Below are 115,343 nucleotides of genomic sequence, written 5' to 3' on the forward strand. Positions count from 1 at the left end.
AGTTTTTTCAGAGGATGATTTTCTATCATTTGATCCAATATTCTATCGTCAAAAGTGGCTGTCAGATTGGTTTGCATAAATGACGGGGAAACCGAATTGGATGTGATATTAAATTTCACATTCTCGTTTGCCCAAACTTGTGTCAGTTTTTCCAAATAGGCTTTGTTGGCAATATAGACCGACGAACCAATTGGAGGTGTGCTGACCAATGCCGCCGTTAAAACCGTGATTATTTTTCCTTGTTTTTTCTTTCTGAAACCGTTTAGGACTGCTTGGGTAATTTCAATAACGGGTAATATATTTTCTTTGAAATCGGTTAAAAAATCGTCTGAAGGTATTTTGTGGAAATGAGATTTTAAAAATGCGCCGTTGTAAGCGTTGTGTATCAAAACATCCAAATCAAATGGAATTATTTTGTCCGTAAATGTTTTTAGGGCATCGGTATCTCCAAAATCACATTGGATTGAAACGGCATTAGGAAACTCCAGCTCTAGTTTTTTGGCATTTACCTCCGAATTTTTATAGGTAAAATATACAGTATTACCGGAATCTTTTGCCAGAATTCTTGTAATTGCCTCCCCCAGTCCGGAAGCGCCTCCCGTGATTAATACATTCATTTGATTATTCCTATTTGAATTTTACCTTTAGCGACTGTTTTTGTTGTTGCATTTTTAAAATCAAATTTAAATTCAATGGCGTTGACCGATTCGTAAATTCCAATTATTTCTGCCTTGAATTGTAATTCGTCATTTAAATAAACCGCATTTTTAAACTGTATTTCTTGGGAATGGATAATGACATTTTTTGTTGGCAAGCATTCGCCAATAAAATAGGAAAGGAAACCATTCAAAATATTGCCGTGCATTACCTTACCTTTAAAACCTTTTTCGACAGCGAAATTTTCATCGGTATGCAAAGGGTTTGTGTCTTTGAATATTTGAATAAATCCGTTATATGTTTCATCGGAAACTATAAAATGTTCTTCAAATTTATCTCCCAATTTAAAAATCATATTCCCTTTTCTTGAATACAATTCAACATTTCCCCGACATTATTCCAACTTTGAATTTCTTTGGAAGTGAACCGTATTTTGAAATGTTTTTCGATGGCCACCACCAATTGGATATGGGTTAAGGAGTCCCATTCTTCGACATCATTTGCCGTCGTTGTTTCCTCAATCACCACATCCTCGTCATCAAGGGTGTCTATAAATATTGCATTTACTTGCTTTAAAATTTCATTTCTTTCCATAATCCTTATTTGCTGTTTATAAAACTTTTTCTTCTTTTGTGATTTTCAATATTCAATTCCCAATGGGTGTTGTTTTTTTCAAACCCTAAATTAGGATAATGCTCTTTTACCATTTCGTTTTTGGCAGTGGGCAAATATTCCCCTTTTAATCGAGTATATCCATTTTCTTTGGCAAAACTTGAAATGGTATTGAGCACAAAATTTTCCATTCCGCGTTTCAATACCCTGCAACTCATAAACCAGGTGTCTATAAATAAAGTCTCGCTGTTTTCTTGTTGTAAAATCACCACGCAGATTAATCCGTTGTCGCCAAATTTATCTTCAAGCGTAAAGGCAAAAGTAAAATAATCATCGGATACTACAAGCCTTTCGATATCGGCATCTGTATAACGGACGGTTCTAAGGTTAAATTGATTGGAACGTTGGGATAACTGCGCTACTCTTGGAGCGTTAAATTTATTGAACGGTTCAACCAAGGAAAGCATGTTAAGACTCTTCAAAAAATCATCTTCATTCGTGAATTTTTGTTGAATTGTGGCTCTTTGTGCTTCTATTTGGTATTGTTTGGTTCTCTCTGCATCTTCATTAGAAAAGGAAACGGTTTCAAAAAGATTTAAGGTATATAAATATTCCAGATAATCTGCCGGATCTTCGGGCAATTGGGGAACACAAATCTCGGGAATGTTTTCTCTGACGATATTTCTCTCGAAAGGATTGTCGTCTAAAAACACCATCGAGTCAAAACCGATATTTAAAATGCTTTGTATTTGCCGGATATTGTCGGCCTTGTTTTCCCAATTGGCAACAAAAACGGAAATGTCATCCATTTTCAAAACCATATCGGGATGTTTTTCAAAGGGCTCTTTGGCAACTGATTCTGTGTTTTTGCTGCAAACAGCCACTATGATTCCTCTATTTTTCAATTTTTTTATCCAATATTGAAACTCGGAAAAAGCTTTTCCAATTCCCAAACTGCCGATTTGGATATTTTCTATTCCGTCATCTCCAATGATACCGCCCCAAGTGGTATTGTCTAAATCTAGGATGACGCATTTTTTAAACTTGCCGTTTAGGGTGTTTATTAAATCGATGGTTTTGGTGGCTACCTTGGGCAAAACATCAATACTCAGAACCATTTCTGTATTGATGTAAACTGAAGTTTGGAAGAAATTGGCTTTTCCAACCTGGTTTTGAATCGAAGAAAGGTCACACAAATATAAATTGGGACTTTTTGATGCCAATACCATCAACTCGTAATTGAGTTTTCGCAATTGAAACAAAAAAGAAGACTCGGTTTTATTGGCATAATTCCCAAAAATGGAATCGTCAATCTCGGTGTAGTTATAATAAATCACCTTCGCATTGAGATTGTTGGTTAGATTGGAATAGATGTTTTCTATTGCTTCCAATTCAGTTGACGCAAACATTACATGTTGGGCTGGCTTGATTTTGTTGTATTTCCCTAATAACTTGTGGGACGATTGAAACACGATGACAATTTCTGGTGTGAATTCATACAATTCAGAAGAAAGATCATAAACTTGACGCTCGATTTGATTGAAATCGGCTTCCCATATTTCGAGATTGAAACCGTTATCATAACCCAACCCCCGCAATGTCTGCGTTAGGAACTGCGTGGCGGTATCGCCCAAAATCGCAACTTTGATGGCTTTTAAACCAGAAAAATCTTTTTTTAAATTCTTCTTTAATTGAGAAAAATTCTTCATTATTGATGTTTTGTTTTATTTATTAACTTTTATGTCAGCGAAGATAGTAAGTTCACTCTTTGATAAATGATTCATTTTTTAATCGATTCTTATTCCATATTAGATATTTTTATCTTTACAATTTCATCATTTTGTACATTTTTCCATAAATTTTTATAAAAATGGATTTTAACAAACATATATAAAATTATCATTTATAATTCACAATAAGTAATTGGAACTATTTATTGCTGAATTTTATAATGTCAACCTATCGGTAACGACTAGGGGTTGCACTAAAAACAAATACGACATTACTTAAGTGGTGTGCGGAAAAGTTTTATTTTATTTCTGATTGGCTTTTCGAAATACAAATAACTCAAAGAGGATAGTCCAACTAAAAAGAAAAGCCTGATAAAGAATCCTAAAGTAAAATCATCCTGATTGTCCAAATGTAAATATTTATTTAATCTATAATCATTTATCAAACACCAAACTGGATACTGTAAGATATAAATTCCAAAACTAATTTCTCCCAAAAAAACGAATACTTTATTATTAAATAGTTCTGATAATTTCCCTTTACTTAATGAAATAAAAATAATCAGAGGTACAAAAATAACAGATAATAATCCATTGTGATTGTTCAAATCAATAGGGAACTTAAATACTAAAAGAAGTAAGGCAATTACACCAAAAACATGAAAATTATAATTTCTATTTACAATATTTAATTTCTTAATAAAAAACAATCCAGCTAAATTTCCAATTAAAAATTCATTTAAACGCATTATTGGAAGATAATTTAAATCTCTATTGCTATACAGTGGGATTTCAATTATTTTATAAAAAACAATCAATTGAAATAAAATTTGAAAAAATAAACAAAATAGAATAATCAAATATGAAATGGTTTTTAGTGTGAGTTTTTTATATATATAATTAAACAAAAAAGGAAATGATAAATAAAAAAATAGCTCTGTAGATAATGACCATCCTGGATAATTATGACTAGTGGCCTTTCCTGGTATCCATGATTGTATCATTAATATGTTTAAAAATAGATCTTCTAAAGATGTGGAATTAATTTTTAAAATCAATAATAAAAATATGGCCAAAAAATAAACCGGATATACACGAGCCAACCTATTTTTAATAAAATCGTAAAATGGTACGTCTTTCTTATTATAATACGCAATTATCATAACAAATCCTGACAAAATAAAAAAATAACTTACGCCTACATCTGCTTGAGAAAAAATAAAAGACAAATACTTATTATTAAAGAGATAACTCCCTTGTCCATAATGAAAAATGACTATTGATAGAGCCGCTATGAATCTGGTAAATGTTAATTGTTCTATTCTCATTTTTTATTTTTTTTGTAAAATTTTTATTTAAAATATTTTATATTAAGATGATATTTTTTATTGACTCGAGCGATAAAGAATAGGCGAAGAAGTATGGTATTCCATCCTTAATTTGTTTTTATCAATTCAAATCATATCAATTTCATCTAAAACTGGAAATAAATAAACTGCTGGTTAGATCCCGCAAAAATGAATAGTATGACAATGAGTAAGTAATAAAATACCCATCGATATCCTCTAGATTTCCCATGAAATAAATTGGCGATGGCATATTGTTGTTCCCTGCCCATCCATTCTACAATTAGGAATAAAACCACCAAAATAAGGATTGGAATGCTTAAAACTTCTGTTTTGAAAGTGGGGAAACTGAAAAATGAAACTGAAAATATTCCCGAAATATAATGCAAGGCTTGGTCTATAGTATTAGATCTAAAAAAGATCCAAGCAAAAACAGTCAATGAAAAAGTAACGATTATGGATACGAATTCCTTTAAGGTTGGGAAAATTTTCCCCTTTGCCACAATCTCAAGATTGACCCTGTTGGTATTAAAAATAATGGAAGGCATGATAAATAGCGCATTCAGAAATCCCCATACCAAGAAAGTCCAATTTGCTCCATGCCAAAATCCGCTGACTAAAAAGATGATAAAAGTATTTCGAACTTTCATCCAAGTACCGCCTTTACTACCTCCTAACGGGATGTATAAATAGTCCCGAAACCAGGTGGAAAGCGAAATATGCCAACGTCTCCAGAATTCGGCAATATCCCGAGAGAAATAAGGAAAAGCAAAGTTTCTTAATAAATCTACTCCAAAAAGCCTCGCCGTTCCTAGAGCAATATCGGAATAGCCCGAAAAATCCCCATAAATTTGAAAAGCAAAAAATACCGCCCCTAACGCTAATGTGCTTCCTGAATAGTCCGTAGAATTCTCAAATATAATATTGGCGAATTTGGCACAATTATCGGCAATAACCACTTTCTTGAACAAGCCCCACAAGATTTGTTTTAATCCATCTACCGCTACAACGTAATCAAAAGTTCTTTTTTTCTGAATTTGTGGCAGCAAATGCGTAGCACGTTCAATGGGTCCTGCAACCAACAAAGGGAAAAAGCTAACAAAAACGGAATAGTCTATAAAATTCCTTTCCGCTTTGATTCGGTCTTTATAAATATCAATCACATAAGATAATCCGTGGAAAGTGTAAAAAGAAATCCCCACAGGAAGAATCACTTTTAAGGTCCAAGGGTTGACTTGCCATCCGAAATGAGAAAAAGCATCGGCGAAAGAAGTCGCGAAAAAATTATAGTATTTAAAAACGCCCAAAAAACCTAGATTTACGGATATACTGAGCCAAAACCAAAACTTTTTGCCGTTTTGGTTTTTCGCATCCGACATTTTCAAACCCGTGTAATAATCTAATACCGTAGAAAAAATCAGCAAAAACAAAAAACGCCAGTCCCAACAGGCATAAAAAAAATAGCTTGATACTAACAATAATAAATTTTGAAACTTATAGTTTCTGTTCATTACAAACCAATAAAGAATAAATACTATTGGTAAGAATATCGCAAAATTTAAGGAGTTAAAAAACATTTGTGTATTTTTATTTGTTTATTATATTTTTTTTAATTGCATTAAAAATCTTAATTCAAAACTCATATTTGAAATTTAATTTATTCAAGCTTAATTTTATTTCTTATTCGGATACTTTTATATATTTCTTTAAATCTGACGCTAATTTTTTTGAAAACAAATTAGTTCCTTTTAAGTTTAAATGTTCTGCGTTATAAAAGTAATCTCGGTTAAAACACATGGGGTCTGAACTGTAGTCTATAAAGGGAATGTCATATTTAGCAGCCATTTTCTTGTATAATGTTATAATTTCCGCCCTATTTGAAACAAAATTCTGACCGTCAATATGTTCCGGAGTATAAACAAAAATGATGTGTATCCCCCTCTTTTTGGTATCTGCCAAATAATTCTCAAAAAGGATTATTTGTTCTTTAATCAACTTTTGGTGTATGCCTTTTTTGGATTCCTTTACTTTTTCAAACTCATTAGTCCAGCTTTGATTAACATTGTAAAATCCTTTATACCTGTTTCCTTTGTTATGGGAAGGACGTAATAAAATGTTCGTTGCGCTGGTAATTTCTTTTGTGCTTCCATAGTATCTTACTAATGGTATATGGTAGTCCCACCAATTAAGCCCCTTGTAAGTCTTAATGGTTTTAAGGATGATTTCGTTATCAAAGTAGGGGTAAAACTGTTCATATTGATATAAATTTTCAATATCGCCTAACATGTGATAGTCGAGTGTCTGTATAATATAGGAAGGTTTTTCGTTTTTATCTAAAACCAGCTGATGCCTACAATATTCCATTTTAAAGGTGTATCCATCAATTCCTAAATTATAGGTAGATAAATGTAAAGTGTCTTCTACTATTTTCGGATTAACATGGGCTCTTGCTCTGGAGGTTCCATAAATTAATATTTTAGAATTTAAGTTTCCGGAAACCAAATCATTCCAAACTACAAAGTACTTATCCTTTGATTTTCTAAGCGATTGGGTTATCCAATAATCCCCCAGTTCTGCTAAAATAAATAACGGTATAAAAAATAATAAAATTGTTAATCCGAATTTCTTCATTTATGTTATTTTAAAATGGTAAAGGTAAAAAGCCTGCAACGGATTTAGATATTCAGATAAAAACGCACCAAAGTTTAAACTAAATTTTAACCCGTTGGGTGTAATTCAAAATTGTTTAATTTTTAGCCACATAGAAACATAGATTTTATGAATTTTGAAAGGCGTTTCACTTTATTTGAGAAAAACATAGCCATGTGAACCCAAGTATTGGGCTATCCAACTCTTTTTTTCTATGTTTCTATGTGGTTTAATTTTTTATTTATTCTATAATTTAAATTTTCATCAATTACACCCAACGGGTTAAATTTTATGTTTTTCTATTGGCGGATATTATTACTATTTTCATTTACTTGCTCATTGAAATATTGAGAATAGACTTTGGCTCCAAACGAATTTAAGTGTTCTGAATCTTGAAATCCCTTATCGGGCAAAGGAAAGTTTTTATTATCTAACCATTTAACATCCTTAAAGTTTTGATGTAAAATGGTTTTAAAAACACTTTCGCTATAGGAAACATCATAACTTTTATGCATTGGACTTCTTACTAAACAAACTTCCATTTTTTTATCCTGACAATACTTTACTAGTTTTTGCAAATAAAGTATATTATACGCTGAAATACTGTCTAATAATTTTCTTTTTTTATCAATAGAATCAGATTTCGGTTTTTCAATAATTTTATCCGTCGGCATAAATTTACCCATTCCTCCTTTTAGAATCAGATTCTTTTTATTCGTAAATAAACTTCCTATATTATCAAATAAACTCTTTGAAAAAGCATTAATAAAACCTGTGGAATTCTTTTTATACAACAATTGAATTGCTTCTTTATCTAATAAAACGCCGTAAGACTTTATTCTATATTGAAGATGAACATCGTCCCACAACCAATCATCCATGCCTTTATCAATTTGATTGTTGGTAAACTCTATAAAAACTTTTTTAATTTGCGGATTATTTTCAATTACTTTTTTGGCCTTATAATACGTATAAATGTATGCCTCTCCAGGTTCGCCCAAATTTACGGCATGCTGTATATATTCTGTATTGTAAGCATTTGCGGGATGGGAATGCCCAAAAATTAAGATGGAAATCTCCTTAGGTAATTTTAAATCCTCATCTTTAAATAGTAGATTTTTTTGCAAAACAACGTCCACAACAACAGTGACGATTATAATGCCTATAAAAAAAAACACTCTTAGAAGAAATTTTTTCATTATTAAAAATTAAAATAGATAAACACTTGTTCTTTCCCCGCAAAATAAAAGATAAAGGCAACCAATATCAAATAAAACATCCATCTGAATTTACTGCTCCAGCTGAAACCAAATTTTTGGATTGCAAAATCATTTTCTCTTCCTAGCCATTCAATCAGGAAAAAAGCAGCTGAGAGCAATAATGTTGTTAACGCTTTAGTTATCCCCCTGAATTGAGGCACTTTTAATAACGAACTCGATAAAATTCTTCCTATAATATCAAATGCCTGAGAAACACTATCCGATCTAAAAAAGATCCACGCAAAAACGGCAAGAATAAATGTTAATAGAATAGACCCAAAATCTTTTAGAGAAGGAAGTAATTTTCCCTTAGCCACAATATCTAAGTTATTTCTATTCGTATTAAAAATTATTGAAGGCATGATGTATAAAGCGTTCAGAAATCCCCAGACTAGAAAAGTCCAATTGGCTCCATGCCAGAAACCGCTAACTAAAAATATGATAAAGGTATTTCGAACTTTCATCCAAGTACCACCTATACTTCCTCCTAACGGGATGTATAAATAATCCCGGAACCAAGTAGAAAGCGAAATATGCCAACGTCTCCAAAATTCGGCTATATCCCTTGAAAAATAAGGATATGAAAAATTTTTAAGCAATTCGAAACCGAATAATCTTGCAGATCCTAATGCAATATCAGAATACCCTGAAAAATCCCCATAAATTTGAAAAGTAAAAAATACGGCTCCTAAAAATAAGGTACTTCCCGAATAGTTTGTGTGATCATCAAAAATCAAATTAGCAAATTCAGCACAATTATCTGCTATTACTATTTTTTTAAATAACCCCCACAAAATCTGACGTAGTCCATCAACCGCTCTCGAGTAATTAAAAACCCTAACTTTTTTAACCTGCGGAAGCAAGTGTGTAGCTCTTTCTATAGGACCAGCTACCAACAAAGGAAAAAAACTAACAAAGCAAGCATACTCGACAAAATTTTTCTCTGCTTTTATCCGGTCTTTATAAATATCAATCACGTAGGATAGTCCGTGAAAAGTATAAAAAGAAATTCCCACCGGAAGAATCACTTTTAGTGTCCAAGGGTTGACCTGCAATCCGAAATGAGAAATGGCATCGGCAAAAGAGGTTGCAAAAAAATTAAAGTATTTAAAAACGCCCAGAAAACCTAGATTTATGGATATACTGAACCAAAACCAAAACTTTTTGCTGTAAGAATCCTTGGATTCCGACATTTTTATTCCCGTATAATAATCCAATAAAGTAGAGAAAATGAGTAGAAACATAAATCTCCAATCCCAACAAGCGTAAAAAAAATAGCTCGATACAAGGATTAATATATTTTGAGATTTAAGATTTTTATTGGTAACAAACCAATAAAGCATGAAAACTATGGGTAAAAATAGGGCGTAATTTAGGGAGTTAAAAAACATATATAAGATTCTGTTTTATTTAATGGGTAACCTATTTAGAATACTCCTTTTTTGGTTTCGCTATTGAAAAATTGCTATTAACGAGTGAATTTAATGTTGTAGAAAACACTTTGGCTCCATTACTATTTAAGTGATCACAATTATAAAAATCCGTTTCTTTTAAAGGAAGATTTAAAAAATTCCAATATTTCAAATTAAATTTCTTTGCTAATTTGACAACGTCTAATTCATTAGCTTTTAATTGCTTTTGATTTAACATTTTTATGTAAGGACTATAACAAGGGGTAGTTACCAAAATAGGAGTAATTTTTTTTGATTGCAATTGACAAATGAAATCCTCCAGATCTAGTAGTATTTCCTCTTTTTCAGTTGAGTTTAAAACTAAATCATTAAAACTATCGGCTCTCTTTTTGTATTTTAATGCTGCCATTTGGTCATTATCTGTACCTTTAAAAGAAAACCATCCTTTGTAAATGGGTTTATTTAAGTCCACCCCTTTTTCCACATCAATTGCTTTAATTATTTTGTATTCTTTACTTCTATCTTTTTTTAAAAAATTTTTTGACACACTAAATGTATAGCCATAAATACGAGATATTTTTGACAGTACCGAAATCCCATTTTTATATTCTATCCCATTCCCATAATAAGACCAAGCATCTCTTTCAGATTGACTTGAAAAATATAATGAATGGTAGTCTATATTGATAATTACAAATTTTAAATTGGTTAATTTGTCAATATGTTTCATAACTAAGCGCTTATCAAAATATAGTGATTGACCGACATTAGCTAAATTATAAGAATATAAATCAAATTGATTTGGGTCAATTCCATACGTTGAATGGGAATTTCCTAAAATTATTAACTCTATGTTTTTTTGATTTAAAATTAGACCTTTTTCTTTTTCGGTATAGTCAGTATTTATTTGTCTTAAATAAACTTCAAAACATATAAAGCAAATGATAAAAGGCACCATGAAAATCATTAAATACTTTAAAAAAGTTTTCATAACTAAAATTGAAAATAAATAAATTGTTGTTCAGACCCTGAAAAATAAAGTATAGATATCGCTAACAAATAATAAAAAATCCATCTTATTCCCTTGGCCCATTTCTGTCCGAGATTAGCAATTGCAAATTGTTCCTCACGACCAAACCATTCAATTAAAAAAAAGAATCCTAACAAAAGGAACAATATAGCCGGTCTAACCGTAGGAACAGTAAAAAATGAATGACTAAATATTCTTAAGATATAACTAAATGCCTCATCAATCGTATTAGACCTAAAAAAAATCCAGGCAAATACCGTTAGCGAAAAAGTAACGATTATAGATGCGAATTCTTTTAATGTCGGTAGAGACCTTCCCCGAGCCACAATCTCAAGATTAGTTCTATTGGTGTTAAAAATAATCGATGGCATAATAAATAAGGCATTCAGAAAACCCCAAGCCAAGAAAGTCCAATTTGCTCCATGCCAAAATCCACTGACCAAAAAAATGATAAAAGTGTTCCGAACTTTCATCCAAGTGCCACCTTTACTGCCTCCTAACGGGATGTATAAATAATCGCGAAACCAAGTGGAAAGCGAAATATGCCAACGTCTCCAAAATTCAGCAATATCCCGAGAGAAATACGGGAAGGCAAAATTTCGCAATAAATCTACTCCAAAAAGACGTGCCGTTCCCAAAGCGATGTCTGAATAACCCGAAAAATCCCCATAAATTTGAAAGGCAAAAAATACCGCACCTAACACTAATGTACTTCCAGAATAGTCTGAATAATTATTAAAAATCCTGTTTGCATAATCGGCACATTGATCGGCAATAACCACTTTTTTAAACAACCCCCACAAGATTTGTTTCAATCCATCTACGGCCTTTGTGTAATCAAAAGTCCTTTTTCTCTGAATTTGTGGCAATAAATGCGTTGCTCGTTCGATGGGTCCCGCTACCAATAGCGGAAAAAAGCTGACAAAAACAGAATAATCTATAAAATTCTGTTCTGCTTTTATTCGGTCTTTATAAATATCAATCACGTAGGACAATCCGTGGAAAGTGTAAAAAGAAATACCCACAGGAAGAATCACTTTTAAAGTCCAAGGGTTGACTTGCCATCCGAAATGGGAAAAAGCATCAGCAAAAGAGGTTGCGAAAAAATTATAATATTTAAAAATCCCCAGAAAACCCAGATTGGTGGATATGCTTAACCAGAACCAAAACTTTTTACTTTTCTGATTTTTTGCATCCGACATTTTCAAACCCGTATAATAGTCTAATACCGTAGAAAAAATGAGCAAAAACAAAAAACGCCAGTCCCAACAAGCATAAAAAAAATAACTTGAAACTAATAACAATATATTTTGAAGTTTATAACTTCTATTCATTACAAACCAATAAAGTACAAAAACTATCGGTAAGAATAGGGCAAAATTTAAGGAGTTAAAAAACATCTATTCTTTTAATTTTTTATATTCACTTTCAAAACGAAGTGCAATTTGATGATTGTCAAAATTTTCATTGGCAAATGTAAAGGCATTTTTAATTTTTTCTTGATTTTTTTCTAATAGTGCAGCATTTATAGCTTCCACAAATCCTATTTCATTTCCTTTTTCTATTAAAAATCCGGTTTCTCCTGCCTTCACAATTTCAGAAATACCTCCCACGTTATAGGCCACTACGGCTGTTTTACAAAACATAGCTTCTAAAAGAACCCCCGGCAAACCCTCAATGATACTGGGCAAAACCAACACATCTGCTTTTGCAATATAATCCATAGGATGGGTAACCCAACCATAAAAAAGGACTGATGATTCCAGCCCTCTATTCTTTACCAGTTCATGAATTTCTTTTTTCAATGAACCATCGCCAAAAAGATGAAGATTGGCTTTAGGCTGTTTTTTTAAAAACTGCTCCCAAATGTTCAGCAAACCAATATGGTTTTTTTCAAACGTAAAACCGCCCACATGAATTACGTTAACAGACACTTGATCTCCGCTTTTCCAATGAACTTCTTGAATAGGCTGGCTTTCCACCCCTATCGGAATTACGACCGTTTTATCCTTAGTGGTCGGGAACAATCGGTTCAAATCAGTCTTAGAATGCTCCGAAACCGATATAATAGCATCGGCTTTTGAGTACAGAAATTGGTTGATACGTTTTGTGACATTCGATTTGATATAACTGCTGACCGTACTGGCATTTCTGGCCACTACCAACGACCTCCATCCAAAAAATTGTTTGGACAACACTGCAAATTTCAATGTATCTCCCGCATTGCATTGCACTATCTCGGGCTTGTATTTTTTTACTAGTTCAGCAAATTCTTTCCATCCGGCGAAATCAAACCATCGTTTGGACAAAGGTCGATTTAAATGAATAATTTGCCCCGAAAAAGGCAAATCGCTTTCCCCTTCAAACAAGCTAATCAAAATAACTTGATGCCCTAAGGCTTGAAGCTTTTCAGAAAGTTGGGCGGCAAAAATCTCAGCTCCTCTTTTTTGGGGTTTCTGTATGAGTTGGAAAATTATCATTTTTTTCTTACTTTATTTTTTTACCACAAAATTCTGTGTCGATTTCCAAATAAGTCTATAATTTATTGAAAAACTATTGCTTTTTCTATGTTTCTATGTGGTTCCCGTTTTTATTTACAAACACTTTTAAAATTATTTTTTACCACATAGATACATAGAAAATAATCAACTTTTTTAGAAGCTTCGCTTTTTATAGACTGTATAGCTATGAAAAAGTGAAACGTCTATGATTCCTAGAAAACTATCGTTTTTCTATGTATCTATGTGGTTCCAGCTTTTATTTACAAACACTTTTAAAATTGTTTCTTACCACATTGAGACATAGATTTTGTAAGATATTGAAAGAAAGTTTCACTTTTAGATAGATTCACTTCGTCTTTTTGACCTTTGGTATCGGGTCATAACTATGAGAAAGTGAAACGACTATGATTTCTTAAAAACTATTGCTTCGTCTATGTTTCTATGTGGTTTAAAAATTGACGCTCCCTTTGACGTTTATAATTTATTAATGATATTACAATTATTTTTAACTTTTAAACTTGTCTGTATTAGGAACAAATATATTTTAACCAAAAAAGACACAAAAATTTTATTCTTTTGGTAAATTTTTAAAATACTCATTGACAAAGGTTTTTTGACCTTCTTTAAAAATATTGAAACAATTAAAATTGATTAAAATTCCTTTAGGGGATTTTAAAAGTTTCATATAGTTTAGAAGCTTTGCTTCAAACATAGGATGAAATTCAAAAACAGCTTTTAATTCAACAATGATAGCATTTTCTACAAATAAATCACATCTAAAATCTGTTTCCAATTCTTTTCCTTTATATAGTACTGGAACTTTCATCTCTGATGAAAAATTTATTTTTCTATGTGTTAATTCTTCTTTTAAGCATTGGTGATAAACACTTTCCAGTAATCCTCTACCCATTATTTTATGAACTTCAATTGCTGAACCAATAATTTCATATGTCAACTCATCTAAATATTTTTGTGTCATTATATGTTTTTTTTTAGCACAGCAAATCTATGATTTTCTGTGAATCCTTCCTTTATCGTCTATGCAAAAACAAAGGTTTCTAGAATAGTTTAACACGTTGGGCGAAATTAAAAATAAAAAAATTGAACCACATAGAGATATAGAAATTATAGTTTTCTGTTAGAATTTGTAGGCACTTTGCTTTTCCATAGTATAGCTATGTAAAAAGCATCCCAATCTAGCCTATGTAAAAGCAAGGCTTTCTTGATTAATTTAGAATAAAACTATGTTTCTATGTGGTAAAAATAATATTTATACAATTAAAAATCAAACTATTCAATTTGTGGCAGGGGCTAATTTTTGATACAAATCAAACATCTTTTTATTTACAGATTCTATTTGAAAATTTTCTATAAAAATTTCTTTGCTCTTTTTAGCAAAACGTTCCCTTAAAGTGGCATCTGTAACCAATTGTGCAATAGCTTCCGCCAATTGGGTTGCATTATTAATCTCAAAAGTCAGAGCATTTTGGTTCGCTTCAACAACTTCAAGCATCATGGACAAATGCGTACAAATAATAGGTAAACCCGAGGCCTCCGCTTCTATCAGCACCCCAGGAAGCCCTTCAAATCGGGATGGAAAAACAAAAACGTCGGACATATTCAAGAGTGCGGGTATGTCGGTTCTGTGTCCCAAAAAAGTAACATTAGTATTGATTTTATTTTTAAGAACTTGTTGTTGGAGCAATGAGGTAGCCTTCCCTTCTCTACCTACAATGAGTAGATGAATTTTATCCAACACTGATTGAGGTAAAAGTGCCATAGCATCCAAAAGGACATCCTGACCCTTTTGGTATTCCTGACGTGCCACATTAATTAAAACCAGTTGATTTTCGTCAATACCAAATTCTGATTTTAACAACGGTGCCACTTCATAGCGGTCTGCCTTCCTGCCCCGTTGTACCACTGTCATTTTTTTGGGCGAAATATGAAGTTTTTTTTGATAATGTTCTGCCACCGAAAAACCATTCGGGTGAAAATGATCCGTACCTAAAAAACTAGTAATTATATCCAGCCAACGATAAATTTCCAATTTGTATTTTGTAACCCCGGGTTCTTTCAAGCGATTGGCACTATAGGTATGATTGACCAAACTTTCTAAATGCATGAAGGAACCATCGAATAATCGGATGGTACGAACCATTAAATTCGCATTAAACAATACAGAATGAACCACATCGGGTTTAAACTCGGCAATGATTTTTTGTAGTGCCTTTCGTTTTTCCCAAAAACCCTTTTGAGGCAAAGTAAAAATACTGTTTTTATCCAATCCGAAAACTTCTGGATCGTATTGCGGGTGCATGTCTTTTGTTTTACAAACACAGATTTCTACTCCGCTATCCTTTAAAAACCCAAACAATTCCAAGGTGGAAAATTCGGCTCCACCAGTAAAAAAAGAGTCAATGACTAACAGTATTCGCATAATTATTTTTTTCTAACTAACCGCTGACTGTCAATAAATTGCCAACCATTAGCCTGATTGTAGGTGTGTGTGGCTAAATTGTCTTTACTCCAATGAGGTAAAATAGTTTCAACCAATTGCTCCTTGTAACTTAAATCGTCCAAATACAAGATCTCATAAATTTGAAGAGCATAGCCATATTTTGGCGCTCCTAACTGTGCTGGACGAAAAGTTTTTCCATCTTTTTGAAAAATGCTACCCGCAGAGCGGCCTCCCCTCACATCCATTTTTATAGGACTGGAAGGATGCAATTTCCAAGCCCCTAAAGGCCCGTTTTCTAAGATATACAATTGCAGCAAGTCATTTGGACTTGTAGTAGCTCTGGATCGTTCAGAAGCAAAACAATACCATTTACCCAGATGCTCAAACGGAGTGACGTCAAATAATTTTTTCCCTGATACCAAAGTTTTGCTTACTTCCCAAGAATACGGAAAAGAAGTGGCTTTGTATAAAATGACATTTCCCGTTTCTCCTGTCTCTGGTATCATAAACCATTCCTTTTCATGCTGAAACACGAAAGGATAAGACATGTGAAAAGGCTCCTGAATTATGGTTTGAGGACTACTAAAACGTTTCTCCTCATTCAAATAGTGGAAACAGACAATTTTTCCCGGTTCTTTACCAATTATTTCTTCGGCAAACAACCACAATTCATTGTCATAAAAAACAGGAAAAGGATCAGCCCAACTCGTTCCTTTGGGTGGAATTAAATTTTGAAAACGATAGAGCGTTTCTTCAGAATTGTTTATTTTGGAATGGCTGATAATCCATTGCTCTTCATGAAAAAGAGTAGCAAAAGTTCTTTTGACAACTCGAATTCCAAAATTAAAAATAATAGATAATGTCTTTTTATTATCTGGATTTTTAAAAAGCGGATTACTGTAAAAATCGAAAATTTCCACTTCTGCTTTTAACTGACCATTTGCCAATTCCTTCAGTTTTTCTTCAAAAAGCCGAATTCCAATCTCAAATATAGTTACTTGATTTCGATGAAAAGATAACAAATCTGTTTTGGTAAATGCCCGCCCCAATACTTTTCCTCCGTCTAAATCTTCCGTAATTTGCTGCAAAGTTACTCCCGAAATCGCATCTTGCTGTACCACTTCCCAAAACCCAGGAGGACCGCCGCGGTTAATTTTATTGTCTCCGTGGTGCAGAGACCAAATTCCAAATTTGGGCATTCCTAAAATTGGACCTCTCAAAATCCGGAATCCAAATCGTAGTATGACGTCTGGTTGTTTTTCCCTTATAAATGAAAGGCAATCTTCGTCGAGCCAATCACTAAACTGTTTTTGTATTGGAAGGGTAGTATAAACCAAACTGGAATCCAGATTTAAAGAAACCGTTTGAAAAGGATTGCTTTTGGCCTTGAAAAATTTCCGGTCTGCCAATCTCAAAAGCCGATACAAAAAAGAGGAACTCGATTTTTTGCTGGCCGTATTTACCACGACACCGCTAATGATGAAATCAGGGGAATCAGAAACAAATGCAATAATATCAGCTACCCATTTTTTTACTTGTGAGCCGTCTGTTAGAATTAAAACTTTTATTGGTGGATTCATTAATACAAAAATTGCTGTTTTACCTACTATATAATTAAGATACACTCACATCCTCTTCCTCATCCTCCCAACCTCAAATTCTCTGCCTCTCTACCTAAACCTATTATCCTCAACCTCTCACCCCTCCACCTTACACTCTAAAGATTTTATTAATTTGTTCAATTCAAACACATTACTATCTATCATGGTACATAATTCCAAAACTTTAGTAGCTTCAAAATAGTGTACTCTTTTTCCATAGAGAAGATGATTTTTAGTTTCGAATGCACTTCCTCTCGACATAATATAAAATCTTTTTTTATCCAATGAAGAACTCCTTCCAAAACCTTCCGAAATATTGGCTGATATAGATAATGCGGCCCTTCTTAATTGACTGGTAAGTCCATAATCCTCACTCCTTGGCAAACGCGAAGTTAAATGAAAAATATGCTCCGCAATATCCATCGACAATTTCCAAACGGTCATATCTTCAAAACTATAATAACCCATAAACTAATTTTTAAATCAAAATCTTCTTAACCTCCAACCTCTTCCTCATCCTTTCAACCTCATCCTTTCAACCTCAACCTCTTCCTCATCCTTTCAACCTCTTCCTCAACCCCCATAATACTCCTTAAACCATTTAATAAATTTCGGAATCCCTAATTCCAAAGGCGTAGTGGCTTTATATCCTAATTTTTCAATTTCTTGAGTATTCGAATAAGTGGTCACTACATCTCCTTTTTGTGGAGGCATAAAATCATATTGAAATGGAGTTCCCAACTCTTTTTCCAGTAAATGTATAAAATCCATAAGGGCAACGGGACTTCCTTTTCCTATATTCAGAATTTGGTAGTTTTTGTCATTCGATTCACTTTGGGAAACCAAAACAATTCCTTGTATAATGTCATCGATATAGGTAAAATCGCGACTTTGTTCTCCATTGTTAAAAACCTTGATAGGTTTGTGTTCCATCCCCGCCTTAGCAAACAGTACAGGAGCCATATCGGGTCTTCCCCAAGGACCATATACCGTAAAAAAACGCAATCCCGTAACTCGCATTTGGTACAAATCAGCATAAGCATGTGCCATGACTTCATTGCTTTTTTTGGTGGCTGCATAGAAACTGACCGGCAAATCCGTATTTTGATTTTCCGCAAAGGGAATCGTATCGGTGTTGCCATAAACGGAAGAACTGGAGGCAAAAACAAGATGTTTCACCGGAAAATTCCGACACGCTTCCAACATATTATAAAAACCTATAATATTACTGTCTATGTAATCCCTTGGATTAGTTATAGAATACCGTACGCCTGCTTGGGCGGCAAGGTGAATTACAATATCGAATTTTTGTGTGGCAAATAAGGAGTTCAAATTCCCGGCATCTTGAATATCGAGCAAAACGAATTTTATGTTATTCTTTCCATCTACCGTTTTATTGTATTCCAGATCATCCCTGTTGATTCCCAATTCCGCCAAACGGGCATATTTCAAATCAGTTTGATAATAGGCGTTAATATTATCCAAACCTATGACTTCATGACCCAAGGAAGCAAATTTTGAAACGGCATGCATTCCGATAAATCCCGCGGCACCAGTAATAAGTATTTTCATGTTATTATTTTAAAGTAATAAAAAAACAGTTTAGGAAACAGGATAATTTACATACCCTCCACTACCCTTGTAGCTAATTATTTTTGCAGGGTTACCTGCTACCACAGCATTATCGGGAATATCAAAATTAACAAAGCTCAAGGGGGCGATTAGAACATCATTGCCAACAGTAATACCACCAACCACAACTGCATTGGCTCCGATCCAAACTCTATCTCCAATTTTTGGACACCCCATATTCTTACCTCGATTCACATTTCCAATTGTTACTCCTTGATGAATATTGCAGTTTTCGCCAATGGTAGATTTATTATTAATGACAATGGTTCCATAATGAACCATAAATAATCCTTTGCCCATTTTACAGGTATAAAATATCTGAAATCCGTATTTTACCTGCATCTGTTTGTTCCATATTCTAAATATCAAGCCTAGAGGATGAAACTTTGAGAAATACTGACACCCCCTTATCGTAAACATAAATCTTAAACCTGGCGAAAACAATAAACTCCGCAAGGTGTTATTAGAATTCTTTCGGTACCGAGGGGCATCCTGCAACAAAAAGGAAAAAATTTTAGCCATCCACCAAATATTAAAAATTTATATTATTGCTGTATCGAATAAAATCGTGATAAATGAGAATTATATTTTAATTTTTCTATGCCCCATTCTCCCTGATAAAAAATGAAAAAAAGCGAGAAAAAATAGTTTAAATCCGGTAAATCCAGCTCTAAATCCATGTTTAAATCTTAAAATTTGTTTGAAAAAAGAATAAAACAAGACCGTTAAAAATGCTCTTTTTAATTTATTCCCATAATATATATATAATATATTTCTTGTGGAATAATATTCCCTAAACAAAGCACTTTTTGATTTTTTCTGAAAAGTTCTGGATGGTAATTCCAAACGATTAAAATTCAACCTATGTTTTAAATAAAACTTCTTATCAACTAATAATTTGTAACCCAAATTAATAATTTTAATATCAAAATCTAATTCTTCAAAACCGTAAAATAATTTTTCTTCTGGCACAATCCCAGATTTCAGAATCATAGCTCCGTTTACTATTTTTGACATTCCTCCTGCAATAGTATCTACTTCTATTATTCCTTCTGATTGAAGTTCAGCATCGGAAACTCTATTGATAAACCCCGTTTTTCGATTAAAAAATTGCCCTACTACTCCCACGCAGCCACATTTTGGGTCTGAAAGAGCGGTTTTTAGTAAAATCTCAAAAGTGTCCTCAAAAACGGGAGGATCATCATCATCACCCCAATAAATCCAGTCATAACCCTCATCCGCCAAAATACGCAATCCGATTCCGGCCGCTCCCGCAGGGCCTGAATTATATCCTACTCTATGATAGATGACTTTCGGATTATTAAAATCCTTTATTAATTTCTCTGTATGATTAGTAGTGCTGTTATCAACAATAAGTATTTTTTCGGGCGGAACGGTTTGAGAAAATATCCTTTGAATGGTATCTAACAATATGGACTCTCTCTCATAAGTCATTATAAATCCGGCAAATTTTATCATAAAATGATCTAATTAATATACTTTTCTATTTCGTTTCAAAACTTCTATTTAACCATTTAACAATATTAAAAATCTTTCTATACTGCCAACGATATTTAAAAGGATCCAATACGAAATCGCTTTTTTTAAAATCTTTTATCCAAATATTTGATTTTAAATTTTCATAAGGCTTTGCCGTAAAACAAACCTTATTATCTAAATCTAATGCGTCAAAAGCATACAAATCGGCTTCTTTGACTAAATACGCATCCGAAAATTTAAAAAAAAGATTCTCGTAATTGATTCTTTCTATACGTTTATTCCATTTCGTGATACATTCCTCTTCATCTTTGTAATGTAAAAAATGAATTTCTATATCTTTCAAAACACCAATTGGGTAGTGTGTTTTTGTTTCATTTCGCTTTATATTGGCAACTTCATAAAAGGAATTCTCCTTAAAGGAAAGAGCACAGGACATATATTCTTTTAAATTTAAGATTAATTTTAGGTAACAATCAGAATATATAAATACGTTCACCGTTGGTGAGTTATATTCTAATCCTAAATCCATATATACTCTTCCTCCCCAACAATCATTAGAAATAATGGTGAAATTTTTATTTTTATTTTTTCTTCTTACTCCGTAGCGATACCATTTTTCTAAAGCAAGTGAATGTAAAACATCCATTTTCTTGGCAACTGTTTTTATAATCTTCATCAGCTTAATTCTTATTGTTTTTCCAAATGAATTGTCCTGAAAATTTATTCATGGAAAACACATACTGCATTAGGCTCTTAAAATTAAATGGATTGTCTAAAAAGGATTGTCTGAAAAGTTGGTGTCCCAGTTTGTAATCCTTTAATCGAATAGCCGCTACGGCAGTCGTATTCAAATAATTCAATTTGTCCTGTTTATAGGTTTCAAAATAATCTTTATGCTTTTCTAAAACATAAAGGTTAGAATCAATTTTATTTTTTACATTAAGACTTCCCCCATCTTTTGAAAGCTCATAGATAAATCCTTTTGATTTTGTAAATCTTTTGTTCGCTTTCATTTTGAAACATCGCAATCTAAATTCCGTAAATTCGCCAAATTTTAAATTTTTATCCAAACTTCCTATGGAAATAAAAAAGGAAGTTCTAACACAAAAAGTACCCGCCAAATACAACCCATCATCAGTATATTTATTTTCCTGATAAGGATATAATGCCTTAACTGTTTTTGTTTTGTTTTTATCCAAATCGATTACTTCCATGTCACAAAAAACAAGGTCAACCTCTTTAGATTCTTCTATTTCTTTCTGAAAATTATTTAACCAATCCTCAGTTACATAATCATCCGAATCTAAAAAAACAAGATAGTCTCCAGTTGCAAGTGAAGCACCGTGATTTCTTGCGGCACAAACCCCTTTGTTTTCTTGGTAAACATATCGAATTCGGGAATCATTAAATGCCGAAATGACTTCTTTTGTATTATCAACAGAACCATCATCGACAACTAGTATTTCAAAATGGGAAAAAGATTGTGTCAACACTGAATTAATTGCCCTCTTAACGATAGGAGCTCTATTATAGGAAGGAATGATAATAGAAAACAAGGTTTGAGTCATCTTTTATATATTGAAGTTAATTTCCTAAATATCCTTAGAGAATTTGTTAAGCAAACTAATATTACATTTTGGAATATCTAAATCTTGAAAATAGACTTAACATAGGAGAAATGCTTGACCGATCTATTATAATTCTTTAAAAAAGCTTTTATTTTACTTTTATTAACAACAATACTTATATCCAAATTTTCATTTTTGGAAAATAATACCTTTTTGCATGAAACGTAAAAATACAATTGAACGCATCGAAAAAACAACTTAAATAAGTATTTCTTATATTGAGTACGATTTTTAAAATTATTAATTTCATAAGCCGTTAATAAAGGAAATGAAGCTGAAATCCCCGCTTTTAATCTCAAGTAATAAGCCCTATCCAGTCTGTGTTTCTCTATAAAATGCTTAAAATGTAAGTTATCCGTATAATATAAATCATAGCCTAATAACTGTACAACATAACATAGTTCAACATCTCCGCCAGAACTTAAAGAATCTCCTTTTCGATCACTTAGTGCACTTTTAAAACCTATGCCCGGTAATTGCAAAAGGGCTCCTTTCAAAAAAAAACAAGCAGCACCATAATGGTAACTCAATCCATTCTGAACTCCATTAGTCTTTCCTAACGTACCAACAGCATAGGAATGGGAAAAATTTTCAAACCAATCAGGTTTATCTGCTTCAAAAACAGGGCTACCTAATCCTCCTAAAACTCCTATTTTAGGATTTTCATTGAAGTATTTAAATCCTATTTCCAAATAATCTGAGGCTAAATAATTATCATCATCACAAAAAAGCACAATATCATACTTAGCCTCAAACACACCCTTCCAACGGGCATTACTTAAACCAGGATTAGATTCGTTTACAATTCGCCAATCTAAATCACTTCCTTGGAGATTGTTTTTAACAACTTGAATCGTATCGTCTTTAGAAGCATTGTCAACCAATATTAATTCATAGGGAGATAAAAACATTAAATTACAGATGCAAGACAAAGTTTCTGGTAGCCTTTTAGAACCATTATAGGTGCAAATAACTATGCTAATCCCATTATACATATCTAATATTTCTTAAAATAAAATTAAAAAAACTTCCTTGTATTTTGCCAAATCGATATATATTACGATAATAAATATGGCGCTTAAAAATGTGATTCAGTGCTTTTTTTCTGAAGGTCTTACCATAACCCATTTTGTCGAAAAAATCAAGAAACTGGGGATAGAATGAACTAAAAACTTTCTCAATGTCATCTCTGCTATACCAATAACGAAAGCTTAGATAGGAACACATTGCTTCAAAATCACTGGAGTTATATTCTTGCAATGACTTTGCCGTTTCCTGATGAAAAAACGTAATGGATTCCTCTATCCTATTTTGCATAATACTTACTCCTAATGTTCGAATAAAAATTTGTTCCAGCTCCTCTTTAGCATCAAATTTGTAATCAATATTCAAAGGGCTTTCAATTGAAATTCTTGTGTCTTTTTTGTGTGCTCTTTGGATTACCGTTTTTAAGGCGTCATACATTATAAATGGATTTCGGCTCATGCTATTAAAAGAATACCTATAATAGACCAATGATTCTTGAATTGCTTTTTGACTTCCTCCAACTTTTACGGCTCGAATCCAAAAATCCCAATCTTCGGCACTTTTTAACGTTTCATCAAAAAATCCCGATTTATGAACTAGTTCTTTACTAATGCAAATGGAATGGCAGGGGCCTAGATTTCCTTTAAAGATTTCAAAAAGCAAGGATTTTTTTTCAGCAACATTTACATGTCCTAATATTCTTTCTTTACCCTCCGTAATATAGGTGTAACCATACTGAATCAGTTCATTATCATTGCTTTCTTTTGCAACGAAAGCTACTTTCTCTAAACAATTTGGATATAAAAAATCATCCGAATCCAAAAAAATAAATCGTTCTCCAATAGCATTTCGAATTCCATGATTTCTTGCTGATGACAGTCCTCCGTTTTCTTTTTCTATCAATTTAATCCGAGAATCTATTTTTACATATTTATTTGTAATTTCAGATGTTCCGTCAGTAGAACCGTCATTAATAACTATTGCCTCCCAATCTTGATAATTTTGCACTAGTAATGAATCTAGGCAATCCGGCAGAAAATGTGCCTGATTGTAGCAAGGGATGATAATGGAAAAAAAAGCCATTCTTTTAAATTTTGAATAAAGATTGATACTGATTTACCATCTTGTCGATGTCAAACTGTTCTTTGATTCGGTTTCTGTTTTGCAAACCTATTTGGCTTCTTAAATCGGAATCATTGATAAGTTGTAATATCATTTGTGCAAACGAAACTTCATTATAAGATTCTACAAGAAAAGGATAATCTTCACCCAAGGCCTCAATAGCTCCGTTAATTTTAGTGGCAACAACTGGTAAACCTACCGCCATACATTCCAAAATTCCGTTGGGAAGACCTTCCTTCATGGAGCTAAAAACGCCAATATCAGAGGAAACAAGAAGTTCATAAACATTGGTAACCATTCCGACACAATTTACGGTATCTTCTAAATGATTATCAGCAATATATTGTTTGATGGTAGATGCGGTATCTCCATCTGACCCCGCCAAGACTAACTCTATGGACTTTGTATTATTAGTTTCAACAATTATTTTCCAAGCTTTCAAAAGGGTAATATGATCTTTGTAGCCGTGCAAATTAGCTACCATTACCACCCTTATTTTTGATGAAGCAGTAGGGCGGATTTGAAATTCTGGCAATACTACTCCGTTATGAAGAATGGAAATAGGACGTTTGGTATAATTTTTTAGAAACAAAGCTCCTTCCAAACTATTCGAAATGATTTCAGTAACAGAATTTAACGCTTTAACTTCCCAAGTTGTTCCTTGAAACATTCTTCCTTCATCACGTTGGTTCCAAAAAGAAACCTTTGCGCCCGTTAAACGCCAACACCTTGCAACGGCAACATTGGGAAGGTAGGTAAAAGGCACTATCACTTGAGGTTTCAAACTTCGAAGGATTCGAATAAACTGGATATTATATCGAATATAATTTAAAAAAGACCTCAAACTATTTGAAGGCAATAACAACTTAGCGTTAAAACCCGTTAAATGTAAATGAACTCCTGCACTCTCGAAATTTCCCCAATACGATCCTTTTTTTGAACCAAAAGACAGCACATGGACTTCGTAGCCTCTTTCAACCAATCCTTTAGACAAATAAAGGGCTTGGGTTTCTGCTCCACCTCTTCCGGTATCATTTAAAACAATCACTATTCGATTTGGTTGCTTCATAAATTTTGTAAAAATTACTCTTTATAATCTGATTCAAATTATTGTTGTTGCATCCATTCCTGCAAGAAAAGCAATAGCCATTTTTGACCCGCATGATTGCCATTGGCAATTTTCTCTAATGTATCCCGATTGAAATAATCGCTAAAACCGTTTTGCGTGTCCAACAAACGCTCTTTTACTTCCGAGTTTTTAGAACCCAAAGAACCAAACCAATCCGTTATGGGAACAGCAAACCCCATTTTTGGTCTATAGACAAACTCCTTTGAAAAAGAGGATTCGAGGTCTTTTTTTAACAATAGCTTTCCTTCCCAATTTCCGTTTATCTTTTTGATATTGTAAGACTGGGGAATTGTGGCGGCATATTCTGCTACTTTTATATCTAAAAAAGGAGTACGGGTTTCTAAACTGTGCATCATACTAGCGATATCTACCTTTGTAAGAACGGCTCCTGGCAAATAGGTATTGAAATCAAGAGCCTGTGCTTTTTGAAAATGTCCAAAAGCTTTACTTTTTTCCATGATTTCCTCCATAAACACACGGTTATTGGTGCTAAAAGAATTGGAAATCTCTCTGTTCCAAAGTTGATTGCGGGAGGCATCATCATAATAGTGAGCATAACGAACCCAATCATTGACTGATGCGGTTCGCATGGCAAATTTCTTCGAATTCAAACGATTCAGTATTGGATACATCATTTTCTTATGAGCAGGCAAATGCTCGGGTACAGGCGATAAATGCTTATTCCAGCGGGTAGTATAACTTTGATAGCCTGCAAACAATTCGTCGGCAGCATCTCCGGTAAGTACCATAGTGACATGTCTGCGAGCCAAACGGCTTACGTACCAAGTGGGAATTGCTGAACTGTCCCCAAAAGGTTCTCCATAATGCTTTGCCAACTGCGGCAAAATAGATAAGGCATCAGGTTCAACAATTTCTTCGTGATGATCTGTTTTCCAATGTTTTGCCACCATTCGGGCATATTTCAATTCACTATAATGTTCTTCTTTAAAACCGATACTGAACGTTTTTACCGGTTGTTGCATTTGCTGCGCCATATAGCCCACGACGGCACTGCTGTCTATTCCTCCGGATAAGAAAGCTCCAAAAGGAACATCGCTGACCAAATGTGCTTTTACGGATTCTTTAAGAACTTCTGACAAACCTTCAGCCCATTCCGCTTCGGTTTTAACGCTTCCTTCACGAAACTCCAACTGCCAATACCGTTTTATTTCTAAAATAGTTCCGTCGTTTTTTACGCGCATCCAATGTGCTGGAGGCAATTTATGGGCTTGGCTATAAATAGTGTTAGGCGCAGGTATATATTGAAATTGAAGATACTGGTCTAATGCTACCAAATTCGTACTCCAATCTATTCCCTTAACCTTTTTTAAGACCTGCAATTCGGAGGCAAAACAAAAAATCCCTGATGTAACAGCATAAACAAGAGGCTTGATGCCAAAATGGTCGCGAGCAATAAAAAGCTCTTTTTTATTGTTATCTAAAATGGCAAAGGCAAACATCCCCCGTAATTTAGTGACGCAATCCGTTCCCCATTCTTCATAGGCGTGTACGATTGCTTCGGTATCGGAGTGGGTTTTAAAGCGATGCCCTTTTTGCAACAGGACAGCGCGCAACTCCAGATAATTGTATATTTCGCCATTAAACGTAATCCAGATTGTTTGATCTTCGTTGCAAAGCGGTTGCTTTCCGCCTTCCAAATCAATAATGGAAAGCCGACGGTGTCCAATACCCATGTTTCCTGAAACGTAAAACCCGGAACCGTCAGGACCCCGGTGACTCAAGGCATCCGTCATTTTTTCGATTTCGGTTTGTTCTACTGCAACTGACTTACGTATTAATCCTGCTATTCCGCACATAAACTACTTTGTTGAATAAATATATTAAAGTATTATTCTTTCCGATTTACTTAAGGTCTTAACGTTTAATATTCCAAAATCACGACGATCATTATTTTCATCAAAAATATCCGTTATTTCAAAATCAAAAACACTATCATTCCATAACCACTCTTCTTTGCTAGAATGAGCTCCAATAGCCAAAGTGTAAATTCCTGGACGCAAGATGGATGGGGAAATAACAAACCTAGAAATAAAATTTCCGTTCTGAAATAAATGTTCTGGAACATCGTGCATACTAAACAAACGGTTGCCATCTTTAAAAAGACTAAACAAAATCCGAATTGGATTTTTACAAGAGGAATGGGCATGAACGTCTAAAGAAATTTCATTCTGAGGCGCTATATGAATGTAATCTTTAAATGGATCACTATTGTTAATCAAAATATTGGTAATAGAAATAGAAGTGTTTAAGGGTCCATCAAATCGAATGGTGTCTAACGTCCTTAATAAATTCAAATTCAAAGAAGCGTACTTGGCTAAAACTTCGTGAATAGTGCCATCCCCAACAATAGATCCGTTCTGGAGTAAAATACCGGTTCTGCAAAGACTGGATAAGGAACCTAAATTGTGACTTACAAATAAAACGGTACGTCCTTCTTTAGAACTGACATCATTCATTTTACCCAAACATTTTTTTTGAAATTCGGCATCCCCAACGGATAAGACTTCATCTATAATTAAAATCTCACTTTCTAAATGTGCCGCAACGGCAAAAGCGAGACGAACATACATTCCGGAGGAATACCTTTTAACTGGAGTATCGATATACCGTTCAACACCAGAAAAATCTACAATTTCATCAAACTTTCTGGCTATTTCTTTTTTGCTCATACCGAGTATGGCGCCATTAAGATAAATATTTTCTCGACCCGTCATCTCAGGATGAAATCCAGTCCCCACTTCTAACAAGGAGGCAATTCTTCCTTTCGTATATATTTTTCCAGTAGTTGGTTTTGTAACTTTGCTTAAAAGTTTAAGAAGTGTACTTTTCCCTGCTCCATTCCTTCCAATAATCCCAACGACATCTCCCTGATTAATTTCAAAATTCAAATCCCTCAATGACCACACATAGTCACTTTCTCCTTTTATTGATCTGTCGTTTGCTTCTCCTATTTTCAAATAGGGATCTTCCTTCCCTCTAATTTGACTCCACCATCGGTTCAAATCGTGTGATAAAGTTCCAGTTCCTACATTACCCAATCGGTACTGCTTTGATATATTTTCTGCTTTAATAACTATATTTGACATATTCTTTAAAATTAAACGGTATCGATAAAATTCTTTTCTACCTTGTTAAACACAATAATACCCATGATTAAAATTACAATTGATACCACCGTACCATAAACCAACATGGACATTTCAAAAGCTCCCGTTCCCAAAAACGCATAACGGAAACATTCAAAAATAGCGGTCAAAGGATTAAGCAACAAGATAAACTTGTATTTTTCTGGTATAGATGACAAGGGATACACAACGGGTGTGGCATACATAAATAATTGAATTCCAAAAGAAATCAAATAACTTAAATCCTTATATTTTGTGGTCATGGAAGAAATAATCATTCCCAATCCTAAGGCTAAAATCGCCATCAAAAAGAGTAGAAAAGGAGTCAATAACACATAGGCATTAGGATATACATTTCCTTGAACAAAGAAATAATACAATAAAACGGCAATAAAAATGGAGAATTGCACACCAAATTTTATCATTCCAGAAACCACTAATGAAAGTGGCATAATTAACCTTGGAAAATAAACTTTTCCAAAAATATTGGCGTTCGTGGTAAAAACAGAGGCCGTTTTGGTCAATGTTTCCGAGAAATACCCCCAAATAGATACGCCCGCCAAATAAAACACTATTTTAGGAGATTCATCTGTAGATATTTTGGCCAAATTCCCAAAAATAATAACATACATTATAGTGGTAAGCAAGGGCTGTATAATAAACCACAAGGGACCTAAAATTGTCTGCTTATAAAAGGTTACAAAGTCTCTTTTTACAAACATAAATAGAAGATCCTTGTATCTCCATACTTCATCGAGATTCAATTTAAAAATCGAGGTCTCTGAACTGATGACCTCAGTCCATTTTTGTTGATTGTTTTCCATTAAATTATTTTTATTGTCATTTTTAATTTTTATTCACAGTCCTATTCAAAACCATTAATTACCTTTACCACCTTTTCTACATCTTTTACAGTTAGAACAGCACTCATAGGTAAGCTCAAAACCTCTTGATGAATCGTATTGGTAATTGGAAAATCCAAATAATTCAAATGCTTGTAAGCCCTCTGTTTATTTGGAGCAATAGGATAATGAATCAACGTTTGTATTCCGTTTTTAGCTAGATATTCTTGCAATTGGTCTCTTTTGGGATGACGAATCACAAACAAATGCCAAACATGTTCTTCGTTGTCGTCAAATTTAAAAGAAGTGTTGCTTGGAAAAGGCAAAATAACCTGGGGGTTCTTTATTTCGTTAAGATACCGTGACGCGATTTGCCTTCTGTATTGGTTTTCTTGGTCAAGATATTTTAATTTGATGTCCAAAAAGGCGGCCTGTATTTCGTCCAATCGGCTATTTAATCCTTGGTATTCATTGACATATTTTTTTCTGCTACCGTAATTCCCCAATGCTCTTATGACTTCCGCCAGTTTGTCATCGTCAGTCGTTACGGCACCCGCATCGCCCAAAGCACCCAAGTTTTTGCCCGGATAAAAACTAAAACCGGCGGCATCGCCTAAAGCGCCTGTCTTTATTCCGTTGTATTCGGCTCCAATGGCTTGTGCATTGTCTTCAATGATTTTTAGATTGTATTTCTTCGCTAAAGCAACCAAAGATTCGTTCCAGCAAACCTGACCATAAAGATGCACCACCATGATGGCTCTCGTTTTGTCGGTAAGGTGCTTTTCTAATAGATCAATATCGAGGTTATAATTGGAAAGATTGGGCTCCACTAAAACGGGTTTCAATTTATTGTCCGTGATGGCAAGAAGCGAAGCGATATAAGTGTTTGCAGGAACCAGTATCTCGTCTCCTGCTTTCATAAAACCCAATTCAATATACCCTTTAAGGATCAAACGGAGCGCATCCAAACCGTTTCCTACTCCAATTGCATTGGACGAACCTATGTAAGAAGCTAAATTTTTCTCAAACCCTTTAGTCTTTTCTCCCATCAAATACCAACCTGAATCAATGACTTCCGAGGCGGCTTGTTTCAGCTCGTCTGCATATTGTGCATTGATTTTTTGAAGGTCTAAAAATGGAATCATAACTGATGCTAAAGAAAAATGCTATTGAAATCCCAACTAATTGAAGCTTTTGAAAAACTCGGTTTTAACACTAATGTCACAACCAATGCTTTCTTTAAATTCACACAACCCGAAATTAGGGATAGAGTTTTTTGTGGAAGGCCCAATATCAACAATTTCTATCCCTTGGGTTTTATAATATTGAAACAAATTGTAGGACAAGAAATTCATCGTTTTAAATTCGGAATACTGGGATAAATCGCCCCAATAAACCACTTGTACCACTTTTGGGCTAACGTGAAAAACGATGGCGGCACCAATGGCATGATCCTCTTTTTTTACGATGAAAAAATCAATCGGGATGACAGACATCGTTGTTGCAACAGATTCCCAAGTCATGTGGAGCGGAAATCCTTTTTCCTTTCTGTTTTGGGCGATAATGCGATATGCTTCTTGGCCTTTTTCAGCATCAATTTTTTCGAAAATCAAATCCGACTGCAAGGCTTTTTTAAAATTTTTTTTAGCATTGTTCCAAATGGTAGCCTGATAATCACCCTCTAATTTATGGGTAGAAAATTGATAATTAAGCTCCATGTTTGTTGTGCCATAACCCGCTCTATGTAAGCAATTACAAACCTTATTTAAAAAGTTTTCTTTATAAAAAAAGGGTGGGGATACTATTTTGATTCCTTGAATTTTTTTTGTTTTAGCCCATTGCTCCAAAACTTCTAAAGCGGCATCTATTTGCTGTAAACGGATTTCCTCATTAACATATTCAAAACCGCCAAAAGGAGCAGAAAATGGAGAATTCAAGATGTTTTCCTTTAATCCAAAAATAATTCCAAGCCTGATTTTGGTGTCCCTAAAAATGAGATGAAAAATTGAATCGCATTTATGGCCGTTTAATGAATTAAAGGCTGCCGCATTAAAGCAATGGAATGGCCTTGAAAATACAGCATCATAATAGGTTGAATCTACTTCAATGATTTCCATTCCAGATAATTATCGTAGTTTCTAAAATAATCGCTTTCGTCATATTCTGTTGAAGCCAATACAAAACAAATGGATCCGCTTGAAAAATTATTCAACTCTCTCCACAACCCTGCAGGCAGATACACGCCTATATTGGGTCTGGATAAATGAAACGTTCTTTTGACATTGCCGTCATCCACAATCAAATCAAAACTTCCGCTCAAGGCAATAATGAGTTGCTGTAAATCTTTATGTCCATGTCCCCCTCTGCTGATGCCTCCCGGAATATCGTATAAATAATAAATCCTTTTCACGTCAAACGGCACTTCGACACCATTGCTTACGGCAGTCAAATTACCATTAATCTGATGATTTTTGGGTAAGGTAATGATGGAACAATCATATACAGTGGATGCATTCATGGGTGATGCTATTTATTATTTAGCAAACTATTTAGGGTGGAATTAAAAAAAATAAGGTGATTATTTTTTAGGCTCTAATGAAAACATTTTGAGATCTTACCACATAGATTCATATAAAATAAGCTTTTTTCTATAAAATACATTTCAAACAGAGCCATTGTAGTCTAAAATAGAGCAAAGCGACTTGTTTGGCAAAGTTTTTCTATGTTTCTATGTGGTTAAAAAATTTATTTAGATTATTAGTATTCAAAAAAGAATAATCGAATTCAGATTTAAAATTCAATTGTAACAAAAAAATTATTCTATTTTATGAATTGGAACTATTCTATTAGTATAAATCGCTAAATTGTTGGTAATCCCGAATATAGTCTTCCTCGGCAAAATCATAATTGGAGAGATGGACTGAAACCGCATTGGTAGAAAAATTTTCAAGGTGACGCCAGTGTAAAGCTGGAATATAAAGGCCGAAATAAGATCTATTCAGACAAAATTTAGATTCATTCCCGTCAGGATCGATTACTACAATGTCAAGACTTCCGCTGATGGCGATGATAATTTCCTGCTGGTTTTTGAAAGCATGTCCGCCCCGAATCTCTCCACCTGGAACATCATAAATCCAGAAAACCCGTTTGATATCAAAGGGGATTTGATCTGAATTTTGTACAAACGACAGATTTCCCATAACCTCATTAGGCTCATTGATCTTAGGCAATGAAATAATTTGAGGCTTTGAAAAATCATTTATGGAGTGCATTTTGAAAGGAATTAAAGATTATAAAAGTATCAGACACAATCTTCCGATAAACATTATTCATACTGGCTCTCGTAATATTTTTGATAATTGCCACTGGTCACATTATTTAACCATGTTGAATTTTCCAAATACCAATCTATGGTCTGTTCCAACCCTTCTTCAAAAGTCACGGACGGTTTCCAGCCCAAGGTTTGGTTAATTTTATTGGCGTCAATGGCATAACGCAAATCATGCCCAGGTCGGTCCTTTACATAAGTGATTAATTTTTCGGAAGTCCCTAGGGCTTTACCTAGTTTTTGGTCCATCTTTTGGCATAATAATTTCACCAAATCAATGTTTTGCCATTCATTGAACCCCCCAATATTATAGGTTTCGTGATTTTGGCCATCATGAAAAACCAAATCAATGGCAACCGCATGATCCTTTACGAACAACCAATCTCGGGTATATTTTCCGTCACCATAAACAGGTAACGGTTTGTCGTTGATAATATTATGTATCAAAAGCGGAATCAATTTTTCTGGAAAATGATTGGGTCCATAATTATTGGAACAATTCGAGATGACATAGGGCAAACCGTAAGTTTCCCCGTAAGCCCTTACGAAATGGTCTGAACTTGCTTTAGAAGCAGAATAAGGAGAATTTGGTGCATAAGGAGTCGTTTCGGTAAACAAACCCGTAGCGCCCAAGGTGCCATAAACCTCATCCGTACTGACATGATAGAACCGTTTGCCCTCAAATTGATTAAGCCAGATTTCTTTTGCGGCATGCAATAAATTCATGGTACCAATCACGTTGGTCTTCACAAAAGACAGCGGATCCGTGATCGAACGATCCACATGGGATTCTGCTGCCAAATGAATCACGGCATCAAATTGTTCCTTTTGAAAAAGGGCGTTGATAAAATCCGCATCAACAATGTCTCCTTTAACGAAGGTATAATTCGGTTCATCTTGGATATCAGCAATGTTTTCTAAATTCCCTGCATAGGTCAGCGCATCCAAATTGAAAATTTGGTACTGAGGATAATTTTTTACGAATCTTCTAACAACGTGTGAGCCAATAAATCCTGCCCCTCCTGTGATTAGTATTTTTTTCATTGTTCTATTATTATTACTAGTTCCAGTTTTTGGTTAACGCACAACCATTAACCGTCAATTCCAAAAACGGCTACGCCCAGTCAGTCCCAATTTACAGGAAACCAACAGTGGTATTTTTTTAACTATAACCCTTATGCGATATCTGCCTTTGTTAAGGTAATCAAGACGCCCAATTCCCTGAGTACCAATTGCAAACTATTCTTATTAACATGTTTAACGATGCCTTCTTTACCTTGAAAGGGGCCGTGGGGAATATGCATTAAATCGCCCGCTTGTAAAGATGTAACCGTAACCTCAGACAGGTTGTTTTTCAAACTTTCCCGTAAAGCAGCTATTTCATCATTGCGAACGACCGCAGGTTTCCCTAACCAAAACAAATACCGAACTACTCCCGTGACCTGAAATACAATGTCTCGCTCTTTTTCACTGACCTCTACAAAGACATACGAATTAAAAAGGGGTACTTGTACCTTCTTTTTTCGATCAGACCATTGCTTAATCTGAGTCACTAACGGGCAATATACGTTAATTCCAACTTTTTCTAAACGTTCCGTAACTTTTTTTTCGTTGCGGGGTTTGGTGTAAATTACATACCAGGGCATAACTAAATCTTTAAGAAGCTTCGTATATAATTAATCCTTTACCATTATGGCATTCATCAACATAAAATGTCACTTTGCGTTTTATTTCCTTTTCAATCTTAATCGCTAGCTGATCAATATATTGAACATTCAGTTCCGTCCCAACAAGCACCACTTCTATTATCCCACTATCACTACCATTGGCATAATCGCCAATAATTACTACTTTATCTATAGCTCCCATCCGTTGCAAAATCATTTCAACTATGGTATCTAAACCGATATGTTGGTGAACAATTTTTTGTAATATCCCAAATAATGGATGCTGGGTATTGGCCTTATAAATGACTTTATTTTGAATGGACTCCTTTTCCAAGTAGCCGGACTCCAATAAATTATTCAATTCCTTTCGAATAGAATTGGTAGATTCATTAAGTTCCTCGGCCAAACCTCTTAAATACCCGTTATTGGCAACGTTTATAAAAAACTTTACCAAAATACGAAGACGGGTTTTAGATGTAATGAGGGACTCTAACATAAATGGCTATAAATAAAAATAACGAGTAACAAAAGTACTCGTTATTTTTTAAAATTAAAAAAAAATTAAAAAAATTTACCTTTTAATAATATGAATTCCAAAGAACAGCGCTTTTAATTAAAAAAATAATTAGCACCCTTTGGGAATTTAAAATACTGGTCAACAATTTTCTTAAAGAAAAATACACTCTAATTGGTACTTCCAATAGCGCTGTAGACAAATCCAAGAGACACCATTTTTTTGGCATCTAAAACATTTCTTCCATCAAAAACAAATGCGGGTTTTTGCATGTTGTCATAAATTTTTTCCCAATCATAGGCTTTAAATTCATCCCATTCGGTTAAAATGGCAATCGCATGAGCATCTTTACAAGCTTCATAAGGATCTTCAAAAACAGTAATCCCTTTTTCAATTTCTTCCAATGATCTGGAATCCAAATACTGCAAATCATTGAAAACCTTTTTTTCTTTTACCTGTGGATCATATACTGCAATATGGGCTTGCTCATGCAACAAATAATCACAAACATTAATGGCGGCTGATTCTCGGGTATCGTTAGTGTCTTTTTTGAAGGCCCAACCTAGGAATGCGATTTTTTTTCCGGAAACCGTATTGTACAAAGTTTGTACTATCGTACTAGCAAAACGTCGTTTTTGATGGTCGTTCATGATAACCACCTGTTCCCAATAATCAGCTACTTCATTCAACCCATATGATTTGGCAATATAAACTAAATTTAGGATGTCTTTTTGAAAACATGAACCTCCAAAACCAACGGAAGCTTTTAGAAATTTAGGGCCTATTCGGCTGTCCATCCCTATAGCTCTTGATAATTCGTTGACGTCAGCACCCGTTTTTTCACATAACTCCGACATGGCGTTTATAGATGATACCCGCTGGGCCAAAAAGGCATTCGCTGTTAATTTGGACAATTCGGATGACCAAAGATTCGTTGTTAAAATACGTTCTTTGGGTACCCAATTGGCATAGATTTCCACCAAAGAATCCAACGCTTCCCTTTCACCTTCTAAATTCCCTCCAATCAAAACCCGATCCGGAAATAATAAATCTTGTACTGCAGTACCTTCAGCCAAAAACTCAGGATTAGACAAAATTTGAAATTGTACCCCATTACCCGTATTGTCCAATATATTTTTTATGGCCTCAGCAGTTCTGACAGGCAATGTAGATTTTTCTACAACAATCTTATTGTCTTTTGCAACAGACGCAATTTGTCTGGCACACAGCTCAATGTATTTTAAATCCGCAGCCATACCTTTACCCAAACCATAGGTTTTTGTAGGCGTATTGACAGAGATGAATATCATTTGAGCTTCATCTATGGCTTTTTCCACATCTGTGGAAAAAAACAGGTTTCTTCCTCTGGCCTCAGCCACTAGATCACTTAATCCAGGCTCATAAATAGGAATATTAGTGACGTCTTTATCATTCCAAGCCGCAATTCGCTCCACATTCAAATCAACAACGGTAACTTTTATATGTGGACATTTTTGTGCTATAATAGCCATCGTTGGCCCTCCAACATATCCCGCTCCAATACAACAAATAGAAGTAATTTTCATTGTTAAGTAATTTAATAATTAATAATTTTATTTATATTATAATTTTCCGTCTGCCTGCATGCCTAAAATCCCTTTCACATCATAAAGTATCGCATTTTCTTTCTTGATGGAAGTAAAATCAATAGAGATGAATTCATTATGGGCAACGCCTAAAACTACGGCATCATATTTTTGATTCGGTAGTAGATTGACAGTTTCTAGCCCGTATTCATGTTGTACTTCAACAGGATTTGCCCAAGGATCATATACGGATACTTGTATACCATATTCCTTTAACGCAGCAATTACATCAACGATTTTGGTGTTTCTGACGTCGGGACAATTCTCTTTGAAAGTAATTCCCAACATCAATAAATTAGCACCATTAACAACAACCCCTTTTTTAATCATCAATTTAACTACTTGTGAGGCCACGTATTCCCCCATACTATCGTTCAACCTTCTACCAGCCAAAATGATTTCGGGGTGATAGCCCATTTCTTGCGCCTTTTGGGCCAAATAATACGGATCAACACCAATACAGTGTCCACCCACTAATCCGGGTTTAAAAGGCAGAAAATTCCATTTGGTACCAGCAGCTTCCAATACCGCATGCGTATCAATGCCCATAATGTTGAATATTTTGGATAACTCATTAACGAAAGCAATATTAATGTCTCTTTGGGAGTTTTCAATCACTTTAGCCGCTTCAGCTACCTTGATTGTTGGTGCTAAATGAGTTCCTGCGGTAATGACCGATTGATATAAATCATTCACTTTTATGCCAATCTCCGGAGTGGAACCTGCCGTTACTTTCAGTATTTTTTCAACCGTATGCAATTTATCTCCCGGATTAATTCGTTCTGGGGAATAACCCGCAAAGAAATCAACGTTGAATTTCAATCCGCTCACGCGTTCCAATACGGGAACACATTCATCCTCGGTAACTCCCGGATAAACTGTGGACTCATAGATTACAATATCTCCTTTTTTTAGTACCTTCCCTACCGTTTCACTTGATTTGTATAAAGGGGTCAAATCGGGTCTGTTGTTTTTGTCAACGGGTGTGGGTACCGTCACTATATAATAAGTGCAATCATTAATGTCATCCAGATCTGTAGAACACAACAATCCGATTTTATTATGAGTGGGTTTTTTTAGCAAAACCGATTCTAACAGTGATTTTTCAATTTCTAGAGTACTGTCTAGTCCCGAATTCAATTCATCTACTCTCGATTGATTGATGTCAAATCCCACTACGGAATATTTTGTAGCAAACAATCGCGCCAATGGCAACCCAACATATCCTAAACCAACTATTGCTATTTTCATTTTTATTGAATTAAAAACACTCTTATTTTTTCAAATTATTCCAATACCAAGTAACCGCTGCATTTAAACCCTCTTGCATAGAGAATTTAGGATGGTAACCCAGTAATCTTTTTGCTTTATCAATACTCGCCAAAGAATGAGGAATATCTCCCGCTCTATTTGGACCATATATAGTTGGAATTGCGGCAATTGCGGCATCATATCCTGAAAGGGCTGCTTTTAAATTTTTTACCAAATCATTCAAAGTTGTCCGATCACCAAAGGCAGTATTGTATACGGTATTAATGGCTTCTGGATTATTTGTGGTCATGGCCAATTCATTCATTTGAATAACATTATCGATATACGTAAAGTCCCTTGAAAAATTTCCATCGCCGTTAATTACCGGACTTTCGTGAGCCATAAATTGCATTACAAATTTTGGAATTACGGCAGCATAGGCTCCATTGGGGTCTTGTTTTCTGCCAAAAACATTAAAATAGCGCAACCCAATGGTTTCCAAACCATACGTTTTATTAAAAATTTCGGCATATAGCTCGTTCACATATTTCGTGATTGCATAAGGAGACAAAGGCTTTCCGATGTTTTCTTCTATCTTGGGAAGACTTTCCGAATCGCCGTAAGTGGAAGAACTTGCAGCGTAAACAAATCGTTTTACGTTTGCATCACGGGATGCGACTAGCATGTTTAAAAATCCAGACACATTGACATCATTAGTCGTAATAGGGTCATTAATAGAGCGCGGCACGGAACCCAATGCAGCTTGATGCAATACATAATCCACTCCCAATACAGCTATTTTGCAATCGGATAAATTTCTAATATCCCCTTCGACTAATTTGAAATTTTTATTTTCAAAAAATGCAGACAAATTATGACGATGTCCAGTAGCAAAATTATCCAGACATACCACTTGGTATCCTTTGGACAAAAAATATTCACAAAGATTGGAGCCTATGAAACCAGCTCCACCAGTAATTAAAATTTTAATTATATTATTTTCTGTCATTTAATTAATCAAGGATGGAATGAATTTTATTTTTTGAAAAATCGATAAAATATTTTTTTGAAAATATTTTTAGGATTCTCATCTTCGTGATACCCTTCGGCATAATTTCCGTAGCCATAGCCGTAGCCGTAGCCGTAGCCGTATGCAGTACCGTATTTTGCTTTATTTTCAAAGCCATTAAATATGATATTTATATTGTTCAATTCTTTTCTTTTGAGCCTGTTGTTCAATAAAGTAATCATATCTTTCTTGGTGTAATTCTGCCTCATGATATACAAGATAACATCAGTATAACCTGCCAATTCTATCGCATCTGACACCAAGCCCACTGGTGGGGTATCAAGTATTATATAATCATATCTTGATTCCAAGATTTCCATAAATTCTTTCATGCTGTCCCCAATGATAAGTTCCGATGGATTTGGGGGGATAGGACCAGAGGTAATAACATCCAGATTTGGGACATGTGTTTTTTGGATGACCTCATCAATTGATTTCTGTCCAATTAAATAATTCACGACTCCAATATCGTTTTTGATTTTAAAATCATCAAAAATCCTTGGTTTTCTCAAATCCAGACCTACAATAACCGTTTTTTTATCGCTTAAAGCAAATACCGTAGCAATGTTAAGGGAACAAAATGTTTTACCCTCCCCACTAACAGAGGAAGTAACCATTAATGTTTTTGATTTTCCTATTTCATTTTTTTTGTATAAAAACTGTAAGGAAGAACGTATGGCTCTAAAAGATTCAGACAATGCCGATTTCGGTTTTTCAAAAACGGAGAGGTTAGAAAGTCCATATTTAACTCCAACAACCCCAATAATGGGGATATTGGTGAGTTTACTGATATCTTCAGTATTAAGAATTGAATTTTCGAGGAAAAAAATCACAAACACTATAAATAAAGGAATGATAAGTCCTAAAAATATAGCCAAGACATAATTTACATTAGTATTGGGACCAATTTGTCCACCACCGATGTCTTTGGCAGGATCAACAAAATGGATATCCGATAAATTGGCTGCCGTCGCAATTTGTGCTTCACTTCTTTTTTGTAAAAATGTATTGTAAATATTGTCACTCAATTCATATTTCCTTACAATTTTAAGGTATTCTTGTTTGTCTTCGGGAAGCTGTTTGATGCTGCTTTCAACATCATTAATTTTACTGTTCACTAGAGCCAAATCATATTGTAGGGAACTAGTAGCAGAGGCAATATTCTCTAATAGCACTTTCTTTAAGGATTCCATCTGATTGTCAAAATCTTTAAAAATCCTATCGCTTTTTACAGAGTAGGCCAATTCAGATCTTTGAGTGGATAAAGCTATTAATTTAGTAACGTTAACAATAATATTAGGATCGTCTATTCCCGCAACGGTAGGAGCCGGCAGTCTGGAATAATCCACACTGTTCTTTAAATATGATTTCAAGGAATTATAATAGGTGATTTTTCTGGTAATTTCATCCCTTCTCACATCATACCCTGTAAGTTGACTGGTGATTTCAGAGCCCCCAGCCTCAATTTGAAACATATTTTTATTTCTATTGAATGCTTTGAGTTCGTCCCCATTATCTTTTAATTGTTTTCCCATTAAAATTAATGTACTATCAATAAATTTTATGGTATTTGTCGCAAATTGATTTTTTCGATCCAGTTGATTTTTTATTAACATTTTCACGGTAGAATTCAAATAATCGACCATTCGGGATTTATTGGGACCCGTTAGTGAAAGCGTTAAGATGGAAGCAGCTTTGGGATCTATTTCAACTCCAATTCCTTGAAATCTTGAAACAACTTGGTCAAAATTATTAAATCGAACAAAATATTCATTCCCTTTATAAAATCCAGGATTATCATTGATTTCCAGCTTCCAGTCTAAGAATGGAAGGGAAACTTGTTCGCCCACTTTATATCGTTTTACAAAATCTCCCTGCACTACAGAAGTAGTACTGGTACTATTATCTAAATAACGAATACACGAAACAGATGCATTGTCAAATTTTATCCTGATTTCATATACTGATTCACTCAAAAATTTAATCTCAATTAGATGGTTATCCAACTGCCCTTTTGCTTTATCAATTACTATATGAAAAGGTGCCTCTCCGTAAACATCTTTGTAATTATATTTGCTTTGCTGTAAATAATCGATATAAAATTGAAGGTGATCTACCACTATTTCATTATGCGATCTCGACCGTAATGTATTAGAAATCATTTGAACTTGATCCGAAGTTCCTCCCCAATTGAAAACCAGACTTGTTGAAGCTGTTAAAAAAGGATTATTCTCTTCTTTTATCGCGATAGAAGTTTCCATCGCATATATTTTTTCCTTTCTTATATTGACCTGATGTGCAATAGTTAAAGTAAAAAACAAACTTACTAAAAACCATTTCCAGTAACTCGTGATTTTTATTAAAAAGCCTTTGAAGTCAAAGTTATTTTGGCTTTCAAAAAAAGAAAAATCTTTGGTATCAATCATCCTTAGTATCTATTTAAAAGTAAAAAAGTTGTTGTTGCCAATGATATAATGGCAATCACCGAACTTAATGATTGAATTCCTGTTGTTCCTGTTCCCCAAGTCTTTTGTTTGAGCGGTTTTATATATATATAATCATTCGGTTGAATAAAATAATAAGGTGATTGCATGGCTTTCACATCTGTCAAATCGATTTCATGCATTTCAGTGCCGTGAGGAAATTGTCTGATTACCGTAACCCCTTTTCTATTACCGGTAATACTGATATCTCCCGAATTTGCAATGGCTTCTAAAATGGTAACTTTCTCTTGATATAAAGTTTTTGTACCTGGTAGGTTGATTTCTCCGTTAACGGTATAACGAATACCCGCTAATTTAACGACAACAAATATGTTGGCCTCTTTATTAAAATATTCTTCTAATAATTTTTTCTCTACCGTTTTTCTAACTTCGTCTATTGTATATCCTAAAACGTTCAATTCTCCTAAAACCGGAATACGGATGTTACCATGATCATCCACCGTATAGCCATCAAAATACAATCCTACCTCCGATTTTGCAGATACCGATGTTTCGGAATTACCAAACATGGCCACTAATTTCTGGTCAATCGCTTTAATAGTAATATTGACAACATCATTCGCTTGCAATCTGTAAGGCTTAGATGCTACTTGACTTATAACTGTATCCCCTTCGGAATTATCTTTATTTTGTAAGTATACCAAATCTTTTGTTGGCACGCATGAAGCTAAGAAAAGCCCTACGACTATAAGCAAAAAAAGTATAGTTTTATTCATTTAAAAAAAATTTGTAAACAAAGATAGTTTTTCATTTATAAATACAAAAAAGAACATTGTTAATTTGAATTAATTGTTTTTGAAGGCACTTTCAAATGGCACTCGCTGTAAGATACTGCGCCCTAAAGTAACCTCATCTGCATATTCTAATTCATCACCAACCGATATCCCACGGGCAATCGAAGAAGTAATAACATTGCTGTCTTGAATTTGCCTATAGATATAAAAATTAGTCGTATCCCCCTCCATGGTAGAACTTAAAGCAAAAATTATTTCGGAAACACCACCCAATTTCACTTTCTCTACTAATGAAAATATATTCAACTGGCTTGGTCCAACACCATCAATAGGCGAAATTTTCCCTCCCAAAACATGATAAACACCTCGAAATTGCCCTGTATTTTCAATTGCCATAACATCTCGTATGTCTTCCACTATACAAATAACACTATGATCCCTACTCTTATTGGAACAGATTTCACAAATCGTATTGTCTGAAATATTATGACAGCTCAAACAAAACTTAACCTCTTCTCGCATTGTTGTTAATGCTTGCGATAAGAAACCTGTTTGCTCTTTAGGTTGTTTTAATAAATGTAAAACCAGCCTTAAGGCAGTTCTCTTACCTATTCCTGGTAATTGAGACATTTCCTTGACTGCATTTTCTAAAAGTTTAGATGAAAATTCCATGAATGCAAAAGTACATTTTTTAATCACAAAAAAAGACTTTTTTCAATCCCATAAATACCCAGAAAACTAATGTTTTTAAGGCGAAAATATAGAATTACCAGAAGTTGTTTTTAAGAATTCAATTCCTTAATATTGTGAAAAATCTATTTGATGCTATTTATTAAGTGTGAGAATATTTCAAGGTTTTAATTATATTATTTTAGAAGCATCTTAGAAAAAAAACACAATTAAATCTTCATTATTTTTTTATACCATGGTAAAGTAATTTCATGCTTCACTCCATACCCATACCCATACCCATACCCTTTTCTAGAATCTGTATCGTTTAGTAGTAGACACATGTTAGGAAGTTTTTTTCCTTTATAAAAAGTGTTAGCAATATCAAGCATACGCTTCCCTAAATAGTTTGCACGAAAAACATAAACAAAGCAATCTGCGTTTTTAGCTATTAAAGTAGTATCAGCAACTAGACTAACTGGCGCGGTATCAACAATTATATAATCGTATTGTGATTTAATTGATTTAAAAAGAGAATCTACTTTTTTACTCATCAATAACTCAGCTGGATTAGGAGGAACAATACCTGCTGGAATTACATAGAAATTATCATATCCTTCTTGTTTAACCCTGAAATTATCAAGATTTAATTCATTAGATGACAAGTAATTAGTAACCCCCCTTGTAGGCAATTTGAAATATTTACTTAATTTAGGATTCCTAACGTCCATCTCAATTAATAATACACTACTTCCTGACAAAGCAAAGGTAGCGGCCAGATTCGCAGAAATAAATGTTTTTCCTTCAGAAGGAACGGTAGAAGTTACAAAAAATGTTTTTGCCTTACCATCATGATCTTTATTGCCCATAAACTCTAGATTGGATCTGATGATTCGTAATGCTTCGGCTGTACTCGTTCTACTACCTGGATTCATGATTTCAAAAGGAGAAGCTGAAGTAGGTACATCTCCAATAAATGGAATATTAGTTTTCCCTATTAAATCCATACTACTTTTTACCTTTGTATCTAATAAACCAATTGCGTAGATAATGCCGAATGGTATTAAAAGCCCAAGTAATAAGGCAACAAGATAAATGACATTTTTTTTAGGAGCTACAGGAATTTTTAGAGCCTTGGCCAAATCAATTACCCTAGCATTAGGCTCGGTGGCAGATAAAGAAATCGCTGTTTCTTCTCTTTTTTGCAATAAATACAAGTACAGCTCTTCTTTAACTTTTTGTTGTCTTGCAATAATTCTAAACTGGCGTTCTTGTACTGGAATTTTTCCGATTTTGGAATTAAAGTTACCCTCTTTCCCTTTTAAATCCCTTTTTTGAATAATCAAATTCGATTGTAATCGATTTAAACTAGCTAAAACATTAGATTTCAGTGAGGCCATTTGTTGATCCATTTTAACCACTGTAGGGTTAGCTAGTGTAGCCGTTTTCAAAATCCTGTTTCGATCTAAAACCAATTGATTATAGGAATTAATTAGTGACGAAGCATCATTTTGACCTGCTATAAGGTTGGCTGGCAACAGATCCGAATTAGTTGAATTTTTCATAAACCCCAACATAGATGAAACCATGTTAAGTTGAATTTCCGTCTCCAATACCTTATTATTATATGCATTGGCTCCTTCAATAAATAGTTTTGTTTCCGATTCAATATCCGTTAGGTTATTTGTTCGCTTAAAACTTTCAACATCTTGTTCTACACCACCCAATTCTTGAGTAATCAATTTTAATCGATTATCTATAAACTCAGATGTTTTTTCAGAAATTATATTCTTATCGGTTACAGCATTCTGATTGTAAATTTGAATTAAATTATCTAGAAATTCCTCTGATTTTTTAACGACAGGATCCGTTATTGTAAGTGTAACTATACTGCTAGTTTTACTTAATGAAGTAACATTAAGTCTGCTTTGAAAACTTTCGACTGTTTGTTCCAAAGGACTTACTTTTATGGCTATTTTTTCATAAGTATTACTAACTGGCTCCTCTAATCGATTTTTTTTAGTAATAATTAAATCCCCGTATTTAGTTTTAATTAATTCCCCAAATCGAAATTCCTTTTTATCATTTAGTATTGTTTTTGATGACCCTATAAAAATCGCATTTTCTAACTCAAACGTTTCTGGAGTTATCTGCAGAAATTCAAGAACCATTTTACTTTCATAAAACCGATTAAACTTGTTGATAAAATTAACTTCAATAGGAGATTCTTCGTAAACTTCAATATCATTTACATTCCCTTTCGCAAACAAGTTAATATTTAGATTTAATTTTTTTACCGTACTTTCTACTAATGTTCTTGACTTTAAAATTTCAACTTCATTATCAACATTATTTTTCATACCTCCCCCCAATCCCAAATCGGCAAAAGCTGACAATTCAGACATCATTCCACCTTTTTTTTCGTCTTTCACTAATATTGTAGTTGTCGCTTGATATTGTGGTGTTGCATATCTTAAATACAAAAAAGCAATAATTAATGCAATAGTAATACCTAATACAAACCATTTCCAATGCGTTACATATTGAGCCAATACATCTCCTATGTGAACTTCTTGATCTTGCTCTTGATTTTTATCTGAATTTTTTCGTCCCATTTAGAAATTATTTTGTAGTAGTAATAATTAAAGTTATTAAGGTAATCAATATTGAAGTTATAGAAATAATTACTCCCGTATTTGTTCCTATTGCTGCCCCATTTATTTTGTTTTTATTGGGTTCTACATACACCACATCATTTTGTGCCAGATAATAAAAAGGAGAGTTGATAAAATCAGCTTTAGTGATATCTACTCTATTATATGACTTTACACCATCGATTTCTCTAATAATCAAAATATTGTTCCTTTTTCCATAAATAGTCAAATCTTTAGCCATGGTTAAGGCTTCTATTAATGTTATACGCTCAGAGGTAACAGGATAAGTACCGGGCGATGTAACTTCCCCTTGTACTGAAAATTTAAAATTAACAATCCGAAGATTGATAATTGGTTTTTCTATATATTTCGAAATTTTATCTTGAAAAATCTTTAATACATCTGTACGTGTTAGCCCACTTACCTTCAACTTCCCTAGAATTGGAAAATCAATATTACCGTTTGAGTCCACTAGATATAATTGCAATGATTGTTGGCTCAGTAGCATATCTGGTTGTTTCGGATTAACACTACCGACTGCTCTTAAATTGAATGGAATAGCAGTTTCAGGATCTTCGGCAGAAACAACAATCATCAATAAATCATCTTGTTGAATTTTAATCTCATACGAATTAGATTTTTCCTGATTTGACAAAGTATCAATATTCTGATAATAAACCAAATCTTTTCTATCAGCACATGAAAAAAGAAGCAATGTGAAAAATAATGGGATTGATTTCTTAAGTAAGAAGAAACATTTCATAGTATTCTATTTTAAATAGCGCCAAATATAGTTAATATTTTAAATCAAAAAAGACAATTCGCGATAAAAGCCGTGATTCATTCACTAATAAATCATTGAAAAATCAATGTTAAAAAGGCAACTATATCAGCAATTTAAGATTTAAAATTACAATTTTATTAATTTACAACCTAAATTATCCTTAATTAAAAAACTCATTATCAGTGAAGAAGCTATAGATTTCATATAGCAAAACCTATTCAAAAATGCAACTTAGGGCTAACTAATATGCGTTTTTTTCTCCTCGAACAGTATTAAAAACAGTCTTAAAAATAATTTTAATATCCAATATGAAACTCCAGTTTTCAATATACCAGATATCATAATCTACACGGTCCTTCATATCAATAAGTTCCTTAGTTTCTCCCCTAAAACCATTGACCTGAGCCCAGCCTGTAATTCCCGGTTTTGCATAATGACGTACCAGATAATTATTGATTAGTTCTGAGTATTGCTGAGTATGTTTTAACATGTGTGGACGAGGACCAACTACAGACATATTACCCAACAAGACATTAAAAAACTGTGGCAATTCGTCAATATTTGTCTTACGCATGAATGCGCCAACCTTTGTAATGCGACTATCCCCTTGTGTTGCCTGTAAATTGTCCGAATATTTATTGACATACATGGTTCGGAATTTTAAGCAACCAAAAGCCTTGTTATCCCGGCCAGAGCGTTCCTGTTTAAAAAAGATTGGACCAGGAGAATCCATCTTGATAATAACAATTAGGATTGGGAACAACCATGGAAAAATCAAAACAATTACAAGAAGGGCAAAACAGAAATCGAAGATGTTTTTTACAAGGCGATTTAACGTTAATTCCAATGGTTCTTTACGAAGCATTAATACTGGCGTATTTTCATAAAAACTGATTTCGACCTTTCGAGATTTAGTATACAACTGAAAATCTGGAATGAATTTAATGCGCACCATATGACGTTCGCAAATCTCCGTTAGTTGATTGATTATTTTTAAATCATCGATATGCAATGCTATATACATTTCATCGACGTTATTATTGATTATATAGTCTTGAATATCATCGAAACCACCTAAAATAGGCGATGAAATAAAGGCAAAAGGATCAACTTTGTCATCAAAAAAACCCATAAAATGGTACCCATAGGTCAGGTCTTTTGATAAAATCTTACGCATATGCTCTCCTGTATCATTGGCTCCAATAATAATTACATTCTTGAAATTGTATCCTTTTGTTCGTACACCTTTTAAAACTTTCATAAAAAAAACTCGAGATATAAAAAGTAAGGCGAAAAAGATGAAATAAAAATATAACATTCGTAAACGAGAAATATCAGTATATTTCAAAATAAACACCAGTACACCAATCATTGAGGCATGAACCAACACCAATCTTATGGTTCTTAACAATATAGACTCAATCATTTCAATCCGGACAATCCTATAGGCATCCCTGTAAAGCAATAAAATTAGCCAAAACACGTTTGATAACAAGGAAACAGTTTGTACTTCCATCAATCCGGCTCTTTCTAAACTCCCAAATTTAATTAGAAATGAAATAAGGAGGGCGCTATTTAACAATACTAAATCCCACAAAATAAAACAAATTTTGAAATAACGGGAAAAGCGATAAGTTGCCAGTTCTTGTAATAGTGACATATAATAATTTATAGGTTTATTTATCATCCAGAAAGTACCTTTTCATAGATTTAATTAGTCTTAGTATATTCTCAATTCTAAAAAAAATTAAACAATGCTAAAATAACATTTTATTCTAATTTGTTGGTCTATTCCGGAATTAAGTATTACTTAAAAAAATGTTTTTATATTTTTCTTGTAAAATCAGCTTAATAAAAACGGGACCATAATATAGGTATCTTTTCCACATTCGTTTTGGCTCTTTTACCAAACGTATAAACCATTCTAATCTTAACTTTATCCAAAACGGATGGGGACGGACAACAGTTCCTGCATAAAAATCAAAAACCGCTCCGATGGAACAGATGATTTTTGTGTCCAATTGCTCTTTATGTTTAAAACCCCATTTCTCCTGTTTTGGTGCCGTCATGCCAATAAATAAAACATCGGGTTGAAAGTCGTTAACGGCACTAATCATTTGATGGATCTCAGTGTCAGAAAACATCGCTTTATAGGGTGGTGAAAAAGTTTTCATTTTAATGTTAGGAAACTCCCTTGAAATACGTGCTTCAATTTTTGCCAAAGTATTTTCTGCAGAACCTAAATAAAAACAGCTCCCACCTTTTTTGTTTAGCTCCTCCAAAAAATGAAGGTGTAAATCGGCACCGGCAATCTTTTTGATTTTGTTCCCGTACAACAGTTTTACCGCTGCCACTATTGCCATTCCATCAGGAAGCAAAACATCAGATTGTTGTAATGCTTTTTTAAATTCAGCATCTTTTTCTGCTATACAAAAGGAATATTGGTTAATTGTGTTGATAAGGGTTTTGCCCCCAACAGCACATTCCGCTAAATCGCCACTGTAAATGGAATAATCCATTAACGGAACAGAGGATATTGATTTATTCATTATATTTTTTAAATTGGAAATTTATGAAAATTTATTTTAGTCATTTCAAAAATAATATTTTATTTTTTCCAATAATCAAAGTAATTTTTACCGTCAGTTTTTAGCCAATTTACGGTTTCTTTTACATTTTTCTCTAAACTAACTTCAGCTTGGCCAAACAGTTCTATTGTAGGTTCTGTTGGAGCTGGATAATCTTCAACCATATTTTGAAACCTTTTAGTATATAATGGAAATGGAATTCCTAATTTTCTTAGTACATCACCAGCCTTAGCAGTTAAACTGAATACAAAAGTTGGCAAACGTTTTACCTTATTGCCGTTCAGTTGCAACGAAAATTCATTTATCCATGAATAAGAATCAATTGAAGGATCTCCTATGTAAAATGTTTTCTTATTTACTAATTCCTCATCTGCTATGAGCATTTGATAAACTTGGTGCACAATATTCTTAACATAACCATAGGTTCTAATAACGGGATGGCTCACAGGATGAAAATAGATCCCCTTATCTATAATTTTCCATAATTCAAGAGGATATCTCATGTGCCATGGCCCCCAAATATTAGTAGGTCGAACAATTGTCCATACGCATTTAAGGTCTGCGGAATGTAAATATTGCTCTGTCAAAACTTTACTTTGTCCGTAGATAGTATGTGGCTTGAAGTCTTTATTATTCAATGGCACGGGAGATTCATCGGACTTATAAACGTATTGGGTAGAGGCAACAATTAGTTTTTCAATCTTATCATATTTTTTTATCGCATTCAATATATGCTGGGTGCCCTCATGATTTTCAATATAATCGTCCAGATTATCACTCAAAGTATCTGTACGAGCAGCAAGATGAATAACGGTGTCTACCTTATATTTTTCAAGAACCTCTCCAAAATAGGATTCGTCCATAATGTTCCCTTTTACCCAATATTTTTCCTGATTGGGTTTTGTCGGTTTATTTTTATCATAATTTATTATGGATTGAATGCCTTTTTCTTCTAAAAGCTCAATCATATTTGTTCCTATAAAACCGGACCCCCCTGTAATTAGTATTGTTTTCATTTTAAATTTTTAAAAAATTTTAATATATTTTGTTCAAACAATTGATCTGAATATTGATTTTCATAATCTGATCGGGCATTATTTGATAGTTCTGATTGTAATTCTTTATCATTTGCAATTTTTAAAATAGAGTCAACCATTCCATCTATATCATGGACTTCGTGAATATATCCATTGTAGCCATCGCGTATCTGATCAACAACACCTCTCCATTTTGTTGAAATAACAGGCATTCCAGATGAAAACGCTTCTAAATTCACAGTAGGGAAATTTTCATGTTCAAAAAAAGTAGGAAACAAGAATAAGTCGCATTCGCAAAATATTGCATTTTTCTCTTTTCCTATTTTCACACCTTCGAAGTTTATAATCCCTTTACTTATTCCTTTTTGAATAACATCTTCTTCTATTTCTGAGAATATTTTACCAACAATTCTGCCAACAATTCTATTATCCAACTTATTAGCCTTTTCAATAACACTTACGAAATCTATAATTCCTTTAGTTTCTCTACAAATACCTACAAACAGCACTTGAAAATTATTATTGGGATTTTTATAATTTACATCAGTTGATAATTTCAAATCCTCAACACCATAGGGAATAATTACAATCTCTTTACTCTCAACAAATAAAGGATCTTTTTCACCCGCTTTACTCATACAGATAGAATAATTTGGTTGAAAAAAAACAAATCTAAATAATTTTTGGACAATAAAATTTAACTTTGGATAAATATCAGAAATACCTCCAGCATGAAAATGAAAGATTATTTTGAAACGAAACAATCTTATTAAAAAAAGTACAATTATATCTCTATAAACTGGAGCTTTCTCATTTCCGGAAGGAGGATAATAAACATAATCAGGTCTGTAAGACAAAAGATTTTTAATTACAGAAAGAATTAGCTTAAATAGTTTCCATATTTTAAGATAACTAAACTTACCCGTTTCATTCATTTCTTCGCTAAAATTCATCCGTATTAGCCGAAAATCAAAATCATTATTTTCTAAAATTGTAACAATCTTACCAATATGTATTATTTGTCCACCATAAGGGGGCGGAGTTTGACCAATAACTAATATTTTTAATTTTCTTTCCATTTTAAGTTTGTAATATCTTTATTATTAACTATTTCTTATTTTGGATTTATATATCTTTTTATTACAGCAGGATTTCCTGCAACTATACAATTATCCGGCATGTCTTTAACAACTACTGTGGCTACTTCAATTTCCACGTTATCTCCTATAACAGGACTTTTTGACGTCAATGCATCCATATTGGTTTTATTCCCAATTGTAATAAAATTTCTAATCGTTACACATTGCTTTTATTTGCGACTAGAGAAAACTCATTAAGAAATGTACTTAATCCGAAATACATTCCTTAAAATAGAACGTATCAATTTTAGAATAATAAAAACTAAAACATGATGGTATTTTAGGCCTGCATTTAATCTAGCTTTTGTTCCTTCTTTTATTTCAGAAATCAAACTTTGTTTAGCACTTATTCCATCTAGCCTATAGTTCACATAAGTTAAAGGAATATAATAAAAGAAATCACTATTCTTTAAAAACACTTTTAAAACAAACTCATAATCAGAAATTGATTTCAATTCAATATTATATTTGTAAATATTATAAATATTTTTATGAATAAACATCGAAGGATGATTATAAGTCATTGAGAAATAAATAAACTTAAACTTTGATTTATTAAACTTATATTTTCTTCGATTACCTTCATTATCAATGTCATATCTATCACCATGAAATAGGCGTTTATCCGGGTTTTTCAAATACGCATCTACGACTATTTCTACAGCATCAAGTTCATACCAGTCATCGCTATTAATCATACCTATAAGTTCTCCTTTTGCCAAAGCTATTCCTTTATTCATAGCGTCATAAAGACCTTTATCAGCTTCGCTAATCCAATGAGATATATGTTTTTCGTATTTTTTTATAATATCAATTGTTCCATCGGTTGATCCTCCATCGATAATTATATATTCTATATTTTTATAGGATTGATTTATTACGCTTTGAATCGTTTGATCAAGCGTTTTTGAACCATTGTAAACAACAGTTATGATACTTATTAAAGGAAATTGTTTAGAGTACATATTTACATTTTAAACTATAATTAACTAAAGTTTATTTAATTTTTGGCTGATTGTTCTAAATTTCGGATATATGATTGCCCAGTTAAATAATATATTTAGTTTTTTAGATAAGTAAACCTACAATCGTTTCTTCAATGAATTACCCTTGATTATATATGGGTAATTACTTATAGTTTAGGATATCTTATCATAAATATTTTGTCGTATTTTTAACATTAGCAAATTAAATAATTCTCCAATTACGGGCATACGATAATAATACTCAAATAAAATTGATTTCGAAAGTTTTTTAGTATTGTACTTAAAGTCTGCTCTTTTTACAAGAAAAATGTCAACTCCACTATTTTCTTCAAAAACGTTAAACTCAATAGGTTTAAAATCTAAACCATAACTTTTTTCATACACTTTACAATTCTGAGTTGTAAGAAAATAGGGTTTATTGAAATTTAGAAGAGGTTTGTATCCATATAAATCAACCTCAAAATCGTAATTTGAAAGTTCGTCGGCTTTTAACTTTAATTTAGAAGGAAGCATTTCAAAATAAGAATCATAAACACAATTGGCATCTTCAAATTTTTTGAATTCATATTTTATCTCAATGTTTTGCAAAACTACCTGCACGTAACTAGATTTTCTTCCAAAATTAACTCCCGCATCACCAAAGTTAGTTGTCAATGAAACATAGGGATAAGCAAAATATTTATTGTTTTCAATGATGTATTTTGTAAATATCTTAAGCCAAGAACTGGTGGGCCATGATGCAATATTTGTTGGAATTGCCGATGTTTGATAATTATTATTGTTCTTGTCGGAATTAAACCACAATGTAAAGTTGTTCCACTGTTCAATCGTCCAGGCTTGTCCCCAAGATGAAGGTAATTGCATGAAAAAAACGCTTGAATCTTCTTTTACAGGGGTAAATGGTAATTTAGCATGTACATTAAAACTGTGTGCATAAAGCGATATTCCAGCAATATTTGTATCAGTACTATAATATTGTAATGCGTCTAATGCGTAAATATAAAAAAAAGGAGATACATACAAATCATCCTCCAACAAAATGATGGAACCGTATGTTTTGGTAAGATTTCCACATTCTAATATGTGTTTTTTTAAACCCAAATTTTGATTGTGTTTTAGTATCACTTTTTCTCCATTATTCCATTCAAAACTATTGGCAATGTCTAATACATCTTCATTGTTGCTTTTATCAATACTTATTACCAGTGTAACTTCAGATTGATAAATAGATTTAGCTAATGAATCCAAAAGCCTTTTTAATGAATGTTTTCTATTGTATGCTGCTATAACAATCGCAGGTTTATATTTTTCCATTTTAAAATAGGTGTATTATGACTGTGAAATAAATTCCGATATATCGGTAAATAAATGGACATTTTTTCTTAGAAAATCAAAATCTTTATTCCACCATTGGTATTTTAATAAGTATTGAATCTCTTCGGCATCAAATCTATACCCAATTTTTTTTGCAGGAATACCAATATTGATGGAATAGGGCTCAATATCTTTCGTCACTAAGGCACCGGTACCAACAATGGCACCATCTCCAATAGTTACCCCTTCCATAATCATAACTCCAAAACCAATCCAAACATCATTACCTATTTTTATGGCATATTCCTCATTTTCATCTACAGTCAAAAATTCCTTAAAGGTATTTTTCTTTGCAAACGTAAAACCTGACTGTTTAAGCATTGAAAAAAATGCCGGATGCGTAGACACATATTTTTTTGTAGGGTGCTGCCCAATAACAACCGAGACATTTGAAGCAATCGAACAAAATCTTCCAATAGACGAATGCATTAAACTACTGTTGTTATATATATAAGTTCCACGCCCAACAAACGAATTTCTTATATTAACATTTTTACCAATTTTACTATACCCTTCCAAACAAGTTTTAAAACCCACTATAATTCCATTACCGAAATATACACTTTTGTTAAAATGCTTAGTTATTATGTATGAACGAATACACAATTGCTTTAAAAAAGAGGGAACCAAAGAGGATATTTTCATAAAAATTTAATTTCTTTGATTAATTGCAAGTTCTTTAATCACACCAAACCACACTTTTAATAAATTTAACGGAATCAAATAAAAAGGACATGACAGAAGAATAAAAGTTGTAAAATAAACGGGATTACCTACATACTTTACAGAAAATAAATTTTTAACGTAATTCCTGAAAGACGATTTTTTTATAAAATGATTGCCTGTTGTGTTTGCGGCGGTAAATAGCTTTAAAGAAGGATTCGTAATAATTTTAAATCCTTTATTGTATGCCCTATGCGTAAACTCGTAATCCGATAAATAATGTGGTAATACTTTAGGGAAAAAACCTCCTATAGAAAGAAAATCATCAATATTTAAAAACAATCCTCTGGTACTGCAACAGTTGGCGCTTCCATTTTTTACTTGACAATTAAAATCTAGACTTTTCCAATTAATGTACACGCCGCTATCTATTAAAGTATCCTTAGATTCATCTTTAAAATTTTCGGCAATCACTAAAGTCTTAGACGAATGATCTTGCAAAATTTTCAGGCCTATTTCTAAAAAATCTATTCCAAATAACACATCATCATTAATTATGAGAACAGCATCCGAACTACCATTGAGTTTGTTTTTTACCCAAAGATACCCCTGATGTAGCGCCCCACCCCACCATAAATTGCCATCACCATTAATAACGGTAAAATCAGACAAATATTCCCTAATGGAATCGACAGTACCATCGGTTGAGCCGTCATCAATTACTACCAAATGATAGTTTTGATACGTTTGATTAAGTAACATTTTGACAAACTTAATCGATATGTCTTTTCTATTGTGAACAGGTAATATTATGTAAAGCTTTTGATCCATTTGCGAACTTTCTTATATACTATAAGTCTAAACATTTTTAATAAATTTAGCTGGATTGCCAGCCCATATTTGATTTTCGGGCACATCCTTTGTAACTACGCTACCCGCTCCAATAACTGCTTTATCGCCAATTTTTACCCCTTTAAGTATTATTGAATGAGCTCCAATAAATACATCATCACCAATTTCTATAGGAGCTGAATTAATTTTATCAAAATCATGAACTCTTCTGTCTAAATAGTTAATAGGATGAAAATCCGTATCCCAAATAGAAACATTGCCCCCACAATTAACGTATCTACCAATTGTAATTTTATTGCTACAAACAATTGACACACCTGAAAACCCACTAAATTCTTTAATTTCCAAATGCCCATTATTTCTTACGGAAATAGTGCAAGGCTTGTATAAGCCTACAAAATTTGATTTTAGCGTGCTATTAAATTTAAGCTTATTTCCCAAAATGCATTTACCTTCATTTTTAATAATAAGTCTTCCTTTTATAATTGGGATTTCTGTATGTTCAACATCGTGTATTTTAAAGGTTATACTGTGATATATCTTGCTAAAAAAAACATCAATTGGATTATGAATTTTATGGTGAATTTTTTTTATTAATTCCCAAATTCCATAATTATATATTTTCATATTTTAAAATTTATCTGATTAATATGGCTAAAGGAACATAAAAAGCATTTTAATGATTACTCCAAAAAAAATGGTGTTATAAAAAATTAATTTCCATGAAATTGAATTTTCTTATTATTAAAATAAAATTTATTATCAAATTTCAATAGATAAAATAATTGCAAGGAAATAAAAAATGGCAATAAAAATGTAGGATTTGAAAATCCTATATTAAGAATTAAAATTACAAATAAACCTGCTTGCTTCTTATTCTTGTCAAATAATTTAAGTGCTGTTTTAAACAAATTAAATATTAAATACATAAATCCAACAAAACCAAATATAACAAAATAAAAAGCTAATCCATTAGATAAATTTACTGTTTTAGATGTGGCGATATCATTTACATAAGACCAACCAGTGCCTAACCAAAAGTTTTTTTGTATTTCTGGTAATAAATAGATTAAACTCGCAAACCTATCCAAGGCCACGGTTTCCTCCTTATAATCTAAAAGATTTAAATTAGTATCAATTGTATTGAGCTGAAAAAATATTTTATCCAAAAAAACGGTAGATGAGAAATTAAGGAATAGGACAACCCCAATTATCATAATAGAACCTATCAATACATAATTTTTATTTTGTTTAGAATTAAACAAATAAAAAAATGGTATCAGTAAAAGATTTAGATAGGCGGTGGTTGAGAATGTTGACAAGATTAAAAGCAAATAAACAATCGATTTTTTACTGAATTTAAAATTAATGGAGTTTAAATAAATTACAAACGCTATGATAAGCATTGCTCCAAATGCTCCTGGCTCCCACATAAAACCACAATTCCTTTCTATATGCTCCGCATTATTCATGGTAAACAAAATGGAATTAGAATAATTTTCACGATTCAATTCTAATTTTGACATGCTTAATATAGAACCAACTGTAGCATTTAGTTTAAAAATAGTGTCAGGGATAATCAATTGTAATAAAAACAAGGGAGCACTAAACAAAGCCCATTTATAAACTATTTTCTCAAATATTATAAAAAAATTAGAACCAACAAATTTTAAAGAGAAATAAGCTAAAAGAATAACATCTACAAAAAAAAATAAAAAATCAATGAATGGCTGGATAGAATCATATTTATAACATATAATTAAGGCAAATAAAAAGAAAAAAATTACGAATTTAAAAAATTTCTTTTCAATATTAATTTTATTAAAAAGAAAAAATATAAGTAGGGTAAATGCAACCGAACGTGTTAATAATATTGAAGAAGATAAAGCAGATGCTTTCGTCGAAAAAAACAGTATTAAGAAAACATATAAATATGAAAAATAAATATTAGTTTTCTTATGGTAATTTATGTTCATTACTTAGGTTTTTAAAAAAAAATATAACTAAAATAAATATTAGATTAATTATGATAATTTTTAAAATAATTTAATTGTTTGAACTAAAAATATATTTTGAATTAAATATAAAAGTTAATTCTTCACAAAATCATTAAATTATATTATCCTTTTGGGTTATATTATTCTCATTTTTAAATTTCAGATAATCAATAAACTCAGAAGGATTATGAAATAATTTAAATTTTTCTTTTAAATGCTCAACATTCCAATTCCACCATTCTGAATCATTAATTATTTTTAATGTTTCATTGTCAAAACGATACTTAATGTGCTTTGCTGGCACGCCTCCAACGATTGAATAAGGTTCAACGTCTTTTGTAACCACTGAACGAGCCGTAATTATGGCTCCATTTCCTATGGTAATTCCGCTTGGAATAAGGACACCTTCACCAATCCATACATCATGTCCAATTGTAGCATAATCATACTCTTCAATATAGGTCTTGTCTGAAAAGGTCTTAAAAGGTTTATTATTGGCATAAAACATTGGGTGCGAAGAAACAAATGTGGAAGGATGCTTTCCAAGAATTATTTGAACGTTAGGTCCGATGGAGCAAAATTTCCCGATGGAAGTATTTTTAATTATGGAATTATTGTTTACATAAGAATAATCACCAATAGAACTATCAAAAAGAGACACGTTTTCACCCAGAAAAACATGATTCCCAAATTCTGTTCTATGAAAATTACATCCTAATGAAATTATGGTATGTGTTTTTCTCAAAGCCTTTGAATCTTTATATCTTTTAAATTGAAGATATAGTCTTTGAAAACTCAAATTTCTCACAATGTTATTTATCCCAAATCCCATTAGCCTTTTTATTGATAATTTTTAAATATTGTAACGGGCAAATTATAATATGAGGAACTAAACATAGAATTGTGGCTATAATGACGCCTGAAACTCCGAGTCCCAAATTCTTAGCGAGAAAAATTGACAGTGGAATATTTACAATCGCTGTTGAAACAATAGCATACATCTGAAGTTTTACTTTACCAGTTCCATTAATGAAGTAAGTGAAAGGAGAATAAAAAATAGTTAACGCAAAAAAAATAGCCATATAAATAGTCAACGACAAAGGAATTGTTACCGTCTTACCAATCCATAATTGATAAACTAGTGGTGAAATAACGACCATCAGTAAAACAATTAAAACCGTACCCATTGAGATTTTAAATAAATTGTTCATGGATTTTTTTATCCAAGCAAAATCCTTATTTATATATGCTTCAGTTATTGAAGACCAATATGGCGCCAGTATCATAGAAAAAGCCATATTTGAAACACTAAAATATTTAAATGCAATATTAAAGGGCACAACTTGCTTTGGTCCATAAAGCTGTGTTATAATTATGTTATCCGTTGAAAACAAAATTATTCCAGATAGCTGAATAATAAAGAATTTCATCCCCAATCCAAAAATATCTTTCAAATATTCTTTTTTCCATAAGGAAAAGGTAGGTTTAAACTCTTTGTATTTATCTGAAAACGCAAAGAAATTCAGTCCGAGCAATATTAATACCGGTAAAGATGAAAATATAAGACCATATATCAATAAAGAACTTTCTCCAATGCGCGTCATCAACCATATTGCCAATAAAGACCCAACTGAGGTAAAAAAGTTAATTTTTCCCTGCATGGAATGGTGTTGATCTGCGGTGTAAATGGTAGTTATCAACTTTACGACTAGTTGCAAACAAAAAAAAGAAAAAACAATAGGCATGAGCAGTCCAAGTTCTTTTTGCAATGCAGCATTTGTATTAAATGCACGAGTCCAGTCTATAAAAAAATTAAACCCAAAGAATACAAGTATAAGCAGTAAACAAATACTACCTATAGTAAAATAAGCGGAACTTACGTATGCCCTAGCAAGAGTTAGATCTCCTTTGGCTTTGGCTTCGGCAAATTTATTTCGCAATCCATTTCCCAGACCAATATCAAAAAAAGAAAACCAGGCAATAAATGAACTTAATGTTAACCAAATACCATAATTTTCGGTATCGAGGTAATTAATAGTCAAAGGAACCATTAAAAACGAAGTAATAATGCTACCCCCTTTATAAACAAAAGACACAAGAACATGTTTGGTGATGTTTTTTGTACGATCACTTTTTATTCCAACTTTAGAATAAACTTTTTGGATTTTTTGTTTCAATTATTATATTTATTTTAAAAACTGTGAAAAAAATCTACTTCTTCAATAATAAATTATAAAGAAGTAGATTTAATCTATTTTACATTTAAAAACGATAATTTTTAGTTTTTTTAAGCTAAAGAAACTAAAAATTGGAAAACTATTCGAAATAATTCAAAGTAGATACGCTTTCCTTATCTATCTTTTTAAGATTTGCAAATCACTAGCCACCATTTCTTTTACCAATCCAGCAAGGTCATATTGAGGTTTCCAGCCCAGTTGTGTTTTAGATTTAGTAGGATCACCAAGTAATAAATCAACTTCTGTGGGTCTGTAATATTGTGGATCTACTCGTACCAATACTTTACCTATTTCTAATTGATAATCAGGATGGTTACAAGCTGCTACTTTGGCAATTTCATTTTCATTTTCTCCTTCGAATGTCAATTCTATACCTACTTCAGCAAAAGAAAAACGCACAAAATCACGAATATAAGTAGTTACTCCTGTTGCAATTACATAGTCTTCTGCTACATCTTGTTGCAAGATTCTCCACATGGCTTCTACATAATCTTTAGCATGTCCCCAGTCTCTTTGTGAGTTCAAGTTTCCTAAGTACAAACAATCTTGTTTCCCCAAAGCAATTGCAGCGGTTGCCATAGTAATTTTACGAGTAACAAAGGTTTCTCCTCTTCTTGGCGATTCATGATTAAATAAGATTCCGTTACAAGCGTACATATCATAAGCTTCACGGTAATTTTTTGTAATCCAAAAACCATATATTTTAGCTGCACCATAAGGAGAACGAGGATAGAATGCTGAGTTTTCATCATAAAAACCTTTCGCATTTTTATTTTCTGCCAAACCTCCATATAATTCAGAAGTAGAGGCTTGATAAATTCTAGTTTTCTTTTCAAGACCAAGAATTCTAACAGCTTCTAATATTCTTAAAGTACCAATTCCATCTACATTAGCCACATATTCAGGAGAATCAAATGAAACTTTTACATGAGACATTGCCCCTAAATTATATATTTCATCGGGTTGCACTTCCTGAATGATTCTTATTATATTAGTAGAATCGGTCAAATCGCCATAATGCAATTTAAAATGAACATGATTCTCGTGTTTGTCTTGATAGATATGATCAATCCGTTGTGTATTAAAAGAGGATGCACGTCTTTTTAACCCATGAACTTGATATCCTTTCTCTAATAATAATTCAGCTAAATAAGATCCGTCCTGTCCTGTTACTCCTGTTATAAATGCTACTTTCATATTTTATTTTGAATTTAAAAATTTAAAACCTGTTGATTATAGTGTTACTTTTTTTACGTTTTCTATGTTTTCTAAAAACCAGTTGTAGGTAATTCTAATTCCTTCTTGAAGATTTACCTCATGTTTCCAGCCTAAATCATGCATTTTTGACACATCCATCAATTTTCTTGGAGTACCGTCAGGTTTTGAATCATCCCAAATTATCTTCCCTTGATGCCCTATAATTTGTTGAATTGTTTCAGCCAAATGTTTTATGGTTAAATCTTCTCCAGTTCCTACATTATACAAATATTCTGGAAGTTTGTTTTCTAAAGCAAAAACTACCGCCTTTGCCATATCGTCCACAAATAAAAACTCTCTCATAGGAGTCCCGCTTCCCCATAGCGTAACTGGAGCATGATTATTTTCCTTAGCCTCATGAAATTTCCTCATCATGGCCGGCAATACATGTGATGTATTCAAATCAAAATTATCATATGTCCCATATAAATTTGTTGGCATTAAACTGACATAATCTTTTCCAAATTGTTTTCTAATAGCCTGACATGCTTTTACCCCTGTTATTTTTGCAATAGCATACCATTCATTAGTTGGTTCTAATGTATTTGTAAGAAGATATTCTTCTTTTAATGGTTGCGGAGCTAATTTAGGATAAATACAGGAACTTCCCAAAAAAATAAATTTGTTGACCTCACCCTGCATTGCTGAATCAATCAGATTATTCTGAATTTGCATGTTTTCCATGATAAATTGATACGGGTAATTATTGTTGGCCAAAATCCCCCCAACCCTTGCGGCAGCATCAATGATAACTTCTGGTTTTTCCTGAGCTATAAAATCTTTAACCGCCTGTTGGTTCCTCAAATCCAACTCAGCACTAGAAACACCAATTAAATTAGTATAACCTCTATCTGACAAGGTTCTCCAAATGGCACTTCCTACCATTCCTTTATGTCCTGCAATATAAATTTTAGCTTCCTTATTCATTTTTTTTCTTATAATTGAAATCTATTTTTAACTTTTATACCGCTGTATAATTTTCTGTTTTCAAAATTTAAATGCTCGTTTTACAAACAATCCACATAAGTAAAATACTGTTTTATAAACAGCTCCGCAGTTCTAACCCACAGGATAAAACACAAAAACCCAACCACATTGGAGGCAAATATAGTTACATTTTATTTAACTTTTCCAACAATTCCTTTCTAAGTATCAAAAACGAAACATAAAGTATAATCTTTTAATATATTCACAATAATAAGTCGTAAAAAGAAAAAATACCAATAAAACATACTCTTTAATAATTAATTCTTCAATAACTAATTTTGAAAAGTCCATGAAATAATATAAAATTTACCCATAAAAAGACAATAATACGTAAATTCAGCTCTGAAATTAACATTTTTTTGTATTTTGGCTTCAAATAAAAATAAAATACAATGACTCCATTTGCCATACTAACCCTAATTATAATTTACTTCGGAATCCTATTTTTGATTTCGCATTTTGTAAGTAAAAAAAATAGTGGAAATGACGCATTCTTTAAAGCCAATAAAAACTCCAAATGGTATTTAGTCGCTTTTGGAATGATTGGCACGGCGCTTTCTGGGGTTACATTCATTTCGGTTCCGGGAGAAGTAGGAAATCCGGAAAACCAATTCAAATACTTCCAATTTGTCATAGGAAATGCAATTGGGTTTATCATCATTGCCAAAGTGTTGCTTCCTTTATATTACAGAATGAATTTGACTTCGATTTACGGTTACATCGAAAAACGATTGGGGACAGTAAGCTATAAAACCGCAGCAACCATTTTTTTGATTAGCAGAACTATTGGTTCTTCCTTTAGGCTATATCTTGTCGTAATTGTTTTGCAACGTTATGTATTCGATTTTTACCAAATCCCTTTTGCTACAACCGTTCTAATCTCGTTGGTGTTAATATTTGCCTATACCTATCGAGGCGGATTAAAAACGATTATTATCACCGACACGTTACAAACTTTTTTCTTGGTATCTTCTGTTTTTTTGACGATTTTCTTTATTTGCAGAAGTTTAAACCTGAATGTTTTTGAAGCTTTTGAACAGGTAAAAAACAGCAATTATTCTAAAGTTTTTTTCTTTGAAGATTATTTGAAAGGAACGTATTTTTGGAAACAAATTCTAGGTGGGGTTTTTGTAACCATAGCCATGGTGGGATTAGACCAAGATTTAATGCAGAAAAATTTGAGTTGCGCAACCATTGGCGAGGCTCAAAAAAACATGTTTACGTTCACCGGAATTTTCGTTATTATCAATATTTTCTTTTTGAGTGTAGGTGCACTGCTTTATATTTATGCAGATAAAAATGGGATTATAATTCCCACCGACTTGGTTACCGGAAAACCCAGAACCGATTTGTTGTTCCCGGAAATCGCTTTTCATCATTTGAGTATCGTTCCTTCCATTGTATTTTTATTGGGGTTGACGGCCGCAACGTTTGCCACTACTGACTCCGCATTGACGGCATTGACCACATCGTTTTGTGTTGATTTTCTTGGAATGGATAAAGCCGAAAACCAAAACAAACCCAACATGGTTCGATCTAGACATTTTGTCCACATTGGGTTTTCGTTTCTGATGTTTTTGGTAATTATAATTTTCAATACCATCAACGATGCTTCGGTAGTGAGCATGATTTTTAAGATTGCATCCTATACCTATGGTCCGCTTCTGGGATTATATACTTTTGGGTTATTTATGAAATCCAGAACTGTACATGATAAACTAGTACCAATAATTTGCGTGCTGTCTCCTGCTATTTGCTTTTTGATTAGTAAAAACTCAGCACTACTCTTTGGCGATTATGTTTTTGACAACGAATTAATTATTGTAAATGGGTTAATCACTTTCTTAGGATTGCTCTTGATAAGCAAAACCGCTATATTGGAAACAAGATTTTAGGACGATTTCTCCAAACGAAGAAACGAATATTTCAGTATTTTCTAGACAGATGCCCTAGCCCTGATAGCAACGGCATCCCACGCCTTTTTAGCGTGGATAAAGTGGATAGCAGGAATAGCTCCTAAAAAATCTAATACTGATTTGTGGCCAATAAAACCAATGTACAAGCAATTTCTACCTTAATATCATTTAATTGTAATAATTGGTAAAACTCTGGATTTTCGGTTCCAGGATTAAAAATTATGCGTTTTGGTTTTGCCTCTACTATATAATTGTAGTAATCTCGTTGGCGTGCTGGGTTTAGATATAAGGTAACTGTATCGATATTTTTAAGAGGTATTGCCTTAGTCTGAATTTTAATTCCGGCAACTTCACCAGCATTTTGACCAATGGCAAGAACCGAATGCCCTTTCTCTACAAGCATTGTTATTGCCTTAAAGGCATATCTTTCAGGTTTTGTGGAAGCCCCAAGAACTAATGTTTTTTTATTTTTCATTATGCAAAAGTACAAAAAAGGAATTGTTTAATTATTTATTCTCTTGGCAAGAAAATTTCAGCCATCATGCATCTAGCACTTCCCCCGCCACAAGCTTCAATTGTATCCAGACTCGAACTTAAAATGGTTACATGTTCCTCAATTTGCGCAATTTGTTTCTTGGTAAGACTTTTATGTGCAGAAGTACTCATCACTAAAAACCTTCTGTCATCTGATCCTTTTACCTCAAGCATGTTGCCCGCAAAATTGTTGACTTGGTCTTCCGTAATTAGTATTACTTCTTTTTCATCTCCTTTTAGACTCTCTAAAACCATTTTACGTTCTTTTTTATCATCGATAGAATCTGCACAAATTACAGCAAAGGTTTCTCCAACACACATCATTACATTGGTGTGATAAATAAGTTTCCGTTCCCCATTTACAGTTTGAAATGCTTCAAAAATGACTGGTGTGTATTCAAAATCTTCGCAAAATTCGATGAATAATTCTTCATCAGCACGTGGCGAAAGCGCACAATATGCCTTGTCGTTTTCTCTGTCTAATACGATACTTCCAGTTCCCTCCAAAAAATAACCATCTTCTTCGGCAGAAGTATAATCCATGATTTCGTTAACCACAAATCCCTCATCTTCAAGAATATCCAGAATTTCTTCACGACGTTCTTCGCGACGATTTTCGGCAAACATTGGATATAATGCCACATCCCCATCTTCATGAAAGGATATCCAATTGTTTGGAAAAATACTATCTGGCGTATCAGGTTCTAGAGTATCTTCCACAACCGTTACATCAACACCTACAACTCGAAGTTTACTGACAAAAGCGTCAAATTCTTCCTGTGCTTTAGCATTTACAGTAGTTGGAGATAAATTATCAATTACTTTTTGGTAATAATTATTTACGGCCGTTTGTTCATTCATTCGGAATGCTACCGGACGAATCATTAAAATGGAATTTGTTGTTTGTGCCATGATTTGTTTTTTTTATTGCGTAGAGACGTTGCAATACAACGTCTCTACGCAAAATTAATCTCTAATTAACGGTAAGGTAGAACATCTTAAAAGCCCCTCTTGTTTTGCAATTTCGGCATACGGAATTTCTTCTACAACAAAACCATTTTTACGCAGCCAGTTATTCAATCGGGTGAAATTTCTTTCGGAAACCACCACATTGGGTGCTATTGAAAAAACATTGGAATTCATGTGATACATTTCATCCCTAGTAATATGAAACAGGTTTTCTTTCCCAAAAAGGTTTACTAAAAACATATAATCGGCTTCTTCACGAAAACCCCTTTTGTAAATAATTCCTTTGGTATCCCCAACTGGTTGAAAACAACAATCCAAATGCAACGCATTATCCCGAGCTTCAATTTTAGATTTTACCAAATCAAAATCTTTCACTATTTTATTAGGAAATAATTCTTTTATAAAATTTACGCCGGCCGTGTTGGTTCTTGCCGTGATGTAATCTTTATAATCACTCCCTTTATAGGTTCCTATAAAAATGTAATCATTCCACAACATGACGTCGCCACCTTCAACATGAACTTCTTCTGGTGGACGAACTATTTTTTTGGGATCAATTTGATCTAATACGTATTGAATTGCCGCTAGCTCTCTCTCTCTATCGGGAAGGATATTTGCTTTGATAAAGATATCATCAATGACAAATCCTATGTCACGGGCAAAAATTTGGTTGTAATTTTCTATCGTTTCAGGTCTAAAAACAGTAACATCATATTTTTGAAACACTTGATAAAAGGCTTCCATTTCTTTAACCATATCTTTCTCTACCGGATATGTTCCAGCTAATATATGCTCTAACGACTTAGGGTCATAAGCTTCTTCAATATTGGGAGTTGGCCCATTACTGACTGCCGTACCTAGCACAACAGCCCTTAGTCTTGAAGTTTCATTTTTAATATGGAGTGGTAACATAAAATTGTTTAGACTTTTGCCAAAGGTAAAAAAGCTTCTCGATTAGAAGAAGCTTTTTGAATATATATATTTTTGAGGGATTATCTTTTGTCAACTGGAATAAAATCTCTCAATGGATACCCCGTATAAATTTGTCTTGGTCTTCCTATTGGTTCTTTATTGATACGCATTTCTTTCCATTGTGCAATCCAACCTGGCAAACGTCCTATGGCGAACATGACGGTAAACATATCCGTAGGGATTCCTAAGGCTCTATAAATAATTCCAGAATAAAAATCGACATTTGGATACAACTTTCTTGAGATAAAATACTCGTCTACAAGTGCAGCATCTTCTAGTTTTTTGGCAATCGCTAAAATTGGGTCATCGACACCTAAAGTACTCAAAACCTCGTCAGCTGCTTTTTTAATAATTTTGGCTCTTGGATCAAAATTTTTATAAACTCTGTGTCCAAAACCCATTAATCGGAACGGGTCTTCTTTGTCTTTGGCTTTCGCCATATATTTATCTGCATCACCTCCATTTTGGTGAATTTCTTCCAGCATTTCAAGAACTGCTTGGTTGGCACCCCCATGTAAAGGCCCCCAAAGAGCAGAAACTCCAGCTGATATGGACGCAAAAAGTCCCGCATGTGATGAACCAACCATTCGTACCGTAGATGTAGAACAGTTTTGCTCATGATCTGCATGTAGAATAAATAATTTATCTAAAGCATTAATTACTATAGGATCCGGTGTGTAAGGACCTGTAGGCAATTGAAACATAAGATGCATGAAATTTTCTACATATCCTTTGGTATTATCATAATAATTTAAAGGATATCCCATACTTTTTCTATAAGTCCAAGTGGCTATCACTAAAAATTTTCCCATGATCTTGCATACTGATTCATACAATTCCTTTGGGTGATCCGGATTTACTGCTTTAGGATTAAAGGCGGTTAAAGCACTTGTCAAAGCAGACAAAACACCCATTGGATGTGCCGTTTTTGGAAAACCGTCAATGATACTTTTCATTTCTTCGTTTACCAAAGTATATTTTCTAATATCAGTTTCGTATTGTTGTAATTGTTCTGCTGTAGGCAACTCTCCAAAAATCAAAAGATAAGATACTTCAAGAAAATGAGCTTTTTCAGCCAGATCTTCTATTGAATATCCTCTGTAACGCAAAATCCCTTCCTCTCCATCAAGAAAAGTAATTTTACTCAAGCATGAGCCAGAATTTTTATAGCCTGGATCCATTGTGATTGCTCCAGTCAAATCACGTAGTTTGTTAATATCGATTGCCACTTCATTTTCGGTTCCAACGATAATTGGAAACTCATATTTCTTGCCTTCAATTTCTAGTATTGCAGTATTTGACATAGTATAATGGGAGATTTTTCTATTGAAATAATAATTAAACAAATCTATGGAATTTCATCTGAATTAAAAAATGATTTTTATAAGGAAACCATAAATTATTGCAAAAAAAATACCTGACCCCATTTTAAAATAGGGGTCAGGTATTAAATAATTAGAATATTTTAAAACTATTTTATCTTGAATGCTTTTACGCCAGGAAAATAACCGGCTCCTTCTAGTTCCTCTTCAATTCTTAAAAGTTGGTTGTATTTTGCCATACGATCGGAACGGGAAGCAGAACCTGTTTTGATTTGACCACAGTTTAATGCTACCGCTAAATCGGCAATGGTATTGTCTTCTGTCTCTCCTGAACGATGAGACATTACAGAAGTATAACCAGCGTTTTTAGCCATGTTTACCGCAGCAATCGTTTCGGTCAAAGTTCCAATTTGGTTTACTTTTACAAGAATTGAATTAGCAATACCTTTTTCGATTCCTGTTGCCAAACGTTCTACATTAGTTACAAATAAATCATCTCCAACCAATTGTACTTTATTTCCTATTTTGTCCGTCAAGTATTTCCATCCATCCCAGTCATTTTCGTCCATTCCGTCTTCAATAGAAATGATTGGATATTTGGCAGCCAATTCCGCTAAATAATCCGCTTGTTCTTCTGAAGTTCTGATTTTTCCGGTTGCCCCTTCAAATTTAGTGTAATCGTATTTTCCGTCCACGTAAAATTCAGATGAAGCACAATCTAAAGCAACCATGATTTCGTCTCCAAATTTATAACCCGCTTTCTCAACAGCCAATTTGATAGTATCTAAAGCATCTTCAGTTCCTCCTGCAAGATTCGGTGCAAAACCACCTTCGTCTCCAACTGCAGTACTCAAACCTCTGTCATGCAATACTTTTTTCAAGTTATGGAAAATTTCTGTCCCCATTTGCATAGCTTGCGTAAAAGAAGTAGCTTTTACTGGAAAAATCATGAATTCCTGAAATGCGATAGGTGCATCAGAATGAGATCCTCCGTTGATGATATTCATCATAGGAACCGGCAATGTATTGGCAGAAACCCCACCTACGTATCTATATAATGGCAATCCTAATTCATTTGCAGCAGCTTTTGCTACGGCTAATGAAACACCAAGAATAGCGTTTGCACCAAGGTTAGCTTTATTTGGCGTACCATCTAAATCAATCATCACCTGATCAATTTTATTTTGTTCAAAAACTGAAGTACCTAATAATTCTTCCGCAATTTTTGTGTTTACGTTTTCAACCGCTTTAAGAACTCCTCTTCCAAGAAATGCTTTTCCTCCATCACGTAATTCAACAGCTTCATATTTTCCTGTTGATGCTCCAGAAGGAACCGCAGCTCTTCCTAAAACTCCGCTTTCAGTTACTACATCTACTTCAATTGTAGGATTTCCTCTCGAATCAAAAATTTGTCTTGCGTGTACTTTGATAATAATGCTCATATTTAATTATTTTTAAATTTTATGCTATTTATTTTTGTAATACAAATATATTATATCTATTAATAATCATTTAATAAAAACAATTAATGTTATTAACGAAAACGATGTAACCTTTAAAATATTTTTCATATTGAGCTATCCTTTTAGCATCCCTAGGGACAACAATTATACCCCTAAATAACCAAGACCAACATACAACGCTTTAACCTCAAAAATCACCACTTAAGAAAAGTTGATTTCATTAAAAAAAATCAAATAAAAAACCATGATTATCATATATATACATTAAATTTATATTCGTTTTCAAAGACAAAAACCATTTTTTATTAATTCCTTATCATTCAATATTAATTTAAAAATCCTTACACTTTGAAAACGCAAAAAACACAAAACCATTCTGCTATTTCAAACGAAATAATTGAATTACTCAACACTTCCTCTTCCAAACTGGAAACATCCGAAGATCTAGATCCGCTTATGGAATATATAGGTGATGCAAAATATGTATTACTTGGTGAAGCCTCACATGGAACCCACGAATATTACGTCTGGCGAGCAAAAATAACGCAACGGCTCATTCAGGAAAAAGGCTTTTCTTTTGTAGCTGTCGAGGGAGATTGGCCGGACTGCTATCGATTAAATCGATATGCAAAGGGACACTTAGATTCAGGAACTGATATTTACAGCATCTTAAATGAATTTAACCGATGGCCTACCTGGATGTGGGCAAATTGGGAAATTGCAGCTTTCATAGACTGGCTAAAAAATTTCAATGAAAATTTATCTGCTGATAATAGAGTAGGATTTTACGGCTTAGATGTTTACAGTTTTGGCGAATCTATGCAAGCCATCATTCATTATCTGGAAAAAAATGATCCTGTTGCGCTCAAAGCAGCAAAAAAAGCCATGACCTGTTTTGAGAATTTCGGAAAAGACGAAGGGCAAACTTATGCAAGAGCCTCCGCATTTGTTCCTGAACTCTGCGAAAAAGAAGTACTTCATCTGCTTACTGAAATCAGGAATAATATTGCCACCTACAATTCAGATGCCGAAAATGTTTTTAGCACAGAACAAAATGCTTATATCGCACGAAATGCAGAAAAGTATTACCGTGCCATGATAAAAAACGGCCCCGGTTCCTGGAATATCAGAGATCAACATATGGTGGCCACTTTAGAACGGCTTATGAAATTTCATGGCAAAGTAGCTAAAACAATTGTTTGGGAACACAACACCCATATAGGTGATGCCCGGGCTACAAGTATGGCTTCACAAGGAATGATAAACGTGGGACAACTATTGAGAGAGCAATATCAAATAGATGGCGTGGTTACCGTGGGATTCGGATCGTATAAAGGAAGCGTCGTTGCAGGAAGGAGCTGGGGTGAGGCTATGCGAAAAATAACAGTGCCTGAAGCAGAAGAAGGAAGTTGGGAACACAGCTTTCATATTGCAGCAAAAGGAGAAAACCGGTTATTGCTGATGAACAAACTCAATCGTGAAAAATACTTTGATTTACCTATAGGTCATCGAGCCATAGGGGTAGTCTATAATCCGGAGCACGAAAGATTTGGGAATTACGTACCTTCAATTATGCCCAAAAGATACGATGCATTTATTTTTATTGATGAAACAAACGCTTTACATCCTATCCACATTCAAACTGACGAAAAAGAAATTCCCGAAACATATCCTTTTGGAATGTAATAAGTATTAGAAATCTTCTTGAAATCCTTAAAAATGGACAAAAGAAGAAATGACATGCCATCATTCAAAAAAAGTTTTTACTGATAAAGACCAAAGGTTGGTTATCAATTATGTGGGAAGCTTATAATATATACAAAAGTTAAATAATTTAAAAGCCTTCACATTTATATAAATGTGAAGGCTTTTTTAATGATTATAATTTCATGTTTTTTACAAATTGATCAAATAAGTAACTGGAATCATGAGGACCTGGACTTGCTTCCGGATGGTATTGTACGGAGAAACAGTTTTTGTTTTTCATACGCATTCCAGCAACCGTATCGTCGTTAAGATGCAAATGGGTGATTTCCATATTAGCATTTTGCTCCAATTCTTCTTTGTTGACAGCAAAACCGTGATTTTGAGAGGTAATTTCTCCTTTACCACTAATCAGGTTTTTTACCGGATGATTGATCCCGCGATGCCCATTGAACATTTTGTAGGTTGAAACTCCGTTGGCTAAGGCAATTACTTGATGCCCTAAACAAATTCCAAATAACGGCTTATCATTTTTCAAAATCTCTTTAGCTACTTCAATGGCACTAAAAAGCGGGTCGGGATCACCAGGACCGTTTGATAAGAAATAACCGTCCGGATTAAATGCTGCTAAATCCGAATAAGTGGAGTCGTATGGGAAAACTTTAATATAACAGTCTCGTTTAGCGAAGTTTCTAAGGATGTTTGTTTTGATACCCAAATCCAAAGCAGCAATTTTATAGCTCGCATTTTCATCTCCAAAGAAGTAAGGTTGTTTTGTAGAAACTTTGGAAGCTAACTCCAATCCTTTCATTTCAGGCACTTTTGCCAATGCAACTTTAAGTTCTTCAACAGAGGTTCCATCGGTGCAAATAACAGCATTCATGGCACCATTATCTCGAATATAACTAACCAAGGCGCGCGTATCAACATCAGAAATGCAAATCAAATTTTGTTTAATAAAATAGTTTTCCAAGCTTTCTGAAGCATCGGCTCTAGAATAATTGAAACTGAAATTTTTACAAACCAGACCCGATATTTTAATGGAATCCGATTCCACCTCATTGTTGTTTACACCGTAATTCCCAATATGAGGGTTGGTTGCCACCATGATTTGCCCAAAGTAGGATGGATCGGTAAATATTTCCTGATAGCCAGTCATTCCCGTATTAAAACATACTTCACCAAAGGTGGTTCCGGAAATTCCAATAGATTTGCCATGAAAAATGGTTCCGTCACTCAATAATAAAAGGGCTTTTTGTCGTGTTGTGTATTTCATTCGTTGATCTTTAGTGTTTTTTTTAACGGTCTCATGGAACTCGCAAAGCTCGTTTCATTAGCTGTGATTCGTTATGTAGTTGTTGTATTGCGGTTGCAAATTTAATTTAATTTGTGGGCTTATGAAAATATAATTTCTAGAGAAGCCTTAATTTATAGATCAGCCCCGATGGAAGTGGAAATCCTTTTAATTTATAGTTACTGAGACTTCGGCGTGAGCTCAGTAGAACGCTTGTCGAAGGGATTATAAATTAAAAGATTGCAATGTACAGCGGGAATATGATGTATTAAAATACGTTAAATTGTGCTCCTAAAACTAAAAAACAAAAAAAAAGGACAAACTAGTAAAAGTTTATCCTTAAATTTTATTGAATAGTGAAATTCATTATTCAGCTGGTTCAGTAGTTTCAGTTTCGGAAGCTGGTGCTTCTGGAGCTGCTGCTTCAGGAGTTACCGTTTCTTCTTTTTTAGCTTTTCCGCCACGACGGCTTTTAGCTTTTTTAACTTCTTTTTTACCACCGTTGTAAAGTTCGTTGAAATCTACCAATTCGATCATGGCCATATCGGCATTATCTCCTAAACGATTTCCAACTTTGATGATACGCGTGTAACCACCTGGACGATCTCCCACTTTTGCAGCTACGTCTCTGAACAAGTCAGTCACGGCATATTTGCTACGTAAGTAGGCGAAAACGATACGACGGTTGTGAGTTGTATCTTCTTTTGATTTTGTTATAAGCGGCTCAACGAATTGTTTAAGCGCTTTAGCTTTAGCAACAGTAGTATTAATACGTTTGTGCTCGATTAAAGAACAAGCCATATTAGCTAACATAGCTTTCCTATGTCCAGTCTGTCTGCTTAAGTGATTGAATTTTTTTCCGTGTCTCATTGCTATGTTAAATTTAACCCCCGCTTGAAGCGGGGACTGAATTATTCTTTATCTAATTTGTATTTTGCTAAATCCATCCCGAAGTTTAAATTTTTAATAGCAACTAGTTCGTCTAGTTCTGTTAAAGATTTTTTACCGAAATTACGGAATTTCATTAGATCATTTTTATTGAAAGATACTAGATCTCCAAGGGTATCAACTTCAGCAGCTTTCAAACAATTCAATGCTCTTACAGATAAATCCATATCAACAAGTTTTGTTTTAAGCAATTGTCTCATATGCAACGACTCTTCATCATAAGATTCAGTTTGAGCAATTTCGTCAGCTTCAAGTGTGATTCTTTCGTCAGAAAACAACATAAAGTGGTGTATTAACACTTTTGCAGCTTCAGTAAGGGCATCTTTTGGATTGATAGAACCGTCAGTTTTTATTTCAAAAACTAATTTTTCATAATCTGTTTTTTGCTCTACACGGAAATTTTCTATGGCATATTTTACATTTTTAATTGGTGTAAATATGGAATCCGTAAAAATAGTTCCTATTGCTGCGTTTTGTTTTTTGTTCTCTTCTGCAGGAACGTAACCTCTACCTTTCTCGATAGTTAATTCGAGACTTAATTTGATTTTGCTATCTAAATTACAGATGACAAGTTCTGGATTCAAAACTTGGAAACCTGAAATAAATTTTTGAAAATCACCAGCAGTAAGTTGATCTTTACCAGAAACTGAAATAGTAACTGCTTCGTTATCTACATCTTCTATTTGACGTTTGAAACGCACTTGTTTCAAATTCAAAATGATTTCTGTTACGTCTTCAACAACTCCTGAAATAGTAGAAAATTCGTGGTCTACACCTTCAATTCTAACAGAGGTAATTGCGTATCCTTCTAAAGCGGAAAGCATAACTCTTCTAAGTGCATTACCTACGGTCAATCCGTAACCAGGTTCTAAAGGTCTAAATTCAAATTTACCTTCAAAATCGGTTGAATCGATCATGATAACTTTATCGGGCTTCTGAAAATTAAATATTGCCATAATTTCGACTAAGTCAATTATTATTTGTTGTACAATTCGACGATTAGTTGTTCTTTAATGTTTTCAGGAATTTGAAGTCTAGCAGGAACACTTACAAAAGTACCTTGTTTCGTATCGTTATTCCAAGTAATCCACTCATAAACATGACTTGAATTTGATAAAGAACGTTCGATAGCTTCTAAAGATTTAGATTTTTCACGAACACCAACAACATCACCTGGTTTCAAGTGATAAGAAGGAATATTTACATTTTCTCCGTTTACAGTAACGTGACGGTGGGAAACGATTTGACGAGCGCCTCTTCTAGAAGGAGCAATACCCATTCTAAAAACTACATTGTCCAATCTTGCTTCACAAAGTTGTAATAAAACTTCACCAGTAACACCTTTAGTAGCTGATGCTTTTTCGAATAAATTTCTGAATTGTTTCTCTAAAATTCCGTAAGAATATTTAGCTTTTTGCTTTTCCATTAACTGGACAGCATACTCAGATTTTTTTCCTCTTTTTTTAGCCATCCCGTGTTGTCCAGGTGGATAATTTCTTTTTTCGAAGGCTTTGTCATCTCCGAAGATTGCTTCGCCGAATTTACGGGCGATTTTGGTTTTTGGACCAGTATATCTTGCCATTTTAAAAATTTTAAGGTAGCGGTTATGAATTCAGGTCATATCCTCCGATAACCGTATAAACCTACCTAGGTTATACTATAAAAAATTTAGACTCTTCTTCTTTTTGGAGGTCTACATCCATTATGCGGCATTGGGGTAACATCAATGATTTCAGTTACTTCAATCCCACCGTTGTGTAAAGATCTGATAGCAGACTCACGTCCATTACCTGGTCCTTTAACATAAACTTTTACTTTTTTAAGTCCAGCTTCTAACGCCACTTTACTACAATCCTCTGCTGCCATTTGGGCTGCGTATGGAGTATTCTTTTTAGAACCTCTAAAACCCATTTTACCAGCTGATGACCAAGAAATAACTTCACCCTTTTTGTTAGTCAAAGAAATGATGATGTTGTTAAAAGTAGCAGAAATATGAGCTTCTCCCGTTGATTCAACGATAACTTTACGTTTTTTTGCAGTTGCTTTAGCCATATTACTTATTATTTAGTTGCTTTTTTCTTGTTGGCAACAGTTTTTCTTTTTCCTTTTCTTGTTCTAGAGTTGTTCTTAGTTCTTTGTCCTCTTAACGGAAGACCAGACCTATGACGAATCCCTCTGTAACATCCAATATCCATTAAACGTTTGATGTTTAAAGAAACTTCTGAACGTAGTTCACCTTCAATTTTAAAGAAAGATACAGCCTCACGGATTCCTCCTATTTGGTCATCATTCCAATCTTGAACTTTTGTATCTTGGCTTACTTGAGATTTTTCTAAAATCTCAATTGCTCTACTTTTACCAATACCGAAGATATAGGTTAAAGCGATAACTCCTCTTTTGTTTTTCGGGATGTCTACCCCTGCTATTCTTGCCATAACTATCCTTGTCTTTGTTTAAATCTAGGATTCTTTTTGTTGATTACGTATAATCTCCCTTTTCTTCGCACAATTTTGCACTCGGGACTTCTCTTTTTTACTGATGCTCTTACTTTCATTGTGAAATATCTTTAATATCTATAAGTAATTCTTGCTTTTGACAAATCATAAGGGCTCATTTCCAGTTTCACTTTATCACCAGGTAATAACTTGATGTAATGCATACGCATTTTTCCTGAAATATGTGCAATTACAATATGTCCATTTTCTAATTCTACTCGGAACATCGCATTGGATAATGCTTCAATGATGGATCCGTCTTGTTCTATTGCTGATTGTTTAGCCATAAATTAAGCGACTGCTTTTCTGTTTTTACCACTTTTCATCAAACCGTCATAATGCTTGTTTAATAAGTAGGAATTGATTTGTTGAATAGTATCTATTGCAACGCCAACCATAATTATTAATGACGTTCCGCCAAAAAACATTGCCCATGATTGCTGTACATCCATAACACTTACTACTATTGCTGGGAACACAGCTATTAAGGCAAGAAATAATGAACCCGGGAAGGTAATTAATGACATCACTTTATCTAAAAAATCAGAGGTTTCAATTCCTGGTCTAATACCTGGAATAAATCCACCACTTCTCTTTAAATCGTCTGCCATTTTATTAGTAGGAACGGTGATCGCGGTATAGAAAAAAGTAAAGACGACTATTAAAGACGCAAATACAAAATTATACCAAAAACCGAACATATTACTAAAAGAACCCGCGATAGATTGTGATGTTTCAGACTTAGACAAACCTGCTAAAGCAGCCGGAATAAACATAATAGCCTGTGCAAAAATAATAGGCATTACCCCTGATGCGTTTAGCTTTAATGGAATCCATTGTCTGTTTCCGCCCATCATATCTTGTTCAAAATCTCCGGTAGTCGTACGACGAGCATATTGTACAGGTATTTTTCGAACTGCCATTACTAATAACACACAGGCAACAATCACTAATAACCAAACAATAATTTCAATAACCAATAGCATTGGGCCTCCGTTATTATTTGTAACTCTAGTTGTAAATTCTTGAATAAAGGCTTGAGGTAATCTAGCTAAAATACCCACCATAATTAATAGTGAAATCCCGTTTCCAATTCCTTTGTCAGTAATCTTTTCCCCTAACCACATAGCGAATACTGTACCTGTAGTTAAGATTAAAACTGATGAAAACAAGAATGAAAAAGAATCAAATCCTAACAAAAATGCACTGTTGGGTAAAGTACTGTATAAATTATAAATATACCCAGGACCTTGTACAAGCGTAATTGCAATAGTTAACCAACGTGTAATTTGATTAATTTTCTTTCTGCCACTCTCACCATCTTTTTGCAATTTTTGTAGATAAGGAATAGCAATTCCCATTAACTGAACTACAATCGATGCTGAAATGTAAGGCATAATCCCTAGAGCAAAAACAGACGCTTTTGAAAAAGCACCACCTGTAAACATATCAAGAATTGAACCAATACCGTTTTTAGTTTGACCAGCTAAACTGTGCAATTGAGTAGCATCAATACCTGGAAGGGTTACATGAGCACCAAAACGATAAACTAAAAGCAGACCCAATGTGATCAGAATTCTGTTTTTTAATTCTTCGATTTTCCAAACATTGGCTAATGATTCAAAAAATTTCTTCATCGTACTAGAAAAATTATAGTGTTACTACTTCTCCACCAGCAGCTTCAATAGCCGCTTTTGCAGTTGCAGTAAATTTGTGAGCAGATACTTTTAATTTTGCTTTCAATTCTCCTCTTCCTAAAATCTTAACGATTTCATTTTTGGTAGCCAAACGATTAGCTACATAAACTGTCATATCAACAGCCTCCGAAACTATACCATTATCCACTAATAATTGAAGCGTATCTAAATTTACACCTTCGTATTCTTTACGATTGATGTTTGTAAAACCAAACTTAGGCACACGTCTTTGAAGAGGCATTTGACCACCTTCAAAACCAATCTTTTTAGAATAACCAGAACGAGATTTTGCTCCTTTGTGTCCACGTGCAGCGGTACCACCTTTTCCAGAACCTTCTCCTCTACCTAACCTTTTATTTTGATTGTGTGTAGAACCTTCAGCAGGTTGTAAGTTACTTAAATTCATAACGTATTTGTTATTTAGCTTCTTCAACAGAAACTAAGTGTTTAACTTTATTTATCATTCCAAGGATAGTTGGATTTGAATCATGTTCAACAACTTGACCCATTTTACGAAGACCTAAAGCTTCCAAACCTCTTTTTTGAGTAAGAGGACAGTTGATTTTGCTTCTAACTTGTTTTACTAATAATTTAGCCATAATTTCCTTGAATTAACCTTTAAAAACTTTTTCTAAAGAAACCCCTCTTTGTTTTGCAACCGTATAAGCGCTTCTCATTTGTAATAAAGCATCAAAAGTTGCTTTTACTACGTTGTGCGGATTTGAAGATCCTTGAGATTTAGATAATACATCATGAATCCCAACTGATTCAAGGACTGAACGAACAGCTCCACCAGCAATAACTCCTGTACCATGAGAAGCAGGAATCAAGAAAACACGTGCACCACCAAATTTACCTTTTTGTTCGTGAGGAACTGATTGACCGTTCAAAGGAATTTTTACTAGATTTTTCTTAGCATCTTCTACTGCTTTCGCAATTGCTTCAGAAACGTCTTTAGATTTCCCTAATCCGTGACCAACTACTCCGTTTTCATCACCTACAACTACAATAGCAGAAAAACCAAAAGCTCTACCTCCTTTTGTAACCTTAGTAACACGATTCACACTTACCAAACGATCTTTTAATTCAAGGCCACTTGGTTTTACTAGCTCTACATTCTTGTATTTACTATTAGACATACTATATTAGAATTTAAGTCCAGCCGCTCTCGCGCCTTCCGCTAATGATTGAATACGACCGTGATATAAATAACCTCCTCTATCAAAGGTTACTTTATCTAGTCCGGCTTTTAACGCTTTTTCTGCAACCAATTTTCCAACTGCTGCAGCAACTTCTACGTTAGTACCTTTACCTATTTCTTTTTCTCTTGAAGAGGCAGACAATATCGTAACTCCATTCACATCATCAATAAGTTGTGCGTAGATTTCTTTATTGCTTCTAAATACAGATAGTCTTGGATTTGTAGATGTACCACTAATCGTTTTTCTAATTCTGAATCTAATTCTCTGTCTTCTATCAGATTTTGTTAATGACATAATCTTATATTTTTTTAAGCTGATTTACCTGCTTTTCTTCTTAATACTTCACCTACAAATTTAACACCTTTTCCTTTATATGGCTCTGGTTTGCGGAAACCTCTGATTTTCGCAGCTACCTGACCTAAAAGTTGTTTATCAAATGACGTTAATTTCACTATTGGGTTTTTACCTTTTTCAGAAATTGTTTCAACAACTACTTCTTGAGCAACTTCTAAAACAATATTGTGAGAATATCCTAAAGCCAAATCCAATTTTTGACCTTGGTTTGAAGCTCTATACCCTACTCCTACTAATTCTAAAGATTTTGTAAAACCTTCATTTACACCAATAATCATGTTATTGATTAAAGATCTGTACAAACCATGCTTTGCTCTCTGGTCTTTATGATCAGACGATCTGTCTACTTGAACCTGACCGTCTTCAACTGTCACAGTTACGTCCGAAAACTCCTGTGTTAGTTGACCATTTTTTCCTTTTACTGTAATAATACCATTTGCAACTTCAACAGTTACTCCGGCAGGGATTACAACGGGATTTTTACCTATTCTTGACATCTTATAGTCTTTTTATTAGTTAGTATACGTAACAAATTACTTCGCCACCAACATTTAATTGTTTTGCTTGTTTTCCAGTCATCAATCCTTTTGATGTTGAAACAATTGCAATACCTAATCCATTGAGGATTCTTGGTAGGTTAGCTGAACCTGCATACTTACGTAAACCCGGTTTACTAATTCTTTGGATATCTTTAATAACGGACTCTTTAGTATCTTTATCATACTTCAAAGCAATTTTGATTGAACCCTGTACAGCGTTGTCTTCAAATTTGTAACTTAAGATATAACCTTGATCAAATAAGATCTTTGTGATTTCTTTTTTTAGATTAGAGGCAGGAATTTCGACAACTTTGTGGTTTGCGGCCACAGCGTTTCTAACTCTCGTCAAATAATCTGCAATAGGATCTGTATACATGTTTATTGATTTGCGGTTTTGGTTTTCAATTAACTATTAATTGAACCTGAAACCAATTTATAAATATTTATCAATATGAACGTTGCAATGCAACGTTTCTACCAAGATGCTTTTTTAACCCCAGGTATCAATCCATTGTTTGCCATTTCACGAAATGTAACACGTGAAAGACCAAATTGACGCATATACCCTCTAGGTCTACCTGTCAATTTACAACGATTGTGCAAACGAACTGGAGAAGCATTTTTCGGTAATTTTTGCAAACCTACGAAATCTCCAGCTTCTAACAAAGCTTTTCTTTTCTCAGCATACTTTGCTACCGTTTTTTCTCTCTTTACCTCACGGGCTTTCATTGATTCTTTAGCCATATCTTAATTCTTTTTAAAAGGTAATCCCAGTTCAGTTAACAATGATTTTGCTTCCTTATCTGTTTTAGCAGAAGTTACAAAAGTGATATCCATACCCGAAATTTTATTTACTTTATCGATATCTATTTCAGGGAAAATGATTTGCTCCAAAACTCCCAAGTTATAGTTCCCTCTTCCGTCAAAACCAGTAGCTTTAATTCCACTGAAATCACGAACACGTGGCAAGGCAGAAGTAACCAATCTGTCTAAAAATTCGTACATTCTTTCCCCGCGTAAAGTAACTTTTGCTCCAATTGGCATTCCTTTTCTCAATTTAAAAGACGCAACGTCTTTTTTAGAGATAGTAGATACTGCTTTTTGTCCGGTAATTTTAGTCAATTCATCAACTGCATAGTCGATCAATTTTTTGTCAGATACTGCCGCACCAACTCCTTTACTCAAAACGATTTTGTCCAATTTTGGAACCTGCATTACGTTAGTGTAACCGAATTCTTCTTTAAGAGCAGAGATTACTCTGTTCTTATATTCATCTTTTAGTCTAGGTATATAAGCCATTACTATAGTACTTGATTAGATTTTTTCGAAAATCTTACTTTTTTATCTCCTTCTACTCTAACTCCTGTTCTTGTAGTTTCCTTTGTTTTAGGATCTATAAGTGAAATGTTAGAAATTTGTATTGGAGCCTCTTTCTTAACGATTCCTCCTTGAGGGCTTTTAGCACTCGGTTTGGTATGTTTTGAAACCATGTTTACGGCTTCTACAATCGCTTTGTTTTTCTCACGATCTACTCTTAGAACTTTTCCTTCTGCACCTTTATGGTCACCAGCTATTACTCTAACAATATCTCCTGTTTTTATTTTTAGCTTTATCATCTTAAAAATTAATTAAAGCACCTCAGGTGCTAATGATACAATTTTCATGAATTGTTTTTCACGAAGTTCTCTTGCTACTGGACCAAAAACACGAGTGCCTCTCATTTCACCTGCAGCATTCAATAACACACATGCGTTGTCATCAAATCTGATATAGGATCCGTCAGCTCTTCTCACTTCTTTTTTGGTACGTACAACCACTGCAGTTGAAACCGCTCCTTTTTTAACGCTTCCGTTAGGGGCAGTATCTTTGATAGAAACTACAATCTTGTCTCCAACAGAGGCATACCTTCTTTTGGTACCTCCTAAAACACGGATAGTTAAAACTTCTTTAGCTCCTGTGTTATCTGCTACTTTTAGTCTTGATTCTTGTTGTACCATAATTATTTAGCTCTTTCAATGATTTCAACTAACCTCCAACATTTTGTTTTACTTAAAGGACGCGTTTCGCTAATCCTTACCGTATCTCCAACATTACAGTCGTTCTTTTCGTCGTGTGCGTGATACTTTTTAGTTTTCAACACGAACTTACCGTATAATGGGTGTTTTACTTTACGCACTTCAGCAACAACAATGGACTTATCCATTTTGTCCGAAGTAACAACACCAACTCTTTCTTTTCTTAAATTTCTTTTTTCTTCCATCTTTCAGCAGAATACAGTTATTGTAACTCTCTTTTAGTAAGCTCTGTGGCTAATCTTGCAACTGTTCTTCTTACACTTCTAATTTGAAGTGGATTCTCAATTGGAGAAATAGCGTGAGCCATTTTTAGGTTAGCATACGTTTTCTTAGTCTGGCTAAGTTTTTCTTGCAACTCGGCTGCAGAAAGATCTTTTATTTCTGATTGTTTCATAATATATAATTAATTATGCTTCGAAATCTCTAGCAACGATGAACTTTGTTTTTACTGGAAGTTTTTGGGCTGCAAGACGTAACGCCTCTTTTGCAACCGACAAAGGTACACCTCCAACTTCAAACATAATTCTTCCGGGTCTAACAACGGCAGCCCAATATTCGACTGCACCTTTACCTTTACCCATACGTACCTCAAGAGGCTTCTTAGTAATAGGTTTGTCTGGAAATATTTTAATCCATAATTGTCCCTCTCTTTTCATGAAACGTGTCGCAGCAATACGCGCAGCTTCAATTTGACGAGAAGTTAGGAACATTCCATCTTCATGTACAGATTTAATTCCAAACATTCCATTAGAAAGTTCATGCCCTCTTTGAGCATTTCCTTTCATTTTACCTTTTTGTACCTTACGGTATTTTGTTCTTTTAGGCTGTAACATTTTTCTTTAGTTTAAAAATTTACTTTCTTTTACGAGCGTCTGGTTTTCCACCTTTATTAAAAGGTTTTCTGTCTCCTCTTGGAGCATCTCCACCTTTACCACCACCAGTACCGGATTGTTTTTTATCCATACCTACAAGTGGGGAAAGATCTCTCTTTCCATAAACCTCGCCTTTCATGATCCACACTTTGATTCCCATTCTACCGTAAGTAGTATGAGCTTCAGCAAGTGCATAGTCGATGTCAGCTCTGAAAGTTGATAGAGGAATTCTACCTTCTTTGAAACCTTCTGAACGTGCCATTTCTGCACCATTCAAACGACCAGAAATCAAAACTTTGATACCCTCAGCGTTCATACGCATAGAGGCAGCAATAGCCATTTTGATTGCACGTCTGTAAGAAATTCTGCTTTCGATTTGACGACAGATGCTTGTAGCAACTAAATAAGCATCCAGTTCAGGTCTTTTGATTTCAAAGATGTTAATTTGAACCTCTTTGTCAGTAACTTTCTTAAGTTCTTCTTTTAACTTGTCTACCTCTTGTCCGCCTTTTCCGATAATGATACCAGGTCTAGCTGTAGTGATAGTAACGGTTACAAGTTTCAAAGTTCTCTCGATGATTACTTTTGATACACTAGCTTTTGATAAACGGGCGTGGATGTACTTTCTGATTTTATAATCTTCGGCAATTTTATCACCATAATCATTTCCACCGTACCAGTTTGAATCCCATCCTCTGATGATACCAAGTCTATTTCCAATTGGATTTGTCTTTTGTCCCATGCTGCTTATGAATTGCTTTGTGTGTTATCTACTTGTCCTAATACGATTGTAACGTGATTAGAACGTTTTCTTATTCTGTGTGCGCGACCTTGTGGAGCTGGACGAAGTCTTTTTAACATCATTCCACCATCTACCCTGATCTCCTTAACAAATAATCCGGCTTCTTCCATACTAGCTTCAGGGTTTTTTGCTTGCCAGTTGGCAATTACAGATAAAACCAATTTTTCTAATTTTCTTGAAGCTTCTTTAGAACTGAATCTTAAGATGTTAAGTGCTCTTTCTACCTTCTGACCTCTTACTAGATCTGCTACTAAACGCATTTTTCTAGGTGAAGTAGGGCAGTTATTTAACTTAGCAAAAGCTATAGACTTATTAGCCTCTTTTCTTGCATCTGCTGTTTCTCTTTTACGAACTCCCATAGCTTCTTATTTTTTACCTTTATTTTTTGCTCCAGCATGACCTCTAAAAGATCGAGTTGGTGAAAATTCTCCTAATTTGTGACCTACCATGTTTTCTGTTACGTAAACCGGTACAAACTGACGACCGTTATGAACTGCGATTGTTTGTCCAACAAAGTCTGGAGTAATCATAGAAGCTCTAGACCAAGTCTTAACCACTCCTTTATTTCCTTTTTCAATGTTTTCTTGAACTTTCTTGTCTAACTTATAATGAACGAAAGGTCCTTTTTTTAATGAACGTGCCATATCTTATTATTTCTTTCTACGTTCTACGATATACTTGTTACTCGGGTTTTTCTTAGAACGCGTTCTATAACCTTTAGCTGGTATTCCATTTCTTGAACGTGGATGTCCACCAGAAGAACGTCCTTCACCACCACCCATTGGGTGATCGACAGGGTTCATTGCAACAGGTCTTGTTCTAGGTCTTCTTCCTAACCATCTCGTTCTACCTGCTTTACCGGAAACGATTAATTGATGATCAGAATTAGATACTGCCCCAATTGTAGCCGAACATGTCAACAAGATTAATCTTGTTTCTCCAGAAGGCATTTTAATTGTAGCATATTTTCCGTCTCTTGCCATTAATTGAGCAAATGTTCCAGCAGAACGAGCAATAACCGCTCCTTGTCCTGGACGCAACTCAATACATGAAATAACAGTTCCTAATGGAATTTTACTTAATGGCAATGTATTACCAATTTCCGGTTGAGCATCGGGACCAGAAACTAATTTCTGACCAACTTTCAATCCGTTTTGAGCAATAATGTATGTTTTCTCCCCATCAGCATAAGCTAACAAAGCGATAAACGCAGTACGATTTGGATCATATTCGATTGATTTCACCGAAGCAGGAATTCCTTCTTTAGTTCTTTTGAAATCAATAATACGATATCTCTGCTTGTGACCACCACCCGTATAACGCATGGTCATCTTTCCTTGACTATTTCTACCTCCAGAGTTTTTTATCGGCGCTATCAAAGAGCGTTCCGGCTTATCAGTTGTAATAGCGTCAAAACTATTCACAACTCTAAATCGCTGACCTGGGGTAATAGGTTTTAATTTTCTTACTGACATTTTTCTATTCTAGATATTGTTGTAAAAATCTATTGTTTCTCCTTCTTGTACTTGCACAAATGCTTTTTTAGCAGCATTCGTCTTTCCACTGATAAGTCCACTTTTAGTGAATTTGGTAGCTCTATCTGGTCTTACATTCATCGTATTGACACTCAAAATAGTCACCCCATAAGCAGCCTCTACAGCTTTCTTAATTTGTACTTTATTTGCTTTTTTGTCAACGAAGAATCCAAAGCGATTTAAAACTTCACTTTCTTTGGTTACTTTTTCTGTTACTATAGGCTTAATTATAATACTCATATCCTATTATTTGCTTAAATTTTCTTCAATTCCTTCCAAAGAGCTTTCTAAAAGAACTAAATTATTAGCATTTAGAATAGCGTAAGTACTTAACTCTGTGTTACTTACCACGCTAGACCCTTTTAAATTGCGTGAGGACAAATATACATTTTTATTTGAATCACCCAACACAAATAAAGATTTTTTATCATCCAACCCTAAAGCCTTCAAAACACTGACAAAATTCTTAGTGTTTGGTGTTTCAAAATTGAAGTCTTCCACAACAATAATGTTGGATTCTTTAGCTTTAATTGAGAATGCTGATTTTCTTGCTAAACGTTTCAAGTTTTTATTCAATTTGAATGAATAACTTCTTGGACGTGGTCCGAAAACCGTTCCACCACCTTTAAACAATGGATTCTTTGCACTACCCGCACGAGCAGTACCCGTTCCTTTTTGTTTTTTAATCTTACGTGTACTTCCCGCTACTTCAGCTCTTTCTTTAGCTTTGTGCGTTCCTTGTCTTTGATTAGCAAGATATTGCTTAACATCAAGATATACTGCGTGATTGTTTGGTTCTATACCGAATACTGAATCAGAAAGTTGCACTTTTCTTCCAGTATCTTTTCCGTTGAAATCTAATACTTTTGCTTCCATTACTTCTGAATGATTACATAAGAGTTGTTATGACCAGGAACACATCCTTTAATAACAAGTAGGTTCTTATCAGCCACTACTTTTAAAACTCTAAGGTTTTGAACTTTTACATTGTCTCCTCCCATTCTTCCAGCCATACGCATTCCTTTGAATACTCTAGATGGATAAGAAGAAGCTCCTACAGAACCTGGCGCTCTTAAACGGTTGTGTTGACCGTGAGTTGCTTGCCCAACACCACCAAAACCGTGACGTTTAACAACCCCTTGAAAACCTTTACCTTTAGATACACCTTGCACATCTACAAATTCTCCTTCTTCAAAAATAGATACGTTAATAACGTCTCCTAATTTTTGTTCTGTTGCAAAATCTTGGAATTCAACGACTTTTTTCTTAGCTACAGTTCCTGCTTTCGCAAAGTGACCAACGGCCGCTTTTGTGGAATGTTTCTCGTTTTTGTCATCGAAACCTAGTTGCAACGCTTCATACCCGTCAACACCTTTGGTTCTGACTTGGGTAACTACACATGGGCCAGCTTCAATAACAGTACAAGGAATGTTTTTCCCGTTCTCGTCAAAGATACTTGTCATGCCAATTTTTCTTCCGATTAACCCAGACATAAATATTAATTATTAATTATTAAATATAAATATAGAACGCAGCTTTTAAGCAAATCCTATTTTTTTTAAAGTGGTGCAAAAGTATACTTTATTTACACACAAACCAAAAAAAGTTTCTTACTTAAAAACAGCGTTCCGTTTTACTCTTAGACTACCTAAACTTTGATTTCAACTTCAACTCCACTTGGCAATTCAAGTTTCATTAGAGCATCAATAGTTTTAGATGAAGATGAATAAATGTCAATTAATCTCTTGTATGACATTACTTCAAATTGCTCTCTCGCTTTTTTGTTAACGTGCGGAGAACGTAGTACAGTGAAAAGTTTTTTGTGAGTTGGCAAAGGAATTGGCCCTGTTACTACTGCACCTGTACTTTTTACAGTTTTTACGATCTTTTCAGCAGACTTGTCTACCAACATGTGGTCGTAAGATTTTAATTTTATTCTGATTTTTTGACTCATTTTCTTTAAAGATTAAGCGTTTCCTTTTGCTTTTTTGATAACTGCTTCTGAAATATTTGAAGGCGTTTCAGCGTAGTGTGAGAATTCCATTGTTGAAGTTGCTCTACCCGATGAAAGTGTTCTTAACGTAGTAACATAACCGAACATTTCCGATAACGGCACATCAGCTTTGATGGTTTTTGCACCTGCTCTGTCACCCATGTCATTTACCTGACCTCTACGACGGTTGATATCACCTACGATATCTCCCATGTTTTCTTCTGGTGTAATAACCTCCATTTTCATGATTGGTTCAAGTATAACAGCTCCTGCAGCTTTAGCCACTTCTCTATACCCCATTCTAGCTGCCAACTCAAAAGAAAGCGCATCAGAATCTACAGGGTGAAAAGATCCATCCAACAAAGTTACTTTCAAACTATCTACTTGGTACCCAGCTAAAGGCCCAGTTTTCATAGCTTCTCTGAAACCTTTTTCTACTGAAGGGATATATTCTTTAGGAACGTTACCACCTTTTACCGCATTTACAAATTGCAATCCAACCGGAGTCTTTCCGTCAACTTCATCTGCAGGCTCTAATTTAAATACGATATCACCGAATTTACCACGACCACCCGATTGTTTTTTGTACGTCTCTCTGTGCTGAGCCGATCTTGTAAAAGCTTCTTTGTATTCAACTTGAGGTTCCCCTTGGTTCACTTCAACTTTGAATTCACGTTTCATTCTATCAACAAGGATATCCAAGTGAAGCTCACCCATACCCGAGATAATAGTTTGACCTGAAGCCTCATCTGTTCTAACAGTAAATGTAGGATCTTCTTCTGCTAATTTAGCCAAAGCCATACCCATTTTATCCACGTCAGCCTTAGTTTTAGGCTCAATTGCAATACCAATTACTGGTGCAGGGAATTTCATAGACTCAAGAATAATTGGGTGTTTTTCATCACACAATGTATCCCCTGTTTTGATGTCTTTAAATCCTACCGCCGCTCCAATATCACCTGCTTCGATGTACTCGATTGGGTTTTGCTTGTTAGCGTGCATTTGATAAATACGAGAAATTCTTTCTTTGTTTCCTGAACGTGTGTTCAAAACATAAGAACCCGCATCTAAACGTCCTGAATAAGCACGGAAAAAAGCCAAACGACCTACGAATGGGTCAGTAGCAATTTTAAAAGCTAAAGCAGCGAATGGCTCTTTAACATCTGGCTTACGCAAAATTTTAGTTTGATCCTCTTCTAATAAATCAGCATCATCAGGATGAATTCCTTCGATACCATCTTTATCCATTGGAGACGGTAAATATTTACACACTGCATCTAACATGAACTGAACTCCTTTATTTTTAAAAGAAGAACCAGCAATCATCGGAATGATAGCCATATCCATAACAGCCGCTCTTAAAGCAATGTTGATTTCTTCCTCCGTAATAGAGTTTTCATCTTCCATGAATTTCTCAAGCAGTTTCTCATCATAATCAGCAACCGCTTCAATAAGAATCGACCTGTATTCTTTTACTTCAGCAAGCATATCCTCAGGAATAGGCACAATATCATATGTAGCACCAAGACCCTCTTCATGCCATACAATGGCTTGATTTCTCACCAAATCTACCACACCTTTGAAATCATTTTCTTCACCAATTGGCAATGTGATTGCAACAGCGTTTGATTTTAACATATCTCTTACTTGTTGACATACCATCAAAAAGTTAGAACCTTGACGATCCATTTTATTAACAAATCCAATACGAGGCACTCTATATTGATCTGCAAGCCTCCAGTTCGTTTCTGATTGAGGCTCAACACCATCAACAGCACTAAACAAGAAAACCAACCCATCCAATACACGCAACGAACGATTTACCTCAACAGTAAAATCAACGTGTCCCGGGGTATCAATAATATTAAAGTGATATGGTAAAGTTTCAGGTAACACTTTTCCTTGCTCAGTAGGAAAATTCCACTCACAAGTTGTAGCAGCAGAAGTAATTGTTATACCTCTTTCTTGCTCTTGTGCCATCCAGTCCATTGTTGCAGCACCATCGTGCACTTCACCAATTTTGTGTGATTTTCCTGTATAGAATAATATACGCTCCGTTGTTGTTGTTTTACCAGCATCAATGTGGGCCGCAATTCCTATGTTTCTTGTATATTTTAAATCTCTAGCCATTTCTTAGGAATTAAAATCTAAAGTGAGAGAAAGCCTTATTCGCTTCTGCCATTTTGTGAGTATCCATTCTTTTCTTAACAGCCGCACCTTCTTCTTTAGCCGCAGCCAAAACTTCTGAAGCTAACTTTTGAGCCATTGATTTTTCATTTCTTCTTCTTGCATAAAGAATCATCCATTTCATCGCCATAGAAATTTTTCTATCTGGACGAATTTGCATTGGAATTTGAAATGTCGCTCCACCAACTCTACGACTACGCACTTCTACGTGAGGCATAACGTTTGTTAACGCATCTTTCCAAATTTCTACTGAAGATTTTTCTGCATCTTGCTTTTTAGCTTCTACGATATCCATTGCATCATAAAACACTGTGAAAGCTGTTGATTTTTTACCATCCCACATTAAGTTGTTCACAAAACGGGTCACCAGTTGGTCATTAAACCTTGGATCTGGTAAAAGTGGTCTTTTCTTTGCCGCTCTTTTTCTCATTTTTTTGTTTTTTTTCTGTTAATGCTCAGACGCAACATGTCACGCCTCAAACCTTAACTTTTTAGATTTACTTTTTCTTAGCCGCTGGTGCAGCCGCTCCTGGTTTAGGACGTTTAGCCCCGTATTTAGATCGTCTTTGCGTTCTTCCGGCAACCCCTGACGTATCAAGAGCACCACGAACGATGTGATATCTAACACCTGGTAAATCTTTTACTCTTCCACCCCTAACTAATACTATCGAGTGCTCTTGTAGATTGTGTCCTTCACCAGGGATATAGGCATTTACTTCATTACCATTTGTCAAACGTACACGCGCTACTTTACGCATTGCAGAGTTTGGTTTTTTTGGTGTAGTAGTGTAAACACGCGTACAAACCCCTCTTCTTTGAGGACAAGAATCTAAAGCAACCGATTTACTCTTCTTAGCTATCTGAGTTCTTCCTGTTCTTACTAATTGTTGAATTGTTGGCATAATTAATACTAAAAATTACTTATATATTATATTTCCCGCTTTTTACGGGGTTGCAAATGTAGTGATTATTTTCAATGAAACAAATCTTAATTAATTAATTTCCACATGAATTAAATATTTGTCTTATAATAAAATATGAAATAGTCATTCCAAAAAACCAAACAGGACATCCAAGACAATTGCAATCCTAATTCTCTGCTAAATATTTTTTATATTATTTGCAGCTTTTTTACGTTACTTTTATCAAAACTTATATTTCATTTGAAAAAGGCATTTTTTATATTTTCAATCCTATGTTTTAGCTTGAATTCATCGGCACAAAAACTACATTTAACTATTTCAGGGAAATCCAAATCGGAAAACACCTTAATTGATTCCGTCGGATACAATAAGAATCATGTAAATGCCAAATCAATTGTTGACGAAATGAATTTGATGTCCAATACATTAACTCAAATTGGCTATATTGAGAACGAATTTCTTGATTACAAAAAGATTAACGACAGCAGTTTTACATCCCAATTTGATTTGGGAGTAAAAACCGAATACATATACATAAGCCGAAATGCAACTCTAAATTCTCTTTTCAACACAAATAAGGATACATTAATTATCCCTTACAAAAGAATTGAGTTATTTTTAAAACAAACATTAAGCACCCTAGAAAAGAAAGGATTTGCCCTTGCAAAACTAAAACTTACAAACTTCAAAAAAAATGATAACCATCTTTATGCCGATTTACAAGTTATTCTTGGACAACAAAGACAGCTTGACGGTATTGTAATTAGAGGATATGATAAATTTCCTGAAGGACACATTTTGAATATCCGACGTATTTATAAAAACCAGACCTTTAATCAGGATAATTTAAAGAAAGTCCATGCAGATTTTGAAAAATTCCGATTCGTAAAACAGGTAAAATATCCAGAAATTCTTTTTGAAAAGGATTCCACCATAATATATGTTTATCTCGAAAAAACGAAATCAAACAATTTTGAGGGATTTATTGGATTTTCGAATGACAAAGGAAATAAGATTGCTTTAAATGGCTTTTTAGACTTGAATTTAAACAACACCCTTAATAGCGGAGAAGCGTTTTCTTTGTTATGGAAAGGCGAAAGCAATCAACAAAGAACACTCAACGTAGCCTTAGCAATCCCCTATATTTTTAAGAGTCCTTTTGGAATTAAGACGCAATTGAATATTTTTAAACAAGACAGTACTTTTCAAAACGCAAAGAAAGCAATTGACGTGGGTTATTTTTTTAATTACAACACACGGATTTATTTAGGCTATCAATCTACCGAATCCAGCGATATTCAAAACCAAAACAACAATAGCATTAGCGATTACAGCAATCAATTTATAACGAGCAATTTTGAATTTGCAGATTACAAAGAAGATGATTTGTTATTTCCTGAGAAAACAAAAATCAATATTGCGGTTGGAACAGGATCGAGAAATTCAAAATTCAACACGACCCATCAATTCTTTACCAACATAGATTTAAAACACAATCTTTATTTGAACGAAAAAAACAGCATTAACATTAAAAGCCAAAACTTTTATTTACAGAGCAATGAATACATTACAAACGAACTATATCGATTTGGCGGAATAAATTCAATTCGAGGTTATAGCGAAAACAGTCTTCAATGTAATTTACTCACTTCCATACTAACAGAATACCGTTACATTTTTACACCCACATTATACATTCACTCCATAACTGACTATGGATACTACCAAGACAAGAGCACTAATAATAATGGCAATTTGCTAGGATTAGGTATTGGATTTGGAGTATTAACAAAAAATGGTCTTTTAAATATAATATACGCAAATGGCAGCACAAAAGAAGGAGGAATCAAAAATTCAAACTCAATCGTGCACATCCGCTTTAAGACAAATTTTTGATTTTTGTAACAAAAAGATAACAATAAGTTTATATTTCATTAGGAATTACAACAAATAATTAAGACTTTTGAGTAACTAATTCAAAATAATATAAAATGAAACTAAAGTTTAATGGATTTTTAGTACTGCTATTGGTGCTATTAACGCAAATTACATTTGCGCAAGACAGAACTGTAGCCGGTGTTGTTACCGACGAAAGCGGCTTGCCTATTCCTGGGGTAAATGTCCTAGTAAAGGGGACGAATAACGGGATTCAAACTGATTTTGATGGAAAATTCAAAATTGCCGCCAGTCAGGGACAAAAGTTAGTTTTTAGCTTTCTTGGTATGAAAACACAAGAAGTCACTGCCTCATCAACTAGCTTGAAAGTTAAAATGCAAGATGATTCTGTGCAGCTTGAAGGAGTGGTTGTTACTGCTTTAGGGATTAAAAGACAGAAGAAATCATTAGGCTATGCTACTGCAACTGTAACTGCCAAAGACTTGACAGAAGTTAACAACACCAATTTATTTGGGTCATTATCCGGAAAACTTGCTGGTGTTGATATCAGCGCACCCGCACAAGTAGGAGCTTCCACAAAAGTAGTTATCCGGGGATTTAGCTCATTAGGAAATAACGATCCTTTGTATGTAATTGATGGTACACCGATAAATAATACTGGAAATGGAACATCTGGAGTTACAACAAACAGAAGAACATTTGACGCTGGAAATGGTATCGGAGATTTAGACCCATCCAACATTGAAAGCATGACCATTTTAAAAGGTGCAGCAGCTACGGCCTTGTATGGTTCAAGAGCAGCATCTGGAGCAATAATTGTTACTACTAAATCAGGTAAAATTAATTCCAAATTAACTGTCGACATTTCATCTTCAATGGATTTTTCTGAAGTAGCAAGAGTTCCGCATTTGCAAGATAAATTTGGGCAAGGTTGGTACGGACAAGGATTCTCCAGCCTTCCAAGTCATGGAGCTTCTGTAAGTGCTGAAAACGGTTCTTGGGGACCTGCATTTAACGGCGAAATACGTCCTTGGGGAGCAATTGTTAACAATTCTCAACAGATCAAACCTTATGTTGCCTTAAAAAACAACGTAAAAGATTTTTATGACATAGGAAATTCCTACACTAATAATTTTAGAATTAGTGGTGGTGGAGAAAATTCAAATTTTTCTCTTGGATTTTCAGATGTTAACTCTGACGGAATTGTGCCTACAGATTCAGATTCATACAAAAGAAGAAATTTTAACGTTAGTGCTGGAATAAACAGTAGCAAACTTGACGTTAGAGTAAATGTGAATTATGTAAAAAAAGACCAAAAAGCAGTTAATACCGGAAGCGGAGATGATTCAGGTGAAGGCCAGACTTTAGTTCAGGAATTATTACAGATACCTGTAGATATTAGTATTGTGGATTTAAAGGATTATGTAAACAACCCTTTCAACAATCCAAGCAACTACTTTACTCCTTATGCTTCAAATCCATATTTTGTACTTAATGAAAATGCTACTAAAATTGATGGAAATCGTCTTTTTGGTAATACTAATATAACCTATAAATTCAATCCTAAATTTTCTGCCACATACCAAATTGGGGGAGATTACAGAATGGAAAAAATTAAAAGTTATGGTGCCATAGTAAAATATACCGAAGGATCTTCACAAGATGTAAACAACACAGTTGCTACTGTTGGTGGAGTAACCGAACAATTTTCTGAAAGAGCTGAACTGGATTCCTATTTCAACTTAAATTACAACACAAAAATTAATGATGATTTCAACATTAGTGCTATGGTTGGTGCAAGTGCAAATGAACGAAAATCTGATGCTCTTACAGCCAGAATTACTGAATTGGATTTACCTAACTATTACGAGTTATCAAACTCAGCATCAAAACCAATACTTACCCAAGGCAATTCATTAAGAAGAAATTTTGGTGTTTATACTTCCTTGGAAACATCCTATAAAGATAAATTATTTTTAACATTAACAGGTCGTAATGACTGGAGTTCAGCTCTACCTGTTAAGAACAATTCCTACTTTTATCCTTCAGCTTCTTTGAGCGGAATTGTTTTAGACACACCTGATACGTTCTTGAAATTAAGAGCGGGTTGGGCACAAGTGTCAAAAGATACCGAAGCATATAGAACAGAATCAAGTTTAACACAAGCTGTTGCTGGTGCCAATTTCGGAACGATTAACTTCCCTATAGGAGGTGTAAATGCGTATGAATTTAAAGGGCAATTAGGTAATAATGAATTAAAACCAGAAACCACTTCAGAAGTTGAATTCGGTGCTGAAGCCAATTTATTTTCAAGAAGAGTCAATATTGACGCCTCTATTTATAACAAGAAAACCGTTGACCTACTATATGACAGAGCAATTCCTGCCAGCACTGGGTTTACAACTCAAACAGGAAACATATTAGATGTAACCAATAAAGGGATAGAATTAGTATTAAACATAATACCAATTCAAACCAAAAGCTTTACTTGGAACTTCAACACGACTTTTACAAAAAACTTAAGTAACGTGGATAATATTGTTGGTGGTGTAGATAAACTAGAACTAACAAATGGTCGTGATGTGACTTTTAATGCTGTACTTGGCCAACCTTTAGGCGTATATATGGCAAAAGTGCCTAAATTGAGCCCTGCGGGCCAATATATAGTTGATGCAAATGGTTATTACGTTCCAACAGAAGAAAATCAAAAAATAGGAACTTCAGAAAGAGATTTTGTCATGGGTTTTCAAAACAAATTCACTTACAAAAATTTTATGCTTTCCTTTGGAATTGACTGGAAACAAGGTGGAGAAATGTTTTCTGAAAGCAAATATTTAGCCTATTTTACTGGAAACGGTATAGAAACTACGTATAATGACAGAAACACATTTATCATTCCTAATTCCGTTACTGAAGTGGTAAATGGAGGCGTTACTACTTATGTTGAAAATACAAACCCTATTAATGCCTTTACAGGAACTAGCAATCAAACGGATTTTTACAATTCTCAAAAAAATCCAACTATCTCCAAAGACTTCATTTTTGACAAAACTTTTGTAAGATTAAGAGATATCTCTATAACATTCAATGTTCCTTCAACGTTAGTTAAAAGAATTGGATTGACTAATGCGTCATTTAGTGTTTATGGAAAAAATTTAGCACTTTGGACACCAAATGCTAACCCATATGTAGATCCTGAAATTTCTACATTTGGAAATAACATTCAGGGTGAATTTGGAGAATCTTATGGAACTCCATCTCAAAGAACTTACGGCACAACTATAAAATTAACATTTTAAATAGTAAAAAAATGAAAAAAATAACAATAAGTTTAATGATTTTATCGGTGCTATTTACGGCATGCGATACAAATTTAGATATAAACAAAGATCCAGATGATTTACAAACTGTACCAATGTCATCCCAACTTCCTGCTGGTATTGCTGGATTAATTGGAACTGAAGGATCATCATATGCTTTAATAGGAGGATTTTGGTCTCAATATTGGACACAAAGCAATGGTTCAAACCAATACAAAGATATTGATAGCTATATCATTGGAACAGGAGACTATTACTCAGCTTGGAGAGACATGTATGATGCATTAGGTGACATTAGACAAGTTAAAAAAACTGCATTAGCCGAAAAAAACTGGAACTATTATTTAATTGCTACCGTTCTTGAAGTACAGGGATCACAAGTCTTAACAGATTTCTATGGTTCTATACCTTATACCGAAGCCAATGACAAATCTATATTAGAGCCTCATTTTAACACTGGTGATCAAGTTTATGAATTTATGATAAACGATCTAGATGCTGCTTTATCAAAAGATTTATCTACTTCAGTAGGATCTGCTCCATCTAAAGATGATTTAATTTTTGGAGGTGACATGACAAATTGGACTGCTTTTGCAAATACGATGAAGTTAAAGATTTATATGAGGCAAACTAAAAGTTCGAGAGCATCTATTGCAAGTGCTGGTATAACTAAATTGCTCTCTAGTGGCGTGGCCTTTTTAGACACAGATGCAGCTATGACACAATTTGAAAATAATCCTGGTTTAAGTAATCCTTTATATGAATCAGATAGAAGAAAGTTAAACACAGCTACTAACTTAAGGATGAGCACTACTTTGTCTTCTTTTTTAGATGAAAATTCAGATGAAAGAAAAGGCAAATATTATGGAGCAGGAAATCCTTTAAATCAAGGAGACTTTTCAAATACCGCAGGTCCAGCTACATTTTCTATTGTAACACTGTCAGCAACAACTCCTGCCTATTTAATGAGTAGAGAAGAAAGCTTATTTTTGCAAGCAGAAGCACAAGCAAGATTTGGAAGTGGAGACAAAGCTCTTTATGACGCTGCCGTAAGTGAAAATTTCACGAAATACGGATTAGATGCTTCTTCTTATTTAGCAACAGGTGGGAAATATGAATATCCAACTTCTGGAACTTTGGATAATAAAATAAAAGCGATCATTACACAAAAATGGATTTCAAGTTTCCCAGGGAATGGTTTTGAGGCATTTTTCGAAACAAATAGAACTGGATATCCTAAAACTTCAGCGGTTCCTCAATCAGATCCTTCTTATATTCCTGGAGAATTAGCCTATTCTATAAATGGTGCAACGCCAGGCGGATTATTTCCTAAAAGAGTTATTTATCCTCAGGAAGAAAAAAACACAAATAACAATACTCCAACTTTATCAAAAATAACCGAACCAGTTTGGTGGAATCAAAACTAAAAATTATGAAAAAAATATTTATAACATTGTTTTTCTTTGGCAGTTTGCTCCTTGTAAGTTGCGACAAAGAAGACACAGGAAATGTATCAAAAGTGACTAACTATCCTTTGATAACAGTTTTAGGTGATGAAGTCATTTTTATTCCTCAAGGCGGTTCTTTTGTAGACCCCGGTGCAGTAGCTACTGAAGGATCAAAAGAAATTGTATATACAACAACTGTCAAGGGGAATTATAGAGATGGATCAACACTTGACACAAATATTGTTGATGAATATATTATTAGCTATACAGCAACCAATGTTGACGGATTTAAGGCAAGTTCTTCAAGAAAGGTGATTGTATATAAAACCGGTAATTTGGATAAAAGCCTTGAAGGTGTTTATACTTCTACTGTTATTAGGGGATCAGCAGCTCCGTCTGCTCAATATTCTGACATGGAGTTTGTTTTAATTTGGAAAAACTCCAATGGCACCTATGAAATGTCTGATGGATTTGGTGGGTATTACAATATAGGTAGAGCTTACGGTGTAGCTTATGCTGGAAGACCTGTAATTATTACAGCAAATAATATTTCTGCTAATGATTTTTCAATACCTGATTTCACTAATAAGGGTTTTGGTGGTAATATAGTAATGTCTGGATTAAATGTTGATCCAGCTACAAAAAAAATAAGTTTTACATCAACTTGGGATGGAAGCTCAAACGGGACATTCAAAGTAACCTTAACTCAAGTTCAACTTTAATATCATAAAAATGAATAAATTAAAAAACAATATTATAAAGGTGCTTTTTGGTATCCTTATATTTACATCATTCTCTTCTTGTGATGAGGGTGGAGATCCAAACCCTGGAGGGACAACAACAGGGAAATTTGCAGGTGATTGGTATATCTCTCTAACAGATAGTGATGGAGCTAGTTTAGTTGAACATGCTTTACATTCTACCTACAATACAGCCGCAAATGATAACACTATGTGGATTAATGACTATGAAAATGGTTATTTTTTAAAGTGCAAAATAACTATGGACGTTGCAAACGGTACATTTACAGCCGTTTCACAACCAAACCTTATTGATGCTACCGAAACAACTGTAACTATTACGGATGGTAAAATTGAAAAAGGAGCTGGCTTGTCCCAAGGTGGACATGTGGTAGATAAAATCTCTTTCAAAGCTCATTTTAGCTATGATATAGATGGTTATGACATTCTTTATGTAGGTCATAAAAGAACTGGTTTCGCGGAAGATGAATACTAGATTATAACCAAATTAATCCTAAACCATCCGTCAAAAACGGATGGTTTTTTTTATATCTTTGCCCCATGGAAAAAGAACATTTAATTTTTGGAATACGAGCAATAATAGAAGCCATACAATCAGGAAAGGAAGTTGACAAAGTCTTCATTCAAAAAGAAATATCTGGCGAATTGATGAAAGACTTGATGAAAGTAATGAAACGAGCCAACATTAATTTCTCTTATGTTCCCGTCGAAAAATTAAACAGATTAACTCCCAATAACCATCAGGGAGCCGTAGCAAGCATTTCCCCTATTGGGTTTATGGAATTAGAACATTTAGTAGATTCTACTTTAGCATCTGGCAAATTGCCTTTATTCCTAATTCTGGATCAAATATCTGACGCGCGTAATTTCGGAGCAATTATTAGAACGGCAGAATGTACCGGTGTCAACGGAATTATTGTACAAAAAGCGGGTTCGGCTCCGGTGAATGGCGATACAGTTAAAACCTCCGCAGGTGCCGTATTTAATGTGCCTATTTGTAAAGTAGAACATATCAAAGATGCCATATTCTACTTGCAAGGTTCAGGAATAAAAACCGTAGCGGCCACTGAAAAAACAGACCAAACAATTTATGACATTGCTTTAAATGAGCCCTTAGCCATAATTATGGGTAGCGAAGATAGAGGAATTAACCCCTCTGTACTTAAAATTGTTGATGAAAAAGCAAAACTACCTATGTTTGGAACAATCGGTTCGCTTAATGTTTCCGTTGCCTGTGGGGCCTTTCTATATGAAACGGTTAGACAAAGAAGTTGAATATAATTTGAATACATTTCAATAAGAAGACGAATTAAAATCACGGTTTTAATTCGTCTTTATCATTTAAACCATTTGTATTTACCGTGGTTCCTACTTCAACTGCGGTATATTTTTCAGCAACAAAATCATATATAATTTTGTAATTTGATGTAGAGGAAACATTATTTAACTCCACAATTTCTTCTAAAATTTCAGGTTTTGGCAAATTGACAAAATTACCTTTCTCATCAAAACGCTGTAAAAATTTATCTTCTTGGGGGTCAAAATCAGGTTGCTCCCAGTCATAACGAATCAGCTTTTTATATTCTGGAGTTTTAAAAATAATAGCAAAAGCGAAACCTGTTATTAAACCCGCCAAATGACCTTCCCATGAAATACCCTCATCTACATGAGGAAAAATATACCAAACCAAACTTCCATAAACCATTATAACAACTAATGACAAAGCAACTAACCGATAATATTTAGTTCTAATTCCTTTAAAAAAAATAAAACTAACCAGAACATATACCAATCCGCTTGCACCAATATGGTAGGACTCCCTCCCAATGACCCAAGTAATCATTCCTGAGATCAAAATCCCATACCCTAAAATACGTAACGATTGCTCTCTGTAGAAATAACGTAACGCAGCCAGCAAAATCAATAAGGGAATAGAATTATTATACAGATGTCCTGTACTTCCATGAATAAACGGGCTAAAAATAACACCTCGTAAACCCTCTAAAGTTCTGGGATAAATGCCGAAATTTTCTAAATTGAAATGAAATGTAATTTCTATCCAAAACACAACCCAAAGTAACAACACAAACAAAAAGGGCAAAGTGATAACCGATGGGGAGAATTTGAAATGGTTGTCGTTCATTTTATTAATTATGAATATGGAATTTTAGTTTCATTTCCGAAATCAAAAATAAAACCAAAAGTAATTTAATGCTAATTTGGCAGATATTGAAAAACATTTCGAAGATAATAGGTAATAAATAATAATTCACTAGATTATCTTTAAATTTGTATCCTATTGAATGGACTAAAACCTATTAAAATATTGATTACTTAGCCCGTTCAAACAAAGCTATCGTGTAACGAATATTGAATTCAGAATAAAAAACAAATGGAAGCACCATTAGCCGAGCGAATTCGTCCGCAAAAATTAGAAGATTATATAAGTCAATCCCATTTGGTTGGTCCGAAAGGTTCGTTGACCCAACAAATTGAAAAGGGAATTATTCCTTCTTTAATTTTTTGGGGATCTCCAGGAACTGGGAAAACCACATTGGCTCAAATTATTGCTCAGGAATCAAAACGCCCTTTTTATATATTGAGCGCTATTAACTCTGGTGTGAAGGATATTAGAGACGTTATCGAAAAAGCGAAACAAAGCGGTGGGCTTTTTACCACAAAAAATCCGATTTTATTTATTGACGAAATTCATCGGTTCAGCAAATCGCAACAAGATTCCTTGTTGGCAGCGGTAGAAAAAGGCTGGATTACGCTAATTGGTGCCACGACTGAAAACCCCAGTTTTGAAGTAATTCCTGCCCTACTGTCTCGTTGTCAGGTTTATGTTTTGAATCCATTTTCCAAAGGAGATCTAGAAGCCTTGTTGCATCGTGCCATGACGACAGACGTCATAATGAAGAATAAAAAAATAAATCTACAAGAATCAGAGGCACTCTTGCGACTTTCCGGTGGCGATGGACGCAAACTATTGAATATTTTTGAATTGGTCGTAAACGCTTCCAGTGAAGACGAAATTTTTATCACTAATGATCGTGTTTTAGAATTAGTGCAACAAAATACCGTTCTCTATGACAAAACGGGGGAACAACATTATGATATTGTTTCTGCTTTTATAAAATCGATACGGGGAAGCGACCCAAATGGAGCGGTATATTGGCTGGCCCGAATGATTGAAGGCGGTGAAGACGTGAAATTTATTGCCCGACGCATGCTGATTTTGGCTAGCGAAGATATTAGCAATGCCAACCCAACGGCATTTATCATGGCAAACAATACGTTTCAGGCCGTTTCTACAATTGGATATCCTGAAAGTAGAATCATTTTAAGTCAATGTGCTATTTACCTAGCCACGTCACCAAAAAGCAATGCCAGTTATCTCGCTATTAGTAAAGCCCAAGAAATCGTAGCTAAAACTGGCGATTTACCCGTGCCTATCCATTTGCGGAATGCGCCAACAAAACTAATGAAGGAATTGGGTTATGGAGAAGAGTACAAATATTCCCATGATTATCAGAATAATTTTGCCGAACAAGAATTTTTGCCCGATGCGATTGCCAATACACCTATTTATGATCCCGGAAATAATTCAAGGGAAAATAGCACAAGAGAGTTTTTGAAAAACCGATGGAAGGACAAATATGGTTATTAATTAGAAATTCACAATTAAAATTTGTTCTGAAACCAATTTGTTTTCTTTATAATATTCGAAATACCAATTTCCTAATTTCCTCAATAATACTCCACTTATATTTCCTTCAGTAGCAATATAGCAATCAGGAGATGAAGTTTTATAAACAGTCATTACATATTGTGGAATATTAGTATTATGGGTTAACAATTGAAAACCATTCCCTGTAAAAGGTTGAGATAAGGGCTTTGCAAAAAGTGGCTCAGAAAAAGTTATGTCTAATTTAGGTTCTTCCGTTTTAGGATTTTCTGTTTTACTAGGTTCTTGAGAAGACCTCTCGCCAATCATTTCCAAGCTTTTTTCTGAGAGTTGAAATTTATGGGTTTTCAAAATACTAAAATTGTCAAATGCCATTCGTAAAGCTTCATTATAAGCAACTTTATATTCTTTAACTTTACTTCTGCCTTCAGAAGACGTATATAAAATGGTATTTTTACAATCCTTTAAAATTATCTTAAGTTTTGTAGTTAAAAAACTCCCTGAACTTATTACATCAACATATATCTTATTACAATTATTGCTTACCAATTCGTCAGGCAAAACATCAGTTCCTAAATAGGTCGTGAAACCATATTTTTCCATGAATAATTTAGTTAACGTATTTAATCGGTACTGATCCGTTTCTTTTAAAAAGTTAAATTTTGACGGGACAATGGCATATTTATAATCGTTTATACTTTGCGCTAAAGAGAAATTAAAAACAAGCAATAAAAGCAGGACACTATATTTTTTCATTTTTTAAAGATATTTTTTTAATTCTAACAAATGATGGATTTGTTTGATATTTTCATCAACTATTAAATGGTTTTCGTTGAATAAAACAGCGTCAAATCCCGAACGAAGTGCTCCATAAATATCGGCTTCGATACAATCTCCAATCATAATGCTATTTCCTTTTTGGGCTTGAGCCAAATCTAAAGCGTGCTGAAAAATAAGGGGGTTTGGTTTTTTTACCCCCGCCATTTCTGAGTTGGTTATCGTTTGAAAATACTGGTTGATATTTGCATTGTTGAGTTTATTATTTTGAATTTCGGCAAATCCGTTCGTAATAATATGCAACTTGTATTTGGGTTTCAAGTACTCTAAAATTTCAATCGTTCCTTCCAAAAGATGGTTATACTTAGGCAAATAATACACGTATTGATCCGATAAAAAAAGGATTCTCTCATCGTCTATTTCGAATGACATTAAATCGAAGGCATCTTTTAACCTTCCGTAACGCAATTGGGTTTGTGTAATTTGTTCCGAGCGATACATTTCCCAATACCTTAGGTTTATGGGCACGTAATGAGAAAGAAATTCCTCTACATTTAGATTTATTTGATGCTTTTTGAAAATCGTTTCAAACGCCAATGCCGAATTTTTTTCAAAATCCCAAAGCGTATGATCCAAATCGAAAAAAACATCGGTTATTTTGGTTTTTACTATTTCCATATTTAGCAATTAATGTCATGAAGTTATTATCAAACAAGTTAAAATTAACTCATGATGATGTATTACAAAATTCCCTCATCAGCAAAACTAAAATAATGCGATTCGGTAACAATCAAATGATCTAAAACTTTAATATCGAGACTTTCCCCCGCAAGTTTTAATTTTTTGGTGATTTGTTTATCGGCATCGCTGGGTTGCAAAGCTCCTGACGGATGATTATGAGAAAGGATAATACCAACTGCGCCCAGTTCTAGTGCCGTCTTAAACACCAACCGAACATCAACCAGAGTTCCCGTAATTCCGCCTTTACTCAACTGTGATTTAGTAAGCACTTTATTAGAATTATTTAGATAGACAATCCAAAATTCCTCGTGGGTCAATTCGCCAATAATGGGCTGCATTATTTCAAAAATGGTTTTGCTGGAAGTGATTTTCTTCATTTCTACGGCTTCCTCCGCCCTGCGTCTTCGGCCTAATTCCATTGCTGCAAGTATCGAAATTGCTTTAGCCTCGCCAATTCCTTTGAATGTTATGAGTTGTTGTATAGACAATTTTCCCAAAGCATTCAAATTATTCTCAACACTGGACAACATACGCTTGCTTAATTGCACCGCACTTTCGTTTCGACTGCCAGAACCAATGAGAATCGCAATTAACTCGGCGTCGCTTAATGCAGCTTTGCCTTTGTTCATGAGTTTCTCACGAGGTTTGTCATCTTCGGACCAATTGGTTATGGGGAATGCGGAATTTTCCATAATGTCATTTAAGTTTTAACGTCAACTTTCCGAAACTATCCTATCAACTCCTTCACCTCATCAAAATTCAATCCGCCATAATTACCGGAACTCATTAATAGCAAGGCGGAATTATCAAAATTTAAATTAAAAAGATAATCCTTAAAGTCTTTTGAATTGGTAAATATAATCAAGTCTTCCCTATTGAAGGCTTTGGCAATTTGCTCATAAGTCACTTCGTCCAACTGCTTTATTTTAACGGCATCGGGAGAATAGAAAACAATAGCCTTATCAGCGTATTCCAATGCTCCTTCATATTCCTTCAAGAATTCGGCATTTAAACTACTATATGTGTGCAGTTCTAAACAAGCCACTAATGTTCGGTTTGGATATTGTTCCTTTACGGCTTTTGTTGTCGCAGAAACTTTACTTGGCGAATGCGCAAAATCTTTGTAAGCTACCTTGGTTTTGCTCTCTGCAATTTTTTCCAGTCGCTTGGAAGCTCCTTTAAAACTGGCTATGGCTTCATAGAAATCGGCTTCATCCACGCCCATGTTTTGGCAAATCCATTTGGCACCGGCCAGATTATTGAGATTGTGTGCACCAAAAACTTCGATAGGCATATCGCCTTCTGGAGTTTCGAGCAAGGTAATTCCGTTTTCAACTTTATATTTCGGTGTCGTGTAAGGTAATTTCCGAATTGGGTTTGTAGCTGCTTCAGCCACGCGTTTCACTTCGGAATCTTCCTCATTATACACTAAAATTCCTCCATTAGTGATTTTTCCAATAAAAATTTCAAACTGTTCCACATAGAAATCATACGTTGGAAATACATTGATATGATCCCAAGCAATGCCCGAAATCAAGGCAATATTAGGCTGATACAAATGGAATTTTGGTCTCCTATCTATTGGTGAAGACAAATATTCATCTCCTTCTAAAACAATAAAATCATTCTCCTCCGTAAGGTGAACCATTGTGTCGAATCCTTCAAGTTGAGCCCCTACCATATAATCAACATCAATATTATGAAAGTGCATTACGTGCAAAATCATGGAAGTTATGGTTGTTTTTCCATGTGAACCACCTATGACTACCCGCGTTTTATTTTTGGATTGCTCGTATAAAAATTCGGGATAGGAATAAATTTTCAGACCTAATTCTTGGGCTTTCAACAGTTCAGGATTATCGGCCTTGGCATGCATTCCAAGTATAATGGCTTCAATATCGGCAGTTATTTTTTCAGGAAACCAACCCATTTCTTGAGGCAATATCCCTTTCTTTTCCAATCGTGTTCTTGATGGCTCAAAGATGGCGTCATCGCTTCCTGTAACTTGGTATCCTTTGTTGTGTAACGCTAAAGCGAGGTTGTGCATGGCACTTCCGCCAATGGCAATAAAATGTGTACGCATTTGGTTGATTTGTTAATTCGGTTATTTGATTGTGCGGTTCTTAATTTTTTTGACAGTTCGATTACTCAAGAATGATTACTGGATTACTCCAATTTTCTCAAAATCCTCTAAAATTAGCTTTGCTTTTTCGGGCTGTTTCATCTTATTTTTATACAAATCTGCCAATTTTTGGTAGCAAACTTTTGATTTTCCAACTTCGATCGCTAATTTATACTGTTTGGCCGCTTCGCCATATCTTTCAAAATATTCGGCAATATGTCCTTTAGACAAATAGCCATCCACGGGAGATAATTTGGCTAACTCATTGGCATACTGAGTAGCTTTTGCTTCACTTCCCCCAATAATCCCAGGCAATTGCAAATACAATTCTATCAATGCCCAACGAGCCTCAATGTGTTTTGGATTGAGTTGTATCGCTTTTTCAAAAGATGATTTCACCTCACCAATCATCCCAAGAGCTTTAAACGTATTGCTTTCCTTGGCTTTCATCCCCAAAGCGCCACCATATTTGTAATAGTAGTTAGCTTCACTTGGCTTTAGTTTTTTAAGTCTTTTATAATAGGAAATGGACTTGTCCCAGTTTTGCAAACTTCCCTGTATATCTCCCAAATACTCTAATCCCTTTAAATGATTGGGATTATCTTTCACTATATTTTCAAAAAGGACTTTTGCCTGAGAAAATTGCCCTTGTTGAAAGTATTTTTCGGCTTTATTAAAATCAAGTTGTGCCTTGACCAAAATAGGAAAAAGAAGTACAATCCAGATTAAATATTTCATTCTTTAAAATTGAATTTCAAAAGTAGTAAAATTAGATTGGATTTTATAATTCCTTACAATTGAAACCCACATCAAAAATGAATTTTCTTCTGATGAAATAAAAAAAGAGGTTCCTGATGTCCAAAATTTAAATTCTTTTTCGAAAAGACAAAAAGAAAGCTAAGCAAAATGAGCCCGATATAATATCGAGCTCACTACTATTAAAATTAATTATAAATTATCTAAACTTTTAGAAGCAGTCTATACAAGACGGATTTTTAATTTGAATTAATAATCCCTATTTTACCAATGTCATTTCATCTACAACATGTTTTGCGCCCGAAAAATTTTCGATTACCCACAACACATACCGAATATCAACATTGATGGTCCTTTGCAATTTAGGATCGAATATAACATCCCCGGCCATAGCTTCAATGTTTCCATCAAATGCCAAACCAATAAGCTCCCCTTTTCCGTTTAATACCGGTGAACCTGAGTTCCCGCCGGTAATATCATTATCTGTTAAGAAATTCACGTGCATTGATCCGTCTTTATCTGCAAAACGACCATAATTTTTGCTTTTGTTCAGGTCAATTAAACGAACGGGCAAATCAAATTCCTCATCTCCTTTTTTGTATTTTTTAACCATCCCATCCATGGTGGTATAGTTGTTAATTTTGGCATCATTACGCTTGTCTGCTGGCAAAGCACGCACTTTTCCGTAAGTCAAACGCAAGGTTGAGTTTGCATCCGGATATTTAATTGTTCCTATCTTAGACTCCCGCAAACCCTCTACCAACAAACGGAATGAAGCTCCATAATCATTTTGGGCTTTTGCAATTTCATCTGATTTTGAATTAAGATGCGAAATCATGTCGTTAGAAAGCGCATACAAAGGATCATTATCTAACAATCCCTGGCTTGGCAAATCTAAAAATGCTTTAATTCTTTCTTTAGATGTTAAAATACTTAATTCTAAAGCTGCGTTTACATATTTAGTAAAGTCGTAATTAGTTTCTTTCCCAATTTTATCCACCATTGGAGCAATCGCATATCCTTTAGATTTTGTAGCATACAAATTTAATTGAGCTGCCAACAAATCCTTTTCTGCTGGCAGATACAATTCCTTGAACATTTCATCAACCATTTCGGTAATTGCTGGAGCCATAGTGATACGTTTAACAGCATCTGCTTTTACATAATTGTCTAATTGTTTCCCAATGGTTCTTCCAGAAGTACCAAAAGCGGTCGTTCTAAACAATTGTTGCAAGTAATTGTCATGACGTGCTTTTTCATTAGTCAAGCTATAGAACTTATTAATATTCTTGATTACGTTTCCGTATTTCGCTTTATTCTCTTTCTTATTCGCCCATTTATCAAATTTAGCTTCTTGACCTGCTTTTGACTTTGCCGTACCAAACTTGGTTAAAGCATCAATCATTCCTTGACGGTTTTTCCAGTAATTGGCTGTTGAAGCAAATTTTGAAGCATAAACCAAACGAAGCGCATCACTTTGATTCATGTATTTTTTCATGTTGTCCATTCCCGTTTTAGCACCTTCAACCCAAGCAGGATAGGAGAATTTCACGTTTTGCTCAATTCCGCCTGCAGGCATCCAACGGTTGGTTCTTCCCGGATAGCCTAAAATCATAGCAAAATCACCTTCTTTCACTCCACCTAAATTAACCGGTAAATAGTGTTTTGGAATTAACGGCACATTGTTTTCCGAATAATCTGCCGGATTCCCATTTTTGTCTGCATAAATCCGGAACATCGAAAAATCGGCAGTATGACGCGGCCACTCCCAATTATCTGTGTCTCCACCAAATTTTCCCAAACTTTCTGGAGGAACGCCCACCAATCGCACGTCTTTATAATCTTGGTATACAAAATAGTAATACTCATTTCCTTGAAAAAATGGACGAACTGAAACGGTATATTTTCCACCCTCGTTGTTTTCTTTTTCGATTAAAGCAATTTCTTGATTTACGGCTTTTTCTCGCTCCAACTCCGTCATTTTATCATTTACTTTCGATAAAATTCGTTTCGAAACATCATCCATACGAACAAAAAATCGAACGTATAAGCTGCTTGGTTTCTTTTCTTCTTTTCTGCTTTCAGCCCAATACCCATCTTTCAAAAGGTTTTTAGCCGCTGTAGACAATTCGGCAACAGCGTCATATCCGCAATGGTGATTGGTTAACACCAAACCATCTTTAGAAATCAATTCTGCAGTGCAACCGCCATTAAACTGAACAATAGCGTCCTTCAAACTATGGTGATTAATACTGTAAATCTCTTCGGATGTTAGTTGCAAACCCATTTTCTCCATATCTCTATGGTTCAGGCGCTCAATAAACATCAAAAACCACATGCCTTCATCCGCTTTTACGCTCATTGGCAAAAGCATTATCCCAAGAATCAGGGATAGAATAATTTTCTTCATTTTTAAAAATATAAGAGTTAGTGATTAATAGTCTGATAATTCCCTTCATTGTTACAAAAATAAACGACTATTAGTATTTTATTTTGTGTTACGAAGGTAATTCATTTTTGTAATTCGATGGGTATTTATCAGAAAAACTATAACGTGATAGCCGTTTTTTTGGGACTTGGGCGAATGGCCGGGCTATGCTCTTTATCCACGCCCAAAAGCGTGGGATGCCGCTGCTATCCCTATCGCGAAAAAACAGGATTCAATATCCATTTTTCAATAAAAACATCGTTTCCTATAAAAGCAAACCTATAAGGCTTTAAGTAACTTTTGTTACAAAATTATCTACTTTTGAAAAGTATATTTGTACCATAAAATAATAAAATTATGGGATTTTTCGATTTTTTAGGTATGGGAGACAAAACAAATGACATTCAGGAATTTGTTGCAAAAGGAGCGGTGATTATTGACGTGAGAAGCCCCGGAGAATTTTCAGGCGGACACATAAAAGGAGCAAAAAATATTCCGTTAGACACTATTGGAAGTAAAATAAATGAAATAAAAAAACTAAACAAACCAGTAATTGCATGCTGTGCCAGCGGAATGCGAAGTGCCCAAGCTACTTCAATCTTGAAACAAAATGGTATCGAAGTGATCAACGGAGGAGGCTGGCAAAGCCTGAACAGTAAGTTGTAAAAGTACTTACATCTTAATTTTCTGATTCAAATCGGCATCACTTTCAATCACTTTACCCTCGTATTGAAGTTTCCAGCCCATGGTATGGGTCAGAATCAATATTTTAGACAACTCACTAACCAATCGGTTTTGGGCATTTGATTTTAACGATGACTTTTCTATTTTTCTAGCTAAACTCGCCCGAACCGATTTGTTTATTTTATTATAATCATCCCCCGTAAACGGATTCAACTTACTTTGATTCACATCATAAAACTGAATATCCGGACTGATTTTTATTTCTTCCTTCGGGATATATAAAATAGTTATGATTTTGTTTTTTTCGTCGATATCGTATTTCATCTGACGCAAATCATAGGCAACCGTAACATCAGCATTGACAACAATTAGTGCTTTTTTATCGAAAGAAATCATATTCATAAAATATTTATCCTGATCTTTATAAGTGAGCACTTGAGAAAAATGACCTTCGGTAACAATCAATTTCCCTACATTAACAATTTGCTGTTGAATCAAATTTGAATTATAATCAATTGTTGAACTATCCTCTTTTTTGAATTCACAAAACTTAAACAATAAGACAATTGTGAATATAATTCCTGTGAGAAATAAAAGTTTTCTTTGCATTACTTTTTTTATAAAGTTAGAAAAAAAAAGTTGCTCTAGGTACTTATAAAAAAACTATCGCAAATCTTTTATAAACTTGAACTGACAAAATAAAAAAGCACTATATCAACTTATTATTTTTAGCTTTTTGAATGGCCTCTAATTTATTATGCACTTGAAGTTTCTCATAAATATTCTCGACATGTTTACGAATTGTTCCTGGAGAAAGAAATAAATTTTCGGCAATAAGACGGTATTTCAACCCCTTGCTCAATTGTTCTAAAACTTCTATTTCACGAATCGTTAAATTATATTCCTCATTATTAGTAATGACTTCAAAAGTTACTGGATTTCTAAACAACTTCAAGGTTTTCATCGCTATGGATGGCGTCATGGTTGCACCTCCGTTGAGGGTGTCTAAAATACCCTGTTGCAAATCTTTTAAGTTAACTTCTTTGAGTAAATAACCGTCGGCACCCGCTTTTATCGACTTGAAAATATTTTCGTCATTGTCAAAAACTGTTAGCATGATGATTTTGATGTGGGGATATCTGTTTTTTACTTTTTCGGTTGCTTCTACTCCGTTCATTATAGGCATTTCAACATCCATCAAAATCAAATCGACATTATGGTTTTCTTCAAGCTTATCCAATAAATCTTGGCCATTTACTGCGGTAAGTTTTAATATAAAATCTTCAAAAAAAGAAAGTTTTTCTTGAGTTGCTTTTATCAAAAATGAATTATCATCCGCAATTGCTATTTTTATCATACCTATTTTTCTTTATTTAGAAGAAGTAAAATTGCAGTTCCTTTTCCTGACTCTGAAACTAAATTAAAAATTCCTTCTATATCTTTTATTCTTTTTTCCATATTGTACAAACCATTCCCTTTTTCTGTAACAGCCTCATCAAACCCGATTCCATTGTCTCGAATGTGAATTGAAATTTTATCATCAACACTTTTTACGTCAATTAAAATTTGTGAAGCCTCAGCATATTTTATGGCATTATTTACAGCTTCTTGGATGGTTCTGTAAATATTCATTCCAGAAATGGAAGTTAATTTCTCCTCGCTCAAACTGTTGTCTATGGTGAATCTAAAATCAACATTTTCCTTGGCCATTTTCGCTTTTTCTATAAAATCCAGAATTCTGACCCGCAAATCTTCAAAATGAATTTCGTTATTGTTCATTGCCCAAATCGTATCCCGAAGTTCTACAATTGTAGATTTGGCAAAACTACTTATGCTTTGCAATTTGGAATCCAGTTTAGCATTTTTCAAATCAAATGCATACTTGATATTATCTACTGATGAAATAATAAAAGTAAGTTGAGCACCAATATTATCATGCAAATCACGCGAAATATTCAAGCGTTGCTCTTGCAATTCGTTCTGTTTTTCTATTTGACCAATATCCGTTTTTAATTGAAATTCTTGCTCTTGCTGTTGATTTTTTAGTTTTTGTTGTCTGTGAATTAAAAATGCTATTATTACTATTAAAAACAATAATGTAGAAATCCCAATTAACAAAAAATTTTTTTGTTTGGTTTCGGCTTCTTTTTCAAGTAAAAGTTTTTCCTTTTTTTCAGTCTGAAATTTAGTTTCTAATTCCGCAGCTTGTTTTACTGCAGCATTACCCAAAAGTTCTTCATTTAAAAGAGACAATTCATCAACATAAAAACCTACGCTGTCCGGCTGGTTTAACTTTGCGGAAACAGTAATTAAAGCTTTGTAATTTACTTGTAATTTAGAATTCGATTTTATTTTTTCAAATACTTTCTTGGTGCTTAATAATATTTTTTTTGCCTCATTCAATTGATTAGCAACTATGCATTCTTTAGCTAAATTGAAATCAAAATTGGCTTTGTCCAAATCTGAATTTAATTGTTCTCTAACCTGCCTTGATTTTTCGTAAAGCGTTAAGGCATCTTTGGATTTCCTTTGTTCTGTTTTTATTGTGGCAATATTATTATAACCACTTGAAATTCCTTTTTTATTTCCAACTGAAGTACATGCCTTTAAACTTTTATCATAATATTTTAAAGCATTGATGGTGTCGTTTATTTGAAGGTAAACATTTCCCAAGTTCAAACAAGAGCCACACAGTTCCTCTTTAAAATTATTCCTCTCCTGATACCGGACAACATCACTGATATAATTTAACGCTTTGTGAAAATTCTTTAATTTTAAAAAAATTAGTCCAATATTGCCTTTTGTGGTATAGCTGTTCTTTTCATCATTAATACTCTCAAAATAGTGTAAAGCCTCTAGAAACGATGCCATCGCTTGCTTGTATTGTTGCTTTTTTTCATAAATGTTGGCCAAATTATTGTTGATTTTCGCCAACCCTTTTGAGTCGTTTCTGGCTTTTCTGATTTTATAAGCGGCGAGATAATTTTCTTGTGAATTTTGAAAATCTCCTTTTCTAAAATAAACGGCGCCAACATCACTATAGACCTGTGCCAATAAAGTTGAATCACCCATTTTTTTAGATTCCAACAATGCTTTTCCGCCATAATGTAATGCAGAATCAATGGAAACAACAGAATAATACCAAGTCAAATCCGAGTAAATTAAAGCTGTCTTTTTGGCATCTGGATTTGCTTTTAATTCAGTCTTCAATTTTCCGATAAGCACATTTGCATCCTGAGCATGAACAAAAAAGGTGACTAAAAATAAGGTTAAAAAAAATATTCTATTTCTTTTCATATATAAATAAATTCAACACAAAAATACCCTACGATTTTTGTTTGTTTTTGGTATTATACTAATTCCTTCCCATTACATTTTATAATCTTTTACGAATGAGTTTCACAATTTTATTTGATAAAAATATAAAAATCATTCATTTCTTCACAATTATCATCTATTTATATCAAATTATTTTTTGACAGTATCTCAAACAACTCGTAATTGAGTCCAAAAACATCATTGTTCAAAATCGCCTTATTGTATTTTAGGCCTTGCTCTAATTCCTCCGAAAGTTTTATTTGGTCTGCCTGTCCGGATTGTTTTTTACTAATTTAACCCATTGGGTGTAATTGATGAAAATTTAAATTATAGAATAAATAAAAAATTGAACCACATAGAAACATAGAAAAAAAGAGTTGGATAGCCCAATACTTGGGTTCACATGGCTATGTTTTTCTCAAATAAAGTGAAACGCCTTTCAAAATTCATAAAATCTATGTTTCTATGTGGCTAAAAATTAAACAATTTTGAATTACACCCAGCGGGTTAATTTATATAATGCTGTTTTTTAGCACTTTAAATTTGATTTTAAACACTTCTTTTTCCTTATAAAATTGAATATTAATATGGACAATCGCTACAATTAGCATAACAATTGTTGTTATTACCTAATAAATATTGTAGCTGAAGAGATTATCTTATAACAAATTTTAATGACTAAAAAAACAATAAATACAGTTTTTACTTTTCTATTAAATCTATTTTGGGAATTTTCACAAAACACAAACTCATTTCCCCGTCAATAAATTTGGTATAATATAAGGTCTCACTTTTTTCGTCATAATAAGGTGAAGCATCAAAACCATTCCCATTTATTTTACTTCCCATATTAACTGGTTCTGACCATTTTTTCCAAGAGTCGTCTAATCTATAGGCTATAAAAATATCATAATCACCGAAATTGCTGAATCCATTACTACTAAAAAGTAATGTTTTAGTATCCGATAGCAATTGAGGAGTAGCCTCATTGGCAGCAGAATTGACTATTTTTCCCATGCTTTGAAGCAAGCTATAGGTTCCGTCATCTTTTCTGGATGTAAAATACAAATCGGTTCCCCCTTGGGTAAAATCAGTTTCGATTCCAAGTATCATAATTTTTTTATCTTGAGTGATTGTAGCATCGGCAGTATCGTCATAATTATTAAATGCTGCAATTTTTATGGTTTCGAAATCTTGTTGTTTTCCATTTATTCCATTTAGAATAGAAAACCCAGATTCTCCCGTTCCTTTGATAAAGTTAGCACCTCCAAGAAGCATAAAATCTGACGCGGCAAATTCTATATAATTATAATTCTCATTTGTATTTAAAGCACTCTCTAAAACAGGCTGACTCCATTTGTCATCTGCCATTTTGGAACAGGAATAAATTTGTTCCTTTTCAGAAGCGCTGTTCGTAAAATAAAGTGTATTGCCATTTTGAGAAACGACTGGGCACAAAGCGGCTTTATGTCCTAATGGAATTAACTCGGGATTTGGTAAATTTTCGAAGATGGAATTGGAATTTATTTTGGCCTCAATCAGAACTTCTGAATCTGAAATACCAATGGCGTCAACTTGTTTTTGGCCAGGAAACAAGGCGAAATTAAACTCCACTTTTACCGCAACTGCATTACTTACTGCATTTTCGAGAATGACATTTTCAATTCCGGGATTAATGACATCAGGTGCTTCTTGTATTTTTCTTCGTTTTCTCTTAAAATAGTAATTATGATCTGCCGAAATCGAAGCTTTGAAAGTAGGTGTTTTCCAATCTTTTTTTCTGTTCCACACCGTTTTATAACTTCCTGAACCGTCATCTACAGCAATTTTTACTACACATCCCGCGTTAAGATTTTCAAAAACAGCAACCTGTTTTACAATTTGTGGCTTTTCAAATCCCACCTCAATCACTTCATAGCCATTGAGGGCGTTTTTAGGCGACCAGGCATTTGGACTGCTTCCACCCTGAGGAAAAGCATCGGGCTTGCCAAGAATTCGTTTTATTCCGTTTTGTTTTCCGCCTAAATCGGATGAAAATTTTATGAGTTTGCTTGCCCATTGAACTTGTTGACTTTGCACGGACAAACCAAGTAAGAACAAACCAATAATTACTGTATATTTTTTCATAAAAAAGGAATTAAAAAAAAGGGACTGTTGCTAACTACTCAACAGCCCCTTCTCTCAAAAAAATTACCTACTTAATTATTTACCTTTATTTTCTCTACTTTTTTCCCTTTGAACGCAAAAATATATTCTCCGTCGGATGTAATGTCAATCCCATTACCATATTTAGGACTTCCGCCTTTTCCTTTAGATTGAACAGAACCTTTAGTTTCTCCATTGGCCATATTAATTCCGTAAATAATATTTTTACTATTTTTCTGATCTCTCAAAAAATAATTATCCCCAATGTGGTAAAAATAGTCCACGCCTTTTATTTTTTCAGAGGCATAGGCACGGGTACCGTCTTTTTTATTGTAAGCCGCTAAACCTTTTTCTGAGAGTACTACTACCTTGTCATCAAAATCAATTACATCGGTTGCTTTTCCTACTCTGGCATCATTATGTTTCACATCAAATAATTGTTTTCCTGATGGGATATCATAACTATAAAATTCGTCTCCATCTCCTACAAAAACGGTCTTTTCCCCATCTAAAATCAAATCGGTAATTCTTTTATCAAACTTTTCTGAACGCCATGCAGTGGTGCCGGTTTTATCATCCAAACATAACACTGAATTTTTTTGGGCCTTATAATCCCAATAAATATAGGGAACCCATTGTTTTACGGAACCTCCGCCAAGCGCCCCCATTCCGGCAGAAAAACCTCCTGAAGCTTCCTCTAAACGAAATTCTTGAACCTGTACTTTTCCGCCAACTTGAACCATAATTTTATCACCTGCTTTATAGATGTTTGGCATACAAAAAGCACCTGTTATTTTTTCTGAGGCCCACAATAATTTCCCTGATTCTAAATCATGTTTTTCAATATATTTTGTTCTGTCTCTGGTTCCTAACATAACCAAATAAACTGCATTATCCGTAAACAAAGGTTCTGCTAAAGTTCTATAAATTTTTGAACGCTTTCCACCACTAAAAAGTCCTCCGTTTGCACCTTGCATATCGTTTTCATAATTAGCCGACCAAAGTTTTTGACCGTTATCATAGTTATACACATTTATCCCGTCTAAATACATGAAAATTTTATCGTTTTTAATCCACAAATCGATAATTGCTCTTCTGGTCACCAACTCTTTTTCGATGGTTCCCACGAACGTAGCATCCCAAAGAATATCACCATTTGCTGCGTTAATTCTGACCAATTGATTTTTAAATCCCGAAAACAAGGCGCCAAGAGCTGTTGGTTTGAAATTGACCATAATAATTTCATTTTTTTCTGCATTGTAAATGTATTTTCCAACGCCGCCTTTGAAACGATTGGTTTCCCAAATTTTTTCGCCCGTATTGGCTTTAACTAAAATAATAGATTCTTTTTGTGAAATTAAAAAAGAATCTAGTTCATCAATATATTTAACGGTTTCTAACTCCCCTTGATCAGTTCCTTCTTCCGCTTTGGTCCCTTTAGGAATAAGGTTTTGATAGGATTCTGAATTCCATAGTTCTTTCCCCGTGGCCAAGTCAAGGACAGCCACCCTGTCAGTCCCTAGTTTTCTGGCATCAAAAAGAAACAAATAGCCCCCCTTATCTTTCCAAATTGTATATTGATATTCAGAATTGTTAGTTTTATTAGTAGTTAACTTTTTATAATCCCCATTCCAAATTGCCTTTCCACCTTCATCTATAACCGATGCTGAATTGTCATCAGTCCCAATGATATATTGACCATCCCCATTACAAAGTGCCAATCTGGATGCTTTATTTTCAAATTCCGACTCCCAAACTGTGGAGAAACTTCCTGCTTTTTTTCCGACACTGGATCCTCCTCCAGTTTTTGCTTTATCCATAAGTTTTCCAAACTGGGCTGTTGCAGGAGTAGCCCCGCAAAGAATCAAGACACATCCTAAAGTAGTAAGTAGTTTTTTCATTTTTTTGAATTTATAGTTAAAAAATTGCTGTGTAACGAATTTTATAGCGTTGTTGCTTTTCTAGTTTAAAATAAAATTTATGATCTAAAATGTAATCTGAAATAAAGTTCGTAAACAATGGATTTTTAATTTCGTCATCAACTTTAAAGAATGTTGAAACTTTCCCGTTTTGAACTACGCCAATATCAATGACTATAGTTCCTGTGGTTTCTTTGAATTTCTTGCTCTTCTTTTTTAAAAAATCTTCCGATTTAAAAACAGCATCAATTTCTGCAGTTACGGCCTCTTGAACCATTTCCTCGTCGGTCAACACTTTTTTCTGCGAAATAGCGGGTGTTGAAAATAAAAATAGAAAAAGGCACA

117 protein-coding genes and 1 pseudogene (1 of these 118 running past the window's edge) are annotated in these 115,343 nt (G+C 34.0%); 10 read left to right on the top strand and 108 right to left on the bottom strand.

What is annotated here, in order from left to right; translation table 11 throughout:
• From DB895_RS08730 to DB895_RS09005, 57 genes and pseudogenes are all read right to left on the bottom strand, one after another.
• The coding region (locus DB895_RS08730; RefSeq protein WP_133242661.1) for an SDR family NAD(P)-dependent oxidoreductase at positions 1-617 on the bottom strand (617 nt) is incomplete at its 3' end.
• Positions 614-1,012, bottom strand: coding sequence for a MaoC/PaaZ C-terminal domain-containing protein (locus DB895_RS08735; RefSeq protein ID WP_116724988.1), 399 nt, complete (start codon positions 1,010-1,012; stop codon positions 614-616). The genes DB895_RS08735 and DB895_RS08730, both read right to left, overlap by 4 nt.
• A complete protein-coding gene (locus DB895_RS08740) occupies positions 1,009-1,251 on the bottom strand; it encodes an acyl carrier protein (protein ID WP_116724989.1) in 243 nt (80 codons plus the stop codon). The genes DB895_RS08735 and DB895_RS08740 overlap by 4 nt, the downstream gene beginning before the upstream one ends.
• A gap of 5 nt (positions 1,252-1,256) precedes the next feature.
• Positions 1,257-2,978 carry an HAD-IIIC family phosphatase gene (locus DB895_RS08745; protein ID WP_116724990.1) on the bottom strand — a complete coding sequence of 574 codons (1,722 nt, stop codon included), beginning with the start codon at positions 2,976-2,978 and terminating at the stop codon, positions 1,257-1,259.
• Between the two features lie 293 nt (positions 2,979-3,271).
• Positions 3,272-4,327, bottom strand: a complete 1,056-nt coding sequence (locus DB895_RS08750) for an acyltransferase family protein (RefSeq protein ID WP_116724991.1) — start codon at positions 4,325-4,327, stop codon at positions 3,272-3,274.
• A gap of 146 nt (positions 4,328-4,473) precedes the next feature.
• A complete protein-coding gene (locus DB895_RS08755) occupies positions 4,474-5,922 on the bottom strand; it encodes an MBOAT family O-acyltransferase (RefSeq protein WP_116724992.1) in 1,449 nt (482 codons plus the stop codon).
• 103 nt (positions 5,923-6,025) lie between these two features.
• Complete coding sequence (locus tag DB895_RS08760; RefSeq protein ID WP_116724993.1) at positions 6,026-6,976, bottom strand: hypothetical protein; 951 nt, start codon at positions 6,974-6,976, stop codon at positions 6,026-6,028.
• Between the two features lie 317 nt (positions 6,977-7,293).
• Positions 7,294-8,193 carry a hypothetical protein gene (locus DB895_RS08765; protein ID WP_116724994.1) on the bottom strand — a complete coding sequence of 300 codons (900 nt, stop codon included), beginning with the start codon at positions 8,191-8,193 and terminating at the stop codon, positions 7,294-7,296.
• A gap of 2 nt (positions 8,194-8,195) precedes the next feature.
• Positions 8,196-9,644 carry an MBOAT family O-acyltransferase gene (locus DB895_RS08770; protein ID WP_116724995.1) on the bottom strand — a complete coding sequence of 483 codons (1,449 nt, stop codon included), beginning with the start codon at positions 9,642-9,644 and terminating at the stop codon, positions 8,196-8,198.
• Positions 9,645-9,675: 31 nt separating this feature from the next.
• Complete coding sequence (locus DB895_RS08775) at positions 9,676-10,656, bottom strand: hypothetical protein (RefSeq protein WP_116724996.1); 981 nt, start codon at positions 10,654-10,656, stop codon at positions 9,676-9,678.
• A 2-nt stretch (positions 10,657-10,658) separates the two neighbouring features.
• Positions 10,659-12,095 carry an MBOAT family O-acyltransferase gene (locus tag DB895_RS08780; RefSeq protein WP_116724997.1) on the bottom strand — a complete coding sequence of 479 codons (1,437 nt, stop codon included), beginning with the start codon at positions 12,093-12,095 and terminating at the stop codon, positions 10,659-10,661.
• On the bottom strand, positions 12,096-13,175 hold the full coding sequence (locus DB895_RS08785; RefSeq protein WP_116724998.1) for a glycosyltransferase family 4 protein: 1,080 nt from the start codon (positions 13,173-13,175) through the stop codon (positions 12,096-12,098).
• Positions 13,176-13,764: 589 nt separating this feature from the next.
• Positions 13,765-14,175: a GxxExxY protein gene (locus DB895_RS08790; RefSeq protein ID WP_116724999.1), complete on the bottom strand. Its 411-nt coding sequence runs from the start codon at positions 14,173-14,175 to the stop codon at positions 13,765-13,767.
• A gap of 315 nt (positions 14,176-14,490) precedes the next feature.
• Complete coding sequence (locus DB895_RS08795) at positions 14,491-15,636, bottom strand: glycosyltransferase family 4 protein (RefSeq protein ID WP_116725000.1); 1,146 nt, start codon at positions 15,634-15,636, stop codon at positions 14,491-14,493.
• Positions 15,637-15,638: 2 nt separating this feature from the next.
• Positions 15,639-17,237: a glucosamine inositolphosphorylceramide transferase family protein gene (locus DB895_RS08800; RefSeq protein ID WP_116725001.1), complete on the bottom strand. Its 1,599-nt coding sequence runs from the start codon at positions 17,235-17,237 to the stop codon at positions 15,639-15,641.
• Positions 17,238-17,354: 117 nt separating this feature from the next.
• Positions 17,355-17,726, bottom strand: coding sequence for a four helix bundle protein (locus tag DB895_RS08805; RefSeq protein WP_116725002.1), 372 nt, complete (start codon positions 17,724-17,726; stop codon positions 17,355-17,357).
• A gap of 105 nt (positions 17,727-17,831) precedes the next feature.
• Positions 17,832-18,830 (bottom strand): NAD-dependent epimerase/dehydratase family protein, encoded by a 999-nt coding sequence (locus DB895_RS08810; protein ID WP_116725003.1) that lies wholly within the window; start codon positions 18,828-18,830, stop codon positions 17,832-17,834.
• 30 nt (positions 18,831-18,860) lie between these two features.
• Positions 18,861-19,412, bottom strand: coding sequence for a serine O-acetyltransferase (locus DB895_RS08815; protein ID WP_116725004.1), 552 nt, complete (start codon positions 19,410-19,412; stop codon positions 18,861-18,863).
• A 60-nt stretch (positions 19,413-19,472) separates the two neighbouring features.
• Positions 19,473-20,369, bottom strand: coding sequence for a glycosyltransferase (locus DB895_RS08820; protein WP_116725005.1), 897 nt, complete (start codon positions 20,367-20,369; stop codon positions 19,473-19,475).
• 25 nt (positions 20,370-20,394) lie between these two features.
• Positions 20,395-21,066 carry a DUF1919 domain-containing protein gene (locus DB895_RS08825; RefSeq protein WP_116725006.1) on the bottom strand — a complete coding sequence of 224 codons (672 nt, stop codon included), beginning with the start codon at positions 21,064-21,066 and terminating at the stop codon, positions 20,395-20,397.
• 4 nt (positions 21,067-21,070) lie between these two features.
• Positions 21,071-21,958, bottom strand: coding sequence for a glycosyltransferase family 2 protein (locus DB895_RS08830; RefSeq protein ID WP_116725007.1), 888 nt, complete (start codon positions 21,956-21,958; stop codon positions 21,071-21,073).
• A gap of 77 nt (positions 21,959-22,035) precedes the next feature.
• Positions 22,036-23,013 carry a glycosyltransferase gene (locus DB895_RS08835; protein ID WP_116725008.1) on the bottom strand — a complete coding sequence of 326 codons (978 nt, stop codon included), beginning with the start codon at positions 23,011-23,013 and terminating at the stop codon, positions 22,036-22,038.
• The gene (locus tag DB895_RS08840) at positions 23,006-24,127 is read right to left on the bottom strand and encodes a glycosyltransferase (protein ID WP_116725009.1); all 1,122 of its coding nucleotides are present in this window, start codon (positions 24,125-24,127) and stop codon (positions 23,006-23,008) included. The genes DB895_RS08835 and DB895_RS08840 overlap by 8 nt, the downstream gene beginning before the upstream one ends.
• Positions 24,128-24,131: 4 nt before the next feature.
• Positions 24,132-25,235: a glycosyltransferase gene (locus DB895_RS08845; RefSeq protein ID WP_116725010.1), complete on the bottom strand. Its 1,104-nt coding sequence runs from the start codon at positions 25,233-25,235 to the stop codon at positions 24,132-24,134.
• A gap of 38 nt (positions 25,236-25,273) precedes the next feature.
• Positions 25,274-27,112, bottom strand: a complete 1,839-nt coding sequence (gene asnB, locus DB895_RS08850; RefSeq protein WP_116725011.1) for an asparagine synthase (glutamine-hydrolyzing) — start codon at positions 27,110-27,112, stop codon at positions 25,274-25,276.
• 24 nt (positions 27,113-27,136) lie between these two features.
• Positions 27,137-28,402, bottom strand: a complete 1,266-nt coding sequence (locus DB895_RS14460; RefSeq protein WP_116725012.1) for an ABC transporter ATP-binding protein — start codon at positions 28,400-28,402, stop codon at positions 27,137-27,139.
• A gap of 11 nt (positions 28,403-28,413) precedes the next feature.
• A complete protein-coding gene (locus DB895_RS08860) occupies positions 28,414-29,265 on the bottom strand; it encodes an ABC transporter permease (protein ID WP_116725013.1) in 852 nt (283 codons plus the stop codon).
• Positions 29,266-29,306: 41 nt separating this feature from the next.
• Complete coding sequence (locus tag DB895_RS08865) at positions 29,307-30,428, bottom strand: DegT/DnrJ/EryC1/StrS family aminotransferase (protein WP_116725014.1); 1,122 nt, start codon at positions 30,426-30,428, stop codon at positions 29,307-29,309.
• Positions 30,429-30,464: 36 nt separating this feature from the next.
• Positions 30,465-31,400: a hypothetical protein gene (locus tag DB895_RS08870; protein ID WP_116725015.1), complete on the bottom strand. Its 936-nt coding sequence runs from the start codon at positions 31,398-31,400 to the stop codon at positions 30,465-30,467.
• Positions 31,382-31,801, bottom strand: coding sequence for a sugar 3,4-ketoisomerase (locus tag DB895_RS08875; protein WP_116725016.1), 420 nt, complete (start codon positions 31,799-31,801; stop codon positions 31,382-31,384). The genes DB895_RS08870 and DB895_RS08875 overlap by 19 nt, the downstream gene beginning before the upstream one ends.
• 328 nt (positions 31,802-32,129) lie before the next feature.
• Positions 32,130-32,555: a sugar 3,4-ketoisomerase gene (locus DB895_RS08880; RefSeq protein WP_116725017.1), complete on the bottom strand. Its 426-nt coding sequence runs from the start codon at positions 32,553-32,555 to the stop codon at positions 32,130-32,132.
• Between the two features lie 53 nt (positions 32,556-32,608).
• Positions 32,609-33,655, bottom strand: coding sequence for a dTDP-glucose 4,6-dehydratase (gene rfbB, locus DB895_RS08885; protein ID WP_116725018.1), 1,047 nt, complete (start codon positions 33,653-33,655; stop codon positions 32,609-32,611).
• A gap of 131 nt (positions 33,656-33,786) precedes the next feature.
• Positions 33,787-34,257, bottom strand: coding sequence for a UpxY family transcription antiterminator (locus DB895_RS08890; protein WP_116725019.1), 471 nt, complete (start codon positions 34,255-34,257; stop codon positions 33,787-33,789).
• 10 nt (positions 34,258-34,267) lie between these two features.
• Entirely contained in the window at positions 34,268-34,774 is a 507-nt protein-coding gene (locus DB895_RS08895; protein ID WP_116725020.1) for a helix-turn-helix domain-containing protein, read from the bottom strand.
• A gap of 188 nt (positions 34,775-34,962) precedes the next feature.
• On the bottom strand, positions 34,963-36,357 hold the full coding sequence (locus tag DB895_RS08900) for a UDP-glucose 6-dehydrogenase (RefSeq protein WP_116725021.1): 1,395 nt from the start codon (positions 36,355-36,357) through the stop codon (positions 34,963-34,965).
• A 36-nt stretch (positions 36,358-36,393) separates the two neighbouring features.
• Positions 36,394-37,668 carry a nucleotide sugar dehydrogenase gene (locus DB895_RS08905; protein WP_116725022.1) on the bottom strand — a complete coding sequence of 425 codons (1,275 nt, stop codon included), beginning with the start codon at positions 37,666-37,668 and terminating at the stop codon, positions 36,394-36,396.
• Positions 37,669-37,690: 22 nt separating this feature from the next.
• Positions 37,691-38,677 (bottom strand): SDR family oxidoreductase, encoded by a 987-nt coding sequence (locus DB895_RS08910; protein WP_116725023.1) that lies wholly within the window; start codon positions 38,675-38,677, stop codon positions 37,691-37,693.
• A gap of 26 nt (positions 38,678-38,703) precedes the next feature.
• Positions 38,704-41,163: an exopolysaccharide transport family protein gene (locus DB895_RS08915; protein ID WP_116725024.1), complete on the bottom strand. Its 2,460-nt coding sequence runs from the start codon at positions 41,161-41,163 to the stop codon at positions 38,704-38,706.
• A gap of 2 nt (positions 41,164-41,165) precedes the next feature.
• The gene (locus DB895_RS08920; RefSeq protein WP_116725025.1) at positions 41,166-41,957 is read right to left on the bottom strand and encodes a polysaccharide biosynthesis/export family protein; all 792 of its coding nucleotides are present in this window, start codon (positions 41,955-41,957) and stop codon (positions 41,166-41,168) included.
• Positions 41,958-42,026: 69 nt separating this feature from the next.
• Positions 42,027-42,647, bottom strand: coding sequence for a recombination mediator RecR (gene recR, locus DB895_RS08925; protein ID WP_116725026.1), 621 nt, complete (start codon positions 42,645-42,647; stop codon positions 42,027-42,029).
• 227 nt (positions 42,648-42,874) lie between these two features.
• Positions 42,875-45,259: a GumC family protein gene (locus DB895_RS08930; protein WP_116725027.1), complete on the bottom strand. Its 2,385-nt coding sequence runs from the start codon at positions 45,257-45,259 to the stop codon at positions 42,875-42,877.
• 7 nt (positions 45,260-45,266) lie between these two features.
• On the bottom strand, positions 45,267-46,061 hold the full coding sequence (locus DB895_RS08935) for a polysaccharide biosynthesis/export family protein (protein WP_116725028.1): 795 nt from the start codon (positions 46,059-46,061) through the stop codon (positions 45,267-45,269).
• A 262-nt stretch (positions 46,062-46,323) separates the two neighbouring features.
• Entirely contained in the window at positions 46,324-47,769 is a 1,446-nt protein-coding gene (locus DB895_RS08940; RefSeq protein WP_243694650.1) for an undecaprenyl-phosphate glucose phosphotransferase, read from the bottom strand.
• A 112-nt stretch (positions 47,770-47,881) separates the two neighbouring features.
• On the bottom strand, positions 47,882-48,631 hold the full coding sequence (locus DB895_RS08945; protein WP_208012151.1) for a WecB/TagA/CpsF family glycosyltransferase: 750 nt from the start codon (positions 48,629-48,631) through the stop codon (positions 47,882-47,884).
• Between the two features lie 59 nt (positions 48,632-48,690).
• Positions 48,691-49,686: an NAD-dependent epimerase/dehydratase family protein gene (locus DB895_RS08950; RefSeq protein WP_116725030.1), complete on the bottom strand. Its 996-nt coding sequence runs from the start codon at positions 49,684-49,686 to the stop codon at positions 48,691-48,693.
• The gene (locus DB895_RS08955; RefSeq protein WP_116725031.1) at positions 49,683-50,786 is read right to left on the bottom strand and encodes a glycosyltransferase family 4 protein; all 1,104 of its coding nucleotides are present in this window, start codon (positions 50,784-50,786) and stop codon (positions 49,683-49,685) included. Before DB895_RS08955 ends, DB895_RS08950 begins: the two co-directional genes overlap by 4 nt.
• Positions 50,787-50,821: 35 nt before the next feature.
• Positions 50,822-50,965, bottom strand: coding sequence for a hypothetical protein (locus DB895_RS14285; protein WP_166426956.1), 144 nt, complete (start codon positions 50,963-50,965; stop codon positions 50,822-50,824).
• 75 nt (positions 50,966-51,040) lie between these two features.
• Positions 51,041-51,811, bottom strand: coding sequence for a glycosyltransferase family 2 protein (locus DB895_RS08960; protein ID WP_116725032.1), 771 nt, complete (start codon positions 51,809-51,811; stop codon positions 51,041-51,043).
• Positions 51,812-51,985: 174 nt separating this feature from the next.
• Complete coding sequence (locus DB895_RS08965) at positions 51,986-53,146, bottom strand: glycosyltransferase (RefSeq protein WP_116725033.1); 1,161 nt, start codon at positions 53,144-53,146, stop codon at positions 51,986-51,988.
• Positions 53,147-53,161: 15 nt separating this feature from the next.
• A complete protein-coding gene (locus DB895_RS08970; RefSeq protein ID WP_317046146.1) occupies positions 53,162-53,635 on the bottom strand; it encodes a CatB-related O-acetyltransferase in 474 nt (157 codons plus the stop codon).
• A 222-nt stretch (positions 53,636-53,857) separates the two neighbouring features.
• On the bottom strand, positions 53,858-54,700 hold the full coding sequence (locus tag DB895_RS08975) for a glycosyltransferase family 2 protein (protein ID WP_116725035.1): 843 nt from the start codon (positions 54,698-54,700) through the stop codon (positions 53,858-53,860).
• A 27-nt stretch (positions 54,701-54,727) separates the two neighbouring features.
• Entirely contained in the window at positions 54,728-55,348 is a 621-nt protein-coding gene (locus tag DB895_RS14510) for an acyltransferase (protein ID WP_116725036.1), read from the bottom strand.
• An 86-nt stretch (positions 55,349-55,434) separates the two neighbouring features.
• On the bottom strand, positions 55,435-56,697 hold the full coding sequence (locus DB895_RS08985; RefSeq protein WP_116725037.1) for an O-antigen ligase family protein: 1,263 nt from the start codon (positions 56,695-56,697) through the stop codon (positions 55,435-55,437).
• A gap of 285 nt (positions 56,698-56,982) precedes the next feature.
• Positions 56,983-57,148: pseudogene (locus DB895_RS14520) on the bottom strand (hypothetical protein); the annotation flags it as partial.
• A gap of 382 nt (positions 57,149-57,530) precedes the next feature.
• Complete coding sequence (locus DB895_RS08995; RefSeq protein ID WP_116725039.1) at positions 57,531-58,895, bottom strand: lipopolysaccharide biosynthesis protein; 1,365 nt, start codon at positions 58,893-58,895, stop codon at positions 57,531-57,533.
• A 177-nt stretch (positions 58,896-59,072) separates the two neighbouring features.
• Entirely contained in the window at positions 59,073-60,152 is a 1,080-nt protein-coding gene (gene gmd / locus DB895_RS09000) for a GDP-mannose 4,6-dehydratase (RefSeq protein ID WP_116725040.1), read from the bottom strand.
• Positions 60,153-60,188: 36 nt separating this feature from the next.
• Entirely contained in the window at positions 60,189-61,139 is a 951-nt protein-coding gene (locus DB895_RS09005) for a GDP-L-fucose synthase family protein (RefSeq protein ID WP_116725041.1), read from the bottom strand.
• Positions 61,140-61,591: 452 nt separating this feature from the next.
• On the opposite strand from DB895_RS09005, the gene DB895_RS09010 reads away from it, so the two are divergent.
• Positions 61,592-63,094, top strand: coding sequence for a sodium:solute symporter (locus tag DB895_RS09010; protein ID WP_116725042.1), 1,503 nt, complete (start codon positions 61,592-61,594; stop codon positions 63,092-63,094).
• Between the two features lie 130 nt (positions 63,095-63,224).
• On the opposite strand, the gene DB895_RS09015 is transcribed toward DB895_RS09010, so the two are convergent.
• The 5 genes from DB895_RS09015 to eno form a co-directional block, all read right to left on the bottom strand.
• A complete protein-coding gene (locus tag DB895_RS09015) occupies positions 63,225-63,590 on the bottom strand; it encodes a CoA-binding protein (RefSeq protein ID WP_116725043.1) in 366 nt (121 codons plus the stop codon).
• 35 nt (positions 63,591-63,625) lie between these two features.
• The gene (ctlX, locus tag DB895_RS09020; protein WP_116725044.1) at positions 63,626-64,561 is read right to left on the bottom strand and encodes a citrulline utilization hydrolase CtlX; all 936 of its coding nucleotides are present in this window, start codon (positions 64,559-64,561) and stop codon (positions 63,626-63,628) included.
• Between the two features lie 54 nt (positions 64,562-64,615).
• On the bottom strand, positions 64,616-65,530 hold the full coding sequence (locus DB895_RS09025) for a dimethylarginine dimethylaminohydrolase family protein (protein WP_116725045.1): 915 nt from the start codon (positions 65,528-65,530) through the stop codon (positions 64,616-64,618).
• An 80-nt stretch (positions 65,531-65,610) separates the two neighbouring features.
• A complete protein-coding gene (locus DB895_RS09030) occupies positions 65,611-66,894 on the bottom strand; it encodes a citrate synthase (protein WP_116725046.1) in 1,284 nt (427 codons plus the stop codon).
• 167 nt (positions 66,895-67,061) lie between these two features.
• Positions 67,062-68,354 (bottom strand): phosphopyruvate hydratase, encoded by a 1,293-nt coding sequence (gene eno / locus DB895_RS09035; RefSeq protein WP_116725047.1) that lies wholly within the window; start codon positions 68,352-68,354, stop codon positions 67,062-67,064.
• Between the two features lie 369 nt (positions 68,355-68,723).
• Between eno and DB895_RS09040 the strand changes: the two genes are divergently transcribed.
• Positions 68,724-70,061, top strand: coding sequence for an erythromycin esterase family protein (locus DB895_RS09040; protein WP_208012153.1), 1,338 nt, complete (start codon positions 68,724-68,726; stop codon positions 70,059-70,061).
• Between the two features lie 193 nt (positions 70,062-70,254).
• Here DB895_RS09040 and carA read toward each other — a convergent pair whose 3' ends face one another.
• The 33 genes from carA to rpsL all read right to left on the bottom strand — a co-directional run bounded on the left by carA (position 70,255) and on the right by rpsL (position 88,974).
• Positions 70,255-71,355, bottom strand: a complete 1,101-nt coding sequence (carA, locus tag DB895_RS09045; RefSeq protein ID WP_116725048.1) for a glutamine-hydrolyzing carbamoyl-phosphate synthase small subunit — start codon at positions 71,353-71,355, stop codon at positions 70,255-70,257.
• A gap of 384 nt (positions 71,356-71,739) precedes the next feature.
• Positions 71,740-72,243 (bottom strand): 50S ribosomal protein L17, encoded by a 504-nt coding sequence (rplQ, locus tag DB895_RS09050; RefSeq protein ID WP_116725049.1) that lies wholly within the window; start codon positions 72,241-72,243, stop codon positions 71,740-71,742.
• Positions 72,244-72,284: 41 nt separating this feature from the next.
• A complete protein-coding gene (locus DB895_RS09055; RefSeq protein WP_116725050.1) occupies positions 72,285-73,277 on the bottom strand; it encodes a DNA-directed RNA polymerase subunit alpha in 993 nt (330 codons plus the stop codon).
• Positions 73,278-73,297: 20 nt separating this feature from the next.
• On the bottom strand, positions 73,298-73,903 hold the full coding sequence (gene rpsD / locus DB895_RS09060) for a 30S ribosomal protein S4 (RefSeq protein WP_116725051.1): 606 nt from the start codon (positions 73,901-73,903) through the stop codon (positions 73,298-73,300).
• Positions 73,904-73,989: 86 nt separating this feature from the next.
• On the bottom strand, positions 73,990-74,373 hold the full coding sequence (rpsK, locus tag DB895_RS09065) for a 30S ribosomal protein S11 (RefSeq protein ID WP_024981527.1): 384 nt from the start codon (positions 74,371-74,373) through the stop codon (positions 73,990-73,992).
• Between the two features lie 8 nt (positions 74,374-74,381).
• A complete protein-coding gene (rpsM, locus tag DB895_RS09070; RefSeq protein WP_116725052.1) occupies positions 74,382-74,756 on the bottom strand; it encodes a 30S ribosomal protein S13 in 375 nt (124 codons plus the stop codon).
• Positions 74,757-74,758: 2 nt separating this feature from the next.
• Positions 74,759-74,875 carry a type B 50S ribosomal protein L36 gene (gene ykgO / locus DB895_RS09075; RefSeq protein WP_008992256.1) on the bottom strand — a complete coding sequence of 39 codons (117 nt, stop codon included), beginning with the start codon at positions 74,873-74,875 and terminating at the stop codon, positions 74,759-74,761.
• A gap of 12 nt (positions 74,876-74,887) precedes the next feature.
• Positions 74,888-75,103, bottom strand: a complete 216-nt coding sequence (gene infA, locus DB895_RS09080; protein ID WP_007136545.1) for a translation initiation factor IF-1 — start codon at positions 75,101-75,103, stop codon at positions 74,888-74,890.
• Positions 75,104-75,106: 3 nt separating this feature from the next.
• Entirely contained in the window at positions 75,107-76,453 is a 1,347-nt protein-coding gene (gene secY / locus DB895_RS09085) for a preprotein translocase subunit SecY (protein ID WP_116725053.1), read from the bottom strand.
• A 13-nt stretch (positions 76,454-76,466) separates the two neighbouring features.
• On the bottom strand, positions 76,467-76,919 hold the full coding sequence (rplO, locus tag DB895_RS09090) for a 50S ribosomal protein L15 (protein WP_116725054.1): 453 nt from the start codon (positions 76,917-76,919) through the stop codon (positions 76,467-76,469).
• Positions 76,920-76,929: 10 nt separating this feature from the next.
• Positions 76,930-77,112, bottom strand: coding sequence for a 50S ribosomal protein L30 (gene rpmD / locus DB895_RS09095; RefSeq protein ID WP_027310825.1), 183 nt, complete (start codon positions 77,110-77,112; stop codon positions 76,930-76,932).
• A gap of 12 nt (positions 77,113-77,124) precedes the next feature.
• Complete coding sequence (rpsE, locus tag DB895_RS09100; RefSeq protein WP_035668102.1) at positions 77,125-77,652, bottom strand: 30S ribosomal protein S5; 528 nt, start codon at positions 77,650-77,652, stop codon at positions 77,125-77,127.
• Between the two features lie 6 nt (positions 77,653-77,658).
• Complete coding sequence (gene rplR / locus DB895_RS09105) at positions 77,659-78,009, bottom strand: 50S ribosomal protein L18 (protein WP_116725055.1); 351 nt, start codon at positions 78,007-78,009, stop codon at positions 77,659-77,661.
• Between the two features lie 14 nt (positions 78,010-78,023).
• On the bottom strand, positions 78,024-78,566 hold the full coding sequence (rplF, locus tag DB895_RS09110; RefSeq protein WP_116725056.1) for a 50S ribosomal protein L6: 543 nt from the start codon (positions 78,564-78,566) through the stop codon (positions 78,024-78,026).
• A 19-nt stretch (positions 78,567-78,585) separates the two neighbouring features.
• Positions 78,586-78,984 (bottom strand): 30S ribosomal protein S8, encoded by a 399-nt coding sequence (gene rpsH / locus DB895_RS09115; RefSeq protein ID WP_116725057.1) that lies wholly within the window; start codon positions 78,982-78,984, stop codon positions 78,586-78,588.
• A gap of 98 nt (positions 78,985-79,082) precedes the next feature.
• Positions 79,083-79,352, bottom strand: coding sequence for a 30S ribosomal protein S14 (rpsN, locus tag DB895_RS09120; RefSeq protein ID WP_007136553.1), 270 nt, complete (start codon positions 79,350-79,352; stop codon positions 79,083-79,085).
• 3 nt (positions 79,353-79,355) lie between these two features.
• Complete coding sequence (rplE, locus tag DB895_RS09125; protein ID WP_116725058.1) at positions 79,356-79,907, bottom strand: 50S ribosomal protein L5; 552 nt, start codon at positions 79,905-79,907, stop codon at positions 79,356-79,358.
• 2 nt (positions 79,908-79,909) lie between these two features.
• Complete coding sequence (gene rplX, locus DB895_RS09130) at positions 79,910-80,224, bottom strand: 50S ribosomal protein L24 (protein WP_116725059.1); 315 nt, start codon at positions 80,222-80,224, stop codon at positions 79,910-79,912.
• 12 nt (positions 80,225-80,236) lie between these two features.
• Entirely contained in the window at positions 80,237-80,605 is a 369-nt protein-coding gene (gene rplN / locus DB895_RS09135) for a 50S ribosomal protein L14 (RefSeq protein WP_026717863.1), read from the bottom strand.
• Between the two features lie 2 nt (positions 80,606-80,607).
• Positions 80,608-80,868, bottom strand: a complete 261-nt coding sequence (rpsQ, locus tag DB895_RS09140) for a 30S ribosomal protein S17 (protein ID WP_116725060.1) — start codon at positions 80,866-80,868, stop codon at positions 80,608-80,610.
• A gap of 17 nt (positions 80,869-80,885) precedes the next feature.
• Positions 80,886-81,077 (bottom strand): 50S ribosomal protein L29, encoded by a 192-nt coding sequence (gene rpmC, locus DB895_RS09145; RefSeq protein WP_116725061.1) that lies wholly within the window; start codon positions 81,075-81,077, stop codon positions 80,886-80,888.
• 13 nt (positions 81,078-81,090) lie between these two features.
• The gene (rplP, locus tag DB895_RS09150; protein ID WP_116725062.1) at positions 81,091-81,516 is read right to left on the bottom strand and encodes a 50S ribosomal protein L16; all 426 of its coding nucleotides are present in this window, start codon (positions 81,514-81,516) and stop codon (positions 81,091-81,093) included.
• A 19-nt stretch (positions 81,517-81,535) separates the two neighbouring features.
• Positions 81,536-82,297 (bottom strand): 30S ribosomal protein S3, encoded by a 762-nt coding sequence (gene rpsC, locus DB895_RS09155; RefSeq protein WP_116725063.1) that lies wholly within the window; start codon positions 82,295-82,297, stop codon positions 81,536-81,538.
• 5 nt (positions 82,298-82,302) lie between these two features.
• Complete coding sequence (gene rplV / locus DB895_RS09160) at positions 82,303-82,716, bottom strand: 50S ribosomal protein L22 (protein ID WP_116725064.1); 414 nt, start codon at positions 82,714-82,716, stop codon at positions 82,303-82,305.
• A 6-nt stretch (positions 82,717-82,722) separates the two neighbouring features.
• Positions 82,723-83,001: a 30S ribosomal protein S19 gene (rpsS, locus tag DB895_RS09165; RefSeq protein ID WP_014085019.1), complete on the bottom strand. Its 279-nt coding sequence runs from the start codon at positions 82,999-83,001 to the stop codon at positions 82,723-82,725.
• A gap of 6 nt (positions 83,002-83,007) precedes the next feature.
• Positions 83,008-83,832 (bottom strand): 50S ribosomal protein L2, encoded by an 825-nt coding sequence (gene rplB, locus DB895_RS09170; RefSeq protein ID WP_116725065.1) that lies wholly within the window; start codon positions 83,830-83,832, stop codon positions 83,008-83,010.
• A gap of 9 nt (positions 83,833-83,841) precedes the next feature.
• Complete coding sequence (gene rplW, locus DB895_RS09175) at positions 83,842-84,132, bottom strand: 50S ribosomal protein L23 (RefSeq protein ID WP_116725066.1); 291 nt, start codon at positions 84,130-84,132, stop codon at positions 83,842-83,844.
• Between the two features lie 6 nt (positions 84,133-84,138).
• Positions 84,139-84,768, bottom strand: coding sequence for a 50S ribosomal protein L4 (rplD, locus tag DB895_RS09180; protein WP_116725067.1), 630 nt, complete (start codon positions 84,766-84,768; stop codon positions 84,139-84,141).
• Complete coding sequence (gene rplC, locus DB895_RS09185) at positions 84,768-85,385, bottom strand: 50S ribosomal protein L3 (RefSeq protein WP_116725068.1); 618 nt, start codon at positions 85,383-85,385, stop codon at positions 84,768-84,770. The genes rplD and rplC overlap by 1 nt, the downstream gene beginning before the upstream one ends.
• 155 nt (positions 85,386-85,540) lie before the next feature.
• Positions 85,541-85,846 carry a 30S ribosomal protein S10 gene (rpsJ, locus tag DB895_RS09190; RefSeq protein ID WP_011963470.1) on the bottom strand — a complete coding sequence of 102 codons (306 nt, stop codon included), beginning with the start codon at positions 85,844-85,846 and terminating at the stop codon, positions 85,541-85,543.
• Positions 85,847-85,858: 12 nt separating this feature from the next.
• Positions 85,859-88,015: an elongation factor G gene (gene fusA / locus DB895_RS09195; RefSeq protein WP_116725069.1), complete on the bottom strand. Its 2,157-nt coding sequence runs from the start codon at positions 88,013-88,015 to the stop codon at positions 85,859-85,861.
• 10 nt (positions 88,016-88,025) lie between these two features.
• Positions 88,026-88,502, bottom strand: coding sequence for a 30S ribosomal protein S7 (gene rpsG / locus DB895_RS09200; RefSeq protein ID WP_116725070.1), 477 nt, complete (start codon positions 88,500-88,502; stop codon positions 88,026-88,028).
• A 67-nt stretch (positions 88,503-88,569) separates the two neighbouring features.
• Positions 88,570-88,974 carry a 30S ribosomal protein S12 gene (rpsL, locus tag DB895_RS09205; RefSeq protein WP_116725071.1) on the bottom strand — a complete coding sequence of 135 codons (405 nt, stop codon included), beginning with the start codon at positions 88,972-88,974 and terminating at the stop codon, positions 88,570-88,572.
• A 261-nt stretch (positions 88,975-89,235) separates the two neighbouring features.
• Here rpsL and DB895_RS09210 point away from each other — a divergent pair, with 261 nt between their 5' ends.
• The 6 genes from DB895_RS09210 to rlmB all read left to right on the top strand — a co-directional run bounded on the left by DB895_RS09210 (position 89,236) and on the right by rlmB (position 97,695).
• Complete coding sequence (locus DB895_RS09210; RefSeq protein WP_243694652.1) at positions 89,236-90,891, top strand: outer membrane protein assembly factor; 1,656 nt, start codon at positions 89,236-89,238, stop codon at positions 90,889-90,891.
• Positions 90,892-90,986: 95 nt separating this feature from the next.
• On the top strand, positions 90,987-94,190 hold the full coding sequence (locus DB895_RS09215; RefSeq protein WP_116725073.1) for a SusC/RagA family TonB-linked outer membrane protein: 3,204 nt from the start codon (positions 90,987-90,989) through the stop codon (positions 94,188-94,190).
• Between the two features lie 116 nt (positions 94,191-94,306).
• On the top strand, positions 94,307-95,638 hold the full coding sequence (locus DB895_RS09220; RefSeq protein WP_166426958.1) for a SusD/RagB family nutrient-binding outer membrane lipoprotein: 1,332 nt from the start codon (positions 94,307-94,309) through the stop codon (positions 95,636-95,638).
• A gap of 5 nt (positions 95,639-95,643) precedes the next feature.
• The gene (locus tag DB895_RS09225) at positions 95,644-96,381 is read left to right on the top strand and encodes a BT_2262 family domain-containing protein (protein ID WP_133242662.1); all 738 of its coding nucleotides are present in this window, start codon (positions 95,644-95,646) and stop codon (positions 96,379-96,381) included.
• 40 nt (positions 96,382-96,421) lie between these two features.
• Positions 96,422-96,895, top strand: a complete 474-nt coding sequence (locus tag DB895_RS09230; RefSeq protein ID WP_166426959.1) for a lipid-binding protein — start codon at positions 96,422-96,424, stop codon at positions 96,893-96,895.
• Positions 96,896-96,960: 65 nt separating this feature from the next.
• Positions 96,961-97,695, top strand: a complete 735-nt coding sequence (gene rlmB / locus DB895_RS09235) for a 23S rRNA (guanosine(2251)-2'-O)-methyltransferase RlmB (RefSeq protein ID WP_116725077.1) — start codon at positions 96,961-96,963, stop codon at positions 97,693-97,695.
• A gap of 40 nt (positions 97,696-97,735) precedes the next feature.
• Here rlmB and DB895_RS09240 read toward each other — a convergent pair whose 3' ends face one another.
• Positions 97,736-98,563 (bottom strand): rhomboid family intramembrane serine protease, encoded by an 828-nt coding sequence (locus tag DB895_RS09240; RefSeq protein ID WP_116725078.1) that lies wholly within the window; start codon positions 98,561-98,563, stop codon positions 97,736-97,738.
• A 249-nt stretch (positions 98,564-98,812) separates the two neighbouring features.
• Here DB895_RS09240 and DB895_RS09245 point away from each other — a divergent pair, with 249 nt between their 5' ends.
• The gene (locus tag DB895_RS09245) at positions 98,813-100,090 is read left to right on the top strand and encodes a replication-associated recombination protein A (protein ID WP_116725079.1); all 1,278 of its coding nucleotides are present in this window, start codon (positions 98,813-98,815) and stop codon (positions 100,088-100,090) included.
• On the opposite strand, the gene DB895_RS09250 is transcribed toward DB895_RS09245, so the two are convergent.
• The 6 genes from DB895_RS09250 to DB895_RS09275 form a co-directional block, all read right to left on the bottom strand.
• On the bottom strand, positions 100,091-100,864 hold the full coding sequence (locus DB895_RS09250; protein ID WP_116725080.1) for a hypothetical protein: 774 nt from the start codon (positions 100,862-100,864) through the stop codon (positions 100,091-100,093).
• 3 nt (positions 100,865-100,867) lie between these two features.
• Entirely contained in the window at positions 100,868-101,563 is a 696-nt protein-coding gene (locus DB895_RS09255) for a YjjG family noncanonical pyrimidine nucleotidase (protein WP_116725081.1), read from the bottom strand.
• Between the two features lie 62 nt (positions 101,564-101,625).
• On the bottom strand, positions 101,626-102,318 hold the full coding sequence (gene radC / locus DB895_RS09260; protein WP_116725082.1) for a RadC family protein: 693 nt from the start codon (positions 102,316-102,318) through the stop codon (positions 101,626-101,628).
• 35 nt (positions 102,319-102,353) lie between these two features.
• A complete protein-coding gene (locus DB895_RS09265) occupies positions 102,354-103,709 on the bottom strand; it encodes a UDP-N-acetylmuramate--L-alanine ligase (RefSeq protein WP_116725083.1) in 1,356 nt (451 codons plus the stop codon).
• 75 nt (positions 103,710-103,784) lie between these two features.
• Complete coding sequence (locus DB895_RS09270; protein ID WP_116725084.1) at positions 103,785-104,486, bottom strand: tetratricopeptide repeat protein; 702 nt, start codon at positions 104,484-104,486, stop codon at positions 103,785-103,787.
• A 277-nt stretch (positions 104,487-104,763) separates the two neighbouring features.
• The gene (locus tag DB895_RS09275; protein ID WP_116725085.1) at positions 104,764-106,914 is read right to left on the bottom strand and encodes a S46 family peptidase; all 2,151 of its coding nucleotides are present in this window, start codon (positions 106,912-106,914) and stop codon (positions 104,764-104,766) included.
• Positions 106,915-107,289: 375 nt separating this feature from the next.
• Here DB895_RS09275 and DB895_RS09285 point away from each other — a divergent pair, with 375 nt between their 5' ends.
• Entirely contained in the window at positions 107,290-107,598 is a 309-nt protein-coding gene (locus DB895_RS09285; RefSeq protein WP_116725087.1) for a rhodanese-like domain-containing protein, read from the top strand.
• Between the two features lie 6 nt (positions 107,599-107,604).
• On the opposite strand, the gene DB895_RS09290 is transcribed toward DB895_RS09285, so the two are convergent.
• The 6 genes from DB895_RS09290 to DB895_RS09315 form a co-directional block, all read right to left on the bottom strand.
• Entirely contained in the window at positions 107,605-108,225 is a 621-nt protein-coding gene (locus DB895_RS09290) for a DUF4230 domain-containing protein (RefSeq protein ID WP_116725088.1), read from the bottom strand.
• 100 nt (positions 108,226-108,325) lie between these two features.
• Positions 108,326-108,973 (bottom strand): response regulator transcription factor, encoded by a 648-nt coding sequence (locus DB895_RS09295; protein ID WP_116725089.1) that lies wholly within the window; start codon positions 108,971-108,973, stop codon positions 108,326-108,328.
• 2 nt (positions 108,974-108,975) lie between these two features.
• A complete protein-coding gene (locus DB895_RS09300; protein ID WP_116725090.1) occupies positions 108,976-110,913 on the bottom strand; it encodes a tetratricopeptide repeat-containing sensor histidine kinase in 1,938 nt (645 codons plus the stop codon).
• A gap of 723 nt (positions 110,914-111,636) precedes the next feature.
• Complete coding sequence (locus tag DB895_RS09305; RefSeq protein WP_116725091.1) at positions 111,637-113,061, bottom strand: PD40 domain-containing protein; 1,425 nt, start codon at positions 113,059-113,061, stop codon at positions 111,637-111,639.
• Positions 113,062-113,132: 71 nt separating this feature from the next.
• Positions 113,133-114,980, bottom strand: coding sequence for an outer membrane protein assembly factor BamB family protein (locus DB895_RS09310; RefSeq protein ID WP_116725092.1), 1,848 nt, complete (start codon positions 114,978-114,980; stop codon positions 113,133-113,135).
• A gap of 16 nt (positions 114,981-114,996) precedes the next feature.
• Positions 114,997-115,343 carry the 3' portion of a hypothetical protein gene (locus tag DB895_RS09315; RefSeq protein WP_116725093.1) on the bottom strand. The gene runs 28 nt beyond the window's last position, so 347 of the gene's 375 nt are visible here — the last part of the coding sequence; its start codon lies beyond the right edge, outside the window — the gene reads right to left on this strand; it ends in the stop codon at positions 114,997-114,999.

The sequence above is a fragment of the Flavobacterium psychrotolerans genome, assembly GCF_003097635.1.
Classification (GTDB): domain Bacteria; phylum Bacteroidota; class Bacteroidia; order Flavobacteriales; family Flavobacteriaceae; genus Flavobacterium; species Flavobacterium psychrotolerans.

Excerpts from the sequence above, each read along its gene's own strand:
- DB895_RS08870 (WP_116725015.1), bottom strand. The coding sequence starts at position 31,400 with ATGGAAATCATTGAAGTAGATTCAACCTATTATGATGCTGTATTTTCA.
- rplB (WP_116725065.1), bottom strand. The coding sequence starts at position 83,832 with ATGTCAGTAAGAAAATTAAAACCTATTACCCCAGGTCAGCGATTTAGA.
- DB895_RS08830 (WP_116725007.1), bottom strand. The coding sequence starts at position 21,958 with ATGACTCAAACCTTGTTTTCTATTATCATTCCTTCCTATAATAGAGCT.
- DB895_RS09025 (WP_116725045.1), bottom strand. The coding sequence starts at position 65,530 with ATGTTACCACTCCATATTAAAAATGAAACTTCAAGACTAAGGGCTGTT.
- DB895_RS08950 (WP_116725030.1), bottom strand. The coding sequence starts at position 49,686 with ATGAAAACAATACTAATTACAGGGGGGTCCGGTTTTATAGGAACAAAT.
- DB895_RS08970 (WP_317046146.1), bottom strand. The coding sequence starts at position 53,635 with ATGCATTCGTCTATTGGAAGATTTTGTTCGATTGCTTCAAATGTCTCG.
- DB895_RS08895 (WP_116725020.1), bottom strand. The coding sequence starts at position 34,774 with ATGTTAGAGTCCCTCATTACATCTAAAACCCGTCTTCGTATTTTGGTA.
- rpsN (WP_007136553.1), bottom strand. The coding sequence starts at position 79,352 with ATGGCTAAAGAATCAATGAAAGCCCGTGAGGTAAAGAGAGAAAAAACG.
- rplV (WP_116725064.1), bottom strand. The coding sequence starts at position 82,716 with ATGGGAGTTCGTAAAAGAGAAACAGCAGATGCAAGAAAAGAGGCTAAT.
- DB895_RS09255 (WP_116725081.1), bottom strand. The coding sequence starts at position 101,563 with ATGGAAATAGTAAAAACCAAAATAACCGATGTTTTTTTCGATTTGGAT.
- DB895_RS08905 (WP_116725022.1), bottom strand. The coding sequence starts at position 37,668 with ATGAAAATAGCAATAGTTGGTTTAGGATATGTTGGGTTGCCATTGGCG.
- DB895_RS08805 (WP_116725002.1), bottom strand. The coding sequence starts at position 17,726 with ATGGGTTATTATAGTTTTGAAGATATGACCGTTTGGAAATTGTCGATG.
- asnB (WP_116725011.1), bottom strand. The coding sequence starts at position 27,112 with ATGTGCGGAATAGCAGGATTAATACGTAAGTCAGTTGCAGTAGAACAA.
- rplW (WP_116725066.1), bottom strand. The coding sequence starts at position 84,132 with ATGAGTATTATAATTAAGCCTATAGTAACAGAAAAAGTAACCAAAGAA.
- rplF (WP_116725056.1), bottom strand. The coding sequence starts at position 78,566 with ATGTCAAGAATAGGTAAAAATCCCGTTGTAATCCCTGCCGGAGTAACT.
- DB895_RS08945 (WP_208012151.1), bottom strand. The coding sequence starts at position 48,631 with ATGAATAAATCAATATCCTCTGTTCCGTTAATGGATTATTCCATTTAC.
- rplE (WP_116725058.1), bottom strand. The coding sequence starts at position 79,907 with ATGGCTTATATACCTAGACTAAAAGATGAATATAAGAACAGAGTAATC.
- DB895_RS09300 (WP_116725090.1), bottom strand. The coding sequence starts at position 110,913 with ATGAAAAGAAATAGAATATTTTTTTTAACCTTATTTTTAGTCACCTTT.
- DB895_RS08890 (WP_116725019.1), bottom strand. The coding sequence starts at position 34,257 with ATGCCCTGGTATGTAATTTACACCAAACCCCGCAACGAAAAAAAAGTT.
- DB895_RS09030 (WP_116725046.1), bottom strand. The coding sequence starts at position 66,894 with ATGTCAAATACTGCAATACTAGAAATTGAAGGCAAGAAATATGAGTTT.
- rplD (WP_116725067.1), bottom strand. The coding sequence starts at position 84,768 with ATGGAAGCAAAAGTATTAGATTTCAACGGAAAAGATACTGGAAGAAAA.
- DB895_RS09055 (WP_116725050.1), bottom strand. The coding sequence starts at position 73,277 with ATGGCAATATTTAATTTTCAGAAGCCCGATAAAGTTATCATGATCGAT.
- DB895_RS08860 (WP_116725013.1), bottom strand. The coding sequence starts at position 29,265 with ATGGAAAACAATCAACAAAAATGGACTGAGGTCATCAGTTCAGAGACC.
- DB895_RS08875 (WP_116725016.1), bottom strand. The coding sequence starts at position 31,801 with ATGAATGCATCCACTGTATATGATTGTTCCATCATTACCTTACCCAAA.
- DB895_RS08755 (WP_116724992.1), bottom strand. The coding sequence starts at position 5,922 with ATGTTTTTTAACTCCTTAAATTTTGCGATATTCTTACCAATAGTATTT.
- DB895_RS08800 (WP_116725001.1), bottom strand. The coding sequence starts at position 17,237 with ATGAATCCACCAATAAAAGTTTTAATTCTAACAGACGGCTCACAAGTA.
- DB895_RS08770 (WP_116724995.1), bottom strand. The coding sequence starts at position 9,644 with ATGTTTTTTAACTCCCTAAATTACGCCCTATTTTTACCCATAGTTTTC.
- ykgO (WP_008992256.1), bottom strand. The coding sequence starts at position 74,875 with ATGAAAGTAAGAGCATCAGTAAAAAAGAGAAGTCCCGAGTGCAAAATT.
- rpsG (WP_116725070.1), bottom strand. The coding sequence starts at position 88,502 with ATGAGAAAAAGAGCGGCAAAGAAAAGACCACTTTTACCAGATCCAAGG.
- rplO (WP_116725054.1), bottom strand. The coding sequence starts at position 76,919 with ATGAATTTAAGTAACTTACAACCTGCTGAAGGTTCTACACACAATCAA.
- DB895_RS08775 (WP_116724996.1), bottom strand. The coding sequence starts at position 10,656 with ATGAAAACTTTTTTAAAGTATTTAATGATTTTCATGGTGCCTTTTATC.
- rplN (WP_026717863.1), bottom strand. The coding sequence starts at position 80,605 with ATGGTACAACAAGAATCAAGACTAAAAGTAGCAGATAACACAGGAGCT.
- rlmB (WP_116725077.1), top strand. The coding sequence starts at position 96,961 with ATGGAAAAAGAACATTTAATTTTTGGAATACGAGCAATAATAGAAGCC.
- fusA (WP_116725069.1), bottom strand. The coding sequence starts at position 88,015 with ATGGCTAGAGATTTAAAATATACAAGAAACATAGGAATTGCGGCCCAC.
- DB895_RS09290 (WP_116725088.1), bottom strand. The coding sequence starts at position 108,225 with ATGCAAAGAAAACTTTTATTTCTCACAGGAATTATATTCACAATTGTC.
- DB895_RS08780 (WP_116724997.1), bottom strand. The coding sequence starts at position 12,095 with ATGTTTTTTAACTCCTTAAATTTTGCCCTATTCTTACCGATAGTTTTT.
- rfbB (WP_116725018.1), bottom strand. The coding sequence starts at position 33,655 with ATGAAAAAAATACTAATCACAGGAGGGGCAGGATTTATTGGCTCACAC.
- infA (WP_007136545.1), bottom strand. The coding sequence starts at position 75,103 with ATGGCTAAACAATCAGCAATAGAACAAGACGGATCCATCATTGAAGCA.
- rpsH (WP_116725057.1), bottom strand. The coding sequence starts at position 78,984 with ATGTATACAGATCCTATTGCAGATTATTTGACGAGAGTTAGAAACGCT.
- DB895_RS08835 (WP_116725008.1), bottom strand. The coding sequence starts at position 23,013 with ATGTATAATGGGATTAGCATAGTTATTTGCACCTATAATGGTTCTAAA.
- rpsD (WP_116725051.1), bottom strand. The coding sequence starts at position 73,903 with ATGGCAAGATATACTGGTCCAAAAACCAAAATCGCCCGTAAATTCGGC.
- rplP (WP_116725062.1), bottom strand. The coding sequence starts at position 81,516 with ATGTTACAGCCTAAAAGAACAAAATACCGTAAGGTACAAAAAGGTAAA.
- rplQ (WP_116725049.1), bottom strand. The coding sequence starts at position 72,243 with ATGAGACACGGAAAAAAATTCAATCACTTAAGCAGACAGACTGGACAT.
- rplR (WP_116725055.1), bottom strand. The coding sequence starts at position 78,009 with ATGTCATTAACAAAATCTGATAGAAGACAGAGAATTAGATTCAGAATT.
- DB895_RS09220 (WP_166426958.1), top strand. The coding sequence starts at position 94,307 with ATGTCATCCCAACTTCCTGCTGGTATTGCTGGATTAATTGGAACTGAA.
- DB895_RS08750 (WP_116724991.1), bottom strand. The coding sequence starts at position 4,327 with ATGAGAATAGAACAATTAACATTTACCAGATTCATAGCGGCTCTATCA.
- DB895_RS08815 (WP_116725004.1), bottom strand. The coding sequence starts at position 19,412 with ATGGCTAAAATTTTTTCCTTTTTGTTGCAGGATGCCCCTCGGTACCGA.
- rpmD (WP_027310825.1), bottom strand. The coding sequence starts at position 77,112 with ATGGCTAAATTATTAGTAAAACAAGTTAGAAGCAAAATCAACTGTCCT.
- DB895_RS09305 (WP_116725091.1), bottom strand. The coding sequence starts at position 113,061 with ATGAAAAAATATACAGTAATTATTGGTTTGTTCTTACTTGGTTTGTCC.
- DB895_RS08940 (WP_243694650.1), bottom strand. The coding sequence starts at position 47,769 with ATGATAAATAAACCTATAAATTATTATATGTCACTATTACAAGAACTG.
- DB895_RS08825 (WP_116725006.1), bottom strand. The coding sequence starts at position 21,066 with ATGAAGATTATAAAAACAGTTGCCAAGAAAATGGATGTTTTACATTCA.
- DB895_RS08790 (WP_116724999.1), bottom strand. The coding sequence starts at position 14,175 with ATGACACAAAAATATTTAGATGAGTTGACATATGAAATTATTGGTTCA.
- DB895_RS09275 (WP_116725085.1), bottom strand. The coding sequence starts at position 106,914 with ATGAAGAAAATTATTCTATCCCTGATTCTTGGGATAATGCTTTTGCCA.
- secY (WP_116725053.1), bottom strand. The coding sequence starts at position 76,453 with ATGAAGAAATTTTTTGAATCATTAGCCAATGTTTGGAAAATCGAAGAA.
- carA (WP_116725048.1), bottom strand. The coding sequence starts at position 71,355 with ATGAAATACACAACACGACAAAAAGCCCTTTTATTATTGAGTGACGGA.
- gmd (WP_116725040.1), bottom strand. The coding sequence starts at position 60,152 with ATGAAAGTAGCATTTATAACAGGAGTAACAGGACAGGACGGATCTTAT.
- DB895_RS09215 (WP_116725073.1), top strand. The coding sequence starts at position 90,987 with ATGAAACTAAAGTTTAATGGATTTTTAGTACTGCTATTGGTGCTATTA.
- DB895_RS08880 (WP_116725017.1), bottom strand. The coding sequence starts at position 32,555 with ATGCACTCCATAAATGATTTTTCAAAGCCTCAAATTATTTCATTGCCT.
- DB895_RS09225 (WP_133242662.1), top strand. The coding sequence starts at position 95,644 with ATGAAAAAAATATTTATAACATTGTTTTTCTTTGGCAGTTTGCTCCTT.
- DB895_RS09005 (WP_116725041.1), bottom strand. The coding sequence starts at position 61,139 with ATGAATAAGGAAGCTAAAATTTATATTGCAGGACATAAAGGAATGGTA.
- DB895_RS08760 (WP_116724993.1), bottom strand. The coding sequence starts at position 6,976 with ATGAAGAAATTCGGATTAACAATTTTATTATTTTTTATACCGTTATTT.
- DB895_RS09010 (WP_116725042.1), top strand. The coding sequence starts at position 61,592 with ATGACTCCATTTGCCATACTAACCCTAATTATAATTTACTTCGGAATC.
- DB895_RS08845 (WP_116725010.1), bottom strand. The coding sequence starts at position 25,235 with ATGAAGCAACCAAATCGAATAGTGATTGTTTTAAATGATACCGGAAGA.
- DB895_RS08740 (WP_116724989.1), bottom strand. The coding sequence starts at position 1,251 with ATGGAAAGAAATGAAATTTTAAAGCAAGTAAATGCAATATTTATAGAC.
- DB895_RS14285 (WP_166426956.1), bottom strand. The coding sequence starts at position 50,965 with ATGGATGCATTGACGTCAAAAAGTCCTGTTATAGGAGATAACGTGGAA.
- rpsJ (WP_011963470.1), bottom strand. The coding sequence starts at position 85,846 with ATGAGTCAAAAAATCAGAATAAAATTAAAATCTTACGACCACATGTTG.
- DB895_RS08915 (WP_116725024.1), bottom strand. The coding sequence starts at position 41,163 with ATGATTGATACCAAAGATTTTTCTTTTTTTGAAAGCCAAAATAACTTT.
- DB895_RS08765 (WP_116724994.1), bottom strand. The coding sequence starts at position 8,193 with ATGAAAAAATTTCTTCTAAGAGTGTTTTTTTTTATAGGCATTATAATC.
- DB895_RS08795 (WP_116725000.1), bottom strand. The coding sequence starts at position 15,636 with ATGCGAATACTGTTAGTCATTGACTCTTTTTTTACTGGTGGAGCCGAA.
- DB895_RS09285 (WP_116725087.1), top strand. The coding sequence starts at position 107,290 with ATGGGATTTTTCGATTTTTTAGGTATGGGAGACAAAACAAATGACATT.
- DB895_RS09265 (WP_116725083.1), bottom strand. The coding sequence starts at position 103,709 with ATGCGTACACATTTTATTGCCATTGGCGGAAGTGCCATGCACAACCTC.
- DB895_RS09240 (WP_116725078.1), bottom strand. The coding sequence starts at position 98,563 with ATGAACGACAACCATTTCAAATTCTCCCCATCGGTTATCACTTTGCCC.
- DB895_RS08735 (WP_116724988.1), bottom strand. The coding sequence starts at position 1,012 with ATGATTTTTAAATTGGGAGATAAATTTGAAGAACATTTTATAGTTTCC.
- DB895_RS08810 (WP_116725003.1), bottom strand. The coding sequence starts at position 18,830 with ATGAAAATACTTATTACTGGTGCCGCGGGATTTATCGGAATGCATGCC.
- DB895_RS08975 (WP_116725035.1), bottom strand. The coding sequence starts at position 54,700 with ATGGATCAAAAGCTTTACATAATATTACCTGTTCACAATAGAAAAGAC.
- rpsE (WP_035668102.1), bottom strand. The coding sequence starts at position 77,652 with ATGTCTAATAGTAAATACAAGAATGTAGAGCTAGTAAAACCAAGTGGC.
- DB895_RS14510 (WP_116725036.1), bottom strand. The coding sequence starts at position 55,348 with ATGAAAATATATAATTATGGAATTTGGGAATTAATAAAAAAAATTCAC.
- DB895_RS09015 (WP_116725043.1), bottom strand. The coding sequence starts at position 63,590 with ATGAAAAATAAAAAAACATTAGTTCTTGGGGCTTCCACAAAACCTGAA.
- DB895_RS14460 (WP_116725012.1), bottom strand. The coding sequence starts at position 28,402 with ATGTCAAATATAGTTATTAAAGCAGAAAATATATCAAAGCAGTACCGA.
- rplC (WP_116725068.1), bottom strand. The coding sequence starts at position 85,385 with ATGTCTGGGTTAATCGGAAGAAAAATTGGCATGACAAGTATCTTTGAC.
- rpsM (WP_116725052.1), bottom strand. The coding sequence starts at position 74,756 with ATGGCAAGAATAGCAGGGGTAGACATCCCGAAAAACAAAAGAGGAGTT.
- DB895_RS08930 (WP_116725027.1), bottom strand. The coding sequence starts at position 45,259 with ATGGGACGAAAAAATTCAGATAAAAATCAAGAGCAAGATCAAGAAGTT.
- DB895_RS09245 (WP_116725079.1), top strand. The coding sequence starts at position 98,813 with ATGGAAGCACCATTAGCCGAGCGAATTCGTCCGCAAAAATTAGAAGAT.
- rpmC (WP_116725061.1), bottom strand. The coding sequence starts at position 81,077 with ATGAAACAATCAGAAATAAAAGATCTTTCTGCAGCCGAGTTGCAAGAA.
- DB895_RS08910 (WP_116725023.1), bottom strand. The coding sequence starts at position 38,677 with ATGACAGAAAATAATATAATTAAAATTTTAATTACTGGTGGAGCTGGT.
- recR (WP_116725026.1), bottom strand. The coding sequence starts at position 42,647 with ATGGAATTTTCATCTAAACTTTTAGAAAATGCAGTCAAGGAAATGTCT.
- DB895_RS08935 (WP_116725028.1), bottom strand. The coding sequence starts at position 46,061 with ATGAAATGTTTCTTCTTACTTAAGAAATCAATCCCATTATTTTTCACA.
- DB895_RS08900 (WP_116725021.1), bottom strand. The coding sequence starts at position 36,357 with ATGAAAATTACTTCTATTTGTTGTATTGGAGCGGGATATGTTGGAGGG.
- rpsQ (WP_116725060.1), bottom strand. The coding sequence starts at position 80,868 with ATGGAAGAAAAAAGAAATTTAAGAAAAGAAAGAGTTGGTGTTGTTACT.
- rpsC (WP_116725063.1), bottom strand. The coding sequence starts at position 82,297 with ATGGGACAAAAGACAAATCCAATTGGAAATAGACTTGGTATCATCAGA.
- DB895_RS08840 (WP_116725009.1), bottom strand. The coding sequence starts at position 24,127 with ATGGCTTTTTTTTCCATTATCATCCCTTGCTACAATCAGGCACATTTT.
- rpsS (WP_014085019.1), bottom strand. The coding sequence starts at position 83,001 with ATGGCACGTTCATTAAAAAAAGGACCTTTCGTTCATTATAAGTTAGAC.
- DB895_RS08865 (WP_116725014.1), bottom strand. The coding sequence starts at position 30,428 with ATGATTCCATTTTTAGACCTTCAAAAAATCAATGCACAATATGCAGAC.
- ctlX (WP_116725044.1), bottom strand. The coding sequence starts at position 64,561 with ATGGCACAAACAACAAATTCCATTTTAATGATTCGTCCGGTAGCATTC.
- DB895_RS08745 (WP_116724990.1), bottom strand. The coding sequence starts at position 2,978 with ATGAAGAATTTTTCTCAATTAAAGAAGAATTTAAAAAAAGATTTTTCT.
- DB895_RS09295 (WP_116725089.1), bottom strand. The coding sequence starts at position 108,973 with ATGATAAAAATAGCAATTGCGGATGATAATTCATTTTTGATAAAAGCA.
- eno (WP_116725047.1), bottom strand. The coding sequence starts at position 68,354 with ATGAGCATTATTATCAAAGTACACGCAAGACAAATTTTTGATTCGAGA.
- DB895_RS08985 (WP_116725037.1), bottom strand. The coding sequence starts at position 56,697 with ATGAACATAAATTACCATAAGAAAACTAATATTTATTTTTCATATTTA.
- DB895_RS08955 (WP_116725031.1), bottom strand. The coding sequence starts at position 50,786 with ATGGAAAGAAAATTAAAAATATTAGTTATTGGTCAAACTCCGCCCCCT.
- DB895_RS08965 (WP_116725033.1), bottom strand. The coding sequence starts at position 53,146 with ATGGAAAAATATAAACCTGCGATTGTTATAGCAGCATACAATAGAAAA.
- DB895_RS08785 (WP_116724998.1), bottom strand. The coding sequence starts at position 13,175 with ATGATAATTTTCCAACTCATACAGAAACCCCAAAAAAGAGGAGCTGAG.
- DB895_RS09310 (WP_116725092.1), bottom strand. The coding sequence starts at position 114,980 with ATGAAAAAACTACTTACTACTTTAGGATGTGTCTTGATTCTTTGCGGG.
- DB895_RS08920 (WP_116725025.1), bottom strand. The coding sequence starts at position 41,957 with ATGAATAAAACTATACTTTTTTTGCTTATAGTCGTAGGGCTTTTCTTA.
- DB895_RS08960 (WP_116725032.1), bottom strand. The coding sequence starts at position 51,811 with ATGTACTCTAAACAATTTCCTTTAATAAGTATCATAACTGTTGTTTAC.
- rpsK (WP_024981527.1), bottom strand. The coding sequence starts at position 74,373 with ATGGCTAAAGCAACTGCAAAAAAACGTAAAGTTATCGTTGAATCAACG.
- DB895_RS09270 (WP_116725084.1), bottom strand. The coding sequence starts at position 104,486 with ATGAAATATTTAATCTGGATTGTACTTCTTTTTCCTATTTTGGTCAAG.
- rplX (WP_116725059.1), bottom strand. The coding sequence starts at position 80,224 with ATGATAAAGCTAAAAATAAAAACAGGAGATATTGTTAGAGTAATAGCT.
- DB895_RS09250 (WP_116725080.1), bottom strand. The coding sequence starts at position 100,864 with ATGAAAAAATATAGTGTCCTGCTTTTATTGCTTGTTTTTAATTTCTCT.
- rpsL (WP_116725071.1), bottom strand. The coding sequence starts at position 88,974 with ATGCCAACAATTCAACAATTAGTAAGAACAGGAAGAACTCAGATAGCT.
- DB895_RS08820 (WP_116725005.1), bottom strand. The coding sequence starts at position 20,369 with ATGATAAAATTTGCCGGATTTATAATGACTTATGAGAGAGAGTCCATA.
- radC (WP_116725082.1), bottom strand. The coding sequence starts at position 102,318 with ATGGAAAATTCCGCATTCCCCATAACCAATTGGTCCGAAGATGACAAA.